Source organism: Pantoea sp. SGAir0175 (assembly GCF_043547855.1).
Genome location: NZ_CP028081.1, coordinates 2,352,380 through 2,464,719, shown reverse-complemented (window position 1 = coordinate 2,464,719; position 112,340 = coordinate 2,352,380). Strand labels below are relative to the sequence as shown.

The window sequence follows — 112,340 nt, the reverse complement described above, 5'->3', positions numbered from 1 at the left end:
CAGGCGCTGCGCGTCATCACCGGCGAAACGCTGCCAGCGGCGCGTAATGGCTTCCGGGTTTTGCAACTGATGGCCTTCCGCCTGCAGGCGCTCCACCGCGCGGCGGGCGGCGTCCTGATTGTGACAATAACCGGAAGGGGCGATGAGGCGTATTGAACGAGGGGCGAGCATAACTTCCATCCTGCTGTCTGTTGGCCTGCCGATGATGACGAAATGCGTTACCGAAGTCACGGTAGCACAAGGTTTTTTACGTATTTAGGATAAACGGTAATTTTACCTTTAACCGTCATGGTTATGATAGCTTGCGCCAATCTTATAGCGGAACCGAAAATCAGTGAAAATTCGACTACTTATGCTGTCTGCTTTGCTGCTGGCTGGCTGTGCCAGCGAGCCGGAAAAACCGGTGACGCCGGAGAAGAATACGCCATTAACCCAGGCGCCGCCGTCGAAAGTGAATGATGCATGGTCACTGTTTACCGAAGATGCCGCCAGTCATTATGGCGTTGATGAGAAGCTGATCAGCGCCATTATTAGTGTCGAATCCGGGGGCAACCCAACCGTGGTAAGCCGTTCTAACGCGGTCGGGCTGATGCAGATCAAAGCCGCCACCGCCGGGCGCGAGGTGTATCGCGCACAGGGACGCCACGGCCAGCCGAGTAATTCCGAACTGCGCGACCCGGCGAAAAATATTGATATCGGCGCGGCCTATATCCGGATTCTGCAGGATTCCGCGCTGGCGGGCATTCGCGATCCGCTGACGCTGCGCTATGCCACCATTGTTTCCTATGCCAACGGCGCCGGCGCGCTGCTGCGCACCTTCTCGCGCGACCGCGATCGCGCCATTGCAATGATCAACGCCATGACGCCGGATGAGTTCTACCAGCACGTGCAGAACAAGCATCCGGCCGCCCAGGCGCCGCGCTACCTGTGGAAAGTCACCACCGCCTATCGCACCATCGGCTAATGCCGCTGGGGGGACTCAGTGCTGTGCGCGCTCTGCCGCAGCCTCATTTGAGGCATCGCTGAGGTTAATGCGCGGCAGCACGCCGCCGGTGAACTCCACGCGGCGCATCGGGAAGGCGAAACGAATCTGTTTCTGCTCCAGCTGCGCCATCAGTTGCAGGTTAATCTCCTGCTGAATGTCCATGTATTTGTTGTAATCGGCGCTCAGCACGAAATAGACCACCTCAAACGTCAGCTGCGATTCGTCAAACGACAGGAAATGGGCGCGATCAAAACGCGTGTCCGGCACGCCTTCAATGATGCGTTGCACCATGCCGCCAATCTGCCGCACTTTCTCCGCCGGCGTGCCGTAATTAATCCCGAACTTAAACACGATGCGCCGCTGCTGCATGCGTTTGTAGTTGTGGATGGTTTGCTGCAGCAGAATAGTGTTGGAGCAGACAATCTGTTCGCCGCCGAGACTGCGCAGCCGGGTGGTTTTCAGGCCAATGTGCTCAATGGAGCCAGCGATGTCGCCGAACACAATAAAGTCGCCGTGCTCAAAGGGCTTATCGAAGCCAATCGCCAGCGAAGCGAACACATCGCTCAGCACCGTCTGAATCGCCAGCGCGATGGCGATACCGCCGACGCCGAGGCTGGCCACCAGCGCGGTGATATTGATCCCCATATTGGAGAGGATCGCCAGCAGCATCATCACCCACACCACGACGCGCAGCAGAATGCCGAGGATCACCGTGGTGACCGGATTACGCACGTGCAGCGGATCGCGCAGCAAGGAGTGCAGCCAAAGGCGAATGCCGCCGTCAATCCACAGCGTGAGCTGCAGAATCAGCGCCAGGAACCAGCCGTGGGCGATGGCGACGCTCCAGCTGTCCGGCAGATCGACAAATTTCAGCGTGATCAGCAGCGAGAAGATCAGCAGCAGCAGCTGACTGGTGCTGCGCAGAATCTCCACCAGAATGCCGGTGAAACGCACGTGGCGCTGTTCGCTATAGTGGGCGATACGGTTAGAGACAAAGCGGATGACGGTGCGCAGCAGCCAGTAAACAATCAGCGTGCCGAACACGATGATGGCGCTATTAATCCAGAAGTTTTGATTGAGAAAGATAAGTTGTAAACGATGGGCAGAAAGCCAGTTTTCCATTGGGGAGAATCTCCTTGCTGGGAGCCGGTGAAAAGAATGTGCAAGGAGAAAGCATAGACTACGCTGGCGTCGCGCGGGACGCCGGCGGTTTACTGGAAGCGATTGGCCTTGTCGCGCGCCAGCCGTTCCAGCGCAAAAATCACCTGCTGCAGCTGACGCTCCTGCACCGGTTCGATGGCGGTAAAACGGAAGCTGAGTCGCGGCGTGATGCGGGTTTCGTTCTTGCTGGTCACGGTGCTGCGCTCGCCGATATGCAGCAGCTGTGCGGTCACTTCGAACTGGCCATACTCGCCCAGCTCAACGCGCAGCTTTTTGAAGGTATCGCCACGGTTAAGACCTTCCGGCAGCGCCTCATCCAGCAGCACGCCGACGCCGCCGAGCGACAGATCCTGCAGGCGAAAGCGCGCGGTGCTGCCGTCCGGCCACTGGCTGTGGCAATAAAATACTGGTTCGAGCGGCGCGTTGACGCGAAAGAATTCCCGGCGCTGAATCTGCCACACCAGGTCGGGCAGCGCGGCGGCAAAGGCGGGCAGGCCGTCATAATCGATGCGGGTTAATCCCTGCAGCCCAAACTCCACTTTGGCACCGTGGGTTTCGGCCGCAATATTCACTTCGCCACCCTGCAGTGCCAAATCATTGTCCAGCGCGTTGCTGCCGAGATCAAAAATCACCCGATCTTCATCCGCGGCCAGCAGCCGGCTGATGAACTGACCACGGGAGAAATTGACCATCAGCAGGGTTTGATAACGCAACAAATCCTTCATCACGTTCAACACCGCCAGCGTACCGCGCTTGAGATATTGTTCTTTATCGGCGTCTTTCACGTCCTGCTCCACCTGTCCGATTGCTATTTTACGAGTGCCACTGCTCTTCGTCGGTTATCGACCGGGGCGGTAAAAGCTTTAGCCGGCGTGAACGAATTCATCATGATGTTGATGTAGCAGAGAAAAAATTCCCGGCTATACTTAGCGCGATGAACACCTTGATTCATAACGTAAGGAGCAGCAAATGGGTATTCTTTCATGGATTATTTTTGGTCTGATTGCCGGGATTATCGCTAAATGGATCATGCCAGGTAAAGATGGCGGCGGATTTATTTTGACCGTGGTACTCGGGATTGTCGGTGCGGTGGTGGGCGGCTGGATCAGTACCCTGTTCGGCTTTGGCCGGGTTGACGGCTTCAACTTTGGCAGCTTTGTGGTCGCGGTGATCGGTGCCATTGTGGTGCTGTGGATCTACCGTAAAGTCCGCAGCTGACGCCAAATCACGATTCAACAAGATCCGCAGTCCCGTCCGGGGCTGCGGATTTTTTTATGTCGTCAGAAATCGTAGCCGATTGTGGCGGTCAGCGTCCGCTCCGCGCCGCGATAGCAGTAACCGGTGCCGTAGCAGGCTGCCAGATACTTTTTATCCGTCAGATTGCGGGCATTCAGCTGCAGCCAGGCACCTTTCAGGCTCGACTGCCACGCGCCCAGATCGGCGCGCAGCGAGGCGTCAAACAGGGTCACCGACGGCAAACGGGTGGTGTTTTCGTTATCGGCCCACTGGCGACCAATGTAGCGCACCCCGGCACCCGCGCTCAGGCCGTAATCAAACTGATAATGCCCCCACAGCGACGCCATGCTATTTGGCGTGACGTACGGCGTATGGCCATCGTTGCCGTCCACGGAATCCTTAAAGCGCAGATGGTTGAGCGTATAACCGGCAATGGTGCTGAACCGTTCGGTCAGCTGGCTGCGCGCCTCCAGTTCAATGCCCTGCGCATGCACTTTGCCGGACGGGGTGTAGGTGCCGTCCTGCACGTTACGGTTGGCCACATCGTTCTGCGTCAGGTCGTACAGGGCCACGCTGTAGAGATCGCGCGTGCCGTTCGGCTGGTATTTCACCCCGGCTTCATACTGCTCTGAGGTGGTCGGTTTCAGCTGATTCCCGTCGGGATCGGTCAGCGAAGCCGGGGTAATCGCCTGGCTCCAGCTGACGTACGGCGACACGCCATTATCAAAGGCGTACAGCAGCGCGGCGCGGCCGCTGACGTGATCGTCCTGACGACGACTATTGCCATTCTCTGACACGATGCGGTCATAGCGACCAGACAAATCCAGATGCCAGCGCTGCCACGCCATCTCATCCTGCAGATAGAGGCCGCTCTGGTAATAGCGGCGCGTCTGCGCTGTCCAGAGGTAATCCGGCTGGCTGCCGATGGCCTCGCCGCTCCAGGCATTCAGCGGTGAGGCAGCGCCGCTGGCGTCGCTCAGATCATTTTTGTAGCGGTGATACTCCGCGCCGAGCGTGACGCGATGCTGCAGCGCACCGCTGGCAAACTCCGCCTGCAGCTGGTTATCGGTCGCCCATGCGCTGAGCGAAGAGCGCTCACCGGAGTAGTAGCGGTTGAGCAGGTCCGGATTGTCGCTGTTCCAGCCAATCTGGTACACCTGGTCGAGCGCCACGTTGGAATGGCTGTAGCTGCCGGTGCTGTGCACCGACCATACCTCATCGAAACGGTGCGAGAAGTCGTAGCCGTAAATCTGCTCATGACGTTTGAACTGATCCAGCGCGCTGTCGCCCTCATAAAAGCCGTCGCTCAGCCAGCGACCATTGTGGCTGTACAGCGTGCCTTCCGCCGGCACCGAGCCGTGATAGCCGCCTGAGGGATCTTTTTGCAGATAAGCACGCAGCAGCAAGCTGGTGTCTTCATCCGGCTGCCACAGCAGCTGGGGTGACAGCGCGTATTTCTCTTCGCGCGTGTGGTCGTACTGGGTATCGCTGTTGCGCATGATGCCGGTCAGGCGGTACGCCCATTGATCGTTAATCGCGTCGGTGTAATCAAAGGCGGCGCTGTTACTGGCATTGCTGCCGGTGGCGAAGCGTAAATGGCCCTGTGAAGCAAACTGCGGCCGCTTCGTGACCATGTTCACCAGCCCGCCCGGCACCGTCTGGCCATAAAGGGCAGAAGAGGGGCCTTTAATTACGTCGATGCGGTCAAGGAACCAGTTATCCACCTGCAGGATGTTGAAGCTGCCGCCGTCGCTCATCACGCGCAGACCGTCAAGGAAAGTGTTGTCGACGTCACCGCCGTGGAAACCACGCAGCGAAATGGTGTCGTAACGCGTGGCCGCGCCACCAAAGTTGGTGAAAACCCCCGGGGTATAGCCCAGCGCCTGGTTCAGATCCTGCGCGCCCTGATCGTCAATCTGCTGACGCGTCACCACGGAAATGGACTGCGGCGTGGTGACGAGTGGACGATCGCTTTTCGTGGCGCCGCTGCGGGTGGCGAGATAGCCCGCCGTGGGCGAGGTGGCGCTCTCCTGCGGCTGTGCGGTGACCACCAGAGAGGGTTCGGCAACGCCGAGTGCCGGAAACGCCAGCGCCAGCGCGCACAGCAGCCGGCCACGGTTGAGGGGGAACAGCGCGGTCATAATGATTCCTTTGGCAGAGAATAAAAGCCGCACCACACCAGCGCGGCGGTTAATGATGAGAAAAAGAGTAATTTTAAGATTGAGAATTATTATCTTTTAGTAAGGGGTGTTTCAAGATGTAAAAGATAAGTAATGGAAAAGTGTGATGCGCAGGGGATGCCGCAGCGCCGGGCATGGTCATCGCCTGGCTGTGGCATCGGGCCTGAGAAGCAGGTGCGCACGGCGGCGCACCTGACGTCAGGGTTATTTCGCCGCGTTTAGCGTCGGCATTGAGGGGATGTCGCGCGTGCTGTTACAGGTTTTATCTTTCGGACAATACTTATCCAGCAGCTTCAGCGTTACGCCGTTGGTCCAGCCAAAACCGTCCTGCAGCGGATATTCGCCGCCGCCACCACCGCCCAGCTGGGCACCGTCGACCACATACTTCTCGACCAGCTTGTGCTCGCGATCGTAAGTCTGCTGCACATTTTGCAGGAAGCGCTGACCAATCTGCTGCGCCAGCTGGTTCTGCTTATAGTGCTCCAGACCTTCGACCGCTACCCACTGCAGCGGGGCCCAGCCGTTAGGCGCATCCCACTGCTGGCCGTTGTTTACCGTCGTGGTGACCAGCCCGCCCGGTTTCAGCAGCTGTTTTTCCACGGCGGCGGCGGTACGTTCAGCCTGTTTGTCGCCCGCCAGCTGCATATACAGCGGGAACAGCGTGGCGGCGGTGAGCTGATTGTGCACCTGCTTTTTCTGGAAATCGTAGTCGGCATACCAGCCCTGTTTGTCATCCCACAGGTAACGATTGATCGCCGCCTGGCGCTTCTCTGCATCCGCAGCAAACTGCTGCGCTTTATCATTCTGTTTTGCCAGCTTCGCGGCTTTCGCCAGCGTCTGCTCCAGGTGGAACAGCAGGCTGTTGAGGTCCACCGGGGCCAGCTGGGTGGTGCGAATCGAGGCCAGATTGTGCGCATCGGTGAACCAGCGTGAGCTGAAGTCCCAGCCCGAGGCGGCGCCCGCGCGCAGATCGCGATACACCTGTTGTTTATTGCGCTCAGGCGCTTTTTTCGCGGTGTTGACATCGTCCAGCCAGGATTCGGTGCGCGGCACGTCACGGTCATCCCAGTAGCGATTGAGCAGGGTGCCGTCACTCAGCTTCACCACGCGCTTGCTCGCCTGGCCGGCAGCCACCTTATCGCTGTCCGCCATCCAGTAGTCATACTCTTTTTGCAGCTGCGGCAGATACTGGCGGTAAACGTCGTCTCCCTTGTGGCTGGCCAGCAAATCCACCATCAGGCTGAAGAACGGCGGCTGCGAGCGGCTGAGATAGTAGCTGCGGTTGCCGTTAGGGATGTGGCCGTACTTGTCCAGCTCGCTGGCGAAGTTGTCCACCATATCCTGCACCCGATCCCAGTGGCCGCTCTCTGCCAGCCCGAGCATGGTGAAGTAGCTGTCCCAGTAATAGACTTCGCGGAAACGCCCGCCTGGCACCACGTACGGTTTCGGCAGTGGCAGCAGCGAATCGTACTGGCTGGCCGTTGGCGTGCTGCGCGTCAGCACCGGCCACAGGCCATTAATGTGCGCGCGCAGGCTCTGGCCGGCGGGCGGCACGTATTTATCCTGCGCTTTGGGCAGGATGAAGTTGGTGTCCACGAAGCGCCTGAGATCGAAATTACGCTGATTTTTCTGCATCTGCCAGTCGGCGAGAATCGACGCCGGGTCATATTTGGGGACCGCATCGGCAAAGGTTTTCTGGTCCGGATAAAATCTGGCCTGCTGCACGGCACTGAATAGTGGGCCGAGTCGCACATCCGGCGGCTGCGGCTGGGCGCTGAGCATGCGGCTATTATCCTCAGCGTGCACAGCAGACGCGCTCAGCAGCGCCGCGCTGAGCAACAGGGTAAGACGCGCAGGCGTAAACACTACATTTTTTATCATCGGTTTTTCTCCTTGTCCGAAAAGGTGGTGCGCTAACGCATTGACCACCCGAACAACTTTAGACGTTAACGCGCCGCTTAGCCTTTTGCAGCGGCGGAAATGTGAAGCCTTCGCGATTAATCGCCGGAAAATTGCGGTGCCGCGCGGGTTTTTACTTGCCCTGCGCCGCTATTTGACTGAGGCTGAAAGAAAAAAAGGAGAGCAGTATGGAGATCATCTGGTATCACCCGTCACTGAATCCGCAGCCGTGGCTGGACGGCATGCGCCAGCGACTGCCGGAAGTGCGCATCCGCCAGTGGCAGCCGGGCGACAGTGCGCCTGCCGACTACGCCATTGTGCGATCGCCGCCGGTGGAGATGCTGGCGGGACGGGCGTTGCGTGGCGTATTCGCCATGGGGGCCGGCGTGGACGAAATTTTGCGGCAGCTGCGCACGCACCCTGAGATGCTGGCTGACGCGGTGCCGCTCTACCGGCTGGAAGACACCGGCATGGCACGCCAGATGCAGGAGTATGCGAACTGGTGCGTGCTGGGCTGGTTCCGCCGCTTCGCCGACTATCACCAGCAGCAGCGACAGGCGCTGTGGCAGCCGCTGCCGGACCGCGAACGTGCTACTTTTACCATTGGCGTGCTGGGGGCAGGCGTGCTTGGCCGTAGCGTGCTGGAGAGCCTGCGCCAGTGGGGCTTCCCGCTGCGCTGCTGGAGCCGCTCGCCGAAGCAGATAGCGGGGGTCACCACCTTTCACGGCCGCGACCAGCTGGCGGATTTTCTCGCTGACAGTCAGGTATTAATTGATTTGCTGCCCGCCACGCCGGAAACCAGCAACCTGATCGATGGCGCCTTTCTCCGCGCGCTACCGCGCGGCGCCTGTTTCCTCAACCTCGCGCGCGGTGCGCACGTGGTAGAGGCCGATCTGCTGGCGGCGCTGGAGAGCGGTCAGCTGGCCGCCGCCGCGCTGGACGTATTCCAGGTGGAACCGCTGCCGGCCGCGAGTCCGCTGTGGTCTCATCCACATGTCATGATTACCCCGCATAATGCCGCCACCACCTTGCCGCATGAGGCGATGGACTATATCGCCGGTGCCATCACGGCACTGGAGCAGGGCCAACAGCCGCGCGGTCTGGTCGATCGCCAGCGCGGCTATTAATTCAGCAGAGGAGAAGAGGATGTATCCCGTCGATTTACATATGCACACCGTGGCCAGCACCCATGCGTACAGCACGCTGCACGATTACGTCGCTCAGGCGAAACAGAACGGCCTGAAGCTGTTCGCCATTACCGATCACGGTCCGGACATGGCCGATGCGCCGCACTACTGGCATTTTGTCAATATGCGCATCTGGCCGCGCGTGATTGACGGCGTCGGCGTGCTGCGCGGCATTGAAGCCAACATCAAAAATCAGCAGGGTGAGATTGATTGCAGCGGGCCGATGCTGGATGCGCTGGATTTGATCGTCGCCGGCTTCCATGAGCCGGTCTACGCACCGCGCGACAAGGCTCACCACACGGAAGCGATGATCGCCACCATGGCCAGCGGACTGGTGCACATCATCAGCCATCCGGGCAACCCGAAATTCCCGGTGGATATTCGCGCCATCGCGGAAGCCGCCGCGCACTACGATGTGGCGCTGGAGATCAACAACTCGTCGTTCACCCATTCGCGTCCGGGCAGTGAACCTAACTGCCGCGCGATTGCGGAAGCGGTGCGTGACGCCGGTGGCCGGCTGGCGTTTGGCTCCGATTCGCACACCGCCTTTACGCTCGGCGATTTCGAGCACTGCCTGCGTATTACGCGCGAAGTGGATTTTCCGCAGGATCGCGTGTTAAATGTCACGCCGCGTCGCCTGCTCGACTTTCTCGAACAGCGCACCGGCAAACACATTGCGGAATTTGCCGACTTTTAACTTTTTTGCCTCAAGGAATTCTGTTGCATGAATGAGTTTTCCATTCTCTGCCGCGTCATCGGCTCGCTGTTTAATCGCCAGCCGCAGGACCCGCTGCTGGTGCCGCTGTTCACCCTGCTGCGCGAAGGCAAACTGAAAGATCAGTGGCCGCTGGAGCAGGATGAACTGCTGACCCGGCTGCAGCAGAATAGCGATCCGCAGGCGCTGGCGGCGGATTACAACGCGCTGTTCGTCGGCAGCGACTGCAGCGTACCGCCGTACGCCTCACAGTGGCCGAACGGACCGCAGGAAGCCGGGGTGCGGGCGTTTTTAACCTCACGCGGTATGCCACTGAGCGAGTCGCCAGCCGATCACTTTGGCGTGCTGCTGCTGGCGGCCTCCTGGCTGGAAGATCAGTCTGCAGAAGATGAGGCGGCGGCCCAGCTGGCGCTGTTCGATGACTACCTGCTGCCGTGGTGCGGCGCCTTCCTCGGTAAAGTGGAAGCCCACGCCACCACCGCGTTTTATCGCACGCTGGCGGCGCTGAGCCGTGAGGCGATTCAGGCGATGTATGACGAACTGCGTGAAGAGGGCGACGACGCCTGAGTCGTCACCAGCAGGGATGGCTGCTGCCGGGCAGCTGCGCCGGTGCCGCGCACAGCATCGGCGTACCGGGCAGATAAGCCGCGGCGCGCAGGCGCTCGCCAATCCCCCAGCGATTGATCTCCAGCGCGCTCAGCGCATCGTGCGGCTGCGGCGTAATGCCACGCTGTTCGCCTTGTGGCGCTGCGCCGTGCTGCTGAAGCAGCAGCGCGGTACGCGCCAGCGACAAACGCGCCTGCCAGCCGGTGCCGTTAACGCGGCGCTGGCGTAATCCTTCCAGCACCGCGGCCGCCATCATATAGCCGGTGGCGTGATCCAGCGCCTGCACCGGCAGCGGCGTCGGTTTAACGCCTGCCTGCCAGCGCATCCCCTGTTCGGCGATGCCGCAGGCCATCTGCACCAGGCTGTCAAAACCGCGCCGGTTGCGCCACGGCCCGTGCCAGCCCCAGGCGTTGAGGCTGACATCCACCAGCCCCGGCGCCAGCCGCTGACGGCTCTCCGCATCCAGCCCCAGCTTTTCCAGTGCGTCCGCGCGGTAGCCGTGCACCAGCACATCCGCATGCTGTAGCAGCGTAATCAGCCGATCGCGCCCGGCGCGGGTTTTGATATCCAGCTGCGCGCAGCGTTTGCCGCAGTTGATCTCCTCTTCCAGCGTCGGTTCACGCCAGCCGGGTGGATCGATGCGCAGCACCTGCGCGCCGAGGCTGGCCAGAAAGCGGGTCGCTACCGGTCCGGCAATGATGCGCGTCAGATCCAGCACCCGCACGCCCAGCAGCGGTCGCGCCGGCAGCAGCGCCCAGCCCGGCGTGGGCGCTTCGCCGGTTGCCCGTTGGGCAATCAGCGCTTCTTCGCTTACCGCCAGCCCCTGCGCATGCTGCTGCCACTGCTGTGCGCTGCGCATCCAGGCGGCACAGCCGCCGGCGTCGACCACGGCCTGCTCCAGCGCGTGTCCCTGCCAGCGTGCCACCCCCGCCGCCAGCGATGACCGATCGGCGTGCTCGCCCAGCACGCGCGACACGGCGGCGCGATGGTGTGGTGCGTTGGTGTGCAGGCGGATCCAGCCATCCTCGCACGGATAGTCACCGGCCAGCGCATCCCACTGGGCGGCTGGCGGACGGTTCAGCGGCGTCAGGCTGTGCTGAAACCAGCGCGAGGCCAGGCGGACGTTGACGCTGACCGGGGCCGGACGCCCCAGCAGATCGCTCAGCGCCTGGCTGGCGAGGCCGATGCTGGTGGCGGCGAGTTCGCTAACGGCAAAAGCCGAGGGGAAGCTGTCGGTCTGAAGAAAGTGGATCGTCGGCGCGTGTTCCGCACCCCGCAATCCCTGCCACAGTTGCTGCCACAATGCGGCAGCGCGTTGAGAATCCATGCTAAACCTCCGGAAAACACGCAAGCTTCAAGCATAGCAGAGTGGATCAGCGGCGGCGCAGGCTCGGAAAGCGGGCATGCATGCGCAGGTTACGCAGGTTAATCACCGCAATTGCCGTCCCCAGCACCACCAGCGACGCACCCAGAATTTTGAAGCTGTTCATGCTGTCGCCCAGCACCAGCACGCCCATCAGTACCGCCAGCACCGGCGTCAGCAGCGAGTAGGGCATGATCAGGTTGACGTTATATTTTTTCAGCAGCGCGTACCACAGCGTATAGGCGACAATCGATGAGGCGAGGGCGCTGTACAGGATGCCAAACCAGCCGCGCCAGCCGGCGTGGCTCAGCGCGGTAAACTGCTGCGATTCAGTCAGCCACGAGGCCGCGCCGACAATCGGCACCGCAAGGAAGGAGATCCAGCCGGTAAGCGTCAGCGGTTTAATCGGCGGTGACTTTTTCACAATCATGTTGCTCACCGCCCAGCCGGTGGCGCTGCACAGCAGAATACACAGCACCCACCACGCCGGAATTGTCGGGCTGCCGGAGAGTACCACCACCCCGGCCAGCGAGATGGCGATACCGCACAGCTGCACCAGCCGCAGTTTCTCCTTCAGCACCACCATCGCCAGCAGCATGGCAATCGGCGTGCCCAGCTGGACCACAATGGCCCCGGTGCCGGCATCGGTATAGCGCATGCCGACAAACAGCAGCGAAAAGTGCATGAAGCCAAAGGTAAACGCCAGCGTCAGCAGCCACGGCAGCTGGGCGCGCGTGATGCGGCAAAACGGCACCAGCACGATAGCCACCACCACAAAGCGCATCCAGGTCAGAAACAGCGGCGGAAGCTCCAGCAATCCCCACTTTATCGCTACGTTATTGAACGACCAGATGCACACCACCATCAGAACCAGAAAAAAATGCCGCACCGCCACGCTGCTGTCCTTTGTTTTATCGATGTTGTCACCGTCTAATGATGGCACGAAGGCGATCGGTTGGCGCACGCGGGCGACGCTTTTTTTCGTAATGGCATTAGCTTATGCCGAAAAATCCAGGACAGAGGGCAAATTTACTGTCAGAGTGGATGTCCGAAACACGATCATTTGAGGACCGTATTCGGCATGACACAGACCCGCACCTTACCCCTTGCTTTGATTCAACTCGAAACGCCGCCGCCGCAGGTTGTGGCAAAAATTGGTGAACAACCGCAGTGGTTTATTACAGCCCTGGCGCTACAGCCGGATGATTATGTCATTGTGCGGCCGCATCTCGGGGAAGAGCTGCCGGCTTTCTCTGGCATCAGCGGCGCGATTTTCAGCGGTTCGTGGGCGATGGTAACCGATCACGCCGACTGGAGCGAGCGCACCGCCGCCTGGATTCGTGCGGCCATCGACGCGCAACTGCCGCTGCTCGGCGTTTGCTATGGCCATCAGCTGATGGCCTATGCGCTGGGCGGTAAAGTGGGTGATAACCCGAACGGCTGGGAGCGCGGGCTGAAAACCCTGACGCGCACCCCGCACTGCGATCCGTGGCTGGCACAGTTGCCGGAGGCCTTCCCGGCGTGGTTGTCGCACCGCCAGTCGGTGCTGGTACCGCCGCCGCAGGCACAGGTGCTGGCGCGTTCAGCACTGGATGGTTGTCAAATCCTGCGCTATTCGCCGCAGGCGCTATCGGTGCAGTTCCATCCGGAGTTCGACCATAACATCATGACCGCCTGTCTGCCTTCCGGCGTCAGCGATGATGGCGCGCGGCTGTCTGGCGAAGACTGGGCGCGCGAACTGCTGCAGCGTTTCTGGCAGCAGACGCGCCCGCAGGCGCAGGCTCAGGGCGCGTAATGCCGCGTACAGCGATAAACCCACGCGGGTGGCATATTTTTCAGCACCCGCTGGCGCTGCCAGGTAAAGTAGCGTGACAGGCTGGGCTGCGTCAGCGAGGTGTACTGAAACTGGACAAACACGCCGTGCGGTCCCAGTCCTTCATGCACCGCGCTGAGAATGGCGTCGCGCGTTGCGGGCGGCAGCGACAGCAGCGGCAGGCCGGAAAAAATCACGTCGTACTCCCCGGACAGATATTCTGCGGAGCAGGCGCGCACCTGCATGCGCGCATCGTTCCAGCGGCGTAACCCTTTTACCAGTTCGGGACTGATTTCAAACACATCCAGCTGCGCCTGCGGTGCCATATGTGCCAGCAGATGACGGGTCAGCACGCCGTCGCCGGCGCCCAGCTCGGCAATGCGCAGGCTGTGCTCCCAGTTGACCGTTTCACACATGGCGCGACACAGGGCGGCTGAAGAGGGCGTGATGCTGCCCATTTTGCGCGGATTGCGGATAAATTGCTGAACGAAGTTCGCTTTGGCGCGCATTACCATCAGGGCTGAAGCCAGCATCTTGTTCTCCTGTTCACGGGTCTGCTTCATATTGACCGCACAAATCGCACATGTTCCGCTTTTCATCACGCTTATGGCCAAACTCGGAATTATCTGTCTGCGACAGGCGCAGGTTAAGGCGTGACGGCAGGGCCGTTTCTTAATGCCCTCTTTTCCTTCGATGCGGTCACAGTTTCCCGCTGAGCGATCTGACAGGCTGGCATTGTTCGCTCAATGTTAATAACAAGTTTAAATGTTGTTAATCGCCACTCTGTCCCGCAAGGAGAAACACCATGCGTTACGCTGCTCCGGGAGAAACCGGTTCTCTCATCCACCTGCAATCGCGTTATGGCAACTTCATCAACGGCGAATTTGTTCCGCCGGTAAACGGTAACTATTTTGTTAACACCACGCCGATCAATGGCTCGACCATCGGCGAATTTCCGCGCTCGGATAAACAGGATATCGACAACGCCGTCGCCGCCGCACAGGCCGCTGCGGACGCATGGGGCAAAACCTCGCCGCAGGCGCGTTCGCTGCTGCTGCTGAAAATTGCCGACCGGCTGGAAGCCAATCTGGAAGCCATCGCGGTCAATGAAACCTGGGATAACGGTAAGCCGGTGCGTGAAACCCTGGCGGCTGATTTGCCGCTGGCGGTTGACCACTTCCGCTACTTTGCCGGCTGCGTGCGCGCCCAGGAAGGCACCGCGGCAGAGATTGACGAGTTCACCGCCGCCTACCACTTTCATGAGCCGCTTGGGGTCGTCGGACAAATTATTCCGTGGAACTTCCCGCTGCTGATGGCGGCGTGGAAACTGGCGCCGGCGCTGGGTGCCGGTAACTGCGTGGTGCTGAAGCCCGCTGAACAGACGCCGCTCTCCATTACCCTGTTGATGGAGCTGATTAAAGACCTGGTGCCGCCGGGCGTGATTAACGTGGTGCACGGCTACGGCAAAGAGGCCGGCGAGGCGCTGGCTTCGCATCCGGGTATCGCCAAGATCGCCTTTACCGGATCGACCGCCACCGGCGGCCACATTCTTGAGCTGGCGGCAAAAAGCCTGATCCCGTCCACCGTCGAGCTGGGCGGCAAGTCTCCCAACATTTTCTTCGAAGACATCATGCAGGCGGAGGAGAGCTTCATCGAAAAAGCGGCCGAAGGCGTGGTGCTGGGCTTCCTTAATCAGGGCGAAGTCTGTACCTGTCCGTCACGCGCGCTGGTGCAGGAGTCGATTTTTGAGCCGTTTATGGCGGCGGTGATGAAGCGCATCCAGACCATTAAGCGTGGCGATCCGCTCGACACTGAGACCATGATCGGCGCGCAGGCGTCGCAGCAGCAGTTCGACAAAATTCTCTCTTACCTGGAGATTGCTCAGCAGGAGGGCGCGCAGGTGCTGCACGGCGGCGGGGTGGAGAAAATCGGTGAGGCGTTTGCCAGCGGTTACTACATTCAGCCGACGCTGCTGAAAGGTGATAACAGCATGCGCGTCTTCCAGGAGGAGATTTTCGGACCGGTGGTCGGCGTGCTGACCTTTAAAGACGAAGCGGAAGCGATTGCCATCGCCAACGATTCGATTTACGGCCTCGGTGCGGGCGTGTGGACGCGCGATATTAACCGTGCTTACCGCGTAGGTCGCGCGATCAAAGCCGGTCGCGTCTGGACCAACTGCTATCACCTCTATCCGGCGCACGCCGCGTTTGGCGGCTATAAAAAATCCGGGATTGGCCGTGAAACCCACAAAATGATGCTCGATCACTACCAGCAGACTAAAAATCTGCTGGTCAGCTACAGTACGCAGCCTCTCGGCTTTTTCTGATTTAACCGGCAGCGGTGCGCGCCGCTGCCGCCTTCATGGCAACGTCACACAGCCCTGTCACAGTGCTGACAGAAAAAACAGATTATTCCCCCTGTTATTAAGACGCGTCTTGTCGATATTAAGAGGCGTGAGTTTATACAGTAACGCACCGTTTTTAAGGAGAGAAGATGAACACCCTGTACCACTTTCAGGAGCAGCACGACGAAGTGCTGGATGCGGTCGAAGAGAATATCATTACCGTAAATCTGCCGGGCCGCCAGGCAATCTACGTGATTGGCCAGAACGACGACGATGCCGATCTGTTGCTGGACGTGCAGCTGCGCGGTGTGTGAGCGCAGCAGGGGCTGGCAGACAAAAAAAATCCGCAGCTTTTACGCCGCGGATTTTTTTATTGCAGGCCGGCTTATTTCACGCAGGCAGCACACTGGTTGTGGATCTGCTGAAAGAAGTCGTTGCCTTTGTCATCCACCAGGATGAACGCCGGGAAGTTCTCCACTTCAATTTTCCAGATCGCTTCCATGCCCAGTTCGGCATACTCCACGCACTCCAGACTCTTAATGCTCTGCTGCGCCAGCACCGCCGCCGGGCCGCCAATACTGCCCAGATAGAAGCCGCCGTGTTTATGGCAGGCATCCGTGACCTGCTGGCTGCGGTTACCTTTGGCCAGCATCACCATGCTGCCGCCGTTAGCCTGCAGCAGATCGACGTAGGAGTCCATGCGGCCGGCGGTGGTCGGACCGAGTGAACCGGACGCGTAACCTTCCGGCGTTTTCGCCGGGCCCGCATAGTACACCGGGTGATCTTTGATGTACTGCGGCAGACCTTCGCCGTTGTCGATGCGCTCTTTCAGTTTGGCGTGCGCAATATCACGCGCCACGATGATGGTGCCGTTCAGCGACAGACGCGTCGCCACCGGGTAAGCGGAGAGCTGGGCAAGGATCTCGCTCATCGGGCGATTGAGATCGACGCTGACCACTTCGCCTTCGCCCTGCTGACGCAGCGCTTCCGGGATATAGCGGCCTGGGTTGTCTTCCAGCTTCTCGATCCAGATGCCTTCGCGGTTAATTTTGGCTTTGATGTTGCGGTCAGCCGAGCAGGAAACGCCCATGCCCACCGGGCAGGATGCGCCGTGACGCGGCAGACGCACCACGCGGATATCGTGAGCAAAATATTTACCGCCAAACTGCGCGCCGAGGCCGAGTTTCTGCGAGGCTTCCAGCAGTTCCTGTTCCAGCTGCACGTCACGAAACGCCTGACCGTGTTCGTTGCCTTCGGTCGGCAGCGAATCGTAATAGTGGGTTGACGCCAGCTTGACGGTTTTCAGCGTGCTCTCAGCGGAAGTGCCGCCGATGACAAACGCAATGTGGTACGGCGGACAGGCCGCCGTGCCGAGCGACATCATTTTATCAATCAGGTAGTTTTTCAGCTTCGCTGGTGTGATCAGCGCTTTGGTTTCCTGATACAGATAGGTTTTGTTAGCAGAACCGCCACCTTTGGCGATGCACAGGAATTTGTATTCGTCGCCGTCAACGCTGTAGAGATCGATCTGCGCCGGCAGGTTGGTGCCGGTGTTGACCTCTTTATACATATCAAGCGGCGCATTCTGCGAGTAGCGCAGGTTATCTTCGATAAAGGTGTTGTAAACGCCCTGAGACAGCGCAGCTTCATCGCCACCGCCGGTCCAGACGCGCTGGCCTTTTTTACCCATGATGATGGCGGTACCGGTGTCCTGGCAGGTCGGCAGCACGCCTTTGGCGGCGATTTCCGAGTTGCGCAGAAACTGCAGCGCCACGTATTTGTCGTTCTGGCTGGCTTCATCGTCCGCCAGAATCGACGCCACCTGCTGCTGATGTGACGCGCGCAGCATAAAAGAGGCATCGTGGAACGCCTGCTGCGCCAGCAGCGTCAGCGCTTTCGGGTCGACTTTCAGGACTTCTTCACCGTCAAAGTTGGCCACCGAAACATAGTCGCGGCTCAGCAGATAGTACTCGGTATCATCTTTGGCGAGAGGAAAGGGATTCTGGTAGTAGAAGGGTTTGTTCGACATGTTGGCTCACTTAGCTTCGTGTTGCCCGCCAGCATGACGGGCGACAAATTAGGCGATCTGTTATTCGATTTTCTCTCGCCAGTCCGCGGCAAGAGCTGACTGGCGAGTATCATACCACTTTAACGTTGTCACGCGGCTGCGTTTTTAACATCAAAGCAACATCATCAGAACATCATCACCATCCACGGATAGGCAATGACCATCAGCGCCACCAGGAACAGGGCACCAAAGATGGTACCGAGACGCCAGTAGTCTTTGGTTGGCAGGTAGCCGCTACCGTAGTAAATCGGGCTTGGGCCCGTGCCGTACGGGGTGATAATGCCCATCACACCCAGTGAGGTACACATCATCAGGCAGAACACCGGCATGTTGATGCCCGGAATCGAGGCGGCAATGGTCAGCATGGCAGGCAGCAGGGCGGTGGTGTGCGCCGTGGTGCTGGCGAACAGATAGTGCAGCAGGTAGAAGGCGACCAGCAGCACCACCGCAGACACCTGCGGGTCGTAGCCGTGCAGCAGCAGCGCACCCTCTTTACCCAGCCAGGCGATGAAGCCCACGCGCGCCAGACCATCAGCCAGCGCGACCAGCGTGGCAAACCAGGCGAAGGTGTTCCAGGCGGCTTTGTTGCTGGTGATGTCGTTCCAGTTCAGCACGCCGGTCCACAGCATCAGCACGATAACCAGCAGGGCGGCCATCGCCGGTTCAATCCATGCAGTGGCGAAGATCCACATCATCAGCGCAGCGACCACGAACACCAGCAGCAGAATTTCATTGCGCGACAGCGGACCCAGTTTCTCCAGCTCGGCTTTAGCCCAGCGTGGCACTTCGTCATTCACTTTCACTTCTGGTGGATAGAGCCAGTAAGCCAGCAGCGGCATGGTGAGAATCAGCAGGATCCCCAGCGGCAGGAAGGCGAGGAACCACATGCCCCACGAGATATCAAAGCCAACCACGCTTTTTACCAGCGCCAGCGCCAGCAGGTTAGGGGCCAGCGCGGAGAGGAACATTGAGCTGGTGATACAGGCGGCGGTGATAGCAACCCACATCAGGTAAGAACCAATTTTGCGTGCGCTTGGGTCGTTAGGTTTAGAACCGTACAGCGGCGGCAGGTTGGCAATGATGGGATAGATCGTCCCGCCGCTGCGCGCGGTGTTGGACGGCGTAAACGGTGCCAGCAGCAGGTCGGCAAAGGTGATGGCATAGCCGAGCGTCAGGCTGCGACGGCCGAGATATTTCACCAGAATCAGCGCCAGGCGGCGACCGAACTGGGTTTTATCGTAGCCAGCGGCAAACATGAAGGCGCCGAAAATCAGCCACACGGTGGAGTTGCCGAAGCCGCTCACCGCCCATTTAAACGCCTGTCCGGCCGTTTTGAACTTCGGATCGGCCAGTTCTGCCGGGCTGAACAGCACGTACTGGCTGAACAGCGCGATGATCACCACACCGGTCAGGCCGATGACCGCGCCCGGCAGCGGTTCGAAGATCAGGCCGACAATCACCCCGACGAAGATGGCGAAGAAGTGCCACGCGTACGGCTCCAGCCCGGCAGGGGTGGGCACCAGCAGCAACAGCACGGCAACCACGATCGGCAGGCACAACATGACTAGCCGGTTCTTTTTCCCCGGTGCGGCAGGTGGCGCCTTTAGGGGTTCACTCTGGGTTGTTTGTGTATTCATAGTTTTGGTCTGCAAGTTATGGGAATGCGATTGACGGCCCGGTCGGGTTGATTTTTTTAGTTACGAAACGCTTGTAGCAGATCAACCGGGACGTTTTAAAGTGTCTTTTACATGAATCTTCGTTATTGCAATTTTGCTTCGCGAATTATCAATTGAATGACGCTATGATGCGATTAATTAAAATATCTATTTTGATCTGGATCAATAAAATTATTAGCGGGTTTTTTGTTTTAACGTTTTGCGCCGTAATAAATGAACCAACAGGTGTAAAATATGTGTTAAAAGTGAACGGAACGGCAAAAATACCGCCATAATTGGGCGAAAGTCGCTTTTTATCTCTTTGATATTACGTCATTTGTTTTAAATGTAAGGAAAAAGTTGATTTTTGTCAAGTATTGGTTAAAACTTAGCGGAGCGCGGATTTCAGCAATGAGCAATAAAAAGTATTTTCACGCGTAAAACTTATATAACTAACATTCTGGGTTATGTAACTAAATAAAATGGTATATTTATACCATGAAGTCGGACCACTTAAATTAATTATAAAGACCTCCGAACTCCCAAAGAATTGAATACACGATTTCTTAATTCTGGAGTTGCTCATCATGAATACGCTCACCCCGATTCTTAATCCGCTGACCTTACCGAAAGGGGCGGTGCTGAAAAACCGCCTGGTGATGGCCCCGATGACCACCTGTACCGGCTATTACGACGGCGGCGTGACCAGCGATCTCGTTGAGTATTATCGCGTGCGTGCCGGCAGCATCGGCACCGTGATCGTCGAGTGCGCCTTTATCGATAACCGCGGTCCGGCGTTCCCGGGCGCTATCGGCATCGACAGCGACAACAAAATTCCCGGCCTGGCCAGAATTGCGCACGCCATCAAGTCCCAGGGTTCCAAAGCCATTCTGCAGATTTACCACGGCGGCCGCATGGTTGAGCCGGCGCTGATCGGCGGGAAAACCCCGGTCGCGCCCAGCGCTATCGCCGCGCCGCGTGAAGGTGCCAGCACCCCGCAGGCGCTGACGGCGGAAGAAGTGGAGGTGATGATCACTAAGTTTGGTGATGCGGTGAACCGCGCCATCAAAGCCGGCTTCGACGGCGTGGAGATCCACGGCGCTAACACCTACCTGATTCAGCAGTTCTACTCGCCTAACTCTAACCAGCGTGACGACAAATGGGGCGGCAGCCGCGACAACCGCGCGCGCTTCCCGCTGGAAGTGCTGGAAATCACCCACAAAATGGCGGAGCGCTTCGCCGCAGCGGATTTCATCATCGGCTATCGCTTCTCGCCGGAAGAGCTGGAAGTGCCCGGTATCCGCTGGGACGACACGCTGTACCTGCTGGAAAAACTGGCGGCGCGCGGGCTGGATTACGTGCACTTCTCCGTCGGCCAGCTGCTGCGTCCGTCGATTGTCGACACTCAGGATCCGACGCCGTTAATCAGCAAATACATTGAACAGCGCTCGGCGACGCTGGCGAAAGTGCCGGTGATTGGCGTTGGCGGCGTGGTGAACAAAGAGGATGCCGAACTGGCGCTGGCCTCGGGCTTCGATCTGGTGGCGATTGGTAAAGCCTGTATTGCCTATCCGGACTGGGCCGATCGCATCATCAAAAACGAGCACATGGATCTGTACATCGACAGCACCAAACGCGAAGCGCTGACCATTCCGGAACCGCTGTGGCGCTTCTCGCTGGTGGATGCGATGATCCGTGACGTCAGCGATGGCCATCGTAAGTACAAAGCCGGCGTTTACCAGGCGAAAGTGGAAGCCGAAGCGCTGAAGCTGAAAATCAACGTAACGCTCGACACCGACCGTATCACCGACATTTCGCTGGTGCCGGATCCTAACCTCGACGTCGATTTCACCAGCACCTTTGAAAGCCTGCGTGAACGTATTCTGGTGGCGAACAGCCCGCACGTCGATGCCATCACCGGTGCTACCACGCAGAGTGAGGCGCTGAAGAAAGCGGTATCGCGCGCGCTGACCACCTCCAGCAAAGAGTATGTGATTGAAGAGGGCGGTAACCCGAATGCGCCGGTCAATTACGATGTGGTGGTGGTTGGTACCGGCGGGGCCGGTCTGGCGGCGGCGATTCAGGCGCACGATGACGGCGCGCGCGTGGTGATCATTGAGAAGATGCCCACCATCGGCGGTAACACCATCAAAGCGTCGGTGGGGATGAACGCGGCGGAAACCCGTTATCAGAAACTGAAAGGCATCGAAGACAGCAAAGAGCTGTTCTACGAGGAAACGCTGAAAGGCGGCAAGTTCAAAAACAACCCGGTGCTGCTGCGTGAGTTCGTTGAGCGTGCGCCAGAAGCCATTGAGTGGCTGGCGGCGAAAGACATTGAGCTGAGCGATATCACCATCACCGGCGGCATGAGCATTGACCGTACGCACCGTCCGGAAGATCGCTCGGCGGTGGGCGGCTTCCTGATTAGCGGCCTGGTGAAAAACGTTAACCAGCGCAACATCGAAGTGCTGCTGGAAACCTCGGTGGCCGAGATCCTGTTTGAAAACGGTGCGGTGACCGGCGTGAAAGTGGTTGATGAGTACAACGACAGCCGCATCCTGAATGCGAAAAGCGTGATTGTGGCCACCGGTGGCTTCAGCGCCAACCGCGAGATGGTGGTGAAATACCGTCCGGAGCTGGATGGTTTCGTCACCACCAACCACAAAGGCGCCACCGGCAGCGGTATCGCCATGCTGCAGAAAATTGGCGCCGAGACCGTCGACATGGGTGAAATCCAGATTCACCCAACGGTTGAGCAGACCACCTCGTACCTGATTTCCGAAGCGATGCGCGGCGGCGGGGCGATTCTGGTCAGCCAGGCCGGTAAGCGTTTCTACAATGAAATGGAAACCCGTGACAAAGTTTCTGCCGAGATTATCGCGCTGCCGGAAAAAAGCGCGTGGATCGTGTTCGATGAGCAGGTACGTGCCAACAACAAAGCGGCGGACGAATACATCGCCAAAGGCTTTGTGATTAGCGCGCCAACGCCACACGAGCTGGCGGTGAAACTCAACATGGATCAGGAAACGCTGCAAAGCACGCTGGGCCGTTACAATGAGTTTGTAATTAACCAGAAAGACGAAGACTTTGGCCGTGCCACCGCGCTGCGTCATCCGCTCAATCAGGGGCCGTTCTTCGCGATTCGTATCGCACCGGGCGTGCACCACACCATGGGCGGCGTGACCATCAACACCGAGACCGCGGTGCTTGACGCGCAGAAACAGGTGATTCCTGGTGCCTGGGCGGCGGGTGAAGTGGTCGGCGGTATCCACGGTGCGAACCGCATCGGCGGTAACGCCGTCGCCGATATCATTATCTTTGGTATCAAAGCGGGTCGTAATGCCGCTAAACTGGCGTTAGGTAACTAAGCTATCACGATGCCCGCGCCCTGCGGGCATCGTTCTCTTGCGGGGCCACAATGACAAGCGACGCTGGCGTCCATTCCTATTCTGCCGTCCTCATGGGTTCGCCCATTCTGCTCAAACTGTTCGAAGACAATCCCACGCTGGCCAGCCAGGTCTTTCGCCTGATCAAACAGCAGGAAAACCTGTTTACCGTCAACCGCGCCGAATCCGAAGTGATGGCCATTAATCACGCCGCCGGACGCCATCCGGTGGTGGTGAGCGCGCCGGTGTTTGAGCTGATTAGTGTGGCGCACGCGGTGAGCATCCTGCCGGACAGCGCGTTTAACTTCACCATCGGTCCGGTGGTGAAACGCTGGAAGATTGGTTTTCAGGGGCGTGAAGTGCCGCCCGCAGCGGAGATTGAGGCGCTGCTGCGCCTGACCGATCCGCATCAGGTGGTACTGGATGCCGAACAGCACTCGGTGTTTCTGCCGCTGCCGGGCATGGAGATCGATCTGGGCGCCATTGCGAAAGGCTACATCGCCGATGTGGTGCAGGCATTTCTGCGTCAGCAGGGTGTTGCGCAGGCGCTGATTAATCTCGGTGGCAATGTGCAAACGCTCGGCAGCCCGCCGCATCAGCCGCAGGGCTGGGGTATCGGGCTCAAAAAACCGTTTGGCCGGGACGATGAACTGCTGGGTACGCTGCAGGTGCAGGGCAAATCGGTGGTGACGTCCGGGATTTATGAGCGCTACTTTGAACGCGACGGCCGCTGCTGGCATCACATCTTTGATCCGCGCACCGGTTATCCGCTGGACAATGAGTTATTGAGCGTGACGGTGATTGCCGATCGCTCGCTCGATGGCGATATCTATACCACGCTGCTGTACGGCATGGGCGTAGAGCAGGGGCTGGCGTATCTCGCCGGCCAGCCTGATATCGACGCGGTGTTTGTCACCCGCGATCGGCAGATTATCTGCTCGCCAGCGCGCCATTTCCGCTTCAGCCAGCTGGATTTCAGCTGGCAGCTGCGTCACTGACAGTACTGCTGCAGCAGCGAATGGTACTCCGGCTGCAGGCGATAGCGATACACCGGGCGGCCGGTGGCGCCGTAGTGAATGCTGGTGAACAGAATATTAATCTGCGCCAGCCAGATCAGGTACTTGCGACACGAAACGCGTGAAATGTTCACTTCGGCCGCCAGCTCGTCGGTAGAAAACTCATGGCCGGGGTGGGCGTCAATCCACTGACACAGCGTGCGCAGCGTCTGCGGCGTTAAGCCTTTCGGCAGCCGTTTGTTGTCGTGCTGGGTGGCCGGGCTGCCGTGCATCAGCAGATCGAGGTCCGACTGCTGGTAGTAGTGCTGGTTGTCCATCAGCGATTTTTTCTGCCGCCAGCCGGTCAGCGCCTCTTCAAAACGCGGGAACTGGAACGGTTTGATCAGGTAGTCGACCACGCCGTAGTGCAGCGAGGTTTTGATATTCTCCGCGTCGGCCGCTGACGAAATGATGATCACTTCCACTGAACTCTGCGCCTGGCGCAGCTCCGGCAGCAGATCGAGCCCGTTCTCCTGCTGCATATAGATATCCAGCAGCACCAGGTCGATCGGCGTTTCGCTATTAAACAGGAACTCGCGCGCCTGCTGCAGCGTCGCGGCGGTACCCACGCAGTGAAAGCCCGGCACCTGGCCGATAAAGCTGCGGTTCAGCTCGGCCACCATGGCGTCATCGTCGACCACTAACACGTTAATCATGCGGTTTGGTTCCTCCATCCCACGGAAGTTGGACTAAAAATTGGGTGAACACGCCAGGCTCGGACTCCACGCTGACGCTGCCGCCGAGGTGCTCCGTCTGCTGTTTCAGCAGGAACAGGCCGACCCCGCGATCCTCGCCTTTGGTAGAGAAGCCCTTGTCGAACACGGTTGCCAGATGCTGCGGCGCAATACCCGGTCCGTCATCGCTCACTTCACAGGTCAGCCAGCCGTTCTGATAGTGCAGCATGACGTGGATTTCGCCCTCGGTCTGCTCACTCATCGCATCCAGCGCATTCTCCACCAGGTTGCCGACCACGGTGATCAGCGCCGCCATTTGCTGCTCGTTGCCGCTGTCCGGCAGGTAACTGGCATCGCTGATGGTCAGACGATGGCCGCAATCAGAGGCGCGGTTAATTTTGCTGAGCAGAAAACCGGCAATCACCGGTGATTTGATCTTCTCCAGCAGGAAGCCGATTTCCGTCTGATAGTTATTAGCGGTCTTCAGAATATAGGCTTCTACCTGCGCATAATTTTTCATGTGCAGCAGGCCAAGGATCACATGCAGCTTATTCATGAACTCGTGCGAGCGCTCACGCAGGGCATCAACATAGTTTACCATGCCGGTCAGACGCTGCATCAGCTGGCTGATTTCGGTCTTGTCCCTGAAGGTGCAGACCGCGCCGATAATGCGTCCCTGACTGCGCACTGGCACGGTGTTGCTCAGCAGCAGTCGGCCATTGACGTTGAGCTCCTCATCGCGCCGTGCGCGACCGCCGTTGAGCACTTCCTGCAGATGCTGGTCGATCACCGAGGCATCATAAATGCGCGCGGTACTCACCACGCTGCTGCCCATTTTATCGCTCAGCAGCTGGCGCGCCGCCTGATTGACCAGCGTCACCTCGCCCTGATCGTCCATCGCCACCACGCCTTCCTTGACGGAGTTAAGGATCGCCTGGCGCTGCTCAAACAGGGTGGAAATTTCGTATGGCTCGAGGCCGAACAGGATACGCTTCAGCACGCGCACCAGAATGAAGGTGCCAACCGCGCCGGCAAAAGTGCCGATCAGAATGGTCCACAGAATGCTCCAGCGACTCTGGTTGATCTGGTCGGTGACCGCCTCCAGCGAGATGCCGATAGCCACCACGCCAATCTGCCGCTGCTGGGCGTCATAAACCGGGGTAAACACGCGCAGCGATTTGGCCAGCGAGCCCTGATTCACGGAGACATTCTCGTTGCCGCGCAGCGCCGGTTCGATGTCCGGGCCGATAAAGTGTTTGCCCACCAGCTCCGGATTACGGTGTGAGTAGCGGATGCCATCCATGTTGGTGATGCTGATAAACAGCAGATGGTTGCTCTCTTCCACCGCTTTGGCGATGGGCTGGATAGCGGCCCGGTCGGGCGGCAGGCGCAGCGCCTGCTGAATTTCGGGTGATTTCGCCAGCGTGCGCGCCACTGCCATGGCTTTATCCTCCAGCTGGCTGCGCGTCGCGGCGCCAATCTGGAAGAAATAAAACATGTGTACGCTCAGCAGCACCAGCACAATCACCGCGCTGAGCATCAGCGTCACCAGGGTGTTGAGCTTCATCGGTCGCCTGCGCACTGGCGTGGCTTGCTGTGGTGAGATCATGGTCGTGCTCTGCGGAAAACGGGGGGCTATTATGACGGATAATCCGCAGCGGGTCGCGCTAAATGCAGGAAGGCCGTCAGCGATGACGACCTTCCGTGGGTGAGAGAGCGGGCGGGTTAACCCTGTTTCACCCGGTTAGCGAAGCTTTTACGCAGTTTCTGCAGCTTCGGCGGGATCACCGCCAGGCAGTAACCGTTGCGCTGACCAGCGCCATCCCAGTAATCCTGATGATAATCTTCTGCCGGATACCAGGCTTTCAGCGGCTCAATGGTGGTCACCACCGGCACGCTGTGATCTTCCTGCGCGCGGGCAATCGCCGCAATCGCTTCGGCTTCCTGCTCCGCGTTAGCCGGGAAAATCGCCGAACGGTACTGGGTGCCGACATCATTACCCTGACGGTTCAGCTGGGTGGGATCGTGGGTGGCAAAGCTGATGTCCAGCAGATCGCCGTAGCTCACTTTCTCCGGATCGAAGCCTACGCGAATCGCTTCGGCGTGGCCGGTCGCGCCGCTGCACACCTGCTCGTAGGTGGGATTAGGACGTTCACCGCCGGTGTAACCACTTTCGACTGACTCGACGCCAATCACATCTTTGAATACTGCTTCGGTGCACCAGAAACAGCCACCCGCGATAATCGCATATTCGGTTGCCATTGTTTTACTCCTGTCAGGGCGAAAGCGTTAGAGTGGGGGTTCAGCACGCTGAATTCAAGCCGCTTTCTGTTAACATTTCTGGCGCAACCTGGCGCGGCTTAGCCCGTAGCGCCTTGCCATTGCGCGCAGACGATTTGCGCCGCACGGGTGCAGCATTGATGCACACGCCAGTTGATCTGCCAGCGGCGCTTTTACCTGCGCGATAAAACGTTATTCAGCGGTGAGATGTCGTGGTTTATTTGCGCGTAATAGCCCGGATGATACGAAGCAGATAATATTCTTGTTTAAATAGAATAATGCGGCTCAGCTGAGCCGCATCAGGTAAATGGCTTTCTGTCGGTGCGGATTAACGGATACTCCAGTAATCTACAATATCGCTATTATTAAAAGTGATATAGAGTCTATTACCGTGTATTTCGGTATTTCCACTACGTTTATCTGCCATTTTGCCTGCCGTAGAGGATACTTCACTTGCTGAGTTTGCCATACCTAACGCGCCGGATACGGCTCCCGCTCCCGGGATGTAGCCCAGCAGCGAAGAGGCGCTGCTGTAATCCGCATTTTTCTCGTAAATCCAGGTGGTGCCCTGAGAGGATTTTTGATTATCATCCGGGACACCATAAAGCTGCTGCACTTCCGCCTTGGTGGTTTTCCCTTCTTTAATGTGTGACTGAACGTAGGTCGCGCTGTATTTATCCTCACCCCCTGTCGACGAACATCCACTTAACAGGATAACGAGCATCACCATCAAACCCATAAGGTTAATTTTCATTTTTCCCTCTTTGTAAGTTTATTGTAAAGTCCAGATTTAAATATCACGGCATTAATGGTTGCGCAATATTATAATGGTGCGCTTTATCTCATTTTGCTGATGTGGCAATTTCAATTGCGGCTAACCTTTTGATATGGGTTTGTTTTTGTGGTTATGCGCCGGCAATAAATTTTCAGTAATTTAAAAATAGCGCCGGCTATTCAGGGTAGTGAAGTTTAAGCATTAAGTGCTGTATTCGCTAGCGCCCGATATTGATTAATTATCTGTAAATTAATTTCATCATTAATCGCGTATCGATTGGTGTGAATTATCAATTTTCTCTCCCGCCGCCTTGCGATTATTCCGCGCAGCGTGACAGGTTCAGGGTTGCCGCGGGAGAGAGGTTAAGTCACTTTGCCTTCACGCGCGGCACGTCACTAATACGCGTGGTGTAAGCCGGAGACAGCATGTCGCGTTTCATCGCCCAGGGTTTCTGAATGCCCTGACCGGCAAACCACAAGGCACCGCGCTGGTGGGCGTTGATCTTATCCATCAGCGCCATCAGCTGATCGCTGTTACGGCGCGGCTGATAGTCAGCAAACATATCAAGCTGCGCCACCCCGTCGCTGAAAAAGTCGCCCAGCATTACGCCGCCTTTCAGGTAGCGCTTGCCGGGGATCCAGATGCGATCCAGGCAGTTGAGCGTGGCCTGAATGATGTCGCGGCTGTCGGCGGTAGGGGTAATCAGCGTCTGGCTCGCGGCATTGGCATAGTAGGGCTGATGCGGATCGTGCGGGCTGGTGCGGATAAAGGTGCCGATGTAGCGGCAATACTGACGCTCGCTGCGCAGTTTTTCCGCTGCGCGTGCCGCATAGCTGGCGATGGCTTCGCGCATATCCTGATAATCGGTAATGCGATCGCCAAACGAGCGCGAGCAGAGGATATTTTGCCGGTGCGGAATCACCTCTTCAAACGCCAGGCACGGTTCGCCGCGCAGCTCGCGCACGGTGCGCTCCAGCACCACGCCAAAATGCTTGCGGATCAGCGCTGTGGGCGTCTCCGCCAGCTGCAGGGCGGTTTGAATGCCCATCAGGTTCAGCTTGTTCGATAAACGGCGGCCGACGCCCCACACTTCCTCTACGCCCACCCGCTGCATAAGGCCGCGCTGGCGCGCCGGATCAGAGAGGTCCATGACGTTTTCGGCTTTGGTCCAGCGTTTGGCCGCCCAGTTAGCCAGCTTGGCGAGGGTTTTCGTTGGCGCGATGCCGACGCCCACTTTCAGGTGCGTCTCTTTCCACAGGCAGTCACGTACCTGCTGTCCAAAGCGCGTCAGCGAGGTGTAGCCTTCAATTCCGCTGACATCAAGAAAGGCCTCGTCAATCGAGTAGACATCCACGCGCGGTGCCAGCCGGTCGAGCGTCTCCATCACGCGCGCCGACATGTTGCCGTACAGCGCATAGTTAGATGAAAACACCACCACCTGATGACGCATCAGCTCGTCGCGATGTTTAAACCAGGGCGCACCCATTTTGATACCGAGCGCCTTCGCTTCGCGGCTCAGCGAGATAATGCAGCCATCATTGTTTGACAGCACCACGATCGGCCTGCCGCGAAGATCCGGGCGAAACACGGTTTCGCAGCTGGCGTAGAAAGAGTTTACGTCGACCAATGCATACATCATCGGCACCCTGAAAATACTGTATATAAAAACAGTATAGGTCAGATGCAGGAAAAATGAGAAGCAGAAATCGATCTGTCCGGCCAGGTTGCTGGTGGGGGAAAAGAACAGGGTGGGTACAGACATCAGGACGAAAAAACGGCGTTCCCGTCAGGGAAACGCCGTGGGCCAGGGGCCAGTTACTGCGCGAGAAAAAACGTGTCACTGCCTGGTCTGACTGAACGTCAGGGCGACTTCTTGCTGCCTGCTTCCGCGCCGGTAATCGGGTCGATCAGCGGATCGGACGCGGTACGTGCGGCCAGCGCATCGATGTCGCGCTGCTCATCCGGCGACAGCGTCACGGAGGGCAGACCATCGCCGCCATCCACCGCCGGCTGCGGATCGGCCACATAATCGAAGTTGTCATCGGAGTTCCAGCTACCGCGCACGTCATCACCTTCCGACATGTTGTAGTAGTTGTGCGCATACTGCTCAATTGGCGGCAGCTTGCCCGGTGGGAAGTTGTCGCGAATGGAGTACAGCGCTTTCTCAAATGAAAGCTGGTGCGCGGCTTCACGCGTCATCAGGAAGCCTAACGCATCCTTCACGCCGACATCGTCAGTGACGTTGATCAGGCGTTCATAGATGATTTTGGCGCGCGCTTCGGCGGCGATATTAGAACGCAGATCGGCCGTCACTTCCCCGATGGTATCCACGTAAGCCGCGGTCCACGGCACGCCGCCGGAGTTGGTCAGCGGCGGACCACCGCCATAAAGAATCGAAGTCAGATGGCTATCGTTACCGGCACCCGTGATTGAGCGATACAGTTCGCCTTCCTCTTCAGTGCCTTCGGCCAGCTTGCCTTTGGCGCCTTTATTGAGCATGCCAACCAGCGAGCCGATAATCTCAAGATGGCTGAGCTCCTCGGTAGCGATATCCATCAGCAGGTCGCGGCGTCCTAAATCCTCATCGCCCAGGCCCTGGGTAAAATAGCGCATGGCCGCAGCCAGTTCGCCCTGTGGACCGCCAAACTGCTCTAGCAGCAGATTGGCCAGGCCCGGGTTCGGTGCACTAACGCGCACCGTATACTGCAATTTCTTAACGTGTCGAAACATAGCTCACCTCAAAAAGTCTCTTACGAAAAGAGAAAATCAGCGTTTCGCTTTCGCGTCCGGGTCTTCGCTGCGCAACAGGAACTGATCGGTCAGTTCAGGCATGTGCGTTAACATCCAGTCCGCCATCGCGATCTCCTGCTCACAGATCTGTTTGAGAATGGCCACGCTCTCCTGATCACCGGCACGCGTGGCGGCGCTGATCAGGCTGGTGTAGCTGCCAATCTCGGCATTCTCGAACACGTAGCCGCTGATAGCGCCTTTCACCACTTCGTCTTCCGCGAAGGTACCGCCAAACGCCTGGCCCATGGCGGCCATTTTCCCCATCACGTCTTTCACGCTGGAGTGGGAAATACCGTGGCGGTCGAGAATGGATTCCAGCAAAGACTGCTGCTGACGGGTTTCTTCGATATGCTGCTCGATGCGAGCCCGCAGCTGCGGATAGTTTTCCAGGCGTTTTGCCATCTGCTCGAGCATGGTTTCGGCCTGTTTTTCCATGGCGTGAGCGTCGCGCAGCCAGTCGTGATAATGCGAGAGTGCGGATGTGGTCGTCATATCTACCTCCGTTGTACGGCAGTCGCGTTACTGTTTTTCCGCGATATCCGTGAGTTTTTCATCGGTGGATTTTTCTTCTGCCAGCGTGGCAGCCAGCAACTCTGCGGCCTGGTTGAGCTCCAGCTTTTTCGCCATGGCCACCAGCGTGCCGTAAGTGGCAATTTCGTAGTGCTCAACCTTCTGCGCTGCGCCGATCAGGCCAGCATCGCGCACCGGGCCGGCTTCGGTGGATTCAATCAGCTCCTGCGCTTCTTCGACCAGGCCTTCCAGCGCGTGGCACTTCATACGCATGATGCGCAGCTCATCGTGGCTCTCTACGACCTGATCGAGGCGCTCAATTTGTCCCTGGGTCTCTTCCAGATGTTGCTGAAAAGCGTTTTTTAAACTTTCATCGGAGGCTGCCCGGACCAGTTTGGGTAACGCACGGGTGATCTGTTTCTCCGCGCTGTAAACGTCCGAAAGATCGTGAATAAAAAGATCAAGTAGCGATTTAACTTTCATGAAATATTCTCCGAATCGGTGATTAACGGGAGGCTGAAGCCATTAAGTGATAACGCGATTAAAGAGAGGGAATGAAACGAAGCAATAAATCCCAGTGATCCTGTTGATGACGGAGCATTCCCTGCTCCGAGACATTCCTTACTCTGCGTTACAGCGCATCAGGAATCGCGATGGCTATTCTGTCCGCCTTTTTTGCCGGCTTCGGACGCTTTCTCACGGTCGTTTTTGAAATTACCGCCGCTGTTTTGTCCGCCTTTTTTACCCGCTTCAGATGCTTTCTCTTTGTCTTCTGCGAAATTACCTGAACCGCCTCTATGCTCTGTCATACTATTACCTCGTGATGAGTAATAAATAACATGACGCATCTGCCGCCATGCATGTTTTGCACACTTAATACTAATGCAGGCTGCCTCACTGACAAGCGCGACGGTTATATTTTTCACGCCTCGCTAACGCTATATTAATGAGAAGGCTGGAGATTGTGGTGTAAAATAACCACGCTATTTTTAGCGAGCCGGTCCATATTACGGTCTCGCTTTTAACCCGCCTGATGATTATTTATGCTCAACACATTTTCCTCCGGTGGGAATTTTATCCGCCCGGCTTATTTATTTACGTTTAATCATTGAACGGCGAAGCGGCGCTAAATAGCGTCGAGCAGACGGTTCAATTCCGCCAGACTAAAAAGGGTTGCTTTGCGCACCACTTCTTCACCTTCACCTGAAAACCACTGCCGGCTGGTGTGCACGCTGCCATCTGCCAGACACCATGCAAACCACACGGTGCCGGCTGGCGTGCCGTCCTCACCGCCGTCCGGGCCGGCATAGCCACTGACGGCAATAGCCAGCGTATCCCCGGAGAGCTTTTTCGCGCCGCAGGCCATCTCCCGTACCGCGGCTTCACTGACGGCGGTATCACGCGCCAGCGTCTCTGCGCTGACGCCCAGCACGCGCTGCTTCGCCTGATTGGTGTAAGTAATAAAGCCGCTGCTGTAAAAGCGGCTACTGTCGCTGGCGGCCGCCAGCGCGGAACCGACCCAGCCAGAGGTGCAGGATTCGGCGGTGGTGACGCTCAGGCCGGCGGCCAGTAATTTATTACCCACTTCGGTCGCTAAATTAACCAGTTCTTCATCCATATTCTGTATCCCTTGTCAGAGTGAAATTAATAAACGCCGTCTCTGCCGCTGCTCATATGCATTGCCAGCGGCGTGCATCCGAATTATAGGAGTAATTTCTGCACCGCTGCTCAGCCGAATTAAACTGTTACCGAAGCTCCCGGCGTTTACCGCTAAGCTTAAAATTCAGAACGAAGAGGGAATAACCGGAGCGACATGATGTCAGCTAATTAACTGCAAGAGGAATAACACCATGAAGAAAGATGAGTTAGCCAGCCGTGATTATCCGGTGCAGGAGGATATGCGCTGGCAACGCAGGGAGAGCGTTATACAGCGTATCGGTGAATACGTGCTAATGGTGATTGTGATCCTGGGTGCCTGCGGGTTGTTTTCCAAAGGCATATTAAGCGACGGGCAGGCGCAGTCGGCTGATGGTTCCGTCAGCATTCGCTATGAACGTTTTGGTCGCATCGACAGCAATATGAACCTGCGGATTCGCGTGGCACCGCAGAGCGGCGAGCATTTCACCGTCACGCTAGGCAGCGGCGCGTTAGACGATTTGCAGATCCAGACGCTACAGCCACAGCCACAGCAGGCCATCACGCGGGATAACACGCTGCAGCTGACTTACGCCAGCGAGGCGGCAGAAGGTCATGTGATCTGGCTGGGGATTCAGCCGCAGGCGGCAGGACGGGTTGCGCTGAGCGTGCACGTCAATCATCAGGTACCGGTAAAGGTATCGCAGTGGATTTACCCATAAAAGGAGAGCGTTATGGAAACGGTATTACGCGCAGCCGCCATTTATCTGTTGTTAATGGTGGTATTTAAAATTGCCGGTCGACGCACACTGCTGCAAATGACCTCATTCGATTTGATTCTGCTGCTGATTATTAGCGAAGCCACACAGCAGGCATTGCTGGGTGATGACTTTTCCGTTACCGGTGCCAGCCTCACCATCATCACCTTAATCACTATTGATATTGTGCTGGGCAAACTCAAAGCGCGCTTTCCGCTATTCGAACAAATGGCGGAGGGAGGACCGCTGATTTTGGTGGAGCATGGCCGGATATTAACGCAGCGGCTAAAAATGTCGGGCATCAGTCGGGAAGATATCCTCGAGGCCGCGCGTTCAGGTCAGGGGCTGGAACGCATCGATCAAATTAAATACGCGGTGCTGGAAGTGAGCGGTCATATTTCCATCATCCCGGAAAATTCAGATAAAACTGAAAAATAGCAACAATCTCTCAATACTTGTTTGTGATAAAGATCACACTTTTGTTAATTAATTGATTTTATACCACTAAAATTATTTTGTACAAGTTTGAAAAAAAAATCTTTACAAGCAACCCGCTATAAGCGCAGCGGTGAAAATAACCATTTGCGCATGGCTTTTTGTCAGCGCAAATATGCATATTAAATGTTGTTTTATCTCCAATCCCATCCATATTGTTCCTGTGTGGAGATATTCTGTCGTTTAACTACTTAATTATTTTTATCAATGGGGTGACATATGACACAACGACGTGGTGGTGCAGGTAATTTTGCAGAAAATACCGAGCGTGCTCGCGAAGCGGGTAAAAAAGGCGGCAGCGTCAGCAGCGGGAATTTTAAAAACTGTCCTGAAAGGGCAGTAGAAGCGGGCAGACGCGGTGGAAAAGTAAGTCGTCGCGGCAAAACCGCAGCGGCGGAAGCTTAAACCGCCTTCTTTAATATAAATGCAGTCAGCGTAATCAGTTAAGCTACCCTGAGGCGGCTTAATCGGTAACGCAGCGGCGCAATTCAGGGAGTGGTCCATTGCGCCGCACGCATTTTATATCACCAGCTGCCGTGCTGCAGGGAACGAAAAAATGACGTGCGGTAATATCTGATAAGCGCAGCGGCTGCAACCACCAATAACGATTGTTAGCGCGAGAGGAAATAAGTAACAGGCAGATTAGGTGGCACTGATAACGAAGCGATACGTTATCGACTCATTATTAATGTGGACCTGATCGGGCGTTGGCGATGTTAAAAAATTTCAATTTATGCATGGGTTAATAACTTTTCGGTAGCACTTTTTGCAACAAAAAAACCCCATTCTCTTGTTTATCCTCTTGTACAGATTTTGAAAAACTTGTACAACTTAGCCAGAACATTTTTCTGACAATTTAATGTTAACGGGAGTCACTTATGCGCCAGAACGGATACACTCCGAACTCAGTCGAGGCGATTGCCAACTATTTTAGCAAAGCCACGCTGCCTTCGCAGCAGGAGACGCTGGGCCAGGTCGTGGTCGAAATCCTGCGTGAAGGCCGTAATCTGAACCGTAAATCGCTGTGTACTAAGCTGCTGCGTCGTCTGGAGCTCGCTTCTACCACGGAAGAAGAGCACCATTATCACCAGCTGATTGGCCTGCTATTTGAACGCGAGAGCTGAGAGCGAAGCGAAAGCGTCCAGGTTGTACACACGAAAACGCCATTCTGATAACGTATCACTGCATGTATGACTTGTGACGGGCTGTATCGCGCCGCAGGATAGCGGCGCTGTTTTTCTGTCGCGTTCCCGGTCGGGGCAGGCAGCATGCAGAGATTTATTATGTTATGAACAGAAGAGAACACCAGACTCTTATTGATGAGATCATCGGCGAAGCGGCGTTAACGCTGCTGCAGCGCTCCGGGCCGGTCACCACCCAGGCGTTGCTTGATGAGCTCCACATTATGCAGCAGCAGGCCAGCGATGATGCGCAGGCGGCTGCGATTCGCACTGCAATCGATGAAGTCCGGTCGAGCATGACGGCTGGACAAAAGCGGCGTGGCGAACAATCGGATCGCGATAATGTGCATCCGCTGTTTGGCCACAACGGTCAGGGTGGCGGCAGCCGCAAGCACTGACTGACCGTTAAATTATAATCTGACTGTATTGCTCACAGTACGGGAAAAGAACGATGTCGGAGAATCACTCTCTCTATTCTGCGCTGCCGGACACGGAACTGGCGGCGCATTTTCGCGATGCCGGAGTGGCATTGAGTGAAGAGGCCGCGGTACTGAATGATGTCATTCGTAGCGTGCTGGCCAGCGAAGGCCGCGTCAGTAACAAATCCATCATTCTATGTCTGATTATGGCGCTGGAAGCGACACAGGACGAAGCGCAGGCAAGTGTGCTGCGCAGAACGCTGGAAATTGTGGTGGGTTATACGCCAGACGACGCCTGAGGTAGTGGTCCCCGCGCAGGCGGGGATCGGTTCAGTGCATAAGATCTGCCAGTAGCCTTATTGCGGCATCGCAGCGATGCCGGAAATCCTCATCACGCGCTTCTGCTTTCATCGTATGCAGCACCTGCGTCACGTCATGTATCCTGAATACGCTACCTTCCCTGATAAATTCCGTCACCGCGATGCCTATCAGCGCATACAGATCCGGTGCAGGACGGTTAACTTGTTTCACGTCACCTCCGGGACTTGTATATCCGTACAGTGTTGCACAGGTGATAACAACTCAACACCTTTTTCTGCTGTCAGTGAAAATGGCCCAGGTTATTCGTCAGACAGATTGCCAGGCGTTATCACGCTGCGCGAATAGTAATACGCTGCTGTAGCAGATTCATGCAACTAAAAAATGGTTAAGCATGCCGATAACTCTATTTTAGCGCTGCGCTTATTGCGCCCGGAACATTCACCGACACGCTGCGCGGCGGGCGGGAATTATCGCGCCTGCTGCGACCGAGATTAAATTTATGCAGCCAGCTGCGATACTGCCTGATTAATTCCTGCGCATTTTTTTCATCACTGACGCGACAAATAAACAGCTGGCTCATGGTCTGGTGCTCAGCCGCCGTGGCGTAGATCTCGCAGGCCATCTCGCGTTGCTGCAGTTCAATCGCCGTAAAATGTAACTGCGGCCACTGCTGCAGTCGGTTAGCGAACATTTTATAGTCCATTTTAGGATCCTTTTATTTTTCTATTTTCTACTGGTATTACCTGTAAAGGCACAATAGACCAAAAGTGAAAAAGCGCCAGTTTTGCGGGTCACGACCCATTAAATAGTGCACAAAATGAAAAAAATATTAACGTGTACAGCTTTTACCGCTGCGCTTATATTTTCGTGAAAGATTGAATAAGCGCAGCGGTTAATAGCAACAGTGCAGAAATACCGTCTGGCTCGCAGCATCGCCTATCCTCTATTAGGGTTAACTGATGGCTAACCAAAGGAGAAGAGGCATGACCAATCCGAGTGCCGCCGATGAACTGGCGCTGATCGATCGCTACTGGCGCGCCGCCAATTATCTGTCCGTCGGGCAAATCTACCTGATGGCCAACCCGCTGCTACGCGAACCACTGCAGCCCGGGCATATCAAGCCACGTCTGCTCGGCCACTGGGGCACGACGCCCGGCCTTAACTTTATCTATGCGCACCTCAACCGCATCATCCGCCAGCGCGAGGTGGATCTGCTGTACGTCTGCGGCCCGGGGCACGGCGGTCCGGGCATGGTGGCGAACAGCTGGCTTGAAGGCAGCTACAGCGAGATCTATCCGCACATCAGTGAAGATGCTGCAGGCATGCAGCGCCTGTTTAAGCAGTTTTCGTTTCCCGGCGGCATTCCCAGCCATGCGGCACCAGAAACGCCGGGCTCGATTAACGAAGGCGGCGAGCTGGGCTATTCACTGTCGCACGCGTTTGGCGCGGTTTTCGATCATCCGCAGCTGATCGTACCCTGCGTGATTGGTGACGGCGAAGCCGAAACCGGGCCGCTTGCCGCCAGCTGGCACGGCATTAAATTCCTCAATCCGCAGCGTGATGGTGCGGTGTTACCCATTCTGCATCTGAACGGCTACAAAATTGCCAACCCGACGCTGCTGGGGCGCAGCAGTGATGACGATCTGCAGCAGCTGTTCAGCGGTTACGGTTATGAGCCGCTGTTTGTCTGCGGGCACGAGCCGGCCGACATGCATCAGCAGATGGCGGCAGCGCTGGATAACGCGTTTGATAAAATTGCCGCTTATCAGCAGCAGGCGCGCAGCGGCCAGACAGAGCAGGCGATCCCGCGCTGGCCGATGATTGTGCTGCGCAGTCCGAAGGGCTGGACCGGCCCGAAAGAGGTGGACGGTAAAAAGGTGGAAGATTTCTGGCGTGCGCATCAGGTGCCGGTGGCGGCATGTCGCGAAGACGCGTCGCATCGGCAGGTGTTAGAGCAGTGGCTGCGCAGCTATCAGCCGGAAGATCTGTTTGACGAGGCGGGTAAACTCAGGCCGGAACTGCGTGCGCTGGCGCCGCAGGGGGATAAACGCATGAGCGCCTCACCCTATGCCAACGGCGGACGGCTGCGCCGCACGCTCAACACGCCTGACATCCGCGAGTTTGCGCTCGACACCGGCGCGCCGGGCAGCCAGCGCGGCGAAGCCACTAAGCAGTTCGGCCACTACCTCAGCGCGATTTTTCAGCGCAACGCCGATAACTTCCGTCTGTTCGGGCCAGATGAGACCGCCTCGAATCGCCTGACGCCGGTCTTTGACGTCACCAGCCGCAGCTGGATGGCAGACATCGAACCGTATGATGAGCAGCTGGCGCGTGACGGTCGGGTGATGGAAATTCTCAGCGAGCATCAGTGTCAGGGCTGGCTGGAGGGCTATCTGCTCACCGGACGACACGGGCTGTTTAACTGCTATGAAGCCTTTATTCATATCATCGATTCGATGTTCAATCAGCACGCCAAATGGCTGAAGGTGACGCGCAAGCTGGGCTGGCGCCAGCCGATCTCGTCGCTCAACTATCTGTTGTCTTCACACGTCTGGCGCCAGGATCACAACGGTTACAGCCATCAGGATCCCGGTTTTATCGATCACGTGGCGAATAAAAAGGCGGATATCGTGCGCATCTATCTGCCGCCAGACGCGAACACCCTGCTGTGGGTGGGCGATCACTGTCTGCGCACCTGGGATCGCATCAACGTGATTGTCGCTGGCAAGCAGCCGTCACCGCAGTGGCTGGACATCGACAGCGCCATTGCCCACTGTGAGGCGGGTATGGGCGAATGGCGCTGGGCGAGCGATGACGGCGAGCCGGACGTGGTGATGGCCTGCGCCGGCGATGTGCCCACCATGGAGACGCTGGCGGCGGTGGATCTGCTGCGAAACTATCTGCCCACGCTGCGCATTCGCGTGGTCAACGTGGTGGATCTGCTGGCGCTGCAGACGCAGCAGCAGCACCCGCACGGCAAGTCGGAAGAGGATTTCGATGCGCTGTTTACCCGCGACAAACCGGTAATTTTCGCCTTTCATGGCTATCCCAGCCTGATTCATCGTCTGACCTATCAGCGCAGCAACCACGCCAATTTCCACGTGCACGGCTTCAACGAAGAGGGCACCACCACCACGCCGTTTGATATGACGGTGCTCAACGAGCTGGACCGCTATCATCTGGCGCAGGCGGCGATTTTGCATGTGCCGGGCCTGGCCGATCGCCATCCTGAATTGCTCGACGACCTGCAGCAGCGCATCGCGGAGCACCACCGCTACGTGCGCGAATACGGTGAAGACGTGCCGGAAGTACGTAACTGGCTGTGGCCGGGCTAACCCGACCCGGGCGCGAAAAAAAACCGCCTGAGAAGGCGGTTTATGGTTTATTCGGCCTGTTTATCCCCGGATTCAGGCGCGCTGGTTTCGTCATCTTTCGGCTTCTGGTCGGGGCTGTTTTTACGCGGATCGTAATCCGGCTGGTCGCCGTGAACGGGACGATCGGTCATTGTATACTCCTTAACGGTTACCATGTGAACCCGCGCCACCGTTGCCAGCTGCGCGGATGAAAGGGTGGCTGCGCGGCTCAGCCCGGAACATTCTGCCGCTTCTCTGTGTGCTGATGTTTCCCCATAGCCAGTGCGCTGGCGCTGGCCGGATCGAACAGAGACAGGCTTTCAATCTGGTCGACCATCAGCACCTTACGGAACTCCAGCGCGCTTTTGGGTTTGGAGACAAAGCTAATCTCGTGCTGGTGATACCAGCGGCTGTAGTTATGCTCAATCGCCAGATTCAGCGTGCGCGAATCGCGATAGCCGCTGAGCATCGGAATAAGCACGATATTGGCGGTGCTGGGATATTCAAAGGTGGCAGCGTGAATCATGCCGATGTAGATACGGCGCGATTTCAGCGTAACCCAGGCCAGTTCGCCTTCTTCCATGCAGTGCAGCAGCAGTTGTTCAATACCGTTAGAGCGCGACAGGCGCTGATATAGCTCTTTGCGACTGCCGGCGGTCAGCCGCGCGCTGCCGGAATTGGAACGATACACACAAAACAGCACGGCAAACGCCAGCATGATCACCACCGGTGCCTGAATGCCGAGAAAACTCCATGTCATGAAATCGACGTGCCAGCGCGCATGGAGATCGGCAGACAGCGCCAGGCTGTTATTGATGGCCGATGCCGCCAGCAGTAGCAGCCAGACCAGGCCGGTGGCGACCACGCCCTGAACGACAAAAATGCAGCCGTACAGCGCAATGAGAAAATAGACGTCCCAGCCAAAGGAGCGTTTTATTTTCAGGCGGCTGGACATATCGCGACTGGTGTACCAGTAGCCGCAGACCATCAGCACCATAAATATCGCGGTTCCCATCAGATATCCTTTAAGCGCTTAATATGATCGGCGAAGTCCTGCTGTACCTGCGGGCTGAGGGGATTAACCGAAGCGTTACCGTCTTCGTCAATAATAATCCGGTCACCTTCCTGAATGGATTCACGAATATCCTGGCGGCTCATCACCTGCAGTAATGATTCCGGACTGGAAAAAAGAGAGGTAAAATAGCGCAATATCACGTCAGGCTGTTCCTGTAAGGCAATAAATAGTTAATTGATCATATAACGTTTTCTGCCAGATTCAGGCGGTTTCAGAGTTATCTGTTAAACGTGAGGAAAGTCAGCGCAGGGTAAGACAATAATCCGGGGGGTAACGGCGCGCTCCCTGCGCCATGGCCGCCTCATCCTGTGCTGGCCGGCTAATCACGAGCCGCGATTGCTGCTCTGACCGCCTTTTTTACCGGCTTCGGACGCTTTTTCGCGGTCGTTTTTAAAGTTGCCGCCGCTGTGCTGTCCGCCTTTTTTACCGGCTTCTGATGCTTTCTGTTTATCTTCTGCGAAATTACCTGAACCGCCTCGATGCTGAGTCATAATATATCCTCTTCATGAGTAATAAATAACATGACGTTGTTGCGCTGTCATGTGCGTGTTGCGTATTTAATAGTAATCGCTGGTGCTATTTCTGCAAGCGTGACGGCGCATAAAAAAGGGCGTTTTTATTTTTTATCTTAGTTTGTTGAAATAACAATAATTCTGCGCTGTCGCTGCGCTTATTTAAAACTTTTGCGGCGGTGAAGTAATAAAATGAAACACTCCAGTGCACCCAACCGGCCGGGCCAGACAGCTGACCCGGCGCCGTGAGCCACGCTAAATAACCATGCCTAAAATCTGCAGGATGCTCTGTTGCGAAGCAGTAATAAAAGGAATGTCTTTGATGTGCTGCATGCCAAAGGCTTCATAAAATTTGCGTGCGCGCACGTTCTCGCCCATCACTTCCAGCCACAGATAGCCTTCCTGCTTATCGCGTGCGGCGTGGATAATGCTTTCGAACATGCGCCGGCCATAGTTTTTACCGGTTTCCTGCGGATTGAGGTAGAGCTTATTCAGCTGGGCACCGCTCATGCCGGAGTCCGGTACCGGCGTATTCCAGGTCACTTTGGCAAAGCCGATGGGTTTGTTGGTTTCGGCAATCAGCCAGCTTTCGTTGGGGGCCACCAGGCTGCTGCGCAGTTCGGCCAGGCCGTACTCTTTATCGATGAATTCATCCAGCTCGGCTTCGGAGACCCACATATGTTTGAAGTGGGCGCTGTAGGTCATGCGCCCCAGCTGATGCAGCAGTTCGGCATCATCAGGCTGCGCGTTGCGTATGGTGAATTCCATGCCAGTCTTCCTTCAGTTTTTATGTTTTATCCTGCGTTACGGCAGAGTGGGGGTGTCAGCGGGCATCCTGCCCGTACAGGTGACCCGTCATTATGCGCGAATCAAACCGGGTGTCATCCCTTTTGCGGTAAGGATGTTGGCTGAATGTCTTGATTTTTTAACAGGAAAGGAGGCAGGCGCAGGATGTCCAGCGGGCGGAGCATCCTGAATTGAGGCGGGTGGTGCGAATTAAAAGCCGTAACTGGTGAGGCGATGGTAAAAATCCATATGGTTTTTGCAGCCCAGCTTGCGTGAGATGGTGTTCTTGTAGTGGCTGATGGTCTTATTGCTGAGGTGCAACGCATGCCCGATCTCAGTCATGCGGCGCGGACCCGCCAGCCAGCGCAGCAACGTGAACTCGCGCTCGGTCAGCACATCGGCATTGCCGTGCGGTGCGGCGACGGTGGCAACGTTTTCCGGCGTCAGCACTGCACTGACCAGCGTCGCCAGCGGGCATTTTTTACTCAGGATCAGCGCTTTCTTCAGGTGGCGGGCCACGTAATTCAGCACGGCTTCATCGCTGATGTCGGTGAGAATCACCAGCTCAACGCCCGGCGTTTTGAGCTGCATCAGCAGCAGGCTACGCAGCGTCTCTTCCAGGTTTTTACTGGCAAAATGCAGCTCGCTGATCACCACGTTGCGCCCGTGTCCGGTGGGGATTGGGTCATCCGGCGAGGTGAGCGTCAGGCAGCTTATCATCTGCCCGGAAAAGTAGAGGCGCAGACCTTCCGTAATCCAGCGGTCGCTATCCATAGTGAAGATGTTCAGCATTGTTTCCTCCTGTGCTCGCGGTTAACCCATTTGAACGGAAACCGCGCGGAGCCGATATCAGACGGCCTGCGTCAGGTTGTAGGAAAAGGCTGAGAAATGTCCGGGATGGCTGAGCTGCAGGGGGACAACATGAAAGCTGGTTTCTGATGAATGAAGCAAAACCGGTACGGTGGCGAACCGGGGAGATCGCCCGGGATGATGTCAGCTGCCACTGTTGCTCTGCAATTTCATTTTCCTGTCATTTTTAGTCTTTAGGGTGTCAGCTCCTCTGTATGGACATGAATAATATGAAAAGAAAAACGCTTCCTTTGATTCTCGGTTGTACCCTCTCGTTATCCACGCTAGCGGCGCAGCCGCAAACCGAACGCTATAGCGTCACTTTTCCTCAGGGGACGCGCGTCAGCTACAGCGGTGCGTTCGCCAGCGCGTTTCCGGAGGGTTTGCCGGTGGGCATCGGTTCCGGTTTGCTGTTTACCGGCAGGCAGGGAGACACGCTCAACTTTGTGACCGTCACCGACCGCGGACCGAACGCCGACTCGCCTGACATGGGTAAACAGGAGTCGAAAATTTTCGTCACGCCGGACTTCGCGCCACTGCTGATGAATATCCAGGTGAAGAACGGCAAAGCGCAGGCGACGGACGCCCGACCGCTGCACGACGCAAAGGGCAATATTAACGGCTTGCCGCTGCAGAATGGCGTCATCGGGTCAACCAATGAGATCGCGCTAAGCGATAAATTGAACGTGCTGCAGGGCGATAACCGGGGTCTGGATACGGAAGGCATTACGCTGGACGGGAAGGGCGGATACTGGCTGTGCGATGAGTATGGTCCGTTCCTGATTAACGTTGATAAGCAGGGCAGGATTCTGGCGATTCACGGGCCGCAGGCCATGGAAGGGGAAAAATCGATCGCGGGTGGTCTGCCGAACGTTCTTAAATGGCGCCAGCCAAATCGTGGCTTTGAAGGGATCACGCGCATGCCGGATGGACGTATCATCGCCGCGGTGCAGAGCACGCTCGATATCAACGGGAAAAGTAAAAAGCAGGCACGCTTTACCCGCCTGGTGAGCTTCGATCCGGCCACCGGGAAAACCGCGATGTATGGTTACCCTATCGACAGCGAGGCGTACAGTAAAAACAGCGACGCGAAAATTGGCGATATCGTGGCGATCGATAATCAGCATATCCTGCTGATTGAGCAGGGCAGCGACAAAGACGACGCGATGCGTAACCTTATCTATAAGGTGGATCTCAGTCAGGCTAGCGATCTGGCCGCATTCGATAAGGCCGGTGACTACCCGGAGTTTGACGACGCCAAAACGCTGGCGCAGCGCGGCATCGTGCTGGCAACGAAAACGCGGGTGGTGGATCTGCGTCAACTCGGCTGGCAGCAGGAGAAGGCCGAAGGGCTGGCGCTGATCGACAGCAACACGCTGGCGGTCATCAATGACAATGACTTCGGCGTGAAAATGGTGCTACAAAATCCGGTGGAAGGTAAGAAGCGCAAGGATTATCGGGTCAACGACCAGGGCAGGCTGACGGTAGATGACAAGCCGGTTGCCACCACCATCAGCGTGAAGCCGCTGGATAAAGCCAGATCGGACAGTGAGTTGTTTATCATAACGCTGGCGGAACCGCTGCAACCCTAGAGGCTGCCGTGCTGGCGCTGAACACCGGTGCCAGCACGAAAACGCTTAAGGCTGAATGACTCCCCGTTGTGTCATCGGGGAGGTCATCGCGGCCTCGTGTTTAACAGGATGTGGAAACTCAGGGTGGCTATTGCTCAGGTGATTAAGAGATATCGCCTGATAAATTTACCCTGATACAGCGCACAGCCATTAAATGGCCTGAAACGGCAGCGTCAGTTCCTGGGATAAGGCAGACTGACTCTCAGGAAAAATTTTTGCCTGGAGTGAGAAGCAGGCATTGATTCATAGATTAAGGCAAATAATCGCGCGGCGTTGCATTCAGGATGGAGCGAAAAGCAGCGGTATAAGCAGCAGGACATGAAAAACCGAGCTTATAAGCGACCTGTTTGATAGGGATGTTATTAGCAAGGAGATCTAACGAAGCATAAATTCTTGCTCTTTGCTTCCAGGTTCTGAAACTAAAACCCGTATCCTTAATAAACAATCGCGAAAAGGTACGTTCAGACATTGACGCGATAAAAGCCAGATCGCTCAGTGGTATTTCCCAGCGATGATTTACCACAAGTTCTCTGGCCGCAGAGAATAATCGCTCATCACGTGGCATTGGAAGTTCCGCAGTAAGAGAAGGCGCTTCGCTGAGTATTTCCAGAAGCAACAGAGCCATTTTCCGCTGGCTCGGTCTGTTGTAGTTATCACTGAACAGACCGGTTATCAGTTCTTTCACCAGTGGCGTAGCCGTAATGACATGCACCTGGTCACTCTTCGCAAAATTTGTACATTCCGCGATAAGGCTGTCACTGAAATAGACGGCCCTGAGATCTGTGTGAGACAGCAGATTGTAACTATGTATCTGCAGAGGCGGTAGCCACAATGCACGCTGAGGGGGGATAACCCAGCGGTTGTTTTCCGTTTCGACCAGCATCACGCCTCTGGTTGCATAGAGGAGTTGCCCTTCAAGGTGATGATGAGGAGGATCGGTTTCTCCTCGCTGATAGCTAATCGCTGTGCCGGACCAGCCAGTGGATGCTTCATGTCTTGGCGCTTTATCTATACTACCTGGCATTTCAGATTAGAGTCCTGCAACTATGATGCTGCCTCGAAACCATCCGGTGTACCAACTCACTGGATGAGTGTGTCGTTTATCAGTCAGATTATCACAGGTATAACAGGAGCCTATCCTCATGCGGGTACACTTTATCGTACATGAAAGTTTTGAAGCGCCAGGGGCTTATGAAACATGGGCCAGAAATCAAGGTCATAATGTGACTTACTCGCGTGTATACGCAGGCGATGAGCTACCCGTGGACGCCGAAGGTATTGATTTCCTGATCGTGATGGGCGGTCCGCAGGACCCGTCCACGACCCAGAGAGAGTGTCCGCACTTCGATGCGAAAGGCGAGCAGGCGCTGATTGCTGCTGCTGTTAAAACCGGTAAAGCCGTTATCGGTATCTGCCTTGGCTCACAGCTGATCGGTGAGGCGCTGGGCGCGCCGTTTGCTCACAGCCCTGAAAAAGAGATTGGTAAGTTCCCGATCACGCTAACTGAAGAGGCTCGCGAGGATGCGTTGTTTTCTCACTTTGCGAAGTCGCTTGAGGTCGGTCACTGGCATAACGACATGCCGGGCCTGACCGCGGATGCAAAAATCATCGCCTACAGCGAAGGCTGTCCCCGCCAGATCGTTTCCTATTCAGATCGCGTCTTTGGTTTTCAGTGCCACATGGAACTGACGCTGGATGTTGTAGAACGGCTCATCGCTCATTCGCAGCAAGACCTGAGCCGAGCCGCAGAGTATCGCTTTGTTCATACGCCAGAAGAACTTCGTGCGCACGACTACAGCGAAATGAATCAGGTACTTTTTGGCTTCATGGATAAGCTCGAAGCGCGCTACAAATCAGCTTAAACACCGCTTTATGCCCGGTGATGTTTATCTCCGGGCATTCTTTATCAGAAGCTGATACATGCAGGCACCATGACCTTTTGTGCACCCTTCAAACCCTACTTTCTATCAACTGCTCGGCACAGGACCGATTCCGCCGGAGCGTTACTTAAGGTCCAGAGCGGCCATCACTGCTGCTACATCTGCCACCTCTGCGGCCGATAAGGGTAACAGGGGACGAGGCAGACAGTCGGCTTCGGTCAGCCCCAGTATGCCTGCTGCCGCTGCGATCACGCGGATACTTCCGCCATGCTTACGGAACAGATCCCATAAAGGTTGCAGGCGGTGAGTTAAGGCAGTAACGCGTTCAGCGTCGTTAATGGCTGCGGCCTGCGTAATTTGTTTGGCGGTTTCCGGGAAGATACCGCCGCAAACAGAATACCAGACTTCGCAACCGGCATTCAGCCCCAGCCCCGCACTGGCGTCACCACTAATACCCAGGGTCACGCCAGGACGAAGATGTTGTCGTAATGCAGCAACGCGTTCAGCTGCAGCGATGGGGGTATCCGGTACTCCCGGAATTTTAATTGAGCGAATCCCTTTCAGTGACGACAGCTGCCCGAGCAGTTCGTCGGTAAAGCGGAAATGCGTGGTGCCGGGGTTGTCATAAACACAAACCGGTACTGAAGCATGGCGGGTAACCGTCTCAAAGAGGGCATACACCTCTTCATTACGCAGCGGCTGGTAACTCATCGCCGGCAGCAGCAGCGCAGCAGCGCCTGCGGACTGCGCATCTTCAGCCAGATGCAGTACGGCATCGGTACTGATAGCACCCACGCAAACCATCACGGGAATCTCCCCGGCAACCTGACGGGCCAGCGTTGCGCTGCGTTTGCGCTGTTCCCTGCTCAGGTAAGCATAGCTGCCGGTTGAACCCAGAACCCCCAAAGAATCGACACGGGCTGCCGTCAGGCGAGCCAGGATCTTCGTGAATCCCTGTTCATCGACACCACGCGCGGTGACAGGCGTTAACGGGAAAGCAGACAAGCCGGTGAACATGCAGAGTCTCCAGAACTGAGTTAAAGGTGTTACTCGCCGATGAGGGTGACGTTACACTGCCGTCCGGGCATCATTTCTTCAAGGCCGTCGGTCAGCATCTTTCCGGCTTCATGCAGCTGATCGGGCGGCATCTGCGGCAGACTTTCCAGAATAAACCACATGTGTTGCGCTTCAACGCTTAAGCGAGTCCTGATTCCCTGCCGCCAGTTCCAGCGACGGCAGGTTACGCCGGCATCATCACACCAGACGACTTCGCCAGGCGCAGGATATTCCACCGCCATAACCCCTTCTTTCATGGTATCAAAGGGTTCCGTGCCTGTTGCCACCGTCAGGCGAGGTGCACCCCGGTACGCGGCAATATTTTCTCCCCCTACGGGCACGGCATAACGCAGACTGACAGCGTTATAAAGATCAACGACCGGATCGAGCGCGGGCAGGGTGCCATCGCGAAGCACGCGTTTGCGTAGCGCCTCAGCAGAACAGGGCGTGCGTTTGGGTTTGGCACCAAATTTCTGAAACACATCGGCCCATGCGGCCAGATGGGATTCAGCCCAGTTGGGGGAATCTGACAGCACCGCCTCACAGGCCGCCTTCAGTGCCGTTACCCCGACGTGCGGATTCACGACAGGCGCTGCCTGCACGCTGATGCTGAGCGCCCGAAAACCGGGGGCGATTTGATAGACTTCAGGGGAAATTGACGGGGAAACGATTAACACGCGATAATCCTGTAATGACCATTTTATTTCATAATATCGACCAATGACCAAAAAAGTCAATTTAGTGACCTTTGCCGGTGCAGATGTCAACACGGTTAATGAAGCCGTATCTCTGCGGATTAAGCAGTTTCGTAAACAAAGAAAAATTTCTCTCGATGAGTTATCCCGCAAAGCCAGTGTCAGTAAGGGGATGCTGGTTGAGATAGAAGGGTGCAAGGCTAATCCCAGCATTGCACTGCTATGCCGGCTTGCTGCTGCCATGGGCGTGTCCGTGGCGGATTTTGTTGATGTCAGCGCCAGGCCTGATGTGCACATCATCGCTGATACGGACATCCCCGAACTCTGGACAGGAGACAAAGGGGGAAGTGCCAGGCTGCTGGCCGGCTCAGGTGGACCCGATATGCTTGAGCTGTGGCTGTGGGAAATGCGGCCAGGCGAAAAGTTTGAATCACCCGGGCATACCTCAGGCACGCTGGAGCTACTGCACGTAAAATCCGGAACCCTCACGCTTGGCGTGAAAGAGAGCGTATTTCAGGTAACGGCGGGATCCTCCGTTACAGCCAAAACCGATGTTCCACATTTCTACGCAAACCAGGGAGAAAACACGCTGAACTTTATCATGACGGTAAATGAAAAAGCGTCATAAACGTTTTTCAATGGACGGCCAAAGAAGCCCTGATTTGTGCGCAAATAATCATCCTTGGTTTTCGCTATTCATGTCCGTTTCTGCCACCAGGCGGACTGTGTATTCGCCATGAGCGAGGAGCGGATATTAGCGACAAAGAGCCGGGGAATATCACATAGCGGCCAGGTCGATATCGCACATGGCTTGATCTAATAGCCGCTGGCGCCTTATTAAGGTGTATAAAATATCCGGATCGCTACCAGAATGGATCGATGAGGATATCTGACTACACCGTTGGAATAGTGCCGCCATCGATGACAAATTCAGTACCGGTGATCGCGGCAGCATAAGATGATGCGAGGAAGACAATGAGATTTGCTACCTCAATGGGTTGAGAAGGGCGTCCCAGCGGAATACCGCCAAGTGCCTTCATGATGATCTGCTTACCGCCTTCGTAATCTGTTCCTGCCTGCTGCGCCAGCCGTTCCGCCATGGCCACGGAAGCTTCGGTTTCGATCCAGCCGGGTGCCACGCGAACCACCCGAACCCCCTGCGACGCAACCTCTTTCGACAGGCTTTTACTGTAGGCTGACAGCGCCGCTTTCGCTGCTGCATAACCCGTGGTTGATTCTGGTAAGGGCAGTTCTCGCTGGATAGAAGTGACATGGATGATCACTCCGCCCCCCTGCTGCAGCATGGCAGGCAACAGCGCACGATCTAAACGTACCGCGGGCAACAGATTAAGATTGAGCTCCTGTTGCCACTCCTCTTCACCCAATGCTGCAAAGCCACCACCGGGTGCAGTAGAACCGCCAGCCACATGAACAATGATGTCGACGCCTCCCAGATGTGTCTGAACGGCTTCCGCGACTGAGTTACACCCTTTAACCGTGGTCAGGTCTGCCGTTACGAAAGCGTCTGCTCTACATTCTGCGGATGCGTGGCGTGCGGTTGTTAATACTGTTGCACCCAGCTGTTTGAATAGCCCAACTACCGCTTTACCCACACCTTTGGTACCCGCAGTGACCAATATGCGTTTACCGTGGAAATCGAGATCACATGGCATTGGAGAATCTCCGGTCTGTTGATGTGGCAGTACAATAATCAGTAATGCTGGCAATATCGCCACCCTTGCTGAGCGCGAAGTCGTCATAAATAGCGAGCAGTAATGTAAATGGCATAGACCTTTACTCCCTTTGTTTACAGTACGGTCATATTCCACATAGACTGTTAAATTGACAAGTACGCACAAAAAAGTGAGTTACTGAATGATGAGTAAGTTATACAGTCCGGAATCAGCCGCAAGCGGAGTGGCGCAGGTTATTCAACTGCTGGAAGGGCGCTGGAAATTAATCATCCTTTTTCATCTGTTCGACGGCAAAGTACAGCGCTATTCAGATTTTGAAAAATTAATTCCCGGTATTTCGCAGAAGATGCTGGCGCAACAACTGAGACAGCTGGAAGCCGACGGTATAGTGTCGCGGATGGTGTATCCTCAGGTGCCACCGAAAGTGGAATATCGACTCACTGAATGGGGACAGGCACTTTGTCCTGCTCTTGATGCCATGCTGAAATGGGCGGAAAGGCGCCCGACTTAACCAGCCTCCCGCCGGATGCCATCAATTTCCGCCGTGCTCTAAAATTAATGCTGCGAATCCGGCAACGCTCCACCTTAAAGTGCAGCGATTATCGCGGCTTCCATTTTTTCCGGGGGCGTGATCGGTGCAAAGCGTTTCAGCGGCTGGCCGTCGCGTCCGATGAGAAACTTGGTGAAATTCCACTTAATCCGTCCGCCCAGCACGCCGGGTAGTTCCGCTTTCAGATAGCGAAATATCGGGTGCGCTGCGCTGCCGTTAACCTCGACTTTGCCGAACATCGGGAAGCTTACCCCGTAATTAACATGACAGGTTTGTGAGATGTCATCAGCGTTTCCCGGTTCCTGCTTACCGAATTGATTGCAGGGATAGCCAAGCACCACCAGACCCTGCGCGGCATATTTCTGATAGAGCGCTTCAAGGCCGGCGTACTGGGGCGTGAAGCCGCAATGACTGGCGGTATTCACCACCAGAACCACCTTGCCAGCGTAATCGGCCATTGAGATAGGTTGACCGGTCAGGCTGGTGGCCGAAAACTGATAAAAAGGGGTCATGTCAGTGTCCTCAAAACAGCACAGGTTCGATGTTGATGTTGCCACGCGGGCCCAATAGCGGGCTTCGTAGCCTGGCGCGCACAGCATAACTTTCTGCGCGCCGTTGTCACAATAACACTGACATCTAACCTTACAGACAGAGCCTGATCGCCGGCACAAAACTCTGCCTGCCAGTCTCACTCAGACGCCTCTGCCAGCAGTGCCGCCTGCACAGCTGGGCGCGCATTGATCCTTGCCATGTACGCCAGTAGCGCAGGCCAGCGATTCAGCGTGAGTTTGGACTGGTGTGTTCGCCATCCGGTCAGTCTTCTGTTGCCGCGCAGTCACTGCTGACGACGCTGCGTAAAGAAAGATAAGCGGCGGTCCGGAGGTCACTTCATCTGCTGGCTAACCGTCAGTTTCATAATGAAGGGCCTCGCCGCAATCTGTCAGCCGCATGAAAACCGGGAGGTTAATAAAAATCCGTGGCATCCGTGTGTTATGCCATCATGGCGCAATGACCGCCGACATCTGCTTCAACACTTCGTCACGTGCTCTCAGGCCAGCATTCGGCGTTAACACCTGTTCATCCTGAATCAGTTTGGCAAAAACAATTTTTTTCCTGCCTTTGGTCGCCCAGCCGACATACCAGCCATAGGCATGGTGCGGATCGTATTGATTATTTTTCCCCGGTGAGCCGGTTCCTGTTTTGCCGTGCACCGTCCAGCCCTTAACGCTGACGTCGTAGCGGGTAATATTATCTGTCATGTCATAGGCATGCTTGTTTACATGCAGCTCACGGTTAACGACTTTCCTTAAAAAGCCAATCTGCTGAACCGGTGAAATCTGCAGGGATGACATAACCCACACCCCATTCTGACCGGGGGCGCTGACGTCAACGGCGGAAACATCTTCGTTTCCGTAAGCAAACGCCTTTACATAGTCTTCAAAGCGATGTTGCCCGATTTTTTTAACAACCTGCTGCGAATACCAGAAGACCGAATATTTTAGCCATGCCGTGGGATCGATTTTATTCATCCAGTTTTTACCGCCCCAGTCCGGGTATCCTTGTTGGTAATCCCAGGCGGGTTCCTTTTCATTTTTCAGCACGCCGGCATCAAATCCCATCAGGCTGATGGCTATTTTAAAAGTGGATGCGGGTGTGACTTCTCCACTGCAGTCGTTGCCACTCTCCAGCAGGACTTTGCCTGATTCAGCGTCAACAATCAGGGTGCACAGGTTTTTGGCAAATGCCTGCTGTGAAAATAATATCGCAGCAACAGAGGCCATTACGGCCAGACGGGTTTTCATTGATGATTGAATCCAAAGTTAAATGCTAACGTAATTTACAACCTGAGAAAGGGCACTGAACGCGGTCAGGCTGTGCATAAAGAGACTGTTCACGCCACATCCCTTTATCATCTGCAAATTATCGCGTCCGGTGTGCTTATTAATAACCCTGAGCAGGGGTAAATAAAAACGATTTAATCTGCGCCTGTTTTTTAGGAAAACTAAACGATGCGAAACCGCATTTCCGGATGACAAACGGCGTGAAAACGACGCTATTGCGATCTGCACACCTGCGGCATTTTTCGTCTCGACGGTGATATAAGCGGTAATTAATGGATTGTAGTCCTGCGCCTACATAACCGGTAAGCACATCCGATGGTCAGAGATATTAATACGTGACAAGCTTATCCGCAGTTCACGGCAATCCTCTGCCAGGCATAATGAGAATGTATTTTCAGGAGTGGTTATGCAGCCGGTTAAACGTTGGCAACGCGATGTCTGCAATTTAAATACCCGGGCGTTAACCTGGGTGGCGGCGGGCGCATTTTGCGCGGGCTGCTGGTTATTGATCAGCGTGCTGGTACTAACCCTGTAACGCGTAGCCAGTGCGAAGAGAATTAGCGTCAGCCGGAAGGGAGTCCGCACCAGGGCGTCAGGGATGAAATTTTTGTAGTGGTTGGGGGCGCGTTGCCCCCTTTTTTTTGCCTGCAGACAGGGGTAATGCAATGCGCAGCCCGTGCGATTACGGCCCGAGACGCAGCGTTTCGGCGCGTTTTGCTGTCTCGTAAACGTATTGCAGCATCGGTTCTAAATCGGCATCCGGTCCGGCGCTGATAATTTTGCCGCGCAGCCATTCAATTTCACTGGTGATATCAGGATGAAAGATGGTGTTGTTTTGCGCGTTGCGTAACCACTTCAGCAAAAAGTTATTTTTCCCGCGTACGCCGCCGGACTTCTTGCTGTTCACATAGAGTTTTAACGCAACCAGAATGCAGTAATAGAAATGGACGCGCTGACTATAATTCTGCAACATCTCTTGGCTCTTCATCTGCCGTTTTTCACGCCCGCCAGTGTGCATTGATGTGAAAAGCAGGTCAAACACAATTGGCCGCGCGCCTGTCACAATTGCGAGCGCAACCAACATTTTAAGAATTTCTTTAGCAGCAGATAAATTGTGCCCGTCAGCAGCTGGATGCTTTACCGGGCAGAATAGCCTGTGATTATTTGTTAATAATCACAAAAAAGCACAGCCGTATCTGATAATTAGATAGATCCGATTCTCTAAATGAATTTCCCCTCCGCATCGCCATCTGCAACTCTGTTCTCCGCGCTGGCCACCTTTGCGTTTTACCGGCCGGTGAAATTTTTATTTGCATCAACATGGCTGTCATAAACAGGAGGTGAATTATGACAAAACCTGCTCTGGCGTTCGCTGCGGCCTTACTGGCGCTCAATGCCACCGCATCCGTTGCGGCTCAGCCGCATCACGTTTATACCAATAAAGATTTCTATAAAAATGGCGTCTTCCAGAAAGAGGTGGCGAAAGATGCAATAGCGCAACTGCTCGCCTCTTATGGTCATACGCTGACGCCGGCCATGCGCCAGCAGCTGTGGGTCAATGATTTCGGGCTGGGCGATTATCAGCATGTTGGCCTGGCCAGCATCACCTGGGTCAATAATCTGGATTACGGTTATTACGCTATGACCATGTATCTGCTGCCGAACCAGATGATTCCGGAGCATCGACACATGCCGATTAGCGCGCCGCCGGCACGTCCGGCAAAACATGAATCATGGCGCGTCCTCGATGGCTGGGTATATAACTTCTCAGAAATTGGCGCCGCATCAGCGGATATTCCGCCGACGCCGAAAAGTTTTGGTCCGGTGCAAAGCCACAATGTCGTCATTCAGCATCAGGGCGAAACGCTGTCGCTGAAAAAACTGGAGAGTTATCATTTCCTGATGGCCAACAGTAAAGGGGCGATTGTGGATGAATATGGCAACTGGCAGGATCGCCGTGGCTGGTTCAGCTCCAATCCTAAAGTCGCCCCTACGCCGTAAACCGTGCCCTGCGAGAGATAGTCGATGTGATTTCCCTGTAGCCACCGGAGGCGTTCGCGCCTCCTTTTTAATTAATGGCCTTTACCGGGATGCGCAGAGAGCCGCTCAGCCACGGCGATTTACCCGGTGCAGACGAATATCACGCTGTTTCATCTCTTCAACGGCAGCACAGGGGCAATCGTCATCGGTGATCACACCGTCCAGCTGCTGCAGCTTACATACGGAATACACGCTGTAACGACCATATTTGCTGCTGTCAGCCACCAGATAACGCTGCGCTGAGGCGGCCAGCACCGCCTGATTCACCAGCAAGGTGTCTTCGTCGGGTGTCGAGAGGCCGTGCGTGACATCCCACGCGCTGGCGCTGAGGAAGGCCAGATCAATATTGAACGCGGCAAGGGCGGTCGCCGCCATGGCACCCACGCTGGCAATATGCCGTTTATCGACTTTGCCACCCGTATGAAATAGCGTGATGTGGCTGTGACGCATCAGCCAGGCGGCAATCGTAAAGTCGTTAGTCAGCACGGTGAGACTTGCCTGATCGCCTAACGCACGCGCAATTTCATAGCTGGTGGTACCGGCATCGAGGTAGACCACCTGGCCATCCTGTACCAGCGATGCGGCATAGCGGCCAGGGCTTTGTTTGGCGTGCACGTTCAGCTGCGCCTTCTCCACATACGGCAATGCCTGATGGACCACGGCAGGCAATCTGGCGCCGCCGTGTATGCCAACCACCAGGCCGGCGTCCTGCAGGAATTTAATATCGCGGCGGATGGTCATCGCCGACACCGCCATCAGCGTGGCCAGTTCGTGAATGGTGGCCGATCGTTTCGCAAACAGGTAGCGATAAATAGCGTCTTTTCGGTCTTCGGGCAGCATCATGAGCTCGGGGTTAAAAGTGACGTTTTGCCTGCCATGCCACGCACGCATAGCGTCCGGTACGGCAGCTTCGCTATGATAGCTCATCTGAAGTTGAATCAGATTCAACGAGGCAATGAGTCAGGAGACACCGAAATGCCCGCCCTGCAACGTAATGAACTGGCCGATCTGAATGTTTTTCTGCTGATTTGCCGGCGCAAGAGCTTCCGCCTCGCCGCGCTGGAACTGGGGGTCACCACGTCGGCCATCAGCCACACGTTGCGCAGTCTTGAAGCGCGTCTTGGCGTGCGCCTGCTCAATCGCACCAGCCGGGCGGTGGTGCCGACGGACGCCGGTGCCGCTTTTTTGCGCCATCTGGAAACCGGCTTTGCGCAGATTGAGCTGGCGCTGAACGATCTGCACCTGTATCGCGAATCACCCAGCGGCCGCCTGCGGCTGAACATCCCGCGTGATGCCGGGCAGCTGCTGTTTCGGCCGATCCTGGCGCGCTTTATGGCGACCTATCCGGAGCTCAGTCTGGAAATTACGGTGGATAACAATCTGGTGGATATCATCGGCAGCGGCTATGACGCCGGGATTCGCTACGGCGCCAGCGTACCGAAAGATATGATCGCCATGCCGCTGACGCCCAAACTGCGCTGGATCGTGGTGGCGTCACCCGATTACGTGCGCGACGCGCCGCCGCTGCAGCATCCGGACGATCTGCGCAACCATCGCTGTATTCGCATGCGCCTTGGCAATGGCACGCTGTATAAGTGGCCGCTGGCGCAGGGCAAGGTGACGTATGAGGTCGATGTGCCGGGCACGCTGACGCTCAATGAGAGCGACATGATTATTGATGCGGTCGCCGGCGGTTACGGTCTCGGCTACTGCCCGGAGCGCTACGTACAGGCGCAGCTGGCGAGCGGGCAGCTGGTGCGCGTGCTGACGGACTGGTGCAGCGAAGACGAACCGCTGGTGATGTATTACCCCGACCGTCGCCAGCTGCACCCGGGTTTACGCCGGCTGATTGAGATGATCCGCGCCGAAACGATGCGCTAACGCTGGACGCGTGCGGCGTAAATAATAAACGTCACCACGCCAAAAATTTCCAGCTCCTCCTCTTCACGCAGCCGGATGGGCTGATAGCGCGGATTCATCGGCATCAGCTGTACGCAGGGATGCGTCTGTAGCCGCTTGACGGTGAACTCGCCGTTAATGGCGGCGATTACGATGTCGTCGTGCCGGGCATTGAGTGAGCTGTCGACCACCAGCAGGTCGCCTTCGCGGATATTGGCATCGCGCATCGAGTCGCCTTCGACGCGCACAAAATAGGTGGCGCTGGGGCGGGTCACCAGCAGCTCATTGAGATCAATCTGGCGCTCAATGTAGTCCTGAGCGGGCGAGGGGAAACCACCGTGCACCGCGTCAAGGAATAGCGGGCGGGAGCGCGAAGGCGGTGAAAGCTGTGGCAAAAAGAAACGCGTCATAGCGAATATTCCATAGATACTGTTTTTATATACAGTATCAGGCGGTTTTTGCTATGATCAAGTCTGCCCGCGGTAAAAAAAGCGAAGCGTATGAAAAACAGCAGAATTCAGTTTTTTGCCGCGCAAACCGCTGAAAAGTGCACTCTTCGCTAAGCACTCTGTGCGCCCGTCTGGCGAAACTTCAATTGTTGTCTACACTTAATGTTGCCGATGTTCGTAGTGCGGTTGCAGTGTTGATGAAAATTTCGTTTAGTTCTGGAGCGTTACCCTTTCGATTCCCGTGTTTACGGAAAAACCTCCTCACTTCCTGCCTGCCTGCGAACAGACTGCCCGTTTACGTTCAGATACAGGAGGAGACGTGACCCCTGCGGTTAATGAGAACAGCACCCTGCCGTCGCTAAGTGGCGGACTTTACGCCTTCTTTTTTGATGTTGACGGCACGCTGGCCGCGCTTCAGTCGCAGCCCGAGTCGGTTTCCATCCCCGCATCGGTGCGCCAGCATCTGCAACAAATTTCTAATTTAAGTCACGGCGCGCTGGCGCTGGTTTCCGGCCGTCCGATCAGCCAGCTGGATGAGCTGGTCGCGCCGCTGGAAGCCCCGGCGGCGGGCGTGCACGGCGCTGAGCGCCGCGATGCCAGCGGACATCTGCATCGTCAGTCGCTGCCGGATGAGGTGGCGCAAACGCTGCAGGTTGAACTGCAGCAGACCCTTGACCAGTGGCCCGGTACGCTGCTGGAAGTGAAAGGCATGGCCTTTGCGCTGCACTACCGCAACGCGCCAGAGTATGAAAACGCCATCATGCAGCTGGCCGAAGAGGCGGTAACCCGCTTTCCGGCGCTGGCGCTGCAGCCAGGTAAATGTGTGGTGGAACTGAAACCGCAGGGCATCGATAAAGGTGCTGCGGTACGCGAATTTATGCAGGAAGCGCCATTTACCGGTCGCATTCCGGTATTTGTGGGCGACGATCTGACCGATGAGAAAGGCTTTCTTGCAGTCAATGCCATGCACGGCATCTCGGTCAAGGTCGGTGAAGGTCCAAGCCAGGCGCGCTATCGTCTGCCCGATGTGGCAGCGGTCTGGCACTGGCTGGAACAACTATTATTACAACTAGAACATGACAACGTCGGTAAGGAGTTTAGGTTATGAGTCGTTTAGTCGTCGTATCTAACCGTATCGCTATTCCTGATGGAAGCAAAACCAACGCAGGCGGTCTCGCCGTCGGCATTCTGGATGCGCTGCAGACCACCGGAGGATTGTGGTTTGGCTGGAACGGAGAGATCAGTGAGTTTTCCGGTGAAGAAGATGAGGAACTTACCCAGATCGAACAAGACGGCATTACCTATGCCTCATTCCCCCTCAATCAAAACGATTACGATCAGTACTACTGCCAGTTTTCTAACACGGTGATCTGGCCCGCGTTCCACTATCGCCTCGATCTGGTGCAGTACCAGCGTGAAGCCTGGGAAGGCTACTGCCGCGTGAATACCCTGCTGGCGCAGCGGCTGAAACCGCTGATCAAGCCGGACGATATCCTGTGGATCCACGATTACCACCTGCTGCCGTTTGCCGCTGAACTGCGTAAACAGGGCATCAATAACCGAATCGGATTCTTTCTGCATATCCCGTTCCCGACGCCGGAAATTTTCAATGCGCTGCCGCCGCATCAGGAACTGCTGGAAATGCTGTGTGAATACGATCTGCTGGGTTTCCAGACAGAATCCGATCGCGTGGCGTTTCTCGACAGCCTGAGCCAGCTGACGCAGCTGCAGAATAAAGGCGAGAAGAAGCATCGCGCCTTTGGCAATACCTTTATGACCGAGGTTTACCCTATCGGTATCGAGCCGGACAGCATTAAAGAGATGGCGGAAGGGCCGCTGCCACCGAAGATGGCCGCGATGAAGCGTGAGCTGGGCGATTTGCAGAATATTATCGCCTGTGAGCGTCTCGACTATTCCAAAGGCTTGCCGGAGCGTTTCCTTGCCTATGAAGCGCTGCTGGAAAACTTCCCGCAGCATCGCGGCAAAATCCGTTACTCACAGATTGCGCCGACCTCGCGCGGCGACGTGCAGGCCTATCAGGATATTCGTCACCAGCTGGAGACGGAAGCGGGGCGCATTAACGGTAAATACGGCACGCTGGGCTGGACGCCGCTCTATTATCTCAACCAGCATTTTGACCGCCGTCTGCTGATGAAGATTTTCCGCCTGACCGACGTGGGGCTGGTTACGCCGCTGCGTGACGGCATGAACCTGGTGGCGAAAGAGTATGTCGCGGCGCAGGATCCGGACGATCCGGGCGTGCTGGTGCTGTCGCGCTTTGCCGGAGCGGCCAACGAGCTGACTTCTGCGCTGATCGTTAACCCGTACGATCGTGATGATGTGGCGGCGGCGCTGGACCGCGCGCTGACCATGCCGCGCACCGAGCGTATCTCGCGCTATAACGACATGATGGCCGTACTGCGTAAGCAGGACATTTCGCACTGGCGCGAAAGCTTCCTGAACGATCTGAACACGCTGCCGGCACGCAGCGCCAGCCACGGTAGCGATAACAAGGTCGCGACGTTTCAGAAGCTGGCGTAATTAGCCCCGCAAGGCGCGATGTTCCCCTCAGGCAATGCCTCTCCCGTACGCGGGAGAGGTATCCGTCAGACGACGCAGGCAGGACCGTGCTGCGTAGCGTTTTCACGCGACACCCTCACCAGATGAAATCGATTTCATTTTGTTAAGCGCTAACCCGCTGACCCGGCACCAAAAAACGCACGAATTGGTTAAAATTAAGCCAGTTAATCACTGAAACGCTGAATTTTTTCTTCCGACCCTAAAGATTTGGCTGGCCAGGCCGATAGTTCTAATACATCAGTGTGTTAGTTAGTCAATTCATTCATATCGCTAATGTAACGTGCTGTTACATCCCTTGTGACTCGCTAAACCCTCCCTACAAACTCTTTACACACCACAAGCGGGCTGCATCCACTCTTCACGCTTCGCTAGCACAGCGCCATTAGTCCTGCGTGGCAATATTCCCTGTAAGTGATTAATTTAAAAGCGAATAATTACAGCTATTTTTGGTGTTTTATGCTGCCTTTTTGGTTTATTTTGGGGCCTTGTCTTTGCCTAAAGCCAACGTAGCAGATAAAAGATCGTCCCATGGCGGCGATCTGCGACACACTTCAAAATTCAGACTTTTCCTGTGAAATATTAGCGAAACGTTTCAAAATCGCTCAAAAAAAGAACAACAGAAAAGCATTACTGAAGCTTCACTTGAAAAATTTGCCTTAAAAGTGTGACACAGATCACACTTTATCTAAAATTTCATACCAATCACGTTGTATGTCGAAATCAGACGATATAGATTTGCCTTGTTTTCGGATTAGTCTTAAAAAACTGTAAGCAGACGTCACGGAAGATGGTTACAACTCAAGAAAAGATTGGCCTGGAGTTTTGACTACTACTGATCAATATCCCGGTGGGAAGTGAAACAGTTCAGTACGCGTTGGCTTATGCCTGATTATTTTTTGCCATCTTTAGATTTACCAACCAGCAACCCGAACCATAGAACACTTAATTCTGTGGCCGTATATATGTCGCGTCTATCAGGATGGAAAAAAATGGGTACATCAGAATTACTAAAACACATATATGACATCAATCTGTCATATTTATTGCTTGCACAGCGTTTGATAAACCAGGAAAAAGCTTCAGCAATGTTTCGTTTAGGTATCGATGAGCCAATGGCGGATGCATTGCAGCAATTGACTTTACCTGAGATGGTAAAATTAGCGGAAACCAATCAACTGGTTTGCCAGTTCCGCTTTACCGATCACAATCTTATTAACCGTTTAACGCAGGAATCACGTGTGGATGATTTGCAGCAAATCCACACCGGTATTTTATTATCCAGCCGTTTATTGCGCAGCGCATCGAAAGATGATGCCTCTGCTAAAAAGAGGGCGGTATAATGACCGAAAAAAGTATTGTTCAGGAAGCGCGTGATATTCAGCTGGCAATGGAGCTGATTACATTGGGCGCACGACTGCAGATGCTGGAAAGTGAAACCCAGCTGAGCCGCGGTCGCCTGATTAAACTGTACAAAGAGCTGCGTGGTGCACCCCCACCGAAAGGCATGCTGCCATTCTCTACCGACTGGTTCATGACCTGGGAACAAAATATTCATGCGTCGATGTTCTGCAACGCCTGGCAGTTTCTGCTGAAAACCCGGCTGAGCAGTGGCGTAGAGGCGGTTATCAAAGCGTATCGCCTGTATCTTGAGCAGTGTCCGCAATCGGACGAGGGCCCGCTGTTGGCGCTGACCCGCGCCTGGACCCTGGTGCGATTTGTTGAAAGTGGCATGCTGGAATTGTCTGACTGTAAATGCTGTGGCGGAAGCTTCATCAACCACGCGCATCAGCCGCCGGGCAGCTTTGTTTGCAGCCTGTGCCAGCCGCCATCACGTGCCGTAAAAAGACGTAAACTTTCTGCAGATTCTGCCGATACCTTTCCACAACTGCTGGATGAACAGGTTAAACGCGCCGTTTAAGTTTGTTCGCATCGTGGAAAGCATCCAGCAGCGGTTAATACCGCTGCTTTTTTTTTGCCCACACCCTGTGAATAACACCTGCGGCTCTCTGGCTTAACTTCCACCAACACGTTACGGACGTAAGGATGTTTTTGTGCTGATTATTGTGGGTTATATCGTAGTCCTCGGTTCCGTGCTGGGCGGTTACATGATGGTAGGCGGCCATCTGGGCGCGCTTTACCAGCCGTCGGAGTTGCTGATTATTGGCGGCGCCGGCATTGGTGCGTTTCTGGTGGGCAACAACGGCAAATCGATTAAAAAGACGCTAAAAGCGCTGCCTTTGTTAATGCGCGGCTCAAAATATAACAAAGCCGTATACATGGATTTAATGGCGCTGCTGTATCGCCTGATGGCGAAATCACGTCAGCAGGGCATGCTGTCGCTGGAACGCGATATTGAAGATCCCAGCCAGAGCGAAATTTTCGCTAACTATCCGCGTATTTTGTCCGATAAACCTTTAGTGGATTTTATTACCGACTATTTACGGCTGATGGTGAGCGGAAATATGAATGCTTTCGAGATCGAAGCCCTGATGGATGAAGAGATCGAAACCTATGAACACGAGTGCGAAGTACCAGCACAAAGCTTAGCGGCAGTCGGTGATGGCCTGCCGGCGTTTGGTATCGTCGCCGCGGTAATGGGCGTGGTGCACGCGCTGGCCTCCGCGGACCGCCCGGCGGCAGAACTGGGCGCGCTGATTGCGCACGCCATGGTGGGAACCTTCCTCGGTATTCTGCTGGCTTACGGCTTCATTTCGCCGCTGGCATCCGTGCTGCGCCAGAAGTGCGCGGAAACCACCAAGATGATGCAGTGCGTCAAAGTCACGCTGCTCTCCAGCCTGAACGGTTATGCGCCGCAGATCGCCGTCGAGTTTGGTCGTAAAACCCTGTATTCCACCGAGCGTCCGTCCTTTACCGAGCTGGAAGAGCACGTGCGTAACGCGAAAAACCCGGCTAAGCAGACTTCGGATACGCCTTCATGAAGCACGGTAATCGCCCGATTGTGCTGGTCAAACGGCGCAAACATAAAAAGCATGAAGGCAGCCATGGCTCATGGAAGATTGCCTATGCCGACTTTATGACGGCGATGATGGCGTTCTTCATGGTGATGTGGCTGATCTCGATCGCCAATCCGCAGGAGCTGGTGCAGATTGCCGAATATTTTAAAACGCCGCTCAAGGTCGCCCTGACCGGCGGTCAGCGTAGCAGCGACAGCGAAAGTCCGATTCCCGGCGGCGGCGATGATCCGACGCAGAAGAAAGGCGAAGTGCAAAAACAGGTCGATATGGATGCGCAAAAGCGCCAGCTGGATGACATTCGCCTGAACCGGCTGCGTGAAAAACTCGACCAGCTGATTGAGGCCGATCCGCGCCTGAAAGCGCTGCGTCCGCATCTGATCATCAACATGGTGGAAGAGGGGCTGCGCATTCAGATTATCGATAGCCAGAACCGCCCGATGTTTAAAACCGGCAGCGCGGAAGTGGAGCCGTACATGCGCGATATCCTGCGCGCCATTGCGCCGCTGCTGAATGATATTCCTAACAAAATCAGTTTGTCCGGCCATACCGATGACTTCCAGTACGCCAGCGGCGATCGCGGCTACAGCAACTGGGAACTGTCGGCAGATCGTGCCAATGCCTCACGCCGTGAGTTGGTGGCGGGCGGGCTGGACGGCGGCAAAATGCTGCGCGTGGTCGGTATGGCCGACACCATGAAACTGAAAAACCGCGGCGCCAACGACGCGGTGAACCGTCGTATCAGCCTGCTGGTGTTGAACCATGACACCGAAGCGGCGATTGAAAAAGAGAATGCCGAGAGCGATGCCGTTCAGGTGAGTGACCCGGCGCAGATTTTACCTAGCATTACCGCACCGGCTGGTCCGGCGGCGCCAACTGCCCCCACGGGTTCTACCGCAGCACCGGCCACACCGGCAGCCGCGGCGAATCCGCCGGCAGCGGCACCGCCCGCCGCCAGCGCGGTGACACCAGACCAACCCTCACAGCCGAGGTGATCCCGTGAGCATGGACATCAGCGATTTTTACCAGACGTTTTTTGATGAAGCCGATGAGCTGTTAGCGGATATGGAGCAACACCTGTTGGGACTGGATCCCCAGGAGCCCGATTCCGAGCAGTTGAATGCCATCTTCCGCGCCGCCCACTCCATTAAGGGCGGAGCCGGTACGTTTGGCTTTACGGTTTTACAGGAAACCACCCACATCCTGGAAAACATTCTGGATGGTGCGCGCCGTGGCGAAATGCAGCTCAGCACCGACATCATCAACCTGTTTTTGGAAACCAAAGATATTATGCAGGAACAGCTCGATGCCTATAAAACCGCGCAGGAGCCAAACGCAGAAAGCTTTAACTACATCTGTGAAGCCCTGCGCCAGCTGGCGCTGGAAGCCAAAGGAATAGCCCCGCAAGCCGCCGCACCGGTGGTGGCGCTCGCCGACGTGGCAGCACCTGCCGCGCCCGCCAGCAGCGGCCTGCGCCTGCAGCTGATTAATCTGAAAGAGAAAGAGCCGGATCTGCTGCTGGAAGAGCTGGGCAACCTCGGCACCCTGACCGATGTGGTGAAAGGCGCCAGCTCGCTGGAAGCCACCATCGACGGTGTCGGCAAAGACGATATCGTGGCGGTGCTTTGTTTCGTGATTGATGAAGCGCAGATTCAGTTCCCGCTGGACGCCGCACCCGCCACCGTTGCCGTTGCCGCCGCGCCCGTCGCAGAGGCCGAAGCCGAAGCGCCGATGCAGCAAACGGCGACCGTCACCGACATTACCCCGGCGGTGAAGCGTGAGAGCAAGCGTGCTGCCGCGCCCGCCAAAAGCAGCGAATCCAGCAGTATTCGCGTGGCGGTGGAAAAAGTTGACCAGCTGATCAACCTGGTCGGCGAGCTGGTGATTACCCAGTCAATGCTGGCGCAGCGCTCCGGTGCGCTGGATCCGGTGGCACATGGTGACCTGCTCAACAGCATGGGTCAGCTGGAGCGTAACGCCCGCGACCTGCAGGAATCGGTGATGTCGATTCGCATGATGCCGATGGAGTACGTGTTCAGCCGCTTCCCGCGTCTGGTGCGCGATCTGGCCAGCAAGCTGGGCAAAGAGGTTGAACTGACGCTGCTCGGCAGCTCAACTGAACTGGATAAGAGCCTGATTGAACGCATCATCGATCCGTTAACGCACCTGGTGCGTAACAGCCTCGACCACGGCATCGAAACGCCGGAAAAACGGCTGGCCGCCAGCAAAACGGCGGTCGGCAATCTGACGCTGTCCGCGGAACACCAGGGCGGCAACATCTGCATCGAAGTGATCGATGACGGTGCCGGCCTCAACCGTGAACGTATCCTGGCGAAAGCGCTCTCGTCCGGCCTGCCGGTCAGCGACAGCATGAGCGATGAAGAAGTCGGCATGTTGATCTTCGCGCCAGGCTTCTCGACCGCCGAGCAGGTGACCGACGTATCAGGCCGCGGCGTCGGCATGGACGTGGTGAAACGTAATATCCAGGAGATGGGCGGTCACGTCGAAATCTCCTCGAAGCAGGGCAAAGGCACCACCATTCGCATTCTGCTGCCGCTGACGCTGGCGATCCTCGACGGGATGTCGGTGCGCGTGGCAGACGAAGTGTTCATCCTGCCGCTGAACGCGGTGATGGAGTCACTGCAGCCCACGGCTGAAGAGCTGAAACCGCTGGCCGGTGGCGAGCGCGTACTGGAAGTGCGCGGCGAGTACCTGCCGCTGGTTGAGCTGTGGAACGTGTTTGACGTGCAGAACGCCAAAACCGACGCCACGCAGGGCATCGTGGTGATCCTGCAGAGCGCAGGACGTCGCTATGCGCTGCTGGTCGATCAGCTGATTGGTCAGCATCAGGTGGTGGTGAAGAACCTGGAAAGCAACTACCGCAAAGTGCCGGGCATTTCCGCCGCCACCATCCTCGGCGATGGCAGCGTTGCGCTGATTGTCGACGTATCGGCACTGCAATCATTGAACCGTGAGAAGCGTGTGGCCGGTGCCGCAGCGTAACAGATAACGAAAGGGTAAAAAAATGACTGACATGGCAACCGTGACGAAAATCGCCGGCGAAACCGTCGGCCAGGAGTTCCTGGTTTTCACCCTCGGTGACGAAGAGTACGGCATCGATATCCTTAAAGTGCAGGAGATTCGTGGTTACGATCAGGTAACGCGTATCGCTAACACGCCGGAGTTCATCAAGGGCGTGACTAACCTGCGTGGCGTGATTGTGCCGATTATCGACCTGCGCGTGAAGTTCTCGCAGCCGGACGTGGAGTACAACGAAAACACCGTGGTGATCGTGCTGAATCTTGAGCATCGCGTGGTCGGCATCGTGGTGGATGGCGTGTCTGACGTGCTGTCGCTGACGCAGGATCAGATCCGTCCGGCACCGGAATTTGCCGTCACTATGTCGACCGAGTACCTCACCGGCCTCGGTGCGCTGGGCGAGCGTATGCTGATTCTGGTCGACATCGAAAAACTGCTGAGCAGTGAAGAGATGGCGCTGGTGGATACGCTGCGTAGCGCATAATCGTTCGCAGAGAGTCACGGGTCGCTGATGCGGCCCGTGACTATTACATTCTTTATTAAACCTTTATAAATCAATAGCAAAGCCCACAAATATTTCCTGCCCTCGCTCAATATTCCCGCCGCCAGGTCGATAACTGTATTGCACGATTTTTCTTCATTTCCCAGGGCAAACTATGTTTACGAAAATCCGCGTTGTGACCAGCCTGTTGCTGGTGTTGTTGGTGTTTGGCGTACTGCAGCTGGCTTCCGGCTCGCTGTTTTTTAAAGCGCTGAGTGACGACAAAAAAAGTTTCAATACCTCTCAGCTGGCGAGCAAAAACATTGCCGCCATCAATGATGCTTACATGAGCCTTAACCAAAGCCGTGTGATCCTGACGCGCATCCAGCTGCGTATTGCCACCAGTAAACTGACCGGCACCGAAGCTGACATCGGTACGCTGTTCGGGCAGAGCAGGACGTTCCAGCAGACGGCGCAGGATAACTTCACGCTGTTTAAAAACACGCCGGACACGCCGGGCCAGAACCTGCAACTGAACCAGCAGCTGGAGCAGACCTATAAAGCTTACGCCAGCGCGCTGGCTGAGATGCAGCAGGTACTGCAGCACAACGATACCGCCGCAGCCGGCAAAGTACCGGTGGCCCCGACGCAAAGTGCCTTTCTGGAAAACTACACCCAATGGCGCGCCGATCAGGATCGTCTGACGGCGGCCGGCGTGGCGGCGAACAGCGCCGCTTACGAGCACATGATGTGGCTGCTGGGGCTGGTACTGGCGCTGGTGGTGGGCGTGATCGTGCTGTGCTGGTTCGGCCTGCGTAAGGTGCTGATTAAGCCGCTCAACGACAGCATCCAGCACATTGAACATATTGCGCAGGGCGATTTAACCCAGACCATCACCGTCGAAGGACGTAATGAAATGAGCCAGCTGGCGAGCAAGCTGCAGGAGATGCAGCAGGCGCTGGTGCGCACCGTCAGCAACGTGCGCGACGGCTCGGACGCCATTTTTACCGGGGCCAGCGAAATCTCCGCCGGCAATAACGATCTCTCGGCGCGTACCGAACAGCAGGCGGCGTCGCTGGAACAGACTGCGGCCAGCATGGAGCAGCTCACCGCCACGGTGAAGCAGAACGCCGAGAACGCGCGGCAGGCCTCGCAGCTGGCACTCAGCGCATCGGAAACCGCGCAGAAAGGCGGAGAAGTGGTCGAAGGCGTGGTGCGCACCATGCACGATATCGCCGGCAGTTCGAAGAAGATTGCCGACATTACCAGCGTGATTGACGGTATCGCTTTCCAGACCAATATTCTGGCGCTCAACGCCGCCGTCGAAGCGGCACGCGCCGGTGAGCAGGGCCGCGGCTTCGCGGTGGTGGCCGGTGAAGTGCGCAACCTTGCCCAGCGCAGCGCGCAGGCGGCGAAAGAGATCAAAGGGCTAATTGAAGACTCGGTGCGTCGCGTTGACAGCGGCTCACAGCTGGTCGGCACGGCGGGCAATACCATGGGCGAAATCGTCAATGCGGTGACGCGCGTTACCGACATCATGGGCGAGATCGCCTCGGCGTCAGACGAGCAGAGTCGCGGTATCGATCAGGTCGGTCAGGCGGTAACCGAGATGGATCGCGTGACGCAGCAGAACGCCTCGCTGGTGGAAGAGTCGGCGGCGGCGGCGGCCTCGCTGGAGGAGCAGGCCAGCCGTCTCAGCCAGTCGGTGGCGGTGTTCCGCATTCCACGTGGCGCTCAGCCTGTCAGCAGCACGGGTGTGCGCCATCCGCAGATCGCCCCCCCGCAGGCCAGTGCGCCACGCAAAGCGCTGACCGCGCCGGTCAGCGACGCCAACTGGGAAACGTTCTAAGCTGAAACGGGAGCGGACAACGCGCCGCTCCCTCATCTCCTGCTTTCTTTACTTATAAAACGCTGTAAAAAAGCTTTAATTCAGCATTATCCCTCGTAAAGTCCGGTAAACCCTCTCAAATATTCAGCGCAGCGGTCGATAAACAGGGCGTAACCCCCCTTTTTGGAGACACCATGTTAAAACGAATCAACGTCGTCACCAGCCTGATCGCCGTCCTGCTGGTGTTCGGTGCTATGCAATTACTGTCCGGCGGGCTGTTCTGGTCGGCATTACAAAAAGATAAAGAGGCGTTTGCTGTGGCACAAACGTCAAGTAATAACGTCGCTGCCATGTCCGATGCCTGGATTGAACTCAATCAAACCCGTACCGTGCTCAACCGCGCCATGCTGCGCATGCAGGGCAGCATGGCGTCGCAGACCAACGGCGGTCAGCTTAATGCACTGATCGCGCAGACGGAGAAACAGCTCGACACCGCGGCCGGTCACTATCAGCGCTATTACGATTTGCCAGCGACGCCAGGACTGTCTGATGCGCTGCGCGACCGGCTGGAAGCGGATTATGCCGCGTTCAATAACGGCCTGAAGGCGATGCTGGCCCGGCTGAAAGCCAACGATCTGCAGGGCATGTTTGATCAGAACATTGAAGCAAAACAGGTCAAAATGAAAGCCACCTATGAAGAGTGGCGCAGCGCGCAGAGTGCTTTAGCCGCTGAGGGTGTGGCGCAGAACCAGCGTGCCTTCCACACCATGATGTGGCTGCTGGCGATTGTCGCAGTGATGGTGATCGCGGTAATCGTCGCCTGCTGGTTTGGCCTGCGCACGGTGCTGATTCAGCCGCTGCATCAGTTACTCGGTCACATTCGCCATATCGCCGCAGGCGATCTGACGCAGACCATCACCGTTGAAGGGCGTAACGAAATGAGCCAGCTGGCCAGCAGTCTGCATGAGATGCAGCAGTCGCTGGTGCACACCGTCGGCAACGTACGCGACGGTTCGGACGCCATCTTTACCGGCGCCAGCGAAATTTCCGCCGGCAACAACGATCTCTCGGCGCGTACCGAACAGCAGGCGGCGTCGCTGGAGCAGACCGCGGCCAGCATGGAGCAGCTCACCGCCACGGTGAAGCAGAACGCCGAGAACGCCCGGCAGGCCTCGCAGCTGGCGCTCAGCGCGTCGGAGACCGCACGCAAAGGTGGCGACGTGGTCGAAGGCGTGGTGCGCACCATGCATGACATCGCCGGCAGCTCGAAGAAGATCGCGGATATCACCAGCGTCATCGACGGCATTGCCTTCCAGACCAATATCCTCGCGCTTAACGCGGCGGTCGAAGCCGCGCGCGCCGGTGAGCAGGGCCGTGGTTTTGCCGTGGTAGCGGGCGAGGTGCGTAACCTGGCGCAGCGCAGCGCGCAGGCAGCGAAGGAGATCAAAGGACTGATTGACGATTCGGTCAGCCGGGTTAACGCCGGTTCGCAGCTGGTCGGCACCGCAGGTGACACCATGCAGGATATCGTCGGTGCGGTGACGCGCGTGACTGACATCATGGGCGAAATCGCTTCGGCCTCGGATGAGCAGAGCCGTGGCATCGACCAGGTGGGCCAGGCGGTGACCGAAATGGACCGCGTCACGCAGCAGAACGCCTCGCTGGTAGAAGAGTCTGCCGCCGCTGCGGCCTCGCTGGAGGAGCAGGCCAGCCGCCTGAGCCAGTCGGTGGCGGTGTTCCGCATTCCGCGCGCGTCGGCAGCGGTCGCCGTGCGTCCCCCGGTAGCCACGACACCGCCGGCGGTGCGCAAAGCCGCTGCGGCCCCGGTGAGTGACGGAAACTGGGAAACGTTTTAATCATTGCCTGAATCGACCCTCTCCCGCTGCGGGAGAGGGTCGCGTGGCTGACCCTTCCCCGGTTTGCTGCTGGTCTTACCCCTTTCACCTCACATAAAGATCCGCGCCTGCGCGCCGATAACACCAGCGATCCGCCAATTAATGAGGTGTTTATGTTTAGTCGTGTTCGAGTGGTATCCGGCCTGCTGTGCGTGCTGGCGTTATTTGCCTTACTGCAGCTGTTTTCCGGAGGAATGTTTTTTTCAACGGTGAAAGCCGATAAAGATAATTTTGCGTACAACCAACGTCTTAGCACCCTGCAGCGGGCGATGGGCACCTCATGGGTTTCGCTGGTACAGGCGCGTAACACGCTGAACCGTGCCGGTATCCGCTATCTGCTGGACAGTCAGCAGGCCGGCTCCGGTGCCACGGTAAAAGATCTGGTGGCGCTGGCCAATACGGAGCTGAAAACCGCCGATCAGGGCTTTGCCGAGTTCAACGCTAACCTGTCGGAAAAGGGCAAAAGCGCGGAGAACGTGCTGACGCTGCAGGCCAACTACAACGCGTTTCGCGGGGCGCTGGCCGAGCTGATTGATTTTCTCAGTGCCGGTAACTTTAAAGGCTTTATCGATCAGCCAACGCAGGGTTTTCAGGACAAATTTGAAAAGGATTACAACGCCTGGCTCGCCTACAACATTGTGCTGGCAAAACAGGGCATTGACGCCAACGAGAGCGCTTACCAACACGCGATTATGCTGGTGGTCGGTACGCTGCTGGTGACGCTGCTGATGATTGCGCTGGTGTGGAGCGGCATGCGTACGGCGCTGATCCGTCCGCTGCAGCAGAGCATTGAGCACATCCGCCATATTGCGCGCGGCGATCTGACGCAGCCAGTCGATCTCAGCGTGCGCAACGAAATGGGCGACCTGCTCAGTTCGCTGCAGCACATGCAGCAGGAGCTGGCGCGCACCGTACGCATCGTGCGCGACGGTTCGGACGCCATCTACACCGGCGCCAGCGAAATCGCCATGGGCAACAACGATCTCTCTTCGCGTACCGAACAGCAGGCCGCATCGCTGGAGCAGACCGCGGCCAGCATGGAGCAGTTGACCGCCACCGTGAAGCAGAACGCGGAAAACGCCCGTCAGGCGTCGCAGCTGGCGCTGAACGCGTCCGAAACGGCGCAACAGGGCGGCAAAGTGGTCGATGGCGTGGTCAGTACCATGAAGGACATCGCCGGCAGCTCGAAGAAGATTGCCGATATCACCAGCGTGATTGACGGTATCGCCTTCCAGACCAATATCCTCGCGCTGAACGCCGCGGTGGAAGCGGCACGCGCCGGTGAGCAGGGGCGTGGTTTCGCCGTGGTCGCGGGCGAGGTGCGCAGTCTGGCCCAGCGCAGCGCGCAGGCGGCGAAGGAGATCAAAGGCCTGATTGAAGATTCGGTCAGCCGCGTCAATACCGGTTCGGTGCTGGTAGAGAGCGCGGGCGAAACCATGAGCGAGATCGTCAACGCGGTGACCCGCGTGACCGACATCATGGGCGAAATCGCCTCGGCTTCCGATGAGCAGAGCCGCGGTATCGACCAGGTTGGCCTGGCGGTGAACGAGATGGACCGCGTCACCCAGCAGAACGCCGCGCTGGTGGAAGAGTCCGCGACGGCGGCGGCGGCGCTGGAAGATCAGGCCAGCCGACTGAAACAGTCGGTGGCGGTGTTCAATATTGGTAAAGAATTTGTCGCCCAGGCCGTTAACGTAACTACAGCGCCAAAAATTGCGCGTCCGTCTGCACCGCAGGCGCTGGCGCAAGCGGCAGGAGCTCGTGGCGCTGACGATAACTGGGAAACCTTTTAACCCTTGTGGCCGCCGCAGGGCGGCCCGTGTGAATGGTGTGCACTGGCAGCACAGTAGCAACCGCAGTATCACAATTTAATCAGTTTGTTGCCGGGTGACCCGAAATGAAGAAATCGACGTTATTGGATCAAAATGAAGCCACGACGCTGCTCTCACAAATGGTGCAGCGCCTGCCGCTTTCCGATACACATTTTCGTCGTATCAGCCAGCTGATCTATCAGCGTGCGGGCATCGTGCTGGCCGACCACAAACGCGAGATGGTTTACAACCGTCTGGTACGTCGGCTGCGCATGCTGAATATTGATGATTTTGGTCGCTATCTGGCGCTGCTGGAGCAGGACCCGAACAGTGCCGAGTGGCAGGCGTTTATTAACGCACTGACCACCAACCTGACCTCATTTTTCCGTGAGGCGCACCACTTCCCGATTCTGGCAGAGCATGCGCGCAAACGCAGCGGCAACTACAGCGTGTGGAGCACCGCCGCTTCAACCGGTGAAGAGCCGTACTCGATTGCCATGACGCTGGCAGAAACGCTGGGCACCGGACCGGGGAAATTTTCCGTCCACGCCAGTGATATCGATACGCAGGTGCTGGAGAAAGCGGTAGCGGGCGTTTATCGCCAGGAGGAGCTGCGCACCTTATCGCAGTCGCAGCTGCAGCGCTTCTTCCTGCGCGGCACCGGTCCGCACGCCGGCATGGTGCGCGTGCGCAGCGAGCTGGCCAACATGGTGAACTACGCGCAGCTCAATTTACTGGCGCACGACTGGGCGTTGCCGGGGCCGTTCGACGCGATTTTCTGTCGTAACGTGATGATTTATTTCGATAAAGAGACGCAGGAACAAATTCTGCGCCGTTTTGTCCCCCTGCTGAAGCCGGGCGGTCTGCTGTTTGCCGGGCATTCGGAAAACTTCAGTCAGATCAGTAAAGAGTTCTGGCTGCGTGGACAGACTGTCTATGGACTGACCAAGGAAAGACGATGAGCAAAATCACCGTGATGTGCGTGGATGATTCCGCGCTGATGCGCCAGTTGATGACGGAGATCATCAACAGCCATCCCGATATGGAGATGGTCGCGACGGCGCCGGACCCGCTGGTAGCGCGGGATTTGATCAAACAGTACAACCCGCAGGTGCTGACGCTGGATGTCGAAATGCCGCGTATGGATGGCCTCGACTTCCTCGAAAAACTGATGCGCCTGCGGCCGATGCCGGTGGTGATGGTTTCGTCGCTGACCGGTAAAGGATCGGAAGTGACGCTGCGTGCGCTGGAGTTAGGCGCGGTGGATTTCGTCACCAAGCCGCAGCTCGGCATCCGTGAAGGCATGCTGGCCTACAGCCAGATGATCGCCGACAAGATTCGCGCCGCCGCGCGCGCCAAACTGCATGCGCGTGCCGCCACGCCGCAGCCGGTGATGCTGAAAGCGGGACCGCTGCTGAGCAGTGAAAAGCTGATTGCTATCGGCTCTTCAACCGGCGGCACCGAGGCGATTCGCCATGTGCTGCAGCCGCTGCCGGCCACCAGTCCGGCGCTGCTGATTACGCAGCACATGCCGCCCGGTTTTACCCGCTCGTTTGCCGAGCGGCTGAACAAGCTGTGCCAGATCACCGTAAAAGAGGCGGAAGACGGCGAGCGTATTTTGCCCGGCCACGCCTATATCGCGCCGGGCGCGATGCACATGGAGCTGGCGCGCAGCGGTGCCAACTACGTGGTGAAACTGAACGACGGACCGCCGGTGAACCGCCATAAACCGTCGGTGGACGTCCTGTTCCGCTCGGTTGCGGTCAACGCCGGGCGAAATGCAGTGGGGGTCATTCTGACCGGCATGGGCAACGACGGCGCGGCCGGGATGCTGGAAATGCACCGCGCCGGCGCGTGGACCATCGCCCAGGATGAAGCCAGCTGTGTGGTATTTGGTATGCCGCGCGAAGCGATAGCGATGGGCGGCACCAGTGAAGTGGTCGATCTGGGCCACATCAGCCAGCATATGCTGGCCAAAATTAGCGCCGGACAGGCATTGCGAATTTAACGAGCCGGTCCTGCCGGACAAGACAACACAGGAGTAGATATGGCTGATAAAAACATGCGCTTTTTGGTAGTGGACGACTTCAACACGATGCGTCGTATCGTCCGTAACCTGCTGAAAGAGCTGGGATTCAATAACGTGGAAGAGGCCGAGGATGGCGTCGACGCTCTGACCAAACTGCGTGCAGGCGGCTTCGATTTCGTTATCTCTGACTGGAACATGCCGAACATGGACGGTCTGGAACTGCTGCAGACCATTCGTGCCGACGCCACGCTGGGCAAACTGCCGGTGCTGATGGTGACCGCCGAAGCCAAGAAAGAGAACATCATCGCCGCCGCGCAGGCCGGTGCCAGCGGTTACGTGGTGAAGCCTTTCACCGCCGCCACGCTGGAAGAGAAGTTGGGCAAAATCTTCGAAAAACTGGGTATGTAAGGAGATGTGATGAGCGACCTTCCGAAACCAACTGAAGAAGCTTCGGCACACGAGATTATTGCCCGGATTGGCTCTCTGACACGTATGCTGCGTGACAGCCTGCGCGAACTGGGGCTGGATCAGGCCATTGCCGAAGCGGCAGAAGCGATTCCGGACGCGCGTGACCGTCTGGATTATGTGGTGCAGATGACCGCACAGGCAGCGGAACGTGCGCTGAACTGTGTGGAAGCGGCGCAGCCACACCAGGACCAGATGGAAGCCGGCGCCACCCAGCTGAAAGGCCGCTGGGATGCCTGGTTTGAAAACCCGATCGAGCTGGCGGATGCACGCGAGTTGGTTTCGGATACGCGCCAGTTCCTTGACGACGTTCCGTCTCACACGGCGTACACCAACAAGCAGCTGCTGGAAATCATGATGGCGCAGGATTTCCAGGACCTGACCGGTCAGGTAATCAAGCGCATGATGGATGTGATCCAGGAGATTGAACGTCAGCTGCTGATGGTACTGCTGGAGAACATGCCGGAAGCCAATGCGGCGGCACGTAAAGAGGGCAACAGCCTGCTGAACGGTCCGCAGATCCATGCTAACGCGCCAGGTGTGGTTTCCAGCCAGGACCAGGTTGACGACCTGCTGGACAGTTTAGGTTTTTAATGCTGATCGGGTGTTCAACCCGCATCCGAACCCTCTCCCGCCCGGGAGAGGGGAACGCACGACGTGTTTTCCCGTCTGATCGCCCTGCATTCCCGCGGGTGGCGTAAATTCTGAAACATAGCAAGACAAGTCCTACGTTGGCGCAAGGATATGTTAAGGTAATCTCGTACAGTTTTGTGAGCTACTTCAAATTCTAAACTGAAACGACTACTCTTTTGCTATGCTGCCATTGGTTCTGACCCGCAAAATTTTCGCTGCTGTAGCCTTCGGGGCCCCTGTACTGGCGGCCGTTGCGCCTGCGCAGGCCTTCACCGACAACAGCGACGTCTCCGCCACACCGTTTGCCGATCCGGCACGTTTCCAGAAAATCGCTGATGAATTACCGGCGCTGGGCTATCAGGACGATACATCGGCGTTCAGTAAAAAGCTGGCGGGCATTGCCAAAAGCATCGGCGAGGCCAGCCAGAACAGCGACAGCGATACCACGCTGGGTCAGCAGGCCGGAATCTGGGCGTTTAACCATTTTCGTGATGAGGTTGCTACCCGGGTAGCGGATGAAGGGCAGTCGCTGCTGTCGCCTTATGGCCAGGCACAGATCGATCTCAACGTCGATATGGAGGGCAACTTCAGCGGCAGCGGGGCTTCGCTGCTGACGCCATGGGCCGATCGCTACAATTACCTCACGTTCAGCCAGCTGGGCGTGCACCAGACCGATGACGGGCTGGTGGGCAATGCCGGGCTGGGACAGCGCTGGGTGGCCGGCAGCTGGCTGCTGGGCTATAACGGCTTCGTTGATCGGCTGTTTGACAGCGGCTTGCAGCGCGCTTCGCTGGGCACCGAGGCCTGGAGCGACTACCTGCGCTTATCCGCCAACTACTACACGCCGCTGTCCGGCTGGCGCAATCGCAACCCGTTCCAGCAGCAGCGGTTGGCGCGCGGGTATGATGTCACCACTCAGGGCTATCTGCCGTTTTACCGCCAGCTGGGCGTGTCGGTCAGCTGGCAGCAGTATCTCGGCAACAATGTCGATCTGTTTAATTCCGGCAACAGCTACCACAATCCTTCAGCGCTGACGCTGGGCGTCTCCTACACGCCAGTGCCGCTGGTTACCGTATCGGCCAGCCACAAAACCAGTAATGAAGGCGAGAGCCAGGATCAGCTCGGCTTACGTCTCAACTACCGCTTTGGCGTGGCGCTCAGTCAGCAGCTCAATCCGGATAACATCGCCGCCGCGCGTTCGCTGCGCGGTAGCCGCTATGATTTGGTCACGCGCAGCAATACGCCGGTGCTGGAGTTCCGCCAGCGTAAAACCCTGTCGGTATTCCTCGCCACGCCGCCGTGGCAGCTCAATGCGGGCGAGAGTTTGCCGCTGAAACTGCAGATCCGCAGTGCTCATCCAATCAGTAAAGTCAGCTGGCAGGGCGATACGCAGGCGCTGAGCCTGACGCCGGGTGCCGATCCCAACGACCCGCAGGGCTGGAGTATCATTATGCCGGCGTGGGATGCGTCGCCTGATGCGAACAACAGTTATCGCCTGTCGGTAACGCTGGAGGACAGCAAGCAAAATCGCGTGACTTCCAACTGGATTACGCTGCAGGTGCAGCCGCCGGTGATGCTGGAGCAGGGGGGCGAAAACCGCTTCGACCTGCTGGCGCCATAATCAGCGCGGCACCAAAGAAAAAGGGCAGCCGGAGCTGCCCTTTGCTGCATCCTCAGCCGACACTTGCCGGGATGCCATGAGGGTAAATCATCATCAGAACTGGTACACCAGACCGACCGCGGTAATATCGTCGGTTTTCAGGCGCAGCGCGTTGTCATCTTTCAGCAGGTTGATGCGGTATTCGCTATAGACCGACATGTTCTTGTTGAAGTAGTAGGTGGCACCCACGGACGCGTATTTGAACAGCCAGGCGTCGCCGACGTTTTCAATATTTTTGCCCTTTGAGCTCACGTAGCCCAGCGACGGACGGAAACCGTTCAGGAACTGATACTGCGCCACGGCTTCAAAGTTCACCGCTTTGTTGGCGAACCCGCTGTTACCGATTGGCGTGGCGTTGTGGGATTCGCCGTAGATGGTCGCCAGATAGAGCTGGTTAGCATCATATTTCACCCCGGTTTCCCAGTGTTCGGCTTTCTCACCTCTGCCGTAGGTGGCAAGGTTTTGCGCACTGACGCGATTGAGGCTGGCATAGGCGGCAACCGCGCTCAGGCCAAAGTCGGTGTCATACGAGGTGGAAAGGGCGAAACCGTCACCGTTAGAGCGGCGTACCGCCAGGTTTGGCGTTGCCGCGCTGTCGCTGCGCTCGTTTTTCCCTTCGTACTGCGCTGCGACGTTCCAGCCTTTAACCAGACCGAAGAAATCTTTGTTACGCCAGGTCAGCACGCCGGTGGAGCGACCGGACAGGAAAGCATCGACATAACCGGAATCACCGCCGAAGAAAGGCAGCATATCGGTATAGCCCAGCACGTCATAAATCAGACCATAGTTACGGCCATAGTCGATCGAACCAAACTGCGCAAACTTCAGACCCGCATAGCCGAGGCGGGTTTTGTTACCGGCCTGCGCATCGGCGCCTTCCGTGTTACGCAGGCTGAACTGCGATTGCCAGAAACCGTAGCCGGTCAGCTGATCGGTAATTTTGGTTTCGCCCTTAAAACCGATACGGACATACGATGAGGTATCACCATCATTGGTGGTGTCATCGGAGAACAGGTGCGACACGTTAATTTTGCCGACCAGATCCAGCTTGTTACCATCCTTATTATAGATTTCAGCGGCCTGAGCCACAGAAAATCCCAGCAGCAATGGCATGACTGCTGCCAGTAAAGTGCGCTTCATCATTTATATTTTTACCCTGTGTTATTTTTTAATTTTTTAAGCCCCTGGTGGGGTGACAAGAAAATGACACAAAAGGATAAAGATCAGTAGTGCAATAGTTGTAACAAATAATTTCTTATTGGCTATTTGTGCGATTTTTATACGCCAATTCCATTATTCGGAAATGGGAATCGCTTTTACTTATCATGATTAAGTGAGCGTTTAATCGACGATTAATATTTATATAATTGATAAATAATGATTAAATTAAGAATATTATGACTTAATAAAAATAGCGTTTTATTGCCTTAAATAGCACAAGCCTATGCCTTAAAGTTCAATGCTTATGAATCAAAGCAGGCTGATAGTCACCCCGTAAATTATCCGCATTGACGCACTGTGTCGGTTTATTTCAGGCTAAATAATATCCCGAGCTTTAATACGTTTAATTACCGGCCAGCCTGGCACAGGGTAGCCAAAATAAGTTAATCAGTTGTTACTAATAAACGGCTGACATGCACCACGCCGATGCCTGAACCGGGCTGTCACTTGCACCCGCTGAGCGCAGCACGCCCCAAAATGGCGCAGCAGACGCCTCATTTTGGCGAAATATCTGCTGTGCGATCACAAAAGCAATATTTCATTTTGCGAATGCATAAATCCGCTAAACAAATTACTGCGGTGCCGCTGTCATCGGATGGTTATTCACTTTTTATGCATTAAATGTGCATAGCGAAAGGGTGTAACTTATTGATATTTCGTTGTTGAACCTGATTTATGCATTTTTTCCTCTGGCTGGCACGTTAACTGCACTCTATAGTCGAGCTGCAACTCAGCAACTTTTAACAATTTTAAAACAAAAGCTTCACCCGAAGTGAGGCAGGAGAAATGGCTATGTCACTGCAGGTTTCACGTCACGATTTCGATCAATGGATGATGCCGGTTTATGCCCCTGCGGCTTTTGTGCCGGTGCGTGCCGAAGGTTCTACGCTGTGGGATCAGCAGGGCAAAGAGTACATTGATTTTGCCGGTGGCATCGCGGTGAACGCGCTTGGCCATGCCCATCCCGCGCTGCAGCAGGCACTGACCGAGCAGGCCGGTAAACTGTGGCACACCGGCAACGGCTACACCAACGAACCGATTCTGCGCCTGGCGAAGCAGCTGATTGATGCCACCTTTGCCGACCGCGTGTTCTTCTGTAACTCCGGGGCGGAAGCCAACGAGGCCGCGCTGAAGCTGGCGCGTAAAGTGGCGCACGACCGTTTCGGTGCCGAAAAAAACGGTATCGTCGCCTTCACCAATGCCTTCCACGGCCGCACCCTGTTCACCGTTTCAGCCGGCGGACAGCCCGCCTATTCGCGCGATTTCGCCCCGTTACCGCCAGCCATTCAGCATGCCACCTTTAACGATCTGGCCTCGGCGGCGGCCTTAATTAATGACCAGACCTGCGCGGTCATCGTCGAGCCGATTCAGGGCGAGGGCGGTGTATTACCGGCCGATCCGGCGTTCCTGCGCGGACTGCGCGAACTATGCGACCGCCATCAGGCGCTGCTGATTTTTGATGAAGTGCAGAGCGGCGTCGGCCGTACCGGCTCGCTGTATGCCTATATGCATTACGGCGTCACGCCTGATGTGCTGAGCACCGCCAAGGCGCTGGGCGGCGGCTTCCCCATCGGTGCGATGCTGACGCGTGAAGATCTGGCGCAGGTGATGGGCGTCGGCACGCACGGCACCACTTACGGCGGCAACCCGCTGGCCGGTGCGGTGGCCGGTAAAGTGCTGGAGCTGATCAATCAGCCTGAGTTTATGGCTGGCGTCGCCGAGCGGCACCAGTGGTTTGTCACGGCGCTGCAGGAGATCAACCAGCGACTGCCGGTGTTTAAAGAGATTCGTGGCCTGGGCCTGCTGATTGGCGCGGTACTGAATGACGATTTTGCCGGTAAAGCCAAACAGTTCAACCTGACGGCGGCGGAAGAGGGCGTGATGGTTCTGATCGCCGGTGCCAGCGTGGTGCGCTTTGCCCCGGCGCTGAACATCAGCGAGCGTGAAGTAAAAGAAGGGCTGGCGCGCTTCGAACGCGCCTGCGCACGCGTGCTCAAAGGAGCCACATCATGATGGTGATCCGCCCCGTCGAACGTGACGATCTGCCGCAGCTGCTGGCGCTGGCGGGGAAAACCGGCGGCGGTCTGACCTCGCTGCCCGCTGACAGCGAGACGCTGAAGGCGCGCATTGAGCGCTCGCTGCAAACCTGGCAGGACGCGCTGCCGCGCGCTGAACAGGGCTACGTGTTTGTGCTGGCGGATAGCAGTGACAATCGCGCCGTTGGCATCTGCGCCATTGAAGTGGCGGTAGGTTTGCAGGATCCCTGGTACAACTTCCGCGTCGGTACCCAGGTGCACGCCTCGAAAGAGCTGAACGTCTACGCCAGTTTGCCGACGCTGTCGCTGAGTAACGATCACACCGGCAGCAGCGAACTGTGCACGCTGTTCCTCGATCCTGACTACCGCGACGGTAAAAACGGCCATCTGCTGTCCAAGTCGCGCTTTCTGTTTATGGCGAATTTCCGCGAGCGCTTCATGAAGCACGTGGTTGCGGAGATGCGCGGCGTCAGCGACGAGCAGGGACATTCGCCATTCTGGGACAGTGTGGGCAGCCGTTTCTTCTCGATGGAGTTTCGCCAGGCCGATTTTCTCAGCGGCACCGGGCAAAAAGCCTTTATCGCAGAACTGATGCCCAAGCATCCGCTGTATATCCACTATCTCTCGGAAGCGGCACAGCAGGTGATTGGTGAAGTCCACCCGAAAACCGCGCCGGCGCGCGCGGTGCTGGAAGCCGAGGGTTTCCGCTATCTCAACTATATCGACATCTTTGACGGCGGCCCGACGCTGGAGTGTGAGATCGACCGCATCCGCGCCATCCGCAAGAGCAAAGTGCTGACCGCCAGCGAAGGCGAAGCTGAGGCGCACTGGCCGCTGTGTCTGGTGGCGAACTGCGACTATCAGCAGTTCCGCGTGGCGCTGCTGCCGGTCGATGTCGCATCCGGTCAGGTTCTGATTAATCAGCAGCAGCGCACCGCGCTGCGCTGCGACTATGGCGATTCGCTGCGGGTGGTTACCCTGGGTCGCGAGGAGAATAACGCATGACGCATTTTATCAACGGTGAATGGCAGCCGGGCAGCGCGGAGACGCTGAGTAAACACAATCCGGTGAGCGGCGAGATCTTATGGCAGGGCAACGCTGCTTCTGCGGCGCAGGTGGCGGCGGCCTGTGAGGCGGCTCGCGCGGCGTTCCCGGCATGGGCACGTCTGCCGTTTGCTGCCCGTCAGGCGCGGGTAGAGGACTTTGCCCGTCTGCTGGAGCGGGATAAAACCGAGCTGGCGGCAATCATCGCCCGTGAGACCGGCAAGCCGCGCTGGGAAACGCTGACCGAAGTGCAGGCGATGCTCAATAAAGTGGCCATTTCGATTAAGGCCTATCACACCCGCACCGGCGAGCAGGCCGAAGGTGAGAGTTCACTGCGCCACCGGCCGCATGGCGTGCTGGCGGTGTTCGGTCCGTATAACTTCCCCGGCCATCTGCCGAACGGACATATCGTGCCGGCGCTGCTGGCGGGCAACTGCGTGTTGTTTAAACCGAGCGAACTGACCCCCGCCACCGCAGAGAAAACCGTGCAGCTGTGGCAGGAGGCGGGCCTGCCGACGGGTACGCTGGCGCTGTTACAGGGCGGACGTGATACCGGCCAGGCGCTGGCGCAGGCGGAGCAGATTGACGGCCTGCTGTTTACCGGTAGCGCGGCCACCGGCTATCACCTGCATCGCCAGTTCGCCGGACAGCCGGAGAAAATGCTGGCGCTGGAGATGGGCGGCAACAATGCGCTGATTGTGGAAGATCCGGCCGACATTGATGGCGCGGTGCATATCGCCATTCAGTCGGCGTTCATTACCGCCGGCCAGCGCTGCACCTGCGCGCGTCGTTTGCTGGTGAAACGCGGTGCGGCGGGTGATGCCTTCCTGCAGCGCCTGGTCGAGGTGAGTGCGCGTCTCAAACCGGCAGCGTGGGACGCCGAACCGCAGCCGTTCATGGGCAGCGTGATTTCGCCCGCCGCCGCCGGGCAGATCTTCGCCGCCTGGCAGCAGCGGGTTGAGCTGGGTGGCAAGGTGCTGTTGGCGATGCGCTGGCCGGATCGCGACAGCGCGATTATCACGCCCGGCATCATCGACATGACCGGCGTCGCCGGACTGCCTGACGAAGAGGTGTTCGGACCGCTGCTGCAGGTCATCCGCTACGACCATTACGCGCAGGCGATTCGCCTCGCCAACGACACGCGCTACGGATTGTCGTGCGGGCTGGTGTCACCGCAGCGTGACCAGTTTGATCAGCTGTTGCTGGAAGCGCGCGCCGGCATCGTGAACTGGAATAAACCGCTGACCGGCGCCGCCAGTTCGGCACCGTTTGGCGGCGTGGGCGCCTCCGGTAACCACCGTGCCAGCGCGTGGTACGCGGCGGATTACTGCGCCTGGCCGATGGCCTCGCTGGAGAGCAGCAGCTTAGCGCTGCCGGGCAGCCTGTCGCCAGGGCTCGATTTTGCTGCTTCAGGAGCGACATCATGAAGGCGTTTGAAGCAAACTTTGATGGTCTGGTCGGCCTGACGCACCACTACGCTGGCCTGTCGTTTGGCAACGAAGCCTCCACGCGCAATCAGCTGCAGCCCTCCAATCCGCGGCTGGCGGCCAAACAGGGGCTGCTGAAAATGAAGGCGCTGGCCGACATGGGCTATGTGCAGGGGGTTATCCCTCCGCACGAGCGGCCTAATCTGCCGCTGCTGCGCCAGCTGGGATTCAGCGGCAGCGATGCGCAGGTGCTGGCCAAAGCAGCCCGGCAGGCACCGCAGCTGCTGTCAGCGGCCAGTTCGGCGTCGGCGATGTGGGTGGCCAATGCGGCCACGGTTTCGCCATCGGCCGACAGCGCCGACGGCAAAGTGCATTTTACCGTTGCCAACCTCAACAATAAGTTCCACCGGGCGATTGAAGCGCCGGAAACCGCCGACCTGCTGCGCGCCATCTTCCGCGATGGCCGCCACTTCAGCGTACACGACGCGCTGCCGCAGGTGGCGCTGTTTGGTGACGAAGGCGCAGCCAACCATAACCGCTTCGGCGCTGACTATGGCGCGCCCGGCGTTCAGCTCTTTGTCTACGGTCGTGACGGCCAGCAGCAGGGCAGCGCACCGGCGCGCTATCCGGCGCGTCAGACGCGTGAAGCCAGCGCGGCGGTGGCGAGACTGCATCAGCTGGATGACGCGCGCACGCTGTTTGCTCAGCAAAATCCGGCGGTGATCGATCAGGGGGTGTTCCACAATGATGTAATCGCCGTCAGCAATCAGCAGGTCTTTTTCTGCCACGAAGAGGCGTTTGTCGACCAGCCCCAGCTGCTGCAACAGCTGGCGGACCAGGTGCCGGGCTTCCAGCCGATTGTGGTGCCGCGCGATCGCGTGTCAGTGGCCGATGCGGTGAACACCTATCTGTTTAACAGCCAGCTGCTGCAGCATTCGGACGGCGGCATGCGGCTGGTGCTGCCGGAAGAGTCGCGCCAGTATCCCGGCGTGTGGCGCTATTTGAGCGAACTGGTGGAGAGCGGCGGCCCGATTCGCGCGCTGCAGGTGTTCGATCTGCGTGAGAGCATGTGCAACGGCGGCGGACCGGCCTGCCTGCGTCTGCGCGTGGTGTTAACCGAGGCGGAGCGTCAGGCCGTCAATCCGGCGGTGCTGATGAACGATCGCCTGTTTACGCGTCTGAATGACTGGGTGGATCGTCACTATCGCGACCGCCTGACGCAGGCCGATCTGGCCGATCCGCAGCTGCTGAGCGAAGGGCGAAGCGCGCTGGACGAGCTGACACAGCTGCTAGACTTAGGCAGTGTCTACGCGTTTCAGCGTTAACGCCGGGGGCAAATGTGTTGCCCCCTGTGTCAGAAAGGAGTGAACATGCAGGACTTTTTACAGCAAACCCTGTCAGGCAGGCCGCCCGCACAGCGGCAGGGCAGTAACGCCCACTTGCACTGGCAGTGGCATGATGAGGGCATACTATCCCTGACACCGCATACGCCCACGCAGCAGGCGCTGGTTCTCTCCGCCGGGATTCACGGCAACGAGACCGCCCCGGTGGAGATCCTCAACCTGTTGCTGACGCCGCTGCTGCAGGGGGAAAAACCGCTGGCCGTGCGCCTGCTGGTGATCCTCGGCAACCCGGCGGCGCTGCGCAGCGGCAAACGCTACCAGCATTATGATATCAATCGGCTGTTCGGTGGCCGCTGGCAACAGGTGGCCGACGTGCCGGAGGCGCAGCGCGCGCTCCAGCTGGAGCAGGCGCTGGAGAACTTCTGGTGCGAGTGTCTCGATCACGAAATTCGCTGGCATCTCGATTTGCACACCGCGATTCGCGGTTCGTGGCATACGCGCTTTGGCGTGATGCCGCTCAACAGCCAGCCGTGGCCAGCGGATTTTTTACACTGGCTGGCAGCGGCCGAACTGGAAGCGCTGGTGTTTCACCGTGCGCCGGGCGGCACCTTCACCCACTTCAGCTGTGAACACTACGCGGCAGCCAGTTGTACGCTGGAGCTGGGAAAGGCGCTGCCGTTTGGCGAGAACGATCTCACGCAGTTCAGCGGCGTGCAGCGTGCGCTGGCGGCGCTGCTGTACGGTGAGGCGCTGCCGCCGGTGCGCGAGACGCCGCGCCATTATCGCGTGGCACAGCAAATCACCCGGCACGGCGAGCAGTTTGTTCTGCACATGGGCCCGGAAACTCTCAACTTCACGGCTTTCCCGCAGGGCACGCTGCTGGCGGAAGAGGGTGAGCGGCGCTATTACGTGCAGCAGGCGCGTGAATATGTGCTGTTCCCCAATCCCAACGTGGCACCGGGCCTGCGCGCCGGGCTGATGCTGGTGGAGGAGAGTGAGCAGACCCAGGCGCTGGAGTTGTAATCCGAAAGCTTTACCCGGCAATCCCCCCTCTCCCTGTGGCGGGAGAGGTCACGGGTGAGCAAATTAACGACATTTTCCCTTCCGCAAAACCGACAAAGCCATTACACTCCTCCTTAATTCCTGCGCTTTCCCCTTGATCGTCATACTCTTTTGCAATTCCTCACGCATTTCTTCGCAATCTCTCCATGATTGCCCGATAACTGTCTTTTATGCTTGCAGGGCTTTACTCAGCCTCTGAGTAGTTGACGTTCAGCGTCGTATGCTTGTTTCCGAAGACGCGACACAGGTTGTCGTCATTAAACTGAAAAGTAAGGACAATATTATGCGTAAACTGACCTCCCTGTTTCTGGCTACCGCAATGGCTTTCGGCGCCGCCAATATCGTCCATGCTGCGGCTGACAACCTGACGCCGCCGCCAGCGGGCAGTGAAAAACCGATGCACAAGCCGATGCGCCACCACGGCATGGACATGATGTTCAAAGACCTCAACCTGACCGACGCGCAGAAAACCCAGATTCGCGACATCCTGCGTGACAGCCATAAGGACATGAAGCGCCCATCGCTGGAAGAGCGTCGTGCTAACCACAGCATCATCGCATCCGACACCTTTGACCGTGCCAAAGCAGAAGCGCAGGCAGACAAAATGAGCGCCAATGCGAAAGAGCATGCGCTGAAGATGCTGGAAACCCAGAACAAGATCTATAACGTGCTGACGCCAGACCAGAAGAAGCAGTACAACGCCAACTTTGAGAAACGTCTGACTGAAAAAGGCCCGCATGACGGTAAAATGCCGCCACCGCCGGCTGATGGCGAATAAGCCGTTTAGCTCACCGGTTTGAGACCGCCGACGTTGTCCATGGCACACGCTGCTTTGGGCAGCGTCGGCGGTTTTGCGTTACAGCTCAATCAGCGGATAAACACCGGACAGCAGCGGTCGGCAGAGAATTTTGTAGCCGTCATGGTCGAAGCCGTGACGCGCACGCTGCAGCTGACGCGCTTCCTGCTCACTGCTGACCGATCCCAGCCAGAACCAGTGATCGATGACGTGAATCTGCGTCATCTCCGTCCCGCGCTCCACCATACCCACCGGGCCCTGCCACGGCCAGCATACCACGCGCAGCTGCTCCAGCCCTGCCAGCAGGCGCTGCTGATGCGCCGCCAGCGGTTCCGCCCCGCAGCAGGCACCGGCACAGCGTTTAAGCGCCGCGCGGAAACAGCCGCGCCCCGGTTGCAGGCGCTCTAATCCCAGCAGGCCGTGACACAGGCGCAGCTCATCGGCGAGGCTTTTCAGCTTCTCTAAGGCGGCAAAGCGGCTGCGGAATAACCCGTACAGGTCAGGCGAGGAGGAGAAATCGAGATCGCGCGCGTACACCACCTGCGGTGCGCCGTCGCCCAGCTGCAGCGAGCACAGCTGGCGGTTTTTGCGCAGGCGCTTATTGAACAGCGGCTGCTGCGTTTTGATCATCTGCGCTTCGAGCAGCTGTGCGCCCACGTCCCCGGCGGTGGGGATCCAGCTGACGCGCCGCGCCTGGCGCAGCATACTGGCTTCATCCGCCGTGCGAAAATGGGCCATCACCCGGCTGCGCAGGTTGATACTCTTGCCGATGTACAGCGGCAGGTTGTCGTTATCACCGTGGAAAGTGTAAACGCCTGGCTGATTAGGCAAGCCTTCCAGCCACTGACGCAGATGTTCGGGATATTGATAGATAGCCGCCGCATCAAATTCGAGGCGATGGCGGTTTGCTCGTCTGACCAAAGAACGCTCCGCTTACTGGTTGTGCATACAGTATATCAGTGTGCGCGTTTTCTCGCCAGCGGGGACGTGAAGAGGCTGGCTTCCCGCCGGGGGAGCGGGAAGCCGCAGGGATTACTTCTTCCAGAAGTCGTCGAATACGGTGATCGGCGGACGACGTTTATGCTCGGTTTTGGTATACCAGCCTTCAATGATTTTCGCCGCGTCGGCGTCGATGGTTTTACCTTCGAGGAAATCATCAATCTGCTGATAGGTCACGCCCAGCGCCACTTCATCCTGCAGACCGGGACGATCGTCCTCCAGATCGGCGGTGGGGTGCTTGAGATAGAGGTGTTCCGGGCAGCCGAGCGCTTTCAGCAGCTGTTTGCCCTGGCCCTTGTTGAGGCGGAAAATCGGGTTAATGTCGCTGCCGCCGTCGCCGTACTTGGTAAAGAAGCCGGTCACTGCTTCTGCGGCGTGATCGGTGCCGACCACGACGCCTTTGGTCATGCCGGCAATGCTGTACTGGGCTTTCATGCGTTCGCGCGCTTTCTCGTTGCCGCGCACAAAATCCGACAGGGCAATGCCCGCCTCCTGCAGTGCGCGCTCGCTGGCCAGTACCGCTTCTTTGATGTTGACCACCAGCGTGCGATCCGGCTGGATAAAGGCCAGCGCATCCTGACAATCCTGCTCGTCAGCCTGTACGCCATACGGCAGGCGCACGGCGATAAAGCTGTAGTCGTGATCGCCGGTCTCTTCACGCAGTTCAGTAATGGCAGTCTGCGCCAGCTTGCCGGTCAGCGTTGAGTCCTGACCGCCGCTGATGCCGAGCACCAGGGTTTTGATAAACGGATGGGCTTTCAGATAGGACTTCAGAAAATCGACGCTGACGCGGATCTCCTGCTGCGGGTCGATAACCGGTTTAACACCCAGGGCCTGAATGATTTCCTGCTGCAGTGACATGAACCTCTCCTCAAGTCGGTAGCCTGACGGCACAATGCGAATCATGTGCTAAAGCTAACGCCTCCGCAGAAAAACAACAAGCCGAACGGCTTGTTGCCCGGTGTTTCTGTTGGCAATTCAGGCGCTTTTTGGTTTCTGCGCCAGCAGCATGAACATCACGATGGCCAGCATAAAGCAGCCAAAGATGGTGGCCGTCATGCTGATTACCGAGGTGCCGCCAAGGCCGGTGATCGGTACGCTGAGCGCGCCGAGCGAGAACATCGCAACACCGATTACTGCCGAGGCGCTGCCGGCGCGGTGGCCCTGGCTCTGCATCGCCAGCGATGACGCGGTGGTGGCGATCACACCGTTACTGGCGATGGTGAAGAACAGCGCCACCAGCACCAGCGGCAGCGGCGCGCCGCTCACGCCGGCCAGCAGCAGGCAGCTGGAGGCGACAAACGCCAGCGTCAGGCCGCCCTTCAGCACGCGATATTCGCCCCACAGCGGACAGAGCCGGGCGCTGGTCTGGGAAGCAATCACCAGGCCAATACCGTTCGCCGCAAAGCACAAGCTGAATGCCTGCGGTGACAGGCCGTAAATCTGCTGCAGTACAAACGGCGAGGCGCCGATATAAGCAAACATGCCGGACATCATGAAGCCCTGCGTCAGGCAGAAGCCCATAAACGGCCGGTGGGTGATGACCTGGCCGAGCGCCGCCCAGGCGGAGAGGATCGATCCCTGGCTACGGCGTTCGGCCGGCAGGGTTTCGCGCAGCTTCCAGCGCGCCAGCAGAATCAGCAGCACGGCAATCGCGCCCAGCACTACAAAGATGCCGCGCCAGTTCAGCACCGTCATCAGCGCACCGCCCAGCACCGGCGCACCAATCGGCGCCAGGCCATTCACCAGCATCAGCAGGGCAAAAAAGCGCGTCAGCTCATGGCCGCTATACATATCGCGGGCAATGGCACGCGACAGCACCGCGCCGCCGGCACCGGCCAGCCCTTCAAACAGGCGCGCCACCAGCAGAGCGTGAATATCCTTCGCCAGCGCACAGCCAATTGAGGCGATGAACAGCAGCGCCAGCGACAGCAGCAGCGGACGAATACGTCCAAACTTATCGCTCATCGGACCAAACAGCAGCTGTCCGGCGCCCAGCCCCAGCAGACCGGCGGTCAGACTTAGCTGGGCGGTGGCGGTTTCGCTACCGAGGTCGCGCGCCAGTTCAGGCAGGGCAGGCAGATAGAGATCGATACAAAGCGGCCCGAGCGCGGCGAGCAGGCCGAGCGTGATGGCATAAACCAGCCGGTTAGGGTGTGCAGGTGTCATTGATCCTCTGTGTTATTTTTGGCTTTAAGATGTATCTTGCGCCGCGATTATACGGAGCCGGTGACGGCAACACAGCATCTTTACGTAATCCTGACGCTTGAGAACTGACCGAAAGCACCGCCATTGAGTTGATAAATCTGGAATTATGTTCCAGGCTTAGTGGGACATGGACAAAGTATGAGGAACAACAAGATGAATAAAGTGCTGGGATGTATCGCTGCCGCTATGACGCTGGCAGCCCTGTCTGGTTGTACAACTTACGATCGTGCGGAAAGCTACGTGACTAAGCCTGTGGTGAAGGATGTGAAAAAAGGCATGACGCGTGAACAGGTGCGCCAGATTGCCGGACCGGCGTCAACCGAGATCACCATGGTTCACGCACGGGGTACCTGCCAGACCTACGTGATTGGTGAGCGTGATGGCAAACAGCAGACTTACTTTGTGAGCTATAACGACACCGGTCGCGTCATGAACTACGGCTTCCAGAGCTGTAAGGATTACGATACCGATCCGCAAGCCGCGCAGTAACGGCAGCAGAATAACAAACGGCCCGTCTCAGACGGGCCGTTTTTCTTTGTGCGCTTACAGCCCATACGGCCGCGGCACCTCAATGTAGCTGCCGCTGATCTCGCGCTGATAGTAGTGACCATCCTGCACGTAATAGCGTTTGCCATTGTAATCCAGAACACGCATGGCGCTGGCCGGTGGGCCATCCGGTGGCTGGACCACCACGTAGGTGTCGCCCTGCCGCTGGTAGTAGCTACCGTTCAGCAGGTAGTAGGTCAGTCCGCCAATCAGCACGGCGGTCGCGGCTTCCGGCAGAAAACGCAGCGGTCCGGGATGGCCCCAGCGGGGTCCCGGACCACCCCAGTGCGGGCCAGGGCCCGGACCCCAGCCATACGGATGAGCAAAACTTACGGTTGGCGCTATCAGGGTTAACGCCAGCATTGAGGCGATAACGTTTCTCATGAGGGTTCTCCTGCGGTAACTCCCCGCAGCATTCGCCTTTCAGCGCGCAAACTCAAGCAAAAAACCGTCGATTTTGCCTCCGTTTACCATGCTTAACGTTTTCCTGACGTTAGCGCCATGATTGCGGAAAAAAGTGCAGAAAACGGCAAAAAAAACGGCAGGCTTTGCGGCCTGCCGTTACGGGAAAACGGGTTAATTAGCGGTGCGCCAGTTCCGCGTGTTCGTCGCTCTCCAGCACTTTTTTGTCGGTCATACCCAGCCAGCGGCTGGTCAGTGAACCGGCGGTCATCGAGCCGTTAACGTTGAGCGCGGTACGGCCCATATCAATCAGCGGTTCGATGGAGATCAGCAATGCCACCAGCGTGACCGGCAGTCCCATCGCCGGCAGGACGATCAGCGCGGCAAAGGTCGCGCCGCCACCGACGCCCGCCACACCGGCTGAGCTCAGCGTGACAATACCGACCAGCGTGGCGATCCATACCGGGTCAAACGGGTTGATGCCCACGGTCGGCGCTACCATCACCGCCAGCATGGTGGGATAGAGGCCGGCACAGCCGTTCTGGCCGATGGTCGCGCCAAACGAGGCCGAGAAGCTGGCGATGGATTCCGGTACGCCCAGACGACGCGTCTGTGTCTCCACGTTCAGCGGAATACTGGCGGCGCTGGAACGGCTGGTGAAGGCAAAGGTAATCACCGGCCAGACTTTACGGAAGAAGCGCAGCGGGTTGATGCCGTTGATTGACAGCAGCAGCGCGTGAACGCCAAACATGATCGCGAGGCCGAGATACGAGGCCACCACAAAGCCGCCCAGCTTGATGATGTCCTGCAGGTTGGAACCGGCAACCACTTTGGTCATCAGCGCCAGCACGCCGTACGGCGTCAGCTTCATGATCAGACGGACCAGCTTCATCACCCAGGATTGCAGGGTGTCAATCGCTACCAGCACGCGCTCGCCTTTGGCTTTGTCATCTTTCAGCAGCTGCAGCGCCGCCACGCCGAGGAACGCGGCGAAAATCACTACGCTGATGATCGACGTTGGATTGGCACCGGCCAGATCGGCAAACGGGTTTTTCGGGATAAAGGAGAGCAGCAGCTGCGGCGTACTGAGATCCGCGACTTTACCAACGTAGTTGCTCTGAATGGCGCTCAGACGCGCGGTTTCCTGCGCGCCCTGTACCAGTCCCTCGGCGCTGAGGTGGAACAGGCCGGTCACCAGCACGCCCACCAGCGCGGAAATGGCGGTGGTAAACAGCAGCACGCCGATGGTCAGCACGCTGATTTTGCCCAGCGACGAGGCGTTATGCAGCCGCGCCACGGCACTGAGGATTGAGGCAAACACCAGTGGCATGACAATCATCTGCAGCAGCTGAACATAACCGTTGCCGACGATGTTAAACCAGCCAATCGACTCTTTCACCACCGGGCTGTTTTCGCCATAAATGGCCTGCAGTGCCAGGCCAAAGATCACCCCCAGCACCAGGCCGGTCAGCACACGCTTCGACAGGCTCCAGTTCTGGTTGCCGACGCGGTTTAACGCAATCAGCAGCGCGACAAATGCCACGATATTGATGATCAGAGGAATATTCATTGTTAACTCCTGAAGGTCGCCACGCGATCGCGCCGCGTAACCGAAAATAGCAGAGGGATCCTCTGTAACTGTCGCGGCATGGTACCAGTTGGCCCTGCGGGAACAATATATCTAAATCGTCTGGGTTATAACTAAATGGAATTTAAGGCGATTATTTCAGCAATTGCTGGCAGAAGGAAAAACACATCAGCGCGTACTGCCGTTCACCAGCCGGCCAATGCCGTTCTGCAGATTGTTGAACAGCTGCTCCGGCCAGCCGTTAGCGCCAAACGACGGCATACCGGGCGGAAACCACAGCGCATAGCCCACCAGAGCGAGGCACAGCGCGCGCTCCAGTTGATTACCTTGCTGGCTGTTGAGGATAGGCAGGCGAAAGCGCCAGCGGCACGGCCACAGCAACGGCACGCCGGCGGGCGTCAGCATATCGGCGACAATGTGGCTCAGATAGCCGAGCGTCATGCCCTGCAGGACATCCGCTGGCAGGAACCAGTCAGCCGGCACGTTAATCTGAAACAGCCACAGGCTGACCGCCACCGCCAGCAGGCTATGGGTAAAGCCGCGATGGCCAAAAGCGCGGGCTATTGGCTGCGACAGCCACTTTAGCCGCTGGCCCAGCACCGATTTAGGGTGATCGATATCCGGCAGCAGGCAAGTCAGCAGCGCAGCCGGCACCAGATGCCACCAGTCGGCACTGGTCATCACCGGCGTCAGTTCGGCGCGTTTGGCAAATATCGCACTGGCGATGGCAAAAATGATATGGCCTTCGGCCGTCATGATGGAACCTGGCTGCAAAAACTGTCGATGCATCCAGTATAGGGATTTATCCAGTAAATGAGAACGGTGACGCTGTAACGAAGAGTGAATTTTTTGCTGACCCGCGCCTGAAAAAAGCGCGGGAAATTAACGGTCTGGCTTACTTCTGCACCTGGCAACCGGGCGAAACCTCAGCCAGGCGTAACGCGCGATGCACACCGATCAGTTAAACAGATGTTCCGCCCGTAGCTGCGTCAGGTTTTCCAGTTGCATATTGGCCAGTGCCCAGCGCGCATCGTGGCGATGTTCGGCGGCAGGCACCACGATGGAACGCATACGCGCGGCTTTGCTGGCGATCATGCCGTTGAACGAGTCTTCCAGCGCCACGCAGTTGAGCGGATCAACCCCCAGCTTTGCCGCAGCATCCAGATACACCTGCGGGTGCGGTTTGCTGTAAGGCAGCGCTTCAGCCGAGGCGAGGGCGCTAAAGTAGTGACGTAAATTGAACATCTCCAGCACGCGTTCCAGCATCGCCAGCGGAGAAGCCGAGGCCAGCGCAATCGCCAGTCCCTGTTGCTGACACAGCTGCAGCGCCTGCTCTACGCCAGGCAACAGCGGCCGCGTCTCTTCAACCAGCGCCAGCGCGCGGGCAATAATGCGCTGAGTGACTTCGGCCTGATCCGGCCCGTTCCACGGCAGCGCTTCGTACCACATGCGCACGGTTTGATCGATGCGCAGGCCGAGCGTATCCGGCAGCTCGTGGCGGCGGCTAATATCCACATTCAGGCTGGCAAACACCTCCAGCTCGGCGCGATCCCATAGCGGTTCAGAATCAATCAGTAAGCCATCCATATCAAAGATAGCGGCCAGCACAGGGCGACGATAGGTCATACAACAGCTCCATTGACAGTTTGCCCTACCTTAACATGGGCGGCGGCGAAAACCGACTTACGGCAGGTTACGCATTTTTCAGGAAAATTTGCTGTAGTGCAGGTAGACTTAGGGCAAAACTACTGTTTGTGAAGGGAAGACACCATGACGTATCAACAGGCTGGCCGCATCGCCATCCTCAAGCGAGTGGCTGGCTGGGTGATTTTTATTCCGGCGCTGTTATCCACCCTTATCTCCATCTTAGGCTTCATGTTTAAACACAGCGAAAAGCAGCCCGGCATCGACGCCGTGATGCTCGACTTCGTGCATGTGATGGTGGATATGATTAAGTTCAACACGCCGTTTCTCAATGTGTTCTGGGACAATTCGCCGGTACCGGAATTCAACGGCGGGGCCAATATTGGCTTCTGGCTGATCTATATCCTGATATTCGTGGGCATCGCTTTGCAGGCCTCGGGCGCACGCATGTGGCGTCAGGCGCGCCATATCAAAGAAGGCATTGAAGACCAGATGATTTTGGAACAGGCGAAGGGCAGCGAAGGGCGCACGCGGGCGCAGCTGGAAGAGAAAATCCATGTGCCGCGCCACACCATTTTGCTGCAGATTTTTCCGCTGTACATTCTACCGGTGATCATCGCCGTGGCCGGTTACTTCGTGTTGAAACTGCTCGGTATGCTGTAAAGCGTCAGGCCGGTCTGACCTGGCGCTGGCCCAGCGCATCCTCCTCCAGCAACTGGCCGATAGCGAACTGCGCTTCGCCGGCCCAGTTGCCGCCAAAGACGTTGGCGCGGTTGAGCAGATAGTAGAGCTGATACACCGGCTGACGCTGCGAGAAGCCTTCCGGCAACGGCCACACCGCATGATACCCTTCGTAAATCTGGCGCGGCAGATCGGCGTAATAGCTGAGCATCGCCAGGTCGCATTCGCGATCGCCCCAGTAGCAGGCGGGATCGAACAGCCACGGCCCGCTGGCGCTGCCGGCGCAGTTGGCTGGCCACAAATCACCATGCAGTAACGACGGTTGCGGATGGTGATTAGCGAGGCTGCGCTGCACGCAATCCACGATCAACTCCATGTCACCGTAGTGCACGCCTTTCTCCGCCGCCAGCTGCAGCTGCCAGCCGATGCGCTGTTCGGCGAAAAACACCGACCATTTGCGTAACCAGCTGTTGGGTTGCGGCGTGGTGGTAATATTGTTGTCGAAGTCGAGACCAAACTGCGGTTGCTCGCTCCACTGATGCAGATGGGCCAGCTGCTGGCCGAGCTGGAATGCGCTTTGGGCGTCGAGTGGCTGCGGGGGAATGTATTCCAGCAGCAGAAAGCTGGTGTCACGATCGTTACCGACGCCGTAGACCTTCGGCACGCGCACCGTGTGGGTACGCGCCAGCAGATCAAGCTGGTCGGCTTCCCAGCTGAACAGCGTCAGCATGTCGCGCGTGTTGCATTTGACGAACACCTCCAGCTCACCGTAGCGCAGGCGCCACGCCGGATGAATATCGCCACCGGGCAACTCATGACGTTCGGTGATTTCGGCATCGCCGGCGTACTCGCTTAACAGACGACTAATGGCTGACCACATCGGGTAATCCTCTTTATTCGCTGCGTAAGGTCGATTGTAACGCGCAAAACTTGCACGACTCCAGCGGCAATGCGCAATTTGCGGATTGCGTCAGGCTTGCGCTTTGAGAAACGCCTCCAGCGTGGTGACATCAGCGTCCGGCTGCTGATCAAGCGCCACTGCCGCCAGCCCGGCGGCGTGTTCCGCCAGCGCCTGCTCCTCCAGCGCACTGACAATGCCAAAGCTGTTGGTGCCCAGCTCGTGCGGATGGCCGTCCGCATCGTGTAACGTGGTGCTGTAACCGCCGTTAACCATCGCGCTATTCAGCGCCTGCAGATCGCCAAGACCCCTTTCCTGATAACGGAAGGTGACAACGTAACGCTTAAGATCATGATCGCTCATCTTTTCACCTCATTGTTATCGAACAGATTTCAGCGTAGACCAGCGCCTGCGATAGAGCGAATTCTGCACAATCGCCCGGCGGCGCACAGCGTAAAGTCCTGTCAGGGTCGGCAGAAAATTCTTGTAGCATTTAAGCTGTTATTTGGTTATTTGCCGCCTATAATGCGCGCCGGAAATGGGAAGATTCCCAATCCACACGCGGCGCCAGCGCAAAACCTGGCGATTCTGGTGCTTTCATACTTTTTTACAAAACTTACCGTAAATTGCATTGATTGCCCGGGAAAATTCTCCAGACTCATCTCTTTTTCAACTGTCGTACGGGTTACCTTTTAATGAAAGCCTTCAATAAGCTGTCCGCTGTTTTGTTGCTCTCCGCCGGAGCATTTTGTCACCAGGCCTTTGCAGATAACGCTGTCTTCACCTCAATGGATGACCCTTCTACGGCAAAAAAACCGTTTGAAGGCACCGCGTCAGCCGGTTATCTGGCACAGACCGGCAACACCACCAGCTCATCGCTGACCGCGTCAACCAGCATGACCTGGTATCAGACCTCAACGGCGTACAGCCTGTGGGGTAACGCCGCGAATACCTCATCCAACGATGAGCGCTCGTCGGAAACCTATAACATCGGTGGCCGTAGCCGTTACAACCTCAACAGCGCTGACTACCTGTTCGGTCAGGCGAGCTGGCTGAGCGACCGCCTGAACGGTTATGATTCACGCGATGTCCTGACCGCCGGTTACGGTCGTCAGATCCTCAACGGTCCGGTGCACTCGCTGCGTGCTGAATTCGGTCCGGGTGTACGTTACGATGACTTCCACGATGGCGGCCACGAAACCAAAGCACTGGGCTACGGCGCGCTGAGCTATCAGTGGCAGCTGACTGACACCACCAAATTCATCCAGGGTGTGTCGGTGCTGAGCAGCTTTGGTGAAGACACCACGCTGAACTCCGAAACCGCACTGCAGGTGGCGATCAACGACCACTTCGCACTGAAACTGGGCTACAACGTTACCTGGAATAACAATCCGCCAGCCTCTGCGCCAGACCGTACCGACACCAAAACCACGGTCCAGCTCTCTTACGCGATGTAAACCAGAGCGCATTGTTACACCGTCGCCCGGCCTGTGCCGCGCGGCGGTTTTTTTTGATCTCTCTTTGGCTTAGCGCATTTCTTCGCGGGTTTTGCTCACTGCGGAAAGCTGTTATCATCGTTGCCGCTTTACGCGCCTGGCGTCATTCCGACAGTGTGGGTCTGACATCGCGCCAGGTTAACCAAACAAAACTCAGTGTTGCATGTAGGCTTTCGTGTGGCTTACCACTGCAATTAAGGATATGAAATGCCAGTAATTACTCTTCCTGATGGCAGCCAGCGCGTATTTGACCGTCCGGTCAGCGTGATGGACATTGCGCTGGATATCGGTCCGGGTCTGGCGAAAGCCTGCATTGCCGGTCGCGTCAATGGCGAACTGGTGGATGCGGTTGATCCGATCACCAGCGATGCGCAGGTCGCTATCATCACCGCGAAAGATGAAGCCGGTCTGGAAATTATTCGTCACTCCTGTGCGCACCTGTTAGGGCATGCGATCAAACAGCTGTGGCCGAATACCAAAATGGCCATCGGTCCGGTTATCGATAACGGCTTCTATTATGATGTCGATCTCGACCATACGCTGACCCAGGAAGATCTTGAGCTGCTGGAAAAGCGCATGCACCAGCTGGCTGAGACCAATTACGACGTTGTGAAGAAGAAGGTGAGCTGGCAGGAAGCGCGTGACGTGTTTGCCGCGCGGGGCGAGAGCTACAAAACCACTATTCTCGACGAAAACATCAGCCATGACGATCGTCCTGGCCTGTATCACCATGAAGAATACATCGACATGTGCCGCGGTCCGCACGTGCCGAATATGCGTTTCTGCCATCATTTTAAACTGCAGAAAATCTCCGGAGCCTACTGGCGCGGCAACAGCGACAACAAAATGCTGCAGCGTATTTACGGTACGGCCTGGGCAGATAAGAAACAGCTGGCGGCGTATCTGCAGCGTCTGGAAGAGGCCGCGAAGCGCGATCACCGTAAAATCGGTAAGCAGCTCGATCTCTACCACATGCAGGAAGAAGCACCGGGCATGGTGTTCTGGCACAACGACGGCTGGACCATCTTCCGCGAGCTGGAAGTGTTTGTGCGCACCAAGCTGAAAGAGTACGACTACCAGGAAGTGAAAGGTCCGTTCATGATGGACCGCGTGCTGTGGGAAAAAACCGGGCACTGGGACAACTACAAAGAAGCGATGTTCACCACCTCTTCCGAGAACCGTGAATACTGCATCAAACCGATGAACTGTCCGGGTCACGTGCAGATCTTTAACCAGGGTCTGAAATCGTACCGCGACCTGCCGCTGCGTATGGCGGAGTTCGGTAGCTGTCACCGTAACGAACCGTCAGGTGCGCTGCACGGTCTGATGCGCGTGCGCGGCTTTACCCAGGATGATGCCCACATCTTCTGTACTGAAGATCAGGTGCGTGATGAAGTGAACAGCTGCATCCGCATGGTCTATGACATGTACAGCACCTTCGGTTTTGAAAAAATCGTGGTGAAACTGTCGACGCGCCCAGAGAAGCGCATTGGCAGCGATGAGATGTGGGATCGTGCCGAAGTGGACCTCGCCGAAGCGCTGAAAGAGAACAACATTCCGTTCGAATATCAGCCGGGTGAAGGCGCCTTCTACGGCCCGAAAATTGAGTTTACGCTGCACGATTGTCTCGACCGCGCCTGGCAGTGCGGCACCGTTCAGCTAGACTTCTCCCTGCCGAAACGTCTGGACGCCACCTACGTGGGCGAAACCAACGATCGTCAGACGCCAGTGATGATTCACCGTGCGATTCTGGGTTCGATGGAGCGCTTCATCGGGATTCTGACCGAAGAATTCGCTGGTTTCTTCCCGAGCTGGCTGGCGCCGGTACAGGCAGTGGTGATGAATATCACCGACGGCCAGGCAGAATATGTCAGTGAATTGACAAAGAAATTGCAGAATGCTGGCATTCGTGTCAAAGCAGACTTGAGAAACGAGAAGATAGGCTTTAAAATCCGCGAGCACACATTACGTCGCGTCCCTTACATGCTGGTCTGCGGTGAGAAAGAGGTTGAAGCAGGCAAGGTTGCCGTGCGCACCCGCCGTGGTAAAGACCTCGGGAGCATGGACGTAGATGTGTTTGTTGAGAAGCTGCAACAAGAGATTCGCAGCCGACATCTTCACCAATTAGAGGAATAAGGTTATTAAAGGCGGAAAACGAGTACAACCGACGCGTCCGAACCGTATCAACGGCGAAATCCGTGCCACCGAAGTGCGCTTAACTGGCGTAGACGGCGAGCAACTTGGCATTGTCTCACTGCGCGAAGCGATTGAGAAAGCAGAAGAAGCTGGCGTAGATTTAGTTGAAATTAGCCCGAACGCCGAACCGCCGGTTTGCCGCATTATGGATTACGGCAAGTTCCTTTATGAAAAGAGCAAATCTTCTAAGGAACAGAAGAAGAAGCAAAAAGTTATCCAGGTCAAGGAAATCAAATTCCGTCCTGGTACCGATGAAGGCGACTATCAGGTAAAACTCCGCAGCCTGATTCGTTTTCTGGAAGAGGGCGATAAAGCCAAAATCACGCTGCGTTTCCGTGGTCGTGAGATGGCGCACCAACAGATCGGTATGGAAGTGCTTAACCGCGTGAAAGAAGATCTGAATGAACTGGCAGTGGTCGAATCCTTCCCGACGAAGATCGAAGGCCGCCAGATGATTATGGTGCTCGCACCTAAGAAGAAACAGTAGGCTTTCAAGTAATAATGCCGCGTAGCGTTCGCGCTGCGCGGATTTTTATTCGCCTGTCTGGTTCATTTTATTAACAATGCGAAGTGGATATTTGTAAAAATGCCAAAGATTAAAACTGTACGTGGCGCCGCAAAGCGCTTCAAGAAGACCGCTTCTGGCGGCTTCAAGCGTAAGCACGCAAACCTGCGTCATATTCTGACTAAAAAGTCTACTAAGCGTAAACGTCACCTGCGTCCAAAAGGCATGGTGTCTAAAGGCGATCTGGGTCTGGTTGTTGCCTGCCTGCCGTACGCATAAGTTAACCCTTTTTTAATTCCCCGATAGATTTCGGGTTGCAGTCAGGGGCAACGGAATGAATCCTGGAGCTTACATCAGTAAGTGCCTGGGATGAATGAAGGTAGCCAACGCCACTGCGGCACGAAAGATGATGGGGAAATCACAGAATATGATATAGGAGAGCTCACATGGCTCGCGTAAAACGTGGTGTAATTGCTCGCGCACGTCACAAGAAAATCTTAAAACAAGCTAAAGGCTACTATGGTGCACGTTCACGTGTTTACCGCGTTGCCTTCCAGGCTGTTATCAAAGCTGGTCAGTATGCTTACCGCGACCGTCGTCAGCGTAAGCGTCAGTTCCGTCAGCTGTGGATCGCACGTATCAACGCTGCGGCGCGTCAGAACGGTATCTCTTACAGCCGTTTCATCAATGGCCTGAAAAAAGCGTCCATTGAAATCGACCGTAAAATCCTCGCTGACATCGCTGTATTCGACAAAGTGGCATTCACTGCACTGGTTGAAAAAGCAAAATCAGCTCTGGCGTAAGTCAGGTAAAAAAGGGAGCTTGCTCCCTTTTTTATTGCCTGCAACCCACGCAAATGATTGACATTTTAGCCGCAGGGCATTTCAATAGTGCGGTTTCTATCAAGACAAGGTAACGCAAGCATGCACGCTGCTATTTTCCGTTTCTTTTTTTACTTTAGCGCCTGATCGTCAGGGGCTTTTGCGCATAAGAAAAGAAACGAAAAATCGCGCTGAAAGCCTCCCTCGTGGAGGCTTTTTTGTTTCCGGCGACACTTAATCGGATCGCACGATCCCAACGAGAACTGACCAGCCCGGCTGGAAGAAGAGGAAATCATGTCCCAACTCGCAGACCTGGTGGCCCGTGCCACGGCCGCCATCGACGAGGCGTCGGATATCGCCGCCCTGGACGCCGTGCGCGTCGAATTTCTGGGTAAAAAAGGGCACCTGACGCTGCAAATGACCACCCTGCGTGAACTGCCGGCGGAAGAGCGCCCGGCGGCCGGTGCGGTCATCAACGACGCCAAACAGCAGGTACAGGACCGTCTCAACGCGCGTAAAGATACGCTGGAAAGCGCGGCACTGAACGCCCGTCTGGCGGCAGAAACCATCGACGTGTCGCTGCCTGGCCGCCGCGTTGAGAATGGCGGTCTGCATCCGGTGACCCGCACCATCGATCGTATCGAAACCTTTTTCGGCGAGTTGGGTTTTGCGGTGGCGACCGGTCCGGAAATTGAAGACGATTATCACAACTTCGATGCGCTGAATATTCCGGGTCATCACCCGGCTCGCGCCGATCACGACACCTTCTGGTTCGACGCCACGCGCCTGCTGCGTACCCAGACGTCGGGCGTGCAGATCCGCACCATGAAAAATCAGCAGCCGCCGATTCGGATCATCGCGCCGGGCCGCGTTTACCGTAACGATTACGATCAGACGCACACCCCGATGTTCCATCAGATGGAAGGTCTGATTGTCGATAAAGACATCAGCTTCACCAATCTGAAAGGCACGCTGCATGACTTCCTGAACAACTTCTTCGAAGAGAACCTGCAGATTCGTTTCCGCCCGTCCTATTTCCCGTTCACCGAACCGTCAGCGGAAGTGGACGTGATGGGTAAAAACGGCAAATGGCTGGAAGTGCTGGGATGCGGCATGGTGCATCCGAACGTACTGCGCAACGTGGGCATCGATCCGGAAATCTACTCCGGCTTCGCCTTCGGTATGGGCATGGAGCGTCTGACCATGCTGCGCTACGGTGTGACCGATCTGCGCGCCTTCTTCGAAAACGATTTACGTTTCCTCAAACAATTTAAATAAGGGCAGGTTATCCAATGAAATTCAGTGAACTCTGGTTACGCGAATGGGTAAATCCAGCCCTGGACAGCGCCGCGCTGTCTGAGCAAATCACCATGGCCGGTCTGGAAGTCGACGGCGTTGATGCAGTTGCCGGTGCCTTTCATGGCGTCGTGGTGGGTGAAGTGGTGGAGTGCGGCCAGCACCCGAACGCCGACAAACTGCGCGTCACCAAAATCAACGTCGGTGGCGATCGCCTGCTGGATATCGTCTGCGGCGCGCCAAACTGCCGTCAGGGGCTGAAAGTGGCGGTGGCGACTGTTGGTGCCGTGCTGCCAGGCGATTTCAAAATCAAAGCGGCAAAACTGCGCGGTGAGCCGTCAGAAGGCATGCTGTGCTCGTTCTCCGAGCTGGGGATTTCTGACGATCACAACGGTATTATCGAGCTGCCAGCCGATGCGCCGGTGGGCACCGATATTCGCCAGTACCTGCAGCTGGATGACAACACCATCGAAATCAGCGTGACGCCAAACCGTGCCGACTGCCTGGGCATCATCGGTATCGCGCGTGACGTGGCGGTGATCAATGGCCTGCCGCTGCAGGCGCCGGTCATCGAGCCGGTTAAAGCCACCATTAGCGACACCTTCCCGATTCGCGTTGACGCCACCGATGCCTGCCCGCGCTACCTGGGCCGCGTGGTAAAAGGCGTAAACGTGAAAGCTGAAACGCCGCTGTGGATGCGCGAAAAACTGCGCCGCTGCGGTATCCGCTCGATCGATCCGGTAGTGGATATCACTAACTACGTGCTGCTGGAGCTCGGCCAGCCGATGCACGCCTTCGATCTCGACCGCATTGACGGCGGTATCGTGGTGCGCATGGCGAAAGAGGGGGAAACCCTGACGCTGCTCGACGGCAGCGAAGCGACCCTCCACAGCGATACGCTGGTGATTGCGGATCACCACAAAGCGCTGGCGATGGGGGGCATCTTCGGCGGTGAGCACTCCGGCGTCAACGAAGCGACGCAGAACGTACTGTTTGAGTGCGCGTTCTTCGATCCGCTGGCGATCACCGGTCGTGCGCGTCGTCATGGCCTGCATACCGATGCTTCCCACCGCTACGAGCGCGGTGTCGATCCGGCGCTGCAGCATAAGGCGCTGGAGCGCGCCACTCAGCTGCTGCTGGCGATTTGCGGCGGCGAAGCCGGCCCGGTTATCGATCAGACCGATGCCAGCAAACTGCCGGCGCGCGCCACCATTACGCTGCGCCGTGAGAAGCTGGACCGCCTGATTGGCCACGTCATTGCGGATGAGCAGGTGACCGATATCCTGACCCGTCTCGGCTGTGACGTCACCGTTGGCAACGGCGAATGGCAGGCCGTCGCCCCGAGCTGGCGCTTCGATATGGCCATCGAAGAAGACCTGGTCGAAGAAGTGGCGCGCGTATACGGCTACAACAACATTCCGGATGTGCCGGTGAAAGCCAGCCTGCTGATGACCCAGCACCGTGAAGCCGATCTGTCTCTGAAGCGTGCCAAAAACCTGCTGGTGGATAAAGGCTATCAGGAAGCGATTACCTACAGCTTTGTCGATCCGAAAGTGCAGCAGCTGTTGCATCCGGGCGAAGAAGCGCTGATTCTGCCCAGCCCGATTTCCAGCGATATGTCGGCAATGCGCCTGTCGCTGTGGACCGGTCTGCTCGGCGCCGTGGTGTATAACCAGAACCGTCAGCAGAGCCGTGTGCGCCTGTTTGAGAGCGGTTTACGCTTTGTGCCTGATACGCAGGCCGATCTCGGCATCCGTCAGGATCTTATGCTGGCGGGCGTGCTAAGCGGTAACCGCTACGAAGAGCACTGGGATCTGGCGCGCCAGACGGTTGACTTCTATGATTTGAAAGGCGATTTAGAGTCGCTGCTGGATTTGACCGGTAAACTCGACGCGATTTCGTTCCGTGCAGAAGCCAATCCGGCGCTGCATCCGGGACAGAGTGCTGGCATTTATTTAGCCGGCGAACGAATCGGATTTATCGGGGTGGTTCATCCGGAGCTGGAACGTAAGCTGGATCTTAACGGCCGCACCTTAGTGTTTGAACTGCTTTGGAATAAGGTCGCAGACCGCGTCCTGCCTGACGCGCGCGAGATCTCACGCTTCCCGGCAAACCGCCGTGACATCGCTGTGGTAGTGGCTGAAAATGTGCCCGCAGCAGATATCATCGCGGAGTGTAAGAAAGTTGGCGTAAATCAGGTAGTTGGCGTAAACTTGTTTGACGTGTACCGTGGTAAGGGCGTAAACGAGGGTGAAAAGAGCCTCGCGATTAGCCTGATTTTGCAGGATACCAGCCGGACACTCGAAGAAGAGGAGATTGCTGCGACCGTTGCCAAATGCGTTGCAGCATTAAAAGAGCGATTCCAGGCAACCTTGAGGGATTGAACCTATGGCGCTTACAAAAGCTGAAATGTCAGAGTACCTGTTTGAAAAACTCGGGTTGAGCAAACGCGATGCCAAAGAGTTGGTAGAGCTTTTTTTCGAAGAAGTTCGCCGCGCGTTGGAAAACGGAGAACAGGTAAAACTGTCCGGATTTGGTAATTTTGATCTGCGTGACAAAAACCAGCGTCCGGGCCGTAACCCGAAGACGGGGGAAGATATTCCAATCACCGCCCGCCGCGTGGTGACATTCCGTCCGGGGCAGAAGTTGAAAAGTCGCGTGGAGAACGCGTCACCCAAGGATGCTGACTGATTTCAGTATGACAAAAAGGCCGCTCAGCGGCCTTTTTTATGCGCGCAATCCCGGCAGCACGCTGCAGGCGCGGCTTTCTTTTTAGCGTAATCTCTCTACAATCAAACCTCTGTTTTCTCAGCCAATCTTACTTATGACTCTGCTGGATCAGCTGGCCCAACAGGCCGACCGTCGCAGCCGGCGCTGGCTCGGCGCGCTTACTGCCGCAGTGCTGCTGCTGCTGGTGCTCAGTCTGTGCACGGGCGACAGCTGGATTTCTCCGCTGCAATGGTTTTCTGCCAGCGGCGATCTGTTCGTCTGGCAGCTTCGCCTGCCGCGCACCCTGGCGGTGCTGCTGGTGGGCGCGGCGCTGGCAGTCTGCGGCGTGGTGATGCAGGCGCTGTTCAACAATCCGCTGGCGGAGCCCGGGCTGCTGGGCGTATCGAACGGTGCCGGCATTGGCCTGGTGCTGGCGGTGCTGCTGGGTAACGGCGCACTGTGGAGCCTGGCTCTGGCAGCGATGGCGGGCGCGCTGCTGATCACGCTGATCCTGCTGCATTTTGCCCATCGTCAGCTGTCGGCCAGCCGTCTGCTGCTGACCGGCGTGGCGCTCGGCATTATCTGTAGCGCCATCATGACGTGGGCGGTGTACTTTAGCACCAGCCTCGATCTGCGCCAGCTGATGTATTGGATGATGGGGGGATTTAGCGGCATCGACTGGCGCTACGGCTGGATGATGCTGGCCCTGCTGCCGGTAACGCTGGCGCTGCTGGCCAGCGCCCGGACGCTTAATCTGCTGGCGCTGGGGGAGGTGTCGGCGCGGCAGCTCGGCCTGCCACTGCTGCTGTGGCGCAATCTGCTGGTGCTGGCGATGGGCTGGCTGGTGGGCGTCAGCGTGGCGATGGCCGGTGCGATTGGATTTGTCGGACTGGTTATCCCCCATCTGCTGCGCCTCAGCGGCCTGAGCGATCATCGCTACCTGCTGCCGGCCGCGGCGCTGGCGGGCGCGGCGGTACTGCTGGCGGCGGACATTCTGGCACGGCTGGTGCTCACCTCGGCCGAGCTGCCAATTGGGGTGGTCACTGCCACGCTCGGCGCGCCACTGTTTATCATGTTATTAGTGAAGTCTTCGCGCTAGCTGCGGCTGGCACAGTGCAATCAACAACGGGAATCGACGATGAGCCTTTATCAGACAGAACTGGTTACGCTGGACGGTGAAAAAACCACGCTGGCACAGTATCAGGGCAAGGTGCTGCTGGTGGTTAACGTAGCATCAAAATGCGGCCTGACGCCGCAGTATGAACAGCTGGAGTCGCTGCAGAAGGCCTGGCAGGACAAAGATTTCAGCGTGCTGGGCTTCCCCTGCAATCAGTTTCTTGAGCAGGAACCAGGCAGCAATGAAGAGATCAAAACCTTCTGCAGCACCACGTACGGCGTAACCTTCCCGCTGTTCGACAAAACGGACGTTAACGGCGAGCAGCGTCATCCGCTGTACCGTCAGCTGGTCGCCGCGCAGCCGGAAGCCGAACGCCCGGCAGGCAGCGGTTTCCTTGAGCGCATGGAGAGCAAAGGCCGCGCGCCAAAAGCGCCGGGCGATATCCTGTGGAATTTCGAAAAATTCCTCATCAATAAACAGGGTGAGGTGATCGCGCGCTTCTCGCCGGACATGACGCCGGACGATCCGATCATTCTGAAGCGCATTGAGCAGGCGCTGGCGGCGTAATGCTGCTGCAGTGCCACGACCTGCGCGTGCCCGGACGGCTGAGCGCGGGGGAGCTGACACTCTGCCGCGGTGAGCGCGTGCACGTGGTCGGCCCTAACGGCGCCGGCAAGAGCACGCTGCTGACCGCGCTCGCTGGCCTGCTCGACGCCGAAGGGCAGCTGACGCTGGCCGGCCAGCCGCTGCGAAGCTGGTCGGGTGCCGCACTGGCACAGCAGCGCGCCTGGCTCCCGCAGCAGCAGCCGGCGCCTGCGGCGCTGCCGGTGTGGCACTATCTGCGGCTGCACAGCCCGCCGGGCGGCGATAACGCGCAGGCGACGCTCACTGACCTGCTGCAGCAGCTTGGCTTGCAGGATAAGCTGACGCGTCCGCTGGCGCAGCTTTCCGGCGGTGAGTGGCAGCGGGTGCGCCTGGCGGCGGTGGTGCTGCAGATCCATCCGGCAATTAATCCGCGCGGTGCGTTACTGATTCTGGATGAGCCGCTCACCGCGCTTGACATCGCACAGCAGCGCGCGGTGGATAAGCTGCTGTTGCAGCTCAGCGAGGCCGGCATCGCCATTGTCGCCAGCGGACACGATCTCAACCACAGCCTGCGCCATGCCGATCGCGTCTGGCTGATGCATCAGGGCCGCGTAGTCAGTCAGGGCAGGGCGCGCGAGGTGCTGACCGCCGAGCGACTGGCACCGCTTTATCAGGCCGAATTCGTGCAGCTGGAGACGCCACAGGGGCCGCTGCTTTATCTTCCCTGACTTGCGCGCCGCGCCGCTTTGTCGCTACAGTGTCAGCCGGACGACGTTTTTAAGGACTATTCTGATGCGGCTGACCCTGTTTCTCCTCGTGTTGCTGCTGGCGGGCTGTAGCCATCATGCGCCGCCGCCCAATGGCCGTCTGTCTGACTCAATCACCGTGATTGCGCAACTTAACGATCAGCTCAGCCGCTGGCGCGGTACACCTTATCGCTATGGCGGGTTAAGCCGCGGTGGCGTGGATTGCTCGGGTTTTGTCTACCTGACCTTTCGTGACCGCTTTGACCTGCAGCTGCCGCGCTCAACGATTGATCAGACCGATATTGGCACGCGCATCGATAAAAGCGATCTGCTGCCCGGCGACCTGGTATTTTTCAAAACCGGCAGCGGCGAAAATGGCCTTCACGTCGGCATCTATGACACCGACAATACCTTCATTCACGCCTCTACCAGCCAGGGCGTGATCCGCTCCTCGCTGGATAATGTTTACTGGCGCAAAGTATTCTGGCAGGCGCGTCGCATCTAATCCGCTTAACCCATTAGTGTTAAAAAAAGGCGTAATAATCAGATGGGTTTTGATCCGATTTATTTGTTTTTTTCCGCCAGATATAACTCTCATTTAAAATGGCACTTTACCGCAATCGGGTTTGCGACTAAAAATAGACGTCAGTGAATTTAATCAGTATGGACATTAACCTGGATCATTTGGCTTAAGTATTATTTGATGCAGAAAAGTCGGTAATTAGACAGAAAACGGCGTCTCTTCTAACGTTTGGTCCTATTGCCTGACCGTTTTCATTGATATACGATGCGCCAATTGCCACTGCATCTGGCTGTAAAAAATGAAAGTCCATTTATCTGCCGACTATCAGTCGGAAACCTGGTTTTATCCTGCCTATTCCCTGGCGGGCCAGCTGACTGCGGTTGAGCTGGTCACCCAGTTTGTTCATGACAGTGCGCCGATTACGCTGCCGCAGGACTTGCTGTTGCCGCAGCTTGACGATGCCCAGCAATTACGTTTGCTGCAGAGCCAGTTAGTGCTGCTGGAAAAGTACCGTGACTTTTTTGAGTTACATCAAATTATCGCGCTGGTTCGTATTGATGAATCTATGGCCACGACGCTATTGGCCAGTGAGTTTCTCTTAAGGAAATTTAAACAACTTCCCTTTATTGTTTTGGATATCAGTGAAACGTTTCCGCAATTATCGGCTGGCAAAAAGCAGCCGCTGTTAGCACGCCTGCAACAGGAATTTCGCTTATCGCTTTCTCAATTTGGGTCAGGAAAAGCACCGGCTACGGCAGTATACGAAAATCTGTTTAGCGTGTTAAAAATGGACAAAGCGTTTATTCATGCACTGGCGAAACGTGCCTCATTTACGCCATTTATTCAGACTGTTATCGATAATTTTTCCGCTTACGCCCCGCAAATAATTATTTGTGGCGTTGACGATAATGCCCTGCTGGAGAAAGTCAGTTCCCTGAGCGGCGCGCAGCTGCAGGGCAGCCTGTTCCCGGTGGTTAAAGCGGAACGGTTAAGCGATCTCATCTATCCGCACGTCACGCTCACCACGCCTTCACAGCAGTAACCTTTCATCTGTCTTCTCCGTCACCCCGACGGTAGACTACGCTTTATCTTTAAACGCAATGCGGGTGGCGCATCGTTGCGCACCTTCCGGAGTGTCGATGCAATTTATTAATAGCTGGCAGCAGACGTTGCCGGGATTCTACACCGCGCTGGACCCAACGCCGCTTGCCGGCGGGCGGCTGTGTTATCACAATGTCGCGCTGGCGCAGGAGATGGGCCTGGATGCCGCGCTGTTTGCTGGCAAAGGCCACGGCGTGTGGTATGGCGCAGCGTTACTTCCCGGCATGTCGCCGCTGGCGCAGGTCTACAGCGGGCACCAGTTTGGCGTGTGGGCTGGCCAGCTGGGCGACGGACGTGGTCTGCTGCTTGGCGAACAGCAACTGGCCGACGGCCGCAAACTTGACTGGCATCTGAAAGGCGCGGGCCTGACCCCCTATTCACGCATGGGCGATGGCCGCGCGGTGATCCGTTCCAGCGTGCGCGAGTTTCTCGCCTCGGAAGCGCTGCACCATCTTGGCATCCCGACCACGCGCGCGCTGGCGCTGGCCATTGGCGACGAACCGGTCCAGCGTGAAACCCGCGAGCGCGGCGCGATGCTGATGCGCATCGCCGACAGCCATCTGCGCTTTGGTCACTTCGAGCATTTCTATTACGGCGGCGAGCCGGAGAAAGTGCGCCAGCTGGCGGACTACGCGATTCATCATCACTGGCCGCAGCTGGAGCAGGAGGCCGATCGCTACCTGTTGTGGTTTACCGATATCGTCAAACGCACCGCCAGCCTGATTGCCCAGTGGCAGAGCGTCGGCTTCGCGCATGGCGTGATGAATACCGATAATATGTCGATCCTCGGCCTGACGCTCGATTACGGGCCATACGGTTTCCTTGATGACTACGATGCGGATTTCATCTGTAATCACAGCGATTATCAGGGGCGCTACGCCTTCAGCAACCAGCCGATGATCGGCTTGTGGAATCTTAACCGCCTGGCGCATGCGCTGTCCGGTTTGCTGAGCACGGAACAGTTGAAACAGGCGCTCAGCCATTACGAGAGCGAGCTGATGCGGGTGTGGGGCGAGAAAATGCGCGCGAAGCTCGGGCTGCTGACCGCCGATGCGGGGGATAACGCTATTCTCACTGACCTGCTGGCGCTGATGACGGCAGAGCACAGCGATTACACCCTGACGTTCCGTCTGCTGAGCGAGACGCAGCAGGCAGAGACGCGTTCACCGCTGCGCGATGAGTTTATCGACCGTGACGCCTTCGACCGCTGGTATCACGGCTATCGCCAGCGCCTGCTGCAGGATGGCGTCAGCGATGCGCAGCGTCAGGCAGTCATGAAAGCGGCTAACCCGGCGCTGGTGTTGCGCAACTATCTGGCCCAGCAGGTGATCGATGAGGTTGAGCAGGGGGAAACGGCGGCGCTGGCCAGATTACATCTGGCGCTGCAGCAGCCGTTTAACGAGGCGGCCATCAGTCCGGAACTGCGCCAGCGGCCGCCGGAGTGGGGAAAAACGCTGGAGGTAAGCTGCTCCAGCTAGCAGGCATCAGAAGCGGCTGTCCACGGCAGCCGCCAGCAGCGCCAGCACCTCCGCGCTGTCATCCCAGCCGAGGCACGGATCGGTAATCGACTGGCCGTAGGTCAGCGGCTGTCCGCTCACCACTTTCTGATTCCCCTCCTGCAGGAAACTCTCAATCATCACTCCCGCCACTGCCCGCGAACCGGCACGGATCTGCGCCGCCACGTCCTGCGCCACATCGCGCTGGCGGCGATGCTGCTTCAGGCAGTTGCCGTGGCTGAAGTCGATCACCAGCTGTTCCGGCAGGTTGAAGTCGCGCAGGTTGGCGGCCGCAGCGGCGACATCTTCAGCGTGGTAGTTTGGCTGACGCCCGCCGCGCAGGATCACGTGACCGTGCGGGTTGCCGCTGGTCTGATAAATCGTCATCTGCCCGGTTTTGTCAGGTGACAGGAACATATGGCTGACGCGCGCGGCGCGAATCGCATCAACCGCGATCTGCACGTTGCCGTCGGTGCCATTCTTGAAGCCCACCGGGCAGGAGAGCGCCGAGGCCATTTCACGGTGAATCTGGCTCTCGGTGGTGCGCGCGCCAATCGCGCCCCAGCTGATCAGGTCGGCAATAAACTGGCCGATCACCATATCGAGAAATTCCGTGGCGGTTGGCATGCCGATGGCGTTGATATCCAGCAGCAGCTGGCGTGCGATAGCGATGCCGCGGTTGACGTCGAAGCTGCCATCGAGATCCGGATCGGAAATCAGGCCTTTCCAGCCCACCACGGTTCGCGGCTTCTCAAAGTAGGCGCGCATCACAATTTCCAGCCGGTCCTTGTGCTGTTCACGCAGCAGATTGAGACGCTCTGCGTACTCCAGCGCAGCCTTGGGATCGTGCAGCGAGCAGGGGCCGATAATCACCAGCAGGCGTGGATCTTCACCGGTCAGGATACGCGCGATGCGCTGACGCGCGGCGGTAACGTTAGCGGCAATCGCCGCCGAAATGGGGTGTTGTTGCGCCAGCGCGGCCGGCGTCAGCAGCGTGCCGATGCGCGCGGTGCGCAGTTCATCAGTTTTGTTCATTGGGATTCTCAAAAATCTGTTCTTCGCAGCGGTGAAATACCGGGAAGTGATGATGATCACAATAAACCATTAGCCCGTGAATTCAACCAGCTAAATCAAAAGGCTATTCATTACTGACGGCAGCCAGGCTTTACAACCTGGCAGGTGAGGTCAGTACATGCTGCGGCGCAGGCCCATGATGTCGAGGATTTTGGTGGCGATCTCTTCGACAGAGTAATTGGTGCTGTTGAGATAGCGAATCTGATGGGTGCGGAACAGCGCTTCCACTTCACCGACCTCCAGCCGGCACTGACGCATTGACGCATAGCGGGTATTTTCAGCGCGCTCCTGACGAATCGCCGCCAGCCGTTCCGGATCGATGGTCAGGCCAAACAGCTTGTGCTGATGGGCGCGCAGCGCAGGCGGCAGTTTCAGATTATCCATGTCATCGGCGATGAACGGATAGTTAGCCGCGCGGACGCCAAACTGCATCGCCAGATACAGACTGGTCGGGGTTTTGCCGCAGCGCGATACCCCCAGCAGAATCACCTGCGCATCTTCCAGCCCGCGCAGCGAAATACCGTCATCGTGCGCCAGGGTGTAATCAATCGCGGCGATACGGGCATCGTATTTGCCTAAGTTACTGGCAGTCAGGCCGTGGGTGCGGTGCGCCACCGGCATGGAGGCCACGCCCAGTTCACTCTGCAGCGGTGCCACCAGCGCCTGCACGATGTCCTGGCAGAAACCTTCGCTCTCCAGAATGATATCGCGCACCTCCGGTGTGACAATCGAGAAAAACACCAGCGGGCGCACGCCGCTCTGCTGGTAGAGCGCATTGATCTGGGCTTTCACCGCCTGGGCGCGCTGCACATTCTCCACGAACGGCAGCGTCACGCTGTTGGTATTCACCGGAAACTGTGACAGCACCGCGTGGCCCAGCACTTCCGCGGTGATGGCGGTGCCGTCAGAGATATAGAATACGCTGCGTTCAGTGCTCATGGTTGACCTCATACTTTTGTTTACTTTTGCGTAACATTATCACCTAAAATATTTCATTTTCACTAAGGGTAAAATGAAATATCCATATCTGGCCGGCGAATAATCTATTTTTACGCTGCGCTGATTACCCATCATAGATGAAAAGCCGGGTTGTTCAGCGCTAATTTCTCGCTTTTGCCCGCGCGGGCGCAAAATAAAAACGGCAAGCGTTGCGCAACAAAAATCGTGGCTAACCTCATGAAAAAGTGAAAAATATCGCATTGCCAATAGGTTGGTAAAAAATAGCTGCGTTGCGCAACAAGGCGCTTTTCGGGGAGTAATCCGATTTTAACGCTGATTTTCTGCTTTAACGATTCAACACTTAGTCTTTATTAATTGATTGTGCCAGGCTGATTTGGCGAATAGCAAAATGTTCCATGTGCTCCAATCATTTAAAAGGATAATCTCAATGTCCAATCAAGACCAACAGTCGCTAGTGCTCTGGTACAACCAGCTTGGCATGCATGATGTTGATCGGGTAGGGGGCAAGAATGCTTCCCTGGGAGAAATGATTACCAATTTGTCGTCGCTCGGGGTATCCGTGCCAAACGGCTACGCGACGACATCTTACGCTTTTAATCAGTTTCTCGACCAAAGCGGACTGAACCAGCGTATTTATGCATTGCTGGACAACACGGATATTGATGATGTTGCAGCGCTGGCGCAGGCCGGCAAACAGATTCGTCAATGGGTGGTGGATACGCCTTTCCAGCCAGAGCTGGAAGCGGCGATTCGCAGCGCCTATGAACAACTTTCTGCTGATGACGCCGAAGCCTCCTTTGCGGTGCGCTCTTCGGCCACCGCCGAGGATATGCCCGATGCCTCGTTTGCTGGCCAGCAGGAAACTTTCCTTAACGTGCAGGGCTTCGACGCGGTGCTGGTGGCCGTGAAGCACGTATTCGCCTCGCTGTTTAACGATCGCGCCATTTCATACCGCGTGCATCAGGGCTATGACCACCGTGGCGTGGCGCTCTCGGCCGGTGTACAGCGCATGGTACGTTCCGATCTCGCCTCCTCCGGCGTGATGTTCACCATTGATACCGAATCCGGCTTCGACCAGGTGGTGTTCATCACCTCGGCGTTCGGTCTTGGCGAAATGGTGGTGCAGGGCGCGGTTAACCCGGATGAGTTTTACGTGCACAAACCGACGCTGGCTGCTAATCGCCCGGCGATTGTGCGCCGTACGCTGGGCTCGAAGAAGATCCGCATGGTGTATGCCGATTCGCAGGAGCACGGCGAACAGGTGCGCATTGAGGACGTGGAACAGGAACAGCGAGACCGCTTTAGCCTGACCGATGACGAAGTGCAGGCACTGGCGCGCCAGGCGGTGCTGATTGAGCAGCACTATAAGCGTCCGATGGATATTGAGTGGGCCAAAGATGGCCACACCGGCAAACTGTTCATCGTGCAGGCGCGGCCGGAAACGGTGCGTTCCAACGGACAGGTGATGGAACGCTACAGCCTGCAGGGCAAAGGCAGCGTGCTGGTGGAAGGCCGGGCCATCGGCCATCGCATCGGTGCGGGTGAAGTGAAGGTGATTCACGACATCAGCGAGATGCACCGCATCGAGAAAGGCGATGTGCTGGTCACCGACATGACCGACCCGGACTGGGAACCGATCATGAAGAAGGCGTCGGCGATCGTCACCAACCGTGGCGGGCGGACCTGTCACGCGGCAATTATTGCGCGCGAGCTGGGCATTCCGGCAGTGGTGGGCTGTGGTGACGCCACCGAGCACCTGAAGGACGGTCATAAGGTCACGGTGTCCTGCGCCGAAGGCGATACCGGCTATGTGTATAACGATCTGCTGGACTTTGAAGTCACCAGCTCGCAGGTTGATACCATGCCGGATCTGCCGCTGAAAATTATGATGAACGTCGGTAACCCGGATCGCGCGTTTGACTTTGCCTGCCTGCCCAATGAAGGCGTTGGACTGGCGCGTCTGGAGTTCATCATCAACCGCATGATTGGCGTGCACCCGAAAGCCCTGCTGGAGTTTGATCAGCAGACGCCGGAACTGCAGGCGCAGATTGGTCAGATGATGAAAGGCTTTGACGATCCGGTGGAGTTCTACATCGCGCGCCTGACCGAAGGTATCGCCACGCTGGGCGCGGCCTTCGCGCCGAAGCGGGTGATAGTGCGGTTGTCGGATTTCAAAACCAACGAGTATGCCAACCTGGTCGGCGGCGAGCGTTACGAGCCGGAAGAGGAAAACCCGATGCTGGGCTTCCGCGGTGCCGGACGCTACGTGGCCGACAGCTTCCGCGACTGCTTTGCGCTGGAGTGTGAAGCCGTGAAGCGCGTGCGCAACGAGATGGGGCTGACCAACGTTGAGATCATGGTGCCGTTTGTACGCACCGTCGATCAGGCCGAGGCCGTGGTGGCCGAGCTGGCGAAGCAGGGCCTGAAACGCGGCGAGAACGGACTGAAGGTGATCATGATGTGTGAGATCCCGTCCAACGCGCTGCTGGCAGAGCAGTTCCTGCAGCATTTTGACGGCTTCTCTATCGGCTCCAACGACATGACGCAGCTGGCGCTGGGGCTGGATCGCGACTCCGGCGTGGTGTCGGCGCTGTTTGATGAGCGCAACGATGCGGTGAAGGCGCTG

General features: G+C 57.0%; 113 protein-coding genes, 1 pseudogene and 1 other annotated feature (2 of these 115 running past the window's edge). Of the genes and pseudogenes, 64 read left to right on the top strand and 50 right to left on the bottom strand.

Annotation, left to right across the window (positions count from 1 at the left end):
* Positions 1 to 171, bottom strand: partial view of a muramoyltetrapeptide carboxypeptidase gene (gene ldcA / locus C1N56_RS11440; RefSeq protein ID WP_058776494.1) — the beginning only. It extends 753 nt beyond the left edge of the window; the window shows 171 of its 924 coding nt (coding positions 1-171); the start codon lies at positions 169 to 171; its stop codon lies off the left edge, out of view.
* Between the two features lie 181 nt (positions 172 to 352).
* On the opposite strand from ldcA, the gene emtA reads away from it, so the two are divergent.
* On the top strand, positions 353 to 964 hold the full coding sequence (gene emtA / locus C1N56_RS11435; protein WP_021506358.1) for a membrane-bound lytic murein transglycosylase EmtA: 612 nt from the start codon (positions 353 to 355) through the stop codon (positions 962 to 964).
* 15 nt (positions 965 to 979) lie between these two features.
* Here emtA and C1N56_RS11430 read toward each other — a convergent pair whose 3' ends face one another.
* Positions 980 to 2,107 carry a mechanosensitive ion channel family protein gene (locus C1N56_RS11430; protein WP_088517699.1) on the bottom strand — a complete coding sequence of 376 codons (1,128 nt, stop codon included), beginning with the start codon at positions 2,105 to 2,107 and terminating at the stop codon, positions 980 to 982.
* A gap of 89 nt (positions 2,108 to 2,196) precedes the next feature.
* Entirely contained in the window at positions 2,197 to 2,931 is a 735-nt protein-coding gene (locus tag C1N56_RS11425) for a flagellar brake protein (RefSeq protein WP_058757616.1), read from the bottom strand.
* Between the two features lie 184 nt (positions 2,932 to 3,115).
* On the opposite strand from C1N56_RS11425, the gene C1N56_RS11420 reads away from it, so the two are divergent.
* The gene (locus C1N56_RS11420) at positions 3,116 to 3,364 is read left to right on the top strand and encodes a GlsB/YeaQ/YmgE family stress response membrane protein (RefSeq protein WP_021506355.1); all 249 of its coding nucleotides are present in this window, start codon (positions 3,116 to 3,118) and stop codon (positions 3,362 to 3,364) included.
* A 62-nt stretch (positions 3,365 to 3,426) separates the two neighbouring features.
* Here C1N56_RS11420 and C1N56_RS11415 read toward each other — a convergent pair whose 3' ends face one another.
* Together C1N56_RS11415 and treA are read right to left on the bottom strand one after the other, a co-directional pair.
* On the bottom strand, positions 3,427 to 5,523 hold the full coding sequence (locus tag C1N56_RS11415; protein ID WP_394516670.1) for a TonB-dependent siderophore receptor: 2,097 nt from the start codon (positions 5,521 to 5,523) through the stop codon (positions 3,427 to 3,429).
* A gap of 243 nt (positions 5,524 to 5,766) precedes the next feature.
* The gene (gene treA / locus C1N56_RS11410; protein ID WP_058780730.1) at positions 5,767 to 7,443 is read right to left on the bottom strand and encodes an alpha,alpha-trehalase TreA; all 1,677 of its coding nucleotides are present in this window, start codon (positions 7,441 to 7,443) and stop codon (positions 5,767 to 5,769) included.
* Between the two features lie 206 nt (positions 7,444 to 7,649).
* Between treA and ghrA the strand changes: the two genes are divergently transcribed.
* The 3 genes from ghrA to C1N56_RS11395 are packed head-to-tail and all read left to right on the top strand — an operon-like array spanning position 7,650 to position 9,930.
* Positions 7,650 to 8,588, top strand: a complete 939-nt coding sequence (ghrA, locus tag C1N56_RS11405; protein ID WP_394516669.1) for a glyoxylate/hydroxypyruvate reductase GhrA — start codon at positions 7,650 to 7,652, stop codon at positions 8,586 to 8,588.
* 19 nt (positions 8,589 to 8,607) lie between these two features.
* Positions 8,608 to 9,345: a phosphatase gene (locus tag C1N56_RS11400; RefSeq protein WP_021506351.1), complete on the top strand. Its 738-nt coding sequence runs from the start codon at positions 8,608 to 8,610 to the stop codon at positions 9,343 to 9,345.
* Positions 9,346 to 9,372: 27 nt separating this feature from the next.
* Positions 9,373 to 9,930 carry a TorD/DmsD family molecular chaperone gene (locus C1N56_RS11395; protein WP_211725091.1) on the top strand — a complete coding sequence of 186 codons (558 nt, stop codon included), beginning with the start codon at positions 9,373 to 9,375 and terminating at the stop codon, positions 9,928 to 9,930.
* A gap of 4 nt (positions 9,931 to 9,934) precedes the next feature.
* Here C1N56_RS11395 and C1N56_RS11390 read toward each other — a convergent pair whose 3' ends face one another.
* Together C1N56_RS11390 and C1N56_RS11385 are read right to left on the bottom strand one after the other, a co-directional pair.
* Positions 9,935 to 11,296, bottom strand: a complete 1,362-nt coding sequence (locus C1N56_RS11390) for a CoA transferase (RefSeq protein WP_394516668.1) — start codon at positions 11,294 to 11,296, stop codon at positions 9,935 to 9,937.
* Between the two features lie 46 nt (positions 11,297 to 11,342).
* Positions 11,343 to 12,227 (bottom strand): DMT family transporter, encoded by an 885-nt coding sequence (locus C1N56_RS11385; protein ID WP_394517470.1) that lies wholly within the window; start codon positions 12,225 to 12,227, stop codon positions 11,343 to 11,345.
* A 186-nt stretch (positions 12,228 to 12,413) separates the two neighbouring features.
* Here C1N56_RS11385 and C1N56_RS11380 point away from each other — a divergent pair, with 186 nt between their 5' ends.
* A complete protein-coding gene (locus C1N56_RS11380) occupies positions 12,414 to 13,127 on the top strand; it encodes a glutamine amidotransferase (protein WP_394516667.1) in 714 nt (237 codons plus the stop codon).
* On the opposite strand, the gene C1N56_RS11375 is transcribed toward C1N56_RS11380, so the two are convergent.
* A complete protein-coding gene (locus C1N56_RS11375; protein WP_394516666.1) occupies positions 13,115 to 13,678 on the bottom strand; it encodes a class I SAM-dependent methyltransferase in 564 nt (187 codons plus the stop codon). The two genes, C1N56_RS11380 and C1N56_RS11375, sit on opposite strands and share 13 nt — an antisense overlap.
* 272 nt (positions 13,679 to 13,950) lie before the next feature.
* Between C1N56_RS11375 and C1N56_RS11370 the strand changes: the two genes are divergently transcribed.
* Positions 13,951 to 15,471: an acetaldehyde dehydrogenase ExaC gene (locus C1N56_RS11370; protein WP_021506345.1), complete on the top strand. Its 1,521-nt coding sequence runs from the start codon at positions 13,951 to 13,953 to the stop codon at positions 15,469 to 15,471.
* Between the two features lie 167 nt (positions 15,472 to 15,638).
* On the top strand, positions 15,639 to 15,803 hold the full coding sequence (locus C1N56_RS11365) for a hypothetical protein (RefSeq protein ID WP_021506344.1): 165 nt from the start codon (positions 15,639 to 15,641) through the stop codon (positions 15,801 to 15,803).
* 71 nt (positions 15,804 to 15,874) lie between these two features.
* Here C1N56_RS11365 and fumA read toward each other — a convergent pair whose 3' ends face one another.
* Positions 15,875 to 17,518 carry a class I fumarate hydratase FumA gene (gene fumA, locus C1N56_RS11360; protein ID WP_141495540.1) on the bottom strand — a complete coding sequence of 548 codons (1,644 nt, stop codon included), beginning with the start codon at positions 17,516 to 17,518 and terminating at the stop codon, positions 15,875 to 15,877.
* Positions 17,519 to 17,682: 164 nt separating this feature from the next.
* Positions 17,683 to 19,194 (bottom strand): anion permease, encoded by a 1,512-nt coding sequence (locus C1N56_RS11355; RefSeq protein WP_058769656.1) that lies wholly within the window; start codon positions 19,192 to 19,194, stop codon positions 17,683 to 17,685.
* Positions 19,195 to 19,799: 605 nt separating this feature from the next.
* Here C1N56_RS11355 and C1N56_RS11350 point away from each other — a divergent pair.
* Both C1N56_RS11350 and C1N56_RS11345 read left to right on the top strand, forming a co-directional pair.
* The gene (locus C1N56_RS11350) at positions 19,800 to 22,580 is read left to right on the top strand and encodes a flavocytochrome c (RefSeq protein WP_021506341.1); all 2,781 of its coding nucleotides are present in this window, start codon (positions 19,800 to 19,802) and stop codon (positions 22,578 to 22,580) included.
* A gap of 50 nt (positions 22,581 to 22,630) precedes the next feature.
* Positions 22,631 to 23,596 (top strand): FAD:protein FMN transferase, encoded by a 966-nt coding sequence (locus C1N56_RS11345; protein WP_394516665.1) that lies wholly within the window; start codon positions 22,631 to 22,633, stop codon positions 23,594 to 23,596.
* Here the strand turns inward: C1N56_RS11345 and dcuR are convergent.
* From dcuR to C1N56_RS11295, 10 genes are all read right to left on the bottom strand, one after another.
* Complete coding sequence (dcuR, locus tag C1N56_RS11340) at positions 23,590 to 24,309, bottom strand: two-component system response regulator DcuR (protein ID WP_021506339.1); 720 nt, start codon at positions 24,307 to 24,309, stop codon at positions 23,590 to 23,592. The genes C1N56_RS11345 and dcuR overlap by 7 nt on opposite strands.
* Positions 24,302 to 25,936, bottom strand: coding sequence for a sensor histidine kinase (locus C1N56_RS11335; protein WP_058769658.1), 1,635 nt, complete (start codon positions 25,934 to 25,936; stop codon positions 24,302 to 24,304). Before C1N56_RS11335 ends, dcuR begins: the two co-directional genes overlap by 8 nt.
* Before the next feature lie 116 nt (positions 25,937 to 26,052).
* A complete protein-coding gene (gene msrA, locus C1N56_RS11330; RefSeq protein ID WP_021506337.1) occupies positions 26,053 to 26,589 on the bottom strand; it encodes a peptide-methionine (S)-S-oxide reductase MsrA in 537 nt (178 codons plus the stop codon).
* A gap of 346 nt (positions 26,590 to 26,935) precedes the next feature.
* Entirely contained in the window at positions 26,936 to 27,361 is a 426-nt protein-coding gene (locus C1N56_RS11325; RefSeq protein ID WP_223815622.1) for a hypothetical protein, read from the bottom strand.
* A 388-nt stretch (positions 27,362 to 27,749) separates the two neighbouring features.
* Entirely contained in the window at positions 27,750 to 29,018 is a 1,269-nt protein-coding gene (umuC, locus tag C1N56_RS11320) for a translesion error-prone DNA polymerase V subunit UmuC (RefSeq protein ID WP_215480932.1), read from the bottom strand.
* Positions 29,019 to 29,242: 224 nt separating this feature from the next.
* Complete coding sequence (locus C1N56_RS11315) at positions 29,243 to 30,112, bottom strand: manganese catalase family protein (RefSeq protein ID WP_021506333.1); 870 nt, start codon at positions 30,110 to 30,112, stop codon at positions 29,243 to 29,245.
* A 36-nt stretch (positions 30,113 to 30,148) separates the two neighbouring features.
* Entirely contained in the window at positions 30,149 to 30,664 is a 516-nt protein-coding gene (locus C1N56_RS11310; protein WP_021506332.1) for a ferritin-like domain-containing protein, read from the bottom strand.
* Between the two features lie 27 nt (positions 30,665 to 30,691).
* Positions 30,692 to 31,165, bottom strand: a complete 474-nt coding sequence (locus C1N56_RS11305) for a YciE/YciF ferroxidase family protein (protein ID WP_021506331.1) — start codon at positions 31,163 to 31,165, stop codon at positions 30,692 to 30,694.
* Between the two features lie 158 nt (positions 31,166 to 31,323).
* Positions 31,324 to 31,491, bottom strand: coding sequence for a con-10 family general stress protein (locus C1N56_RS11300; protein ID WP_021506330.1), 168 nt, complete (start codon positions 31,489 to 31,491; stop codon positions 31,324 to 31,326).
* A 317-nt stretch (positions 31,492 to 31,808) separates the two neighbouring features.
* Positions 31,809 to 32,300 (bottom strand): nicotinamide-nucleotide amidohydrolase family protein, encoded by a 492-nt coding sequence (locus C1N56_RS11295; protein WP_058769659.1) that lies wholly within the window; start codon positions 32,298 to 32,300, stop codon positions 31,809 to 31,811.
* A gap of 232 nt (positions 32,301 to 32,532) precedes the next feature.
* On the opposite strand from C1N56_RS11295, the gene C1N56_RS11290 reads away from it, so the two are divergent.
* The 6 genes from C1N56_RS11290 to C1N56_RS11265 all read left to right on the top strand — a co-directional run bounded on the left by C1N56_RS11290 (position 32,533) and on the right by C1N56_RS11265 (position 35,469).
* Complete coding sequence (locus tag C1N56_RS11290) at positions 32,533 to 33,039, top strand: hypothetical protein (RefSeq protein WP_021506328.1); 507 nt, start codon at positions 32,533 to 32,535, stop codon at positions 33,037 to 33,039.
* A gap of 12 nt (positions 33,040 to 33,051) precedes the next feature.
* Positions 33,052 to 33,513 carry a DUF421 domain-containing protein gene (locus C1N56_RS11285; RefSeq protein WP_021506327.1) on the top strand — a complete coding sequence of 154 codons (462 nt, stop codon included), beginning with the start codon at positions 33,052 to 33,054 and terminating at the stop codon, positions 33,511 to 33,513.
* A 276-nt stretch (positions 33,514 to 33,789) separates the two neighbouring features.
* Positions 33,790 to 33,975: a con-10 family general stress protein gene (locus tag C1N56_RS11280; protein WP_071813571.1), complete on the top strand. Its 186-nt coding sequence runs from the start codon at positions 33,790 to 33,792 to the stop codon at positions 33,973 to 33,975.
* A gap of 473 nt (positions 33,976 to 34,448) precedes the next feature.
* Positions 34,449 to 34,694, top strand: a complete 246-nt coding sequence (gene ycgZ / locus C1N56_RS11275; protein WP_021506325.1) for a regulatory protein YcgZ — start codon at positions 34,449 to 34,451, stop codon at positions 34,692 to 34,694.
* Between the two features lie 164 nt (positions 34,695 to 34,858).
* Positions 34,859 to 35,149, top strand: a complete 291-nt coding sequence (locus C1N56_RS11270; protein ID WP_059010363.1) for a hypothetical protein — start codon at positions 34,859 to 34,861, stop codon at positions 35,147 to 35,149.
* A 53-nt stretch (positions 35,150 to 35,202) separates the two neighbouring features.
* A complete protein-coding gene (locus C1N56_RS11265) occupies positions 35,203 to 35,469 on the top strand; it encodes a biofilm development regulator YmgB/AriR family protein (protein ID WP_021506323.1) in 267 nt (88 codons plus the stop codon).
* 31 nt (positions 35,470 to 35,500) lie between these two features.
* Here C1N56_RS11265 and C1N56_RS11260 read toward each other — a convergent pair whose 3' ends face one another.
* Positions 35,501 to 35,701 (bottom strand): hypothetical protein, encoded by a 201-nt coding sequence (locus tag C1N56_RS11260; protein WP_058769662.1) that lies wholly within the window; start codon positions 35,699 to 35,701, stop codon positions 35,501 to 35,503.
* Between the two features lie 193 nt (positions 35,702 to 35,894).
* Complete coding sequence (locus C1N56_RS11255; protein WP_021506321.1) at positions 35,895 to 36,194, bottom strand: hypothetical protein; 300 nt, start codon at positions 36,192 to 36,194, stop codon at positions 35,895 to 35,897.
* A 280-nt stretch (positions 36,195 to 36,474) separates the two neighbouring features.
* Between C1N56_RS11255 and C1N56_RS11250 the strand changes: the two genes are divergently transcribed.
* Positions 36,475 to 38,826: a phosphoketolase family protein gene (locus C1N56_RS11250; protein WP_394516664.1), complete on the top strand. Its 2,352-nt coding sequence runs from the start codon at positions 36,475 to 36,477 to the stop codon at positions 38,824 to 38,826.
* Between the two features lie 47 nt (positions 38,827 to 38,873).
* Here the strand turns inward: C1N56_RS11250 and C1N56_RS11245 are convergent, their stop codons facing one another.
* From C1N56_RS11245 to C1N56_RS11220, 6 genes are all read right to left on the bottom strand, one after another.
* Complete coding sequence (locus C1N56_RS11245; RefSeq protein ID WP_255412066.1) at positions 38,874 to 38,996, bottom strand: hypothetical protein; 123 nt, start codon at positions 38,994 to 38,996, stop codon at positions 38,874 to 38,876.
* A 77-nt stretch (positions 38,997 to 39,073) separates the two neighbouring features.
* Positions 39,074 to 39,859, bottom strand: coding sequence for a hypothetical protein (locus C1N56_RS11240; protein WP_058776510.1), 786 nt, complete (start codon positions 39,857 to 39,859; stop codon positions 39,074 to 39,076).
* Entirely contained in the window at positions 39,859 to 40,056 is a 198-nt protein-coding gene (locus C1N56_RS11235) for a hypothetical protein (RefSeq protein WP_031279223.1), read from the bottom strand. The genes C1N56_RS11240 and C1N56_RS11235 overlap by 1 nt, the downstream gene beginning before the upstream one ends.
* A gap of 186 nt (positions 40,057 to 40,242) precedes the next feature.
* The gene (locus tag C1N56_RS11230; RefSeq protein WP_021506316.1) at positions 40,243 to 40,410 is read right to left on the bottom strand and encodes a con-10 family general stress protein; all 168 of its coding nucleotides are present in this window, start codon (positions 40,408 to 40,410) and stop codon (positions 40,243 to 40,245) included.
* A 276-nt stretch (positions 40,411 to 40,686) separates the two neighbouring features.
* Entirely contained in the window at positions 40,687 to 41,199 is a 513-nt protein-coding gene (locus C1N56_RS11225; protein WP_021506315.1) for a GNAT family N-acetyltransferase, read from the bottom strand.
* Between the two features lie 228 nt (positions 41,200 to 41,427).
* The gene (locus C1N56_RS11220; RefSeq protein ID WP_394516663.1) at positions 41,428 to 42,009 is read right to left on the bottom strand and encodes a response regulator transcription factor; all 582 of its coding nucleotides are present in this window, start codon (positions 42,007 to 42,009) and stop codon (positions 41,428 to 41,430) included.
* 287 nt (positions 42,010 to 42,296) lie between these two features.
* On the opposite strand from C1N56_RS11220, the gene C1N56_RS11215 reads away from it, so the two are divergent.
* Complete coding sequence (locus C1N56_RS11215) at positions 42,297 to 43,658, top strand: esterase-like activity of phytase family protein (protein ID WP_394516662.1); 1,362 nt, start codon at positions 42,297 to 42,299, stop codon at positions 43,656 to 43,658.
* Positions 43,659 to 43,947: 289 nt separating this feature from the next.
* Here C1N56_RS11215 and C1N56_RS11210 read toward each other — a convergent pair whose 3' ends face one another.
* Complete coding sequence (locus tag C1N56_RS11210; protein WP_241797838.1) at positions 43,948 to 44,721, bottom strand: AraC family transcriptional regulator; 774 nt, start codon at positions 44,719 to 44,721, stop codon at positions 43,948 to 43,950.
* 118 nt (positions 44,722 to 44,839) lie between these two features.
* Here C1N56_RS11210 and C1N56_RS11205 point away from each other — a divergent pair, with 118 nt between their 5' ends.
* Positions 44,840 to 45,559, top strand: coding sequence for a type 1 glutamine amidotransferase (locus tag C1N56_RS11205; RefSeq protein ID WP_088515888.1), 720 nt, complete (start codon positions 44,840 to 44,842; stop codon positions 45,557 to 45,559).
* Between the two features lie 141 nt (positions 45,560 to 45,700).
* On the opposite strand, the gene C1N56_RS11200 is transcribed toward C1N56_RS11205, so the two are convergent.
* Positions 45,701 to 46,594: a dihydrodipicolinate synthase family protein gene (locus C1N56_RS11200; protein WP_394516661.1), complete on the bottom strand. Its 894-nt coding sequence runs from the start codon at positions 46,592 to 46,594 to the stop codon at positions 45,701 to 45,703.
* 29 nt (positions 46,595 to 46,623) lie between these two features.
* Positions 46,624 to 47,310, bottom strand: coding sequence for a B3/B4 domain-containing protein (locus tag C1N56_RS11195; RefSeq protein ID WP_211726270.1), 687 nt, complete (start codon positions 47,308 to 47,310; stop codon positions 46,624 to 46,626).
* A gap of 43 nt (positions 47,311 to 47,353) precedes the next feature.
* Between C1N56_RS11195 and C1N56_RS11190 the strand changes: the two genes are divergently transcribed.
* On the top strand, positions 47,354 to 47,956 hold the full coding sequence (locus C1N56_RS11190) for a helix-turn-helix domain-containing protein (RefSeq protein WP_058757649.1): 603 nt from the start codon (positions 47,354 to 47,356) through the stop codon (positions 47,954 to 47,956).
* A 265-nt stretch (positions 47,957 to 48,221) separates the two neighbouring features.
* Here C1N56_RS11190 and C1N56_RS11185 read toward each other — a convergent pair whose 3' ends face one another.
* Positions 48,222 to 49,001 carry an SDR family oxidoreductase gene (locus tag C1N56_RS11185; RefSeq protein WP_058757650.1) on the bottom strand — a complete coding sequence of 260 codons (780 nt, stop codon included), beginning with the start codon at positions 48,999 to 49,001 and terminating at the stop codon, positions 48,222 to 48,224.
* Positions 49,002 to 49,206: 205 nt separating this feature from the next.
* Here C1N56_RS11185 and C1N56_RS11180 point away from each other — a divergent pair, with 205 nt between their 5' ends.
* Positions 49,207 to 49,533: a winged helix-turn-helix transcriptional regulator gene (locus C1N56_RS11180; protein ID WP_150361716.1), complete on the top strand. Its 327-nt coding sequence runs from the start codon at positions 49,207 to 49,209 to the stop codon at positions 49,531 to 49,533.
* 74 nt (positions 49,534 to 49,607) lie between these two features.
* On the opposite strand, the gene C1N56_RS11175 is transcribed toward C1N56_RS11180, so the two are convergent.
* The 3 genes and pseudogenes from C1N56_RS11175 to blaOXA form a co-directional block, all read right to left on the bottom strand.
* Positions 49,608 to 50,084 carry a glutathione peroxidase gene (locus C1N56_RS11175; RefSeq protein ID WP_394517469.1) on the bottom strand — a complete coding sequence of 159 codons (477 nt, stop codon included), beginning with the start codon at positions 50,082 to 50,084 and terminating at the stop codon, positions 49,608 to 49,610.
* Positions 50,085 to 50,260: 176 nt separating this feature from the next.
* A pseudogene (locus C1N56_RS11170) lies at positions 50,261 to 50,359 on the bottom strand (glutathione transferase GstA); the annotation flags it as partial.
* A gap of 211 nt (positions 50,360 to 50,570) precedes the next feature.
* Complete coding sequence (blaOXA, locus tag C1N56_RS11165) at positions 50,571 to 51,374, bottom strand: class D beta-lactamase (protein WP_283341767.1); 804 nt, start codon at positions 51,372 to 51,374, stop codon at positions 50,571 to 50,573.
* Positions 51,375 to 51,819: 445 nt separating this feature from the next.
* On the opposite strand from blaOXA, the gene C1N56_RS11160 reads away from it, so the two are divergent.
* Positions 51,820 to 51,948, top strand: a complete 129-nt coding sequence (locus C1N56_RS11160; protein ID WP_256378112.1) for a hypothetical protein — start codon at positions 51,820 to 51,822, stop codon at positions 51,946 to 51,948.
* A 147-nt stretch (positions 51,949 to 52,095) separates the two neighbouring features.
* Here the strand turns inward: C1N56_RS11160 and C1N56_RS11155 are convergent, their stop codons facing one another.
* The gene (locus C1N56_RS11155) at positions 52,096 to 52,386 is read right to left on the bottom strand and encodes a hypothetical protein (RefSeq protein WP_031279201.1); all 291 of its coding nucleotides are present in this window, start codon (positions 52,384 to 52,386) and stop codon (positions 52,096 to 52,098) included.
* A 374-nt stretch (positions 52,387 to 52,760) separates the two neighbouring features.
* Between C1N56_RS11155 and C1N56_RS11150 the strand changes: the two genes are divergently transcribed.
* Positions 52,761 to 53,414 carry a cupin domain-containing protein gene (locus C1N56_RS11150; RefSeq protein WP_058769674.1) on the top strand — a complete coding sequence of 218 codons (654 nt, stop codon included), beginning with the start codon at positions 52,761 to 52,763 and terminating at the stop codon, positions 53,412 to 53,414.
* Between the two features lie 105 nt (positions 53,415 to 53,519).
* On the opposite strand, the gene C1N56_RS11145 is transcribed toward C1N56_RS11150, so the two are convergent.
* Positions 53,520 to 54,296 carry a DeoR/GlpR family DNA-binding transcription regulator gene (locus C1N56_RS11145; protein WP_394516660.1) on the bottom strand — a complete coding sequence of 259 codons (777 nt, stop codon included), beginning with the start codon at positions 54,294 to 54,296 and terminating at the stop codon, positions 53,520 to 53,522.
* Between the two features lie 132 nt (positions 54,297 to 54,428).
* On the opposite strand from C1N56_RS11145, the gene C1N56_RS11140 reads away from it, so the two are divergent.
* A complete protein-coding gene (locus C1N56_RS11140) occupies positions 54,429 to 55,334 on the top strand; it encodes a LysR family transcriptional regulator (protein ID WP_394516659.1) in 906 nt (301 codons plus the stop codon).
* Here C1N56_RS11140 and umuD read toward each other — a convergent pair.
* Positions 55,331 to 55,762 carry a translesion error-prone DNA polymerase V autoproteolytic subunit gene (umuD, locus tag C1N56_RS11135; protein WP_021506286.1) on the bottom strand — a complete coding sequence of 144 codons (432 nt, stop codon included), beginning with the start codon at positions 55,760 to 55,762 and terminating at the stop codon, positions 55,331 to 55,333. The two genes, C1N56_RS11140 and umuD, sit on opposite strands and share 4 nt — an antisense overlap.
* Positions 55,763 to 56,120: 358 nt before the next feature.
* On the opposite strand from umuD, the gene otsB reads away from it, so the two are divergent.
* The 16 genes from otsB (at position 56,121) to C1N56_RS11055 (ending at position 75,155) form a co-directional block, all read left to right on the top strand.
* Positions 56,121 to 56,909: a trehalose-phosphatase gene (gene otsB, locus C1N56_RS11130; protein ID WP_021506285.1), complete on the top strand. Its 789-nt coding sequence runs from the start codon at positions 56,121 to 56,123 to the stop codon at positions 56,907 to 56,909.
* Positions 56,906 to 58,342, top strand: a complete 1,437-nt coding sequence (otsA, locus tag C1N56_RS11125) for an alpha,alpha-trehalose-phosphate synthase (RefSeq protein ID WP_021506284.1) — start codon at positions 56,906 to 56,908, stop codon at positions 58,340 to 58,342. The genes otsB and otsA overlap by 4 nt, the downstream gene beginning before the upstream one ends.
* 1,028 nt (positions 58,343 to 59,370) lie before the next feature.
* Positions 59,371 to 59,721, top strand: coding sequence for a flagellar transcriptional regulator FlhD (gene flhD, locus C1N56_RS11120; protein ID WP_058769677.1), 351 nt, complete (start codon positions 59,371 to 59,373; stop codon positions 59,719 to 59,721).
* Positions 59,721 to 60,299, top strand: a complete 579-nt coding sequence (gene flhC, locus C1N56_RS11115) for a flagellar transcriptional regulator FlhC (RefSeq protein WP_021506282.1) — start codon at positions 59,721 to 59,723, stop codon at positions 60,297 to 60,299. The genes flhD and flhC overlap by 1 nt, the downstream gene beginning before the upstream one ends.
* Before the next feature lie 133 nt (positions 60,300 to 60,432).
* Positions 60,433 to 61,320: a flagellar motor stator protein MotA gene (motA, locus tag C1N56_RS11110; RefSeq protein WP_021506281.1), complete on the top strand. Its 888-nt coding sequence runs from the start codon at positions 60,433 to 60,435 to the stop codon at positions 61,318 to 61,320.
* The gene (gene motB, locus C1N56_RS11105; protein WP_021506280.1) at positions 61,317 to 62,348 is read left to right on the top strand and encodes a flagellar motor protein MotB; all 1,032 of its coding nucleotides are present in this window, start codon (positions 61,317 to 61,319) and stop codon (positions 62,346 to 62,348) included. The genes motA and motB overlap by 4 nt, the downstream gene beginning before the upstream one ends.
* Positions 62,349 to 62,358: 10 nt before the next feature.
* Positions 62,359 to 64,356: a chemotaxis protein CheA gene (gene cheA / locus C1N56_RS11100; protein WP_394517468.1), complete on the top strand. Its 1,998-nt coding sequence runs from the start codon at positions 62,359 to 62,361 to the stop codon at positions 64,354 to 64,356.
* Positions 64,357 to 64,378: 22 nt separating this feature from the next.
* Positions 64,379 to 64,876, top strand: a complete 498-nt coding sequence (gene cheW, locus C1N56_RS11095) for a chemotaxis protein CheW (RefSeq protein ID WP_021506278.1) — start codon at positions 64,379 to 64,381, stop codon at positions 64,874 to 64,876.
* 172 nt (positions 64,877 to 65,048) lie between these two features.
* The gene (locus C1N56_RS11090) at positions 65,049 to 66,722 is read left to right on the top strand and encodes a methyl-accepting chemotaxis protein (protein ID WP_241797843.1); all 1,674 of its coding nucleotides are present in this window, start codon (positions 65,049 to 65,051) and stop codon (positions 66,720 to 66,722) included.
* A gap of 173 nt (positions 66,723 to 66,895) precedes the next feature.
* A complete protein-coding gene (locus C1N56_RS11085; protein WP_150058259.1) occupies positions 66,896 to 68,557 on the top strand; it encodes a methyl-accepting chemotaxis protein in 1,662 nt (553 codons plus the stop codon).
* A 152-nt stretch (positions 68,558 to 68,709) separates the two neighbouring features.
* Positions 68,710 to 70,389, top strand: a complete 1,680-nt coding sequence (locus C1N56_RS11080) for a methyl-accepting chemotaxis protein (RefSeq protein WP_394516658.1) — start codon at positions 68,710 to 68,712, stop codon at positions 70,387 to 70,389.
* A gap of 104 nt (positions 70,390 to 70,493) precedes the next feature.
* On the top strand, positions 70,494 to 71,369 hold the full coding sequence (gene cheR, locus C1N56_RS11075) for a protein-glutamate O-methyltransferase CheR (RefSeq protein WP_031279190.1): 876 nt from the start codon (positions 70,494 to 70,496) through the stop codon (positions 71,367 to 71,369).
* Positions 71,366 to 72,415 carry a protein-glutamate methylesterase/protein-glutamine glutaminase gene (locus C1N56_RS11070; RefSeq protein WP_021506273.1) on the top strand — a complete coding sequence of 350 codons (1,050 nt, stop codon included), beginning with the start codon at positions 71,366 to 71,368 and terminating at the stop codon, positions 72,413 to 72,415. Before cheR ends, C1N56_RS11070 begins: the two co-directional genes overlap by 4 nt.
* A 39-nt stretch (positions 72,416 to 72,454) precedes the next feature.
* Positions 72,455 to 72,844: a chemotaxis response regulator CheY gene (gene cheY, locus C1N56_RS11065; protein ID WP_021506272.1), complete on the top strand. Its 390-nt coding sequence runs from the start codon at positions 72,455 to 72,457 to the stop codon at positions 72,842 to 72,844.
* A gap of 9 nt (positions 72,845 to 72,853) precedes the next feature.
* Positions 72,854 to 73,495 (top strand): protein phosphatase CheZ, encoded by a 642-nt coding sequence (gene cheZ, locus C1N56_RS11060; protein WP_058757663.1) that lies wholly within the window; start codon positions 72,854 to 72,856, stop codon positions 73,493 to 73,495.
* Between the two features lie 220 nt (positions 73,496 to 73,715).
* Complete coding sequence (locus C1N56_RS11055) at positions 73,716 to 75,155, top strand: YchO/YchP family invasin (RefSeq protein WP_394516657.1); 1,440 nt, start codon at positions 73,716 to 73,718, stop codon at positions 75,153 to 75,155.
* A 93-nt stretch (positions 75,156 to 75,248) separates the two neighbouring features.
* Here the strand turns inward: C1N56_RS11055 and C1N56_RS11050 are convergent, their stop codons facing one another.
* Positions 75,249 to 76,337: a porin gene (locus C1N56_RS11050; RefSeq protein ID WP_031279188.1), complete on the bottom strand. Its 1,089-nt coding sequence runs from the start codon at positions 76,335 to 76,337 to the stop codon at positions 75,249 to 75,251.
* A gap of 870 nt (positions 76,338 to 77,207) precedes the next feature.
* Here C1N56_RS11050 and C1N56_RS11045 point away from each other — a divergent pair.
* From C1N56_RS11045 to spy, 6 genes are all read left to right on the top strand, one after another.
* Positions 77,208 to 78,428 carry an aspartate aminotransferase family protein gene (locus C1N56_RS11045; protein ID WP_058757664.1) on the top strand — a complete coding sequence of 407 codons (1,221 nt, stop codon included), beginning with the start codon at positions 77,208 to 77,210 and terminating at the stop codon, positions 78,426 to 78,428.
* On the top strand, positions 78,425 to 79,456 hold the full coding sequence (astA, locus tag C1N56_RS11040; RefSeq protein WP_021506267.1) for an arginine N-succinyltransferase: 1,032 nt from the start codon (positions 78,425 to 78,427) through the stop codon (positions 79,454 to 79,456). Before C1N56_RS11045 ends, astA begins: the two co-directional genes overlap by 4 nt.
* Entirely contained in the window at positions 79,453 to 80,922 is a 1,470-nt protein-coding gene (astD, locus tag C1N56_RS11035; RefSeq protein WP_058776246.1) for a succinylglutamate-semialdehyde dehydrogenase, read from the top strand. The genes astA and astD overlap by 4 nt, the downstream gene beginning before the upstream one ends.
* Positions 80,919 to 82,247, top strand: coding sequence for an N-succinylarginine dihydrolase (gene astB / locus C1N56_RS11030; RefSeq protein WP_394516656.1), 1,329 nt, complete (start codon positions 80,919 to 80,921; stop codon positions 82,245 to 82,247). The genes astD and astB overlap by 4 nt, the downstream gene beginning before the upstream one ends.
* A 45-nt stretch (positions 82,248 to 82,292) precedes the next feature.
* Positions 82,293 to 83,288: a succinylglutamate desuccinylase gene (gene astE, locus C1N56_RS11025; protein WP_058757667.1), complete on the top strand. Its 996-nt coding sequence runs from the start codon at positions 82,293 to 82,295 to the stop codon at positions 83,286 to 83,288.
* Between the two features lie 322 nt (positions 83,289 to 83,610).
* Positions 83,611 to 84,105, top strand: coding sequence for an ATP-independent periplasmic protein-refolding chaperone Spy (gene spy, locus C1N56_RS11020; RefSeq protein ID WP_021506263.1), 495 nt, complete (start codon positions 83,611 to 83,613; stop codon positions 84,103 to 84,105).
* A gap of 78 nt (positions 84,106 to 84,183) precedes the next feature.
* On the opposite strand, the gene cho is transcribed toward spy, so the two are convergent.
* The 3 genes from cho to C1N56_RS11005 form a co-directional block, all read right to left on the bottom strand.
* Positions 84,184 to 85,044 (bottom strand): excinuclease Cho, encoded by an 861-nt coding sequence (gene cho, locus C1N56_RS11015; RefSeq protein ID WP_058757668.1) that lies wholly within the window; start codon positions 85,042 to 85,044, stop codon positions 84,184 to 84,186.
* A 111-nt stretch (positions 85,045 to 85,155) separates the two neighbouring features.
* A complete protein-coding gene (gene nadE / locus C1N56_RS11010) occupies positions 85,156 to 85,983 on the bottom strand; it encodes an ammonia-dependent NAD(+) synthetase (RefSeq protein ID WP_021506261.1) in 828 nt (275 codons plus the stop codon).
* Positions 85,984 to 86,100: 117 nt separating this feature from the next.
* Entirely contained in the window at positions 86,101 to 87,291 is a 1,191-nt protein-coding gene (locus tag C1N56_RS11005) for a multidrug effflux MFS transporter (RefSeq protein ID WP_058769686.1), read from the bottom strand.
* A gap of 192 nt (positions 87,292 to 87,483) precedes the next feature.
* On the opposite strand from C1N56_RS11005, the gene osmE reads away from it, so the two are divergent.
* Positions 87,484 to 87,819: an osmotically-inducible lipoprotein OsmE gene (osmE, locus tag C1N56_RS11000; RefSeq protein WP_021506259.1), complete on the top strand. Its 336-nt coding sequence runs from the start codon at positions 87,484 to 87,486 to the stop codon at positions 87,817 to 87,819.
* 54 nt (positions 87,820 to 87,873) lie between these two features.
* On the opposite strand, the gene C1N56_RS10995 is transcribed toward osmE, so the two are convergent.
* From C1N56_RS10995 to hxpB, 4 genes are all read right to left on the bottom strand, one after another.
* Positions 87,874 to 88,260, bottom strand: coding sequence for a DUF6515 family protein (locus C1N56_RS10995; RefSeq protein ID WP_031279187.1), 387 nt, complete (start codon positions 88,258 to 88,260; stop codon positions 87,874 to 87,876).
* Positions 88,261 to 88,456: 196 nt separating this feature from the next.
* A complete protein-coding gene (locus tag C1N56_RS10990; protein ID WP_136545922.1) occupies positions 88,457 to 89,848 on the bottom strand; it encodes an L-cystine transporter in 1,392 nt (463 codons plus the stop codon).
* Between the two features lie 186 nt (positions 89,849 to 90,034).
* The gene (locus tag C1N56_RS10985; protein WP_104186796.1) at positions 90,035 to 90,622 is read right to left on the bottom strand and encodes a metal-dependent hydrolase; all 588 of its coding nucleotides are present in this window, start codon (positions 90,620 to 90,622) and stop codon (positions 90,035 to 90,037) included.
* 201 nt (positions 90,623 to 90,823) lie between these two features.
* Positions 90,824 to 91,492: a hexitol phosphatase HxpB gene (hxpB, locus tag C1N56_RS10980; protein ID WP_394516655.1), complete on the bottom strand. Its 669-nt coding sequence runs from the start codon at positions 91,490 to 91,492 to the stop codon at positions 90,824 to 90,826.
* A 144-nt stretch (positions 91,493 to 91,636) separates the two neighbouring features.
* Here hxpB and C1N56_RS10975 point away from each other — a divergent pair, with 144 nt between their 5' ends.
* Positions 91,637 to 92,173: a YniB family protein gene (locus C1N56_RS10975; RefSeq protein WP_394516654.1), complete on the top strand. Its 537-nt coding sequence runs from the start codon at positions 91,637 to 91,639 to the stop codon at positions 92,171 to 92,173.
* A 4-nt stretch (positions 92,174 to 92,177) separates the two neighbouring features.
* Here C1N56_RS10975 and C1N56_RS10970 read toward each other — a convergent pair whose 3' ends face one another.
* Together C1N56_RS10970 and ghoS are read right to left on the bottom strand one after the other, a co-directional pair.
* The gene (locus C1N56_RS10970) at positions 92,178 to 93,071 is read right to left on the bottom strand and encodes a fructosamine kinase family protein (protein WP_058757671.1); all 894 of its coding nucleotides are present in this window, start codon (positions 93,069 to 93,071) and stop codon (positions 92,178 to 92,180) included.
* Positions 93,072 to 93,161: 90 nt separating this feature from the next.
* A complete protein-coding gene (ghoS, locus tag C1N56_RS10965; protein WP_058757672.1) occupies positions 93,162 to 93,452 on the bottom strand; it encodes a type V toxin-antitoxin system endoribonuclease antitoxin GhoS in 291 nt (96 codons plus the stop codon).
* Between the two features lie 332 nt (positions 93,453 to 93,784).
* On the opposite strand from ghoS, the gene C1N56_RS10960 reads away from it, so the two are divergent.
* From C1N56_RS10960 to C1N56_RS10890, 15 genes are all read left to right on the top strand, one after another.
* On the top strand, positions 93,785 to 94,546 hold the full coding sequence (locus C1N56_RS10960; protein WP_260641362.1) for a DUF481 domain-containing protein: 762 nt from the start codon (positions 93,785 to 93,787) through the stop codon (positions 94,544 to 94,546).
* Positions 94,547 to 94,792: 246 nt separating this feature from the next.
* The gene (gene thrS / locus C1N56_RS10955; protein WP_021506250.1) at positions 94,793 to 96,721 is read left to right on the top strand and encodes a threonine--tRNA ligase; all 1,929 of its coding nucleotides are present in this window, start codon (positions 94,793 to 94,795) and stop codon (positions 96,719 to 96,721) included.
* Between the two features lie 4 nt (positions 96,722 to 96,725).
* A complete protein-coding gene (gene infC, locus C1N56_RS10950) occupies positions 96,726 to 97,268 on the top strand; it encodes a translation initiation factor IF-3 (protein WP_058757673.1) in 543 nt (180 codons plus the stop codon).
* A gap of 99 nt (positions 97,269 to 97,367) precedes the next feature.
* On the top strand, positions 97,368 to 97,565 hold the full coding sequence (rpmI, locus tag C1N56_RS10945) for a 50S ribosomal protein L35 (protein WP_006118955.1): 198 nt from the start codon (positions 97,368 to 97,370) through the stop codon (positions 97,563 to 97,565).
* 167 nt (positions 97,566 to 97,732) lie between these two features.
* Positions 97,733 to 98,089 (top strand): 50S ribosomal protein L20, encoded by a 357-nt coding sequence (gene rplT / locus C1N56_RS10940; RefSeq protein WP_010616241.1) that lies wholly within the window; start codon positions 97,733 to 97,735, stop codon positions 98,087 to 98,089.
* Between the two features lie 115 nt (positions 98,090 to 98,204).
* Positions 98,205 to 98,330, top strand: a sequence feature (Phe leader region).
* Positions 98,210 to 98,254: a pheST operon leader peptide PheM gene (pheM, locus tag C1N56_RS10935; RefSeq protein ID WP_121626058.1), complete on the top strand. Its 45-nt coding sequence runs from the start codon at positions 98,210 to 98,212 to the stop codon at positions 98,252 to 98,254. Its footprint overlaps the feature before it by 45 nt.
* A gap of 71 nt (positions 98,331 to 98,401) precedes the next feature.
* Positions 98,402 to 99,385 (top strand): phenylalanine--tRNA ligase subunit alpha, encoded by a 984-nt coding sequence (gene pheS / locus C1N56_RS10930; protein WP_125310477.1) that lies wholly within the window; start codon positions 98,402 to 98,404, stop codon positions 99,383 to 99,385.
* 14 nt (positions 99,386 to 99,399) lie between these two features.
* A complete protein-coding gene (gene pheT, locus C1N56_RS10925; protein ID WP_394516653.1) occupies positions 99,400 to 101,787 on the top strand; it encodes a phenylalanine--tRNA ligase subunit beta in 2,388 nt (795 codons plus the stop codon).
* Between the two features lie 4 nt (positions 101,788 to 101,791).
* Entirely contained in the window at positions 101,792 to 102,094 is a 303-nt protein-coding gene (gene ihfA / locus C1N56_RS10920; protein WP_021506246.1) for an integration host factor subunit alpha, read from the top strand.
* Positions 102,095 to 102,227: 133 nt separating this feature from the next.
* Positions 102,228 to 103,211, top strand: coding sequence for a vitamin B12 ABC transporter permease BtuC (btuC, locus tag C1N56_RS10915; RefSeq protein WP_021506244.1), 984 nt, complete (start codon positions 102,228 to 102,230; stop codon positions 103,209 to 103,211).
* A 39-nt stretch (positions 103,212 to 103,250) separates the two neighbouring features.
* Complete coding sequence (locus tag C1N56_RS10910) at positions 103,251 to 103,796, top strand: glutathione peroxidase (RefSeq protein ID WP_021506243.1); 546 nt, start codon at positions 103,251 to 103,253, stop codon at positions 103,794 to 103,796.
* Positions 103,796 to 104,542 (top strand): vitamin B12 ABC transporter ATP-binding protein BtuD, encoded by a 747-nt coding sequence (gene btuD, locus C1N56_RS10905; protein WP_394516652.1) that lies wholly within the window; start codon positions 103,796 to 103,798, stop codon positions 104,540 to 104,542. The genes C1N56_RS10910 and btuD overlap by 1 nt, the downstream gene beginning before the upstream one ends.
* 64 nt (positions 104,543 to 104,606) lie before the next feature.
* Complete coding sequence (locus tag C1N56_RS10900; RefSeq protein WP_021506241.1) at positions 104,607 to 105,065, top strand: NlpC/P60 family protein; 459 nt, start codon at positions 104,607 to 104,609, stop codon at positions 105,063 to 105,065.
* Between the two features lie 316 nt (positions 105,066 to 105,381).
* Positions 105,382 to 106,125 carry an EAL domain-containing protein gene (locus C1N56_RS10895; protein ID WP_166718736.1) on the top strand — a complete coding sequence of 248 codons (744 nt, stop codon included), beginning with the start codon at positions 105,382 to 105,384 and terminating at the stop codon, positions 106,123 to 106,125.
* A 97-nt stretch (positions 106,126 to 106,222) separates the two neighbouring features.
* A complete protein-coding gene (locus C1N56_RS10890) occupies positions 106,223 to 107,662 on the top strand; it encodes a protein adenylyltransferase SelO (protein WP_394516206.1) in 1,440 nt (479 codons plus the stop codon).
* Positions 107,663 to 107,668: 6 nt separating this feature from the next.
* Here C1N56_RS10890 and C1N56_RS10885 read toward each other — a convergent pair whose 3' ends face one another.
* Positions 107,669 to 108,715 carry a 3-deoxy-7-phosphoheptulonate synthase gene (locus C1N56_RS10885; protein WP_021506238.1) on the bottom strand — a complete coding sequence of 349 codons (1,047 nt, stop codon included), beginning with the start codon at positions 108,713 to 108,715 and terminating at the stop codon, positions 107,669 to 107,671.
* Positions 108,716 to 108,865: 150 nt separating this feature from the next.
* Positions 108,866 to 109,693 (bottom strand): posphoenolpyruvate synthetase regulatory kinase/phosphorylase PpsR, encoded by an 828-nt coding sequence (locus tag C1N56_RS10880; RefSeq protein ID WP_021506237.1) that lies wholly within the window; start codon positions 109,691 to 109,693, stop codon positions 108,866 to 108,868.
* A gap of 448 nt (positions 109,694 to 110,141) precedes the next feature.
* On the opposite strand from C1N56_RS10880, the gene ppsA reads away from it, so the two are divergent.
* Positions 110,142 to 112,340: the 5' portion of a phosphoenolpyruvate synthase gene (gene ppsA / locus C1N56_RS10875; protein WP_031279179.1), read on the top strand. It continues 189 nt past the right edge of the window; 2,199 of the gene's 2,388 nt are visible here — the first part of the coding sequence; the start codon lies at positions 110,142 to 110,144; its stop codon lies off the right edge, out of view.

Excerpts from the sequence above, each read along its gene's own strand:
- astD (WP_058776246.1), top strand. The coding sequence starts at position 79,453 with ATGACGCATTTTATCAACGGTGAATGGCAGCCGGGCAGCGCGGAGACG.
- C1N56_RS11305 (WP_021506331.1), bottom strand. The coding sequence starts at position 31,165 with ATGAAAGTTAAATCGCTACTTGATCTTTTTATTCACGATCTTTCGGAC.
- C1N56_RS11145 (WP_394516660.1), bottom strand. The coding sequence starts at position 54,296 with ATGATGCTGCCCGAAGACCGAAAAGACGCTATTTATCGCTACCTGTTT.
- nadE (WP_021506261.1), bottom strand. The coding sequence starts at position 85,983 with ATGTCACTGCAGCAGGAAATCATTCAGGCCCTGGGTGTTAAACCGGTT.
- C1N56_RS11220 (WP_394516663.1), bottom strand. The coding sequence starts at position 42,009 with ATGCTGAACATCTTCACTATGGATAGCGACCGCTGGATTACGGAAGGT.
- ghoS (WP_058757672.1), bottom strand. The coding sequence starts at position 93,452 with ATGAGCGATCATGATCTTAAGCGTTACGTTGTCACCTTCCGTTATCAG.
- C1N56_RS10880 (WP_021506237.1), bottom strand. The coding sequence starts at position 109,693 with ATGAGCACTGAACGCAGCGTATTCTATATCTCTGACGGCACCGCCATC.
- C1N56_RS11370 (WP_021506345.1), top strand. The coding sequence starts at position 13,951 with ATGCGTTACGCTGCTCCGGGAGAAACCGGTTCTCTCATCCACCTGCAA.
- C1N56_RS11250 (WP_394516664.1), top strand. The coding sequence starts at position 36,475 with ATGACCAATCCGAGTGCCGCCGATGAACTGGCGCTGATCGATCGCTAC.
- C1N56_RS10970 (WP_058757671.1), bottom strand. The coding sequence starts at position 93,071 with ATGTGGTCAGCCATTAGTCGTCTGTTAAGCGAGTACGCCGGCGATGCC.
- pheS (WP_125310477.1), top strand. The coding sequence starts at position 98,402 with ATGTCCCAACTCGCAGACCTGGTGGCCCGTGCCACGGCCGCCATCGAC.
- C1N56_RS11200 (WP_394516661.1), bottom strand. The coding sequence starts at position 46,594 with ATGTTCACCGGCTTGTCTGCTTTCCCGTTAACGCCTGTCACCGCGCGT.
- C1N56_RS11335 (WP_058769658.1), bottom strand. The coding sequence starts at position 25,936 with ATGATCTCACCACAGCAAGCCACGCCAGTGCGCAGGCGACCGATGAAG.
- C1N56_RS11155 (WP_031279201.1), bottom strand. The coding sequence starts at position 52,386 with ATGTTGCAGAATTATAGTCAGCGCGTCCATTTCTATTACTGCATTCTG.
- C1N56_RS11005 (WP_058769686.1), bottom strand. The coding sequence starts at position 87,291 with ATGACACCTGCACACCCTAACCGGCTGGTTTATGCCATCACGCTCGGC.
- C1N56_RS11270 (WP_059010363.1), top strand. The coding sequence starts at position 34,859 with ATGAACAGAAGAGAACACCAGACTCTTATTGATGAGATCATCGGCGAA.
- emtA (WP_021506358.1), top strand. The coding sequence starts at position 353 with ATGCTGTCTGCTTTGCTGCTGGCTGGCTGTGCCAGCGAGCCGGAAAAA.
- C1N56_RS11400 (WP_021506351.1), top strand. The coding sequence starts at position 8,608 with ATGTATCCCGTCGATTTACATATGCACACCGTGGCCAGCACCCATGCG.
- ihfA (WP_021506246.1), top strand. The coding sequence starts at position 101,792 with ATGGCGCTTACAAAAGCTGAAATGTCAGAGTACCTGTTTGAAAAACTC.
- C1N56_RS11310 (WP_021506332.1), bottom strand. The coding sequence starts at position 30,664 with ATGACGACCACATCCGCACTCTCGCATTATCACGACTGGCTGCGCGAC.
- otsA (WP_021506284.1), top strand. The coding sequence starts at position 56,906 with ATGAGTCGTTTAGTCGTCGTATCTAACCGTATCGCTATTCCTGATGGA.
- C1N56_RS11395 (WP_211725091.1), top strand. The coding sequence starts at position 9,373 with ATGAATGAGTTTTCCATTCTCTGCCGCGTCATCGGCTCGCTGTTTAAT.
- pheT (WP_394516653.1), top strand. The coding sequence starts at position 99,400 with ATGAAATTCAGTGAACTCTGGTTACGCGAATGGGTAAATCCAGCCCTG.
- C1N56_RS11180 (WP_150361716.1), top strand. The coding sequence starts at position 49,207 with ATGAGTAAGTTATACAGTCCGGAATCAGCCGCAAGCGGAGTGGCGCAG.
- C1N56_RS11045 (WP_058757664.1), top strand. The coding sequence starts at position 77,208 with ATGTCACTGCAGGTTTCACGTCACGATTTCGATCAATGGATGATGCCG.
- flhC (WP_021506282.1), top strand. The coding sequence starts at position 59,721 with ATGACCGAAAAAAGTATTGTTCAGGAAGCGCGTGATATTCAGCTGGCA.
- cheY (WP_021506272.1), top strand. The coding sequence starts at position 72,455 with ATGGCTGATAAAAACATGCGCTTTTTGGTAGTGGACGACTTCAACACG.
- C1N56_RS10990 (WP_136545922.1), bottom strand. The coding sequence starts at position 89,848 with ATGAATATTCCTCTGATCATCAATATCGTGGCATTTGTCGCGCTGCTG.
- C1N56_RS11355 (WP_058769656.1), bottom strand. The coding sequence starts at position 19,194 with ATGAATACACAAACAACCCAGAGTGAACCCCTAAAGGCGCCACCTGCC.
- btuD (WP_394516652.1), top strand. The coding sequence starts at position 103,796 with ATGCTGCTGCAGTGCCACGACCTGCGCGTGCCCGGACGGCTGAGCGCG.
- dcuR (WP_021506339.1), bottom strand. The coding sequence starts at position 24,309 with ATGATTAACGTGTTAGTGGTCGACGATGACGCCATGGTGGCCGAGCTG.
- C1N56_RS11225 (WP_021506315.1), bottom strand. The coding sequence starts at position 41,199 with ATGGAATTCACCATACGCAACGCGCAGCCTGATGATGCCGAACTGCTG.
- C1N56_RS11055 (WP_394516657.1), top strand. The coding sequence starts at position 73,716 with ATGCTGCCATTGGTTCTGACCCGCAAAATTTTCGCTGCTGTAGCCTTC.
- C1N56_RS10890 (WP_394516206.1), top strand. The coding sequence starts at position 106,223 with ATGCAATTTATTAATAGCTGGCAGCAGACGTTGCCGGGATTCTACACC.
- C1N56_RS11415 (WP_394516670.1), bottom strand. The coding sequence starts at position 5,523 with ATGACCGCGCTGTTCCCCCTCAACCGTGGCCGGCTGCTGTGCGCGCTG.
- C1N56_RS11430 (WP_088517699.1), bottom strand. The coding sequence starts at position 2,107 with ATGGAAAACTGGCTTTCTGCCCATCGTTTACAACTTATCTTTCTCAAT.
- cheZ (WP_058757663.1), top strand. The coding sequence starts at position 72,854 with ATGAGCGACCTTCCGAAACCAACTGAAGAAGCTTCGGCACACGAGATT.
- C1N56_RS11140 (WP_394516659.1), top strand. The coding sequence starts at position 54,429 with ATGCCCGCCCTGCAACGTAATGAACTGGCCGATCTGAATGTTTTTCTG.
- C1N56_RS11175 (WP_394517469.1), bottom strand. The coding sequence starts at position 50,084 with ATGACCCCTTTTTATCAGTTTTCGGCCACCAGCCTGACCGGTCAACCT.
- C1N56_RS11080 (WP_394516658.1), top strand. The coding sequence starts at position 68,710 with ATGTTTAGTCGTGTTCGAGTGGTATCCGGCCTGCTGTGCGTGCTGGCG.
- C1N56_RS11085 (WP_150058259.1), top strand. The coding sequence starts at position 66,896 with ATGTTAAAACGAATCAACGTCGTCACCAGCCTGATCGCCGTCCTGCTG.
- C1N56_RS11280 (WP_071813571.1), top strand. The coding sequence starts at position 33,790 with ATGACACAACGACGTGGTGGTGCAGGTAATTTTGCAGAAAATACCGAG.
- astA (WP_021506267.1), top strand. The coding sequence starts at position 78,425 with ATGATGGTGATCCGCCCCGTCGAACGTGACGATCTGCCGCAGCTGCTG.
- fumA (WP_141495540.1), bottom strand. The coding sequence starts at position 17,518 with ATGTCGAACAAACCCTTCTACTACCAGAATCCCTTTCCTCTCGCCAAA.
- cheW (WP_021506278.1), top strand. The coding sequence starts at position 64,379 with ATGACTGACATGGCAACCGTGACGAAAATCGCCGGCGAAACCGTCGGC.
- ycgZ (WP_021506325.1), top strand. The coding sequence starts at position 34,449 with ATGCGCCAGAACGGATACACTCCGAACTCAGTCGAGGCGATTGCCAAC.
- C1N56_RS11265 (WP_021506323.1), top strand. The coding sequence starts at position 35,203 with ATGTCGGAGAATCACTCTCTCTATTCTGCGCTGCCGGACACGGAACTG.
- thrS (WP_021506250.1), top strand. The coding sequence starts at position 94,793 with ATGCCAGTAATTACTCTTCCTGATGGCAGCCAGCGCGTATTTGACCGT.
- flhD (WP_058769677.1), top strand. The coding sequence starts at position 59,371 with ATGGGTACATCAGAATTACTAAAACACATATATGACATCAATCTGTCA.
- spy (WP_021506263.1), top strand. The coding sequence starts at position 83,611 with ATGCGTAAACTGACCTCCCTGTTTCTGGCTACCGCAATGGCTTTCGGC.
- C1N56_RS11240 (WP_058776510.1), bottom strand. The coding sequence starts at position 39,859 with ATGGGAACCGCGATATTTATGGTGCTGATGGTCTGCGGCTACTGGTAC.
- C1N56_RS10960 (WP_260641362.1), top strand. The coding sequence starts at position 93,785 with ATGAAAGCCTTCAATAAGCTGTCCGCTGTTTTGTTGCTCTCCGCCGGA.
- hxpB (WP_394516655.1), bottom strand. The coding sequence starts at position 91,492 with ATGACCTATCGTCGCCCTGTGCTGGCCGCTATCTTTGATATGGATGGC.
- astE (WP_058757667.1), top strand. The coding sequence starts at position 82,293 with ATGCAGGACTTTTTACAGCAAACCCTGTCAGGCAGGCCGCCCGCACAG.
- C1N56_RS10985 (WP_104186796.1), bottom strand. The coding sequence starts at position 90,622 with ATGACGGCCGAAGGCCATATCATTTTTGCCATCGCCAGTGCGATATTT.
- C1N56_RS10995 (WP_031279187.1), bottom strand. The coding sequence starts at position 88,260 with ATGAGAAACGTTATCGCCTCAATGCTGGCGTTAACCCTGATAGCGCCA.
- C1N56_RS11150 (WP_058769674.1), top strand. The coding sequence starts at position 52,761 with ATGACAAAACCTGCTCTGGCGTTCGCTGCGGCCTTACTGGCGCTCAAT.
- C1N56_RS11090 (WP_241797843.1), top strand. The coding sequence starts at position 65,049 with ATGTTTACGAAAATCCGCGTTGTGACCAGCCTGTTGCTGGTGTTGTTG.
- C1N56_RS11210 (WP_241797838.1), bottom strand. The coding sequence starts at position 44,721 with ATGCCAGGTAGTATAGATAAAGCGCCAAGACATGAAGCATCCACTGGC.
- btuC (WP_021506244.1), top strand. The coding sequence starts at position 102,228 with ATGACTCTGCTGGATCAGCTGGCCCAACAGGCCGACCGTCGCAGCCGG.
- C1N56_RS11315 (WP_021506333.1), bottom strand. The coding sequence starts at position 30,112 with ATGTTTCGACACGTTAAGAAATTGCAGTATACGGTGCGCGTTAGTGCA.
- C1N56_RS10900 (WP_021506241.1), top strand. The coding sequence starts at position 104,607 with ATGCGGCTGACCCTGTTTCTCCTCGTGTTGCTGCTGGCGGGCTGTAGC.
- C1N56_RS11205 (WP_088515888.1), top strand. The coding sequence starts at position 44,840 with ATGCGGGTACACTTTATCGTACATGAAAGTTTTGAAGCGCCAGGGGCT.
- rplT (WP_010616241.1), top strand. The coding sequence starts at position 97,733 with ATGGCTCGCGTAAAACGTGGTGTAATTGCTCGCGCACGTCACAAGAAA.
- blaOXA (WP_283341767.1), bottom strand. The coding sequence starts at position 51,374 with ATGAAAACCCGTCTGGCCGTAATGGCCTCTGTTGCTGCGATATTATTT.
- C1N56_RS11185 (WP_058757650.1), bottom strand. The coding sequence starts at position 49,001 with ATGCCATGTGATCTCGATTTCCACGGTAAACGCATATTGGTCACTGCG.
- C1N56_RS10975 (WP_394516654.1), top strand. The coding sequence starts at position 91,637 with ATGACGTATCAACAGGCTGGCCGCATCGCCATCCTCAAGCGAGTGGCT.
- C1N56_RS11420 (WP_021506355.1), top strand. The coding sequence starts at position 3,116 with ATGGGTATTCTTTCATGGATTATTTTTGGTCTGATTGCCGGGATTATC.
- C1N56_RS11285 (WP_021506327.1), top strand. The coding sequence starts at position 33,052 with ATGGAAACGGTATTACGCGCAGCCGCCATTTATCTGTTGTTAATGGTG.
- C1N56_RS10910 (WP_021506243.1), top strand. The coding sequence starts at position 103,251 with ATGAGCCTTTATCAGACAGAACTGGTTACGCTGGACGGTGAAAAAACC.
- motB (WP_021506280.1), top strand. The coding sequence starts at position 61,317 with ATGAAGCACGGTAATCGCCCGATTGTGCTGGTCAAACGGCGCAAACAT.
- C1N56_RS11380 (WP_394516667.1), top strand. The coding sequence starts at position 12,414 with ATGACACAGACCCGCACCTTACCCCTTGCTTTGATTCAACTCGAAACG.
- C1N56_RS11290 (WP_021506328.1), top strand. The coding sequence starts at position 32,533 with ATGAAGAAAGATGAGTTAGCCAGCCGTGATTATCCGGTGCAGGAGGAT.
- C1N56_RS11390 (WP_394516668.1), bottom strand. The coding sequence starts at position 11,296 with ATGGATTCTCAACGCGCTGCCGCATTGTGGCAGCAACTGTGGCAGGGA.
- cheR (WP_031279190.1), top strand. The coding sequence starts at position 70,494 with ATGAAGAAATCGACGTTATTGGATCAAAATGAAGCCACGACGCTGCTC.
- msrA (WP_021506337.1), bottom strand. The coding sequence starts at position 26,589 with ATGGCAACCGAATATGCGATTATCGCGGGTGGCTGTTTCTGGTGCACC.
- rpmI (WP_006118955.1), top strand. The coding sequence starts at position 97,368 with ATGCCAAAGATTAAAACTGTACGTGGCGCCGCAAAGCGCTTCAAGAAG.
- C1N56_RS11295 (WP_058769659.1), bottom strand. The coding sequence starts at position 32,300 with ATGGATGAAGAACTGGTTAATTTAGCGACCGAAGTGGGTAATAAATTA.
- osmE (WP_021506259.1), top strand. The coding sequence starts at position 87,484 with ATGAATAAAGTGCTGGGATGTATCGCTGCCGCTATGACGCTGGCAGCC.
- C1N56_RS10895 (WP_166718736.1), top strand. The coding sequence starts at position 105,382 with ATGAAAGTCCATTTATCTGCCGACTATCAGTCGGAAACCTGGTTTTAT.
- C1N56_RS11160 (WP_256378112.1), top strand. The coding sequence starts at position 51,820 with ATGCAGCCGGTTAAACGTTGGCAACGCGATGTCTGCAATTTAAATACC.
- C1N56_RS11300 (WP_021506330.1), bottom strand. The coding sequence starts at position 31,491 with ATGACAGAGCATAGAGGCGGTTCAGGTAATTTCGCAGAAGACAAAGAG.
- umuD (WP_021506286.1), bottom strand. The coding sequence starts at position 55,762 with ATGACGCGTTTCTTTTTGCCACAGCTTTCACCGCCTTCGCGCTCCCGC.
- C1N56_RS11345 (WP_394516665.1), top strand. The coding sequence starts at position 22,631 with ATGACAAGCGACGCTGGCGTCCATTCCTATTCTGCCGTCCTCATGGGT.
- astB (WP_394516656.1), top strand. The coding sequence starts at position 80,919 with ATGAAGGCGTTTGAAGCAAACTTTGATGGTCTGGTCGGCCTGACGCAC.
- C1N56_RS11255 (WP_021506321.1), bottom strand. The coding sequence starts at position 36,194 with ATGGACTATAAAATGTTCGCTAACCGACTGCAGCAGTGGCCGCAGTTA.
- C1N56_RS11230 (WP_021506316.1), bottom strand. The coding sequence starts at position 40,410 with ATGACTCAGCATCGAGGCGGTTCAGGTAATTTCGCAGAAGATAAACAG.
- C1N56_RS11190 (WP_058757649.1), top strand. The coding sequence starts at position 47,354 with ATGACCAAAAAAGTCAATTTAGTGACCTTTGCCGGTGCAGATGTCAAC.
- C1N56_RS11375 (WP_394516666.1), bottom strand. The coding sequence starts at position 13,678 with ATGCTGGCTTCAGCCCTGATGGTAATGCGCGCCAAAGCGAACTTCGTT.
- C1N56_RS10885 (WP_021506238.1), bottom strand. The coding sequence starts at position 108,715 with ATGAACAAAACTGATGAACTGCGCACCGCGCGCATCGGCACGCTGCTG.
- C1N56_RS11245 (WP_255412066.1), bottom strand. The coding sequence starts at position 38,996 with ATGACCGATCGTCCCGTTCACGGCGACCAGCCGGATTACGATCCGCGT.
- C1N56_RS11365 (WP_021506344.1), top strand. The coding sequence starts at position 15,639 with ATGAACACCCTGTACCACTTTCAGGAGCAGCACGACGAAGTGCTGGAT.
- ghrA (WP_394516669.1), top strand. The coding sequence starts at position 7,650 with ATGGAGATCATCTGGTATCACCCGTCACTGAATCCGCAGCCGTGGCTG.
- C1N56_RS11350 (WP_021506341.1), top strand. The coding sequence starts at position 19,800 with ATGAATACGCTCACCCCGATTCTTAATCCGCTGACCTTACCGAAAGGG.
- C1N56_RS11325 (WP_223815622.1), bottom strand. The coding sequence starts at position 27,361 with ATGAAAATTAACCTTATGGGTTTGATGGTGATGCTCGTTATCCTGTTA.
- treA (WP_058780730.1), bottom strand. The coding sequence starts at position 7,443 with ATGATAAAAAATGTAGTGTTTACGCCTGCGCGTCTTACCCTGTTGCTC.
- C1N56_RS11050 (WP_031279188.1), bottom strand. The coding sequence starts at position 76,337 with ATGATGAAGCGCACTTTACTGGCAGCAGTCATGCCATTGCTGCTGGGA.
- C1N56_RS11215 (WP_394516662.1), top strand. The coding sequence starts at position 42,297 with ATGAAAAGAAAAACGCTTCCTTTGATTCTCGGTTGTACCCTCTCGTTA.
- cheA (WP_394517468.1), top strand. The coding sequence starts at position 62,359 with ATGGACATCAGCGATTTTTACCAGACGTTTTTTGATGAAGCCGATGAG.
- umuC (WP_215480932.1), bottom strand. The coding sequence starts at position 29,018 with ATGTATGCATTGGTCGACGTAAACTCTTTCTACGCCAGCTGCGAAACC.
- C1N56_RS11070 (WP_021506273.1), top strand. The coding sequence starts at position 71,366 with ATGAGCAAAATCACCGTGATGTGCGTGGATGATTCCGCGCTGATGCGC.